Raw genomic sequence first — 110,172 nt, forward strand, 5'->3', positions numbered from 1 at the left:
TGCAGCACCCGGGCGAGTTCCATGCCGTCGAGGCCGGGCATCCGGATGTCGAGGAACGCGGCGTCGATGTCGGCCCCGCGCAGCACCCGCAGCGCCTCGGTGGCGTCCGAGGCCGTGACCACCTCGGAGACCCTGGCGTCGGAGCGCAGCAGGTAGGCCAGCTCGTCGAGGGCCGGCGGCTCGTCGTCCACGGCCAGGATGCGCAGCGTCCTCATGACCGCACCGCCGGGTGGAACTTCGGAATTCTGACCAATATTTTGGTACCGGCCCCGGGGCCCGTCTCCACCACCAGCCCGTACTCCTCCCCGAACACCGAGCGCAGCCGCTCGTCCACGTTCGACAGCCCGACGTGCTGGCCGTCGCCGCTCTCCTCGGCGTCCAGGAGCGCCCTGGGCTCCATCCCCACCCCGTCGTCCTCGACCGTGATGTGGCACTCGGCCCCGGAGTCGATGGCGACGATGCTGATCGTGCCGACGCCGGGCTTGCGGGACAGGCCGTGCCGGACGGCGTTCTCGACGAGCGGCTGCAGGCACAGGAACGGCAGGGACACCGGCAGCACCTCGGGGGCCACCTGCAGTCTGACCTGAAGTCTCTCCCCGAACCGGGCCCGCTCGATGGTCAGATATCTGTCGATGGACCGCAACTCCTCCGCGAGCGTCGTGTACTCGCCGTGCGCCCGCAGGCTGTACCGGGTGAACTCCGCGAACTCCAGGATCAGCTCCCTGGCCCGCTTCGGGTCGGTCCGCACGAACGACGCGATCGCCGACAGCGCGTTGTAGATGAAGTGCGGGCTGATCTGGGCCCGCAGCGCGCGCAACTCGGCCCGGGCCAGCCGGTCCCGCGAGGAGTCCAACTCCGCGAGCGCCAGCTGGGTGGCGGCCCACCGGCCCGTCTCCACGGCCGCCTGCACCAGGCCGGGGGCCGGCGGCTCGTCGGACAGCGCGATCAGGGTGCCGACCCGGCCGGCGTCGGTCTGCAACGGCACGAGCACCGCGCCCCGGATCAGGCAGTCCAGTCGGTCGCAGCTCAGGTCGCCGGCGTCCAGCACCGTCTTGCGGGCCGCGAGGATCTGGTCGCGGTGGTGCTCGCCGGTGCCGTCCCACGCGAGCACCCCGGTGGGCGAGGCCAACGCGAGCCCGCTGGCCCCGATCAGCCGGCGCAGGTGCCGGACCGACTTGGTGGCCGCCGCCTCGGTGAGCCCAGCGCGCAGCGGCTCGGCGGCGAGGCCCGCGGTACGGAGCACCTCGTAGGTGGCGCGTTGCACGCTGGTGGCGATGCCCCGGCGGGCGCGCAGCCGGAGCAGCGCGATCACCCCGGCGGCGAACGCGACCACCGCGGCCGTGACGGCCAGAACTGTGCTCACCTGGCACATAGTGCGCGCTCGGCGGTACCAAATAAAAGGGTTGCGCGCCGGTGTAGCGCGTCTGTAGTTTTTCGACGACGCCTGGAGAGCCCGGGAACGGAAGGGGTGAGACCGATGGACATTGCTGCCGTGCGGTTTGTGCTCACCTGCCAGACCGTTCCCTGCCCCGCCGTCTAGCGCCGATTCCGCGCCGGTGGGGCGACTCCCAAGGAGAACCTCACCATCATGCGCGACGTGTACAGCAGTGGCGGCTTCATCAAGCGTGGCCGTGGCAAGAACCGGTTCGACACCGACGATCTCATGTTCGAGAAGCGGGTGCATACCGAGACTGAATGGGACCTTTCCGATGACTCGGACGGCCTGCCCGAGGGCGACCGCTGGTCCACCTGGGACTCCGCAGCCCCACTGGAGCGCGGGCCGCTGCCACACCCTTCCTGGGTCGTGACCGACTTGGGCGCGGTCGACACCGAGCTGGGCATCCTGAAGACCGGCAAGGAGGGCGACGTCTTCCTGATCCGGCGTTCCGTGCCCGGCACCGAGCGGTCCACCCTGATGGCCGCCAAGCGCTACCGCTCCTCGGAGCACAAGATGTTCCACCGCGACGCCGGGTACACCGAGGGCCGGCAGGTCGCCGAGTCCCGGATGCAGCGCGCGGTGGCCAACAAGTCGGAGTTCGGGCGCAAGGTCATCGCCGGGCAGTGGGCGATGTCGGAGTTCAACGCGTTGAAGACCTGTCACCAGTGGGGGCTTCCCGTGCCCTACCCGGTGCAGATCTCCGACACCGAGATCCTGATGGAGTTCATCGGCGAGCCCGACGGCACTGCGGCCCCCCGGCTCGCCAACGCCCGCCCCGAGGGCGCCGAACTGGTCAGCGTGTGGGAACAGCTCGTCGAGGCCCTCGTGACCCTGGCCCAGCGGGGGTACGCGCACGGCGACCTGTCCCCCTACAACCTGCTCGTGCACCACGGCCGGCTCGTCATCATCGACCTGCCGCAGATCGTGGACGTCGTGGTGAACCCGCAGGGCGCGGAGTTCCTGGCCCGCGACGCCCGCAACGTCGGCACGTGGTTCACGTCCCGGGGCCTGACTGGCGGATCGGTGACACCTGACGACCTGCCAGAGCTGCTGCGGCGGGAGGCCGGGCGTTAGCAGGTAGCATTCGAGCGACGTTAAGGCCAGTGACCTGCATTGATGTGCGGCATTCTGGCAGGGGAGGGGCAAACGTGCGGTTCGAGATCAGCAAGGTGCTGGATGCCATCGAGCGTCGGCTGAGCACCGACCCGGCCCTCGTCGGCGCCCTCGTGGACGTCGGCGAGGTGCTGCGGGCGGTCGACCTCGACGGCGGGCGCCCCACCTACCTCCCCCGGCTCGGCGCCGTCGTGGACGCGCTCGCGGTGAAGCTCGACGACGCCGCCGTGCCGGTGTACGCGATCGCCGACAAGGCCCTGCTGTCGAGCCTGGAGCTGACCTCCAACGAGAAGATGGTGCTCCGCCGCTGGGCCGACGATGGGCAGATCGAGGTGGTCGCCTCCGATCCGGCCCGCCGCCTGGTGGAGCTCGCCGGGATCACGGGCCTGCCCGTGCTCTCCCGGCATCCGCTGCCCGTCGCGATGACCATGGCCCCGGTGCCCGGCCTCGGCGGAGTGGTCCTGATCGACCGGCCGGGCACCGCCGGCCCCGCACAGACCGCCGTGCTGTCCCGGCGGTGGCGCTGCCCGGACGGCGAGCCCGTCGGCATCCCCACCCTGCTCGCCACCGGCCAGCCGACGTGCCCCCGGCACGGCGTCGCGCTCGCCGACGAGGGCCCCCGGCCGGTGTCCCAGGCCGTCACGGTGTGGGTCGGCGGCACGGCACGGACCAGGTTCGCCGTCGACGCGCTCCGCCCGCTGGTCGTCGGCCGGTCCCCGGCGCAGGGCGTCATGCTCGGCCCGTGGCTGGACGACGAGAGCCTGCAGTGGATCAGCCGGGCGCACGTGGAGCTGACCCTGGCCGGGAATCTGCTCACCGTCACCGACAAGAGCACGAACGGGACGGTCGTCGTCCGGGCCAACGGGTCGCGGGTCGAACTCAGCCGGGATCAGAGCGAGCTGGTGGGCGAGGCCGACACCGTCGAGCTGCACCAGGGGGTGGAGCTCACGCACGCCGGTCGGCGGCCCAGTCGGGCGGTGTCGGCGGGCGGCGGGATCATGGCCGAGGCCCCGACCATCGCGCTGCGTCTCCCCATCCGGGAGTAAGGGCCGATCCTCCTCGAGGAGGATGGTCGGCGCGAAACGGCCACTACGCTGATCTTCGTGAGCGAAAACGCCTTTGAGCTGCGTGGTCTGGTCAAGAGGTTCGGGGAGAAGGTCGCCGTCAACGGCGTCGACCTGGCGGTCCCGACGGGGTCCTTCTTCGGCCTGCTCGGTCCCAACGGGGCCGGGAAGACGACGTCGCTGTCCATGGCGGTGGGGCTGCTGCGTCCCGACGCCGGGACGGCGTACGTGCTGGGGCATGACGTCTGGCGGGACCCGGTCGGGGCGAAGCAGCTCCTCGGGGTGCTCCCGGACGCGGTGCGGATGTTCGACCGGCTGACGGGGCTGGAGCTGCTCACGTACACCGGAATGCTTCGTGGCATGCCCGCAGAGCAGATCGCGACCCGGGCCGGCGAGCTGCTGGACGTGCTGGGCCTGGCCGACGCGGGCAGCACCCTGGTCGTCGACTACTCCGCCGGGATGAAGAAGAAGATCGGGCTGGCCTGCGCGTTGCTGCACGGCCCCCGGCTGCTGGTCCTGGACGAGCCGTTCGAGGCCGTCGACCCGGTGTCCGCCGCCACGATCCGCGACATCCTGCACCGCTTCGTCGGCTCCGGCGGCACGGTGATCTTCTCCTCGCACGTCATGGAGGTCGTCGAGCGGCTGTGCAGCCATGTCGCGATCCTCGCCGACGGCGTGATCAAGGTGGTAGGCACGCTGGACGAGGTCCGCGGCGACCGTCCGTTGGAGGAGATCTTCGTGGAGCAGGCCGGTGGCCGGACCTCCCTGGGCGAGGAGTTGGCGTGGCTGAAGTGACCGCCCTAGCCGCGCCCGTCGCCCCGGCCGGCCCGGGGATCGGCGTCTTCGTGCGCCTCAAGCTGCGGATCCTCCGCAACGGCTTCCAGGGCAAGCCGGGCCGGGTCGCCGCCCTGGTCGTCTCGATGGTGTTCGGCACCCTGCTGGCGCTCGGCGGGTTCGCGATGTTCGCCAGCGTCGGCGCGATCCCGAACAACTACGGCTACGGCCTGGTCGCGCTGGCCGGCACGTTCCTGGTGATCGGCTGGATCGTGATGCCGGTCGCGATGTTCGGCGTGGACGAGACCCTCGACCCCGCGCGCTTCGCGCTGCTGCCGATCCCGAAGCGGCGGCTGATGGCGGGTCTGCTGGCATCGGCCTTTCTGGGGGTACCGGCGGCAGCCACCCTCATCGCCACCTCCGGCCTCGTGGTCGCCGGCTTCGCCAAGGGCGGCCCGGTCGGCGGGGTCACCGCCGCGCTGGGCGTCGTCCTCGGCGTCGCCACCTGCGTGGTGGGCAGCCGAGCGGTGACCAGCGGGTTCGCCGCCGCGCTCCGGTCGCGTCGGTCCCGTGACCTGGCCCTGATCGGCGTCACGCTCAGCCTGACGCTGATCGGACCGATGATCTCGCTGAGCACCAACGCGATGGCCCGGGGCGACGCCGAGTCGATCAAGACCGGCGTGAAGATCGTCGGCTTCTCGCCGCTCGCCGCCCCGTTCATCGCGTGGTACGACATCGCCGACGGCGACATCCTGCTCGGCGTCGCCAAGCTGCTCGGCACGGCGGTCGTCCTGGCGCTGCTGGCCCGCTGGTGGTCGAACTCCCTCGAGTCGGCCATGGTCGGCGCGATCAGCGGCGGCGCGCAGGCCCGCAAGGAGACCGGCCTGCCGCTGCGGGTGCTCGGCCGGGCCCCGCAGGGCGTGTTCGGCGCGATCGTGGCCGCCGAGATGCGCGGCTGGTGGCGGGACCCGCGCCGGCGTGCGACCCTGCTGTCCATGCTCGCCGCGAGCCTGGCGATGCCGATCGGGATGAGCGCCGGCAAGACCCCGCTGGCGCTGGGCGTCACCGTGGTCTGGATCGGGGTGTTCCTGGCGCTGGCCGCCGGCAACCAGTTCGGCTTCGGCGGGTCGGCGTACGCGTTCCACCTCATGATCGGGGTGCCCGGCCGGGTGGACCTGCGGGCCAGGGCCACGGCGCTGGCGATGCTCGCCGTGCCGGCCCTGACGGTGGTCGTCCCGGTCCTCGGCATCCTGGTCGGCAAGCCCGGGCAGATCGTCGGGGCGCTGGGCTCGGGGTACGCGGCGTTCGGGGTCGCGATCGGGATCATGTCGGTGCTGTCGGTCCGGGCGCCGTACGCGCTGCCCGAGACGACCAACCCGTTCGCGATGAACAGCGGCGGCGGGTGCATGAAGGCCGTGATCAGCCTCGGGTCGATGTTCGTGACCCTGGTGCTGGCGTCCCCGATGGCGGTCGGCTCGTGGCTGCTCGGCGACTCGCTGTGGAGCGCGGCGCTGCTGCCGGTCGGGGTGGCGTACGGGATCGGCGGGGCGGTGCTCGGAGCCTGGGTCGGCGGGGGCATGTTGCAACGACGTGGCCCGGAAGTCCTTGCGGCGGTCACCCCGGGCCGATAGGTCCGGCCCGTTCCCGGCCGCGCGCGCTGATCGCGGGAGATAATCGGGATCATGAGTGGAATCCACGTCGAGCACCCGTTCGCGACCCCCGAGGGCGAGCGGGGCCCGGTCCGCCGGCTCCGGGGCCGGTTCGGCCAGACGGTCACGCTGTGGACGGCCGGGGTGGGCGCGGGCCGGGCCGGCCTGCCGGTGGCCTCCACGATGGTCGCCGACGGCGAGCCCGGCCGGATCCTGGGCCTGCTCGACCCGGAGTCCGACGTGTACGACGCCCTCACCGCCACCGGCCGGTTCGCAGTGCACGTGCTCGCACCCGGCCAGGAGCGGGTCTCCGACGAGTTCGCCGGGCTGGTGCCGGTGCCGGGCGGGGCGTTCCGCAACCACGGCTGGCAGGAGACCGAGTGGGGCCCGGTGCTCGCCGAGGCCACCACGTGGGCGGGCTGCCGTCTGACCGACACCCGCCCCTGTGGCTACGGCCACCTGGTGGAGGCCACGATCGAGTTCGTGGAGCTGGGGGACTCCGAGCCGCTGGTCTACCACCGCGGCCGGTACACCCGGATCACCTCTTGACGAAGTCCTTCAGATCGTCGGTGACCTTCTTGGCCGCGTCCTTCGCGCCGTCCACGGTCTTCTTGGTGACGAGGTCGGTCACCCACGCCTCGTTGAAGCCGGCGAAGAAGCCGAGCCCGCCCCAGTAGAACCACTGGGCCAATGCGGATTCCGGCACCTTGAACAGCACGAACAGCTCGCCCTTGCCGAGGAACAGGATCGTGGCGGCGAAGAACCAGCCGAGCATGATCCGGATCGAGGCCGCGACGAACCCGGAGGCGTGGTAGTCCTCGATCTCCTGCTTGCGGAGCCGGATCAGCGAGCTGAGGGTCGCCCCGCCGGCCCCGCCGGCCACGGCCACGAGGGCGTGCTCGACCAGGGTCTTCTTGTCGCCGTGCAGCCCGTCGGAGAAGATCTTGAAGCACGTGGCGATCACGAGGTACAGCACGACGAGCAGCACGATGCTCGCGAAGACGCCGATGATCGTGCCTTTGAAGTACTCCCGCGACACCCGGCGCTGGGCCCGGGACTTGATCTCGGCGGCCACCTCGATCGCCCGGCCGGCGAGGAACGTCTCCACCGGGTCGGGCTTGTCGCCGGTCGGCCGGGCGGTCTCCTCGGCGAGCGCGCGGGCGGTCTTGATGCCCTCCTCGATCCGCTCCCGGCAGACCTGCCAGTCGTCGGGCACCAGATACCGCTGCCCTTCCAGGTACTGGTCCTTCATCGCCGCCAGCGGCATCAGCACCCGGGCCTGGAACCGGGGGTCGAACGGACCGAGCACACTGTCCAGTGAGATGACCGGGCGGCCCTCGATGCGCCGGGCGCGCTGGTAGAGCCACTTCTCCCGGATCCGGCGGCGGACCCGGCCGAACCAGTTGGTGGGGGTCTCCTCGAGTGGGGGCACGACTTCCTGATCCGTCATCACGACCTCCGGGGGGTGCGGGGTCCATGTGCGATAGAGCGTGATCAGTATCCGGGAAGGCGCCGCGTTCCGCCAATCCTCCGTGAGGCCCCAATGGACCACTGGGCGCATGGAATGTGCCGTTCGTCGTGCCGGTCGGAGAGGGAACCTGCCTATTCGGCTGGGCGTCCCTAGCGTGTTCCAGGTCACTCCCCCGACCTGAGAAGGCGGTGACAATGTCACCCGACAAGTACGAGACCGTGCAGGCCAGCGAGGAGTTCGCGGGCCTGCGCAAGGCGTTGCGGAACTTCGTGTTCCCGATGACGGTCGCATTCCTGGCCTGGTACGCGCTCTACGTCCTCATGTCCGCGTACGCCCGGGGCTTCATGGCGCACAAGGTGTTCGGCGACGTGAACGTCGCCCTGCTGTTCGGGCTGCTCCAGTTCCTGTCCACGTTCGTGATCGCCTGGGTCTACGCCCGCTACGCCGGCCGCAGGCTCGACCCCGTCGCCGAGAAGATCAAGGCTGAGATGGAGGGCGAGGATGCTCGCGCGTAACCTGACCCTGATCCTGTTCGTCGTGCTCGTGGCGGTGACGCTGGGCATCACGATCTGGGCCAGCCGGCAGAACCGCACCGCCGCGGACTTCTACGACGGAGGCCGGTCGTTCTCCGGGTTCCAGAACGGGATGGCGATCGGCGGCGACTACATGTCAGCCGCCTCCTTCCTGGGCATCGCCGGCATCATCGCGCTCAGCGGCTACGACGGCTTCCTGTACTCGATCGGCTTCCTGGTCGCCTGGCTCGTTGCGTTGCTGCTGGTCGCCGAGTTGATGCGCAACTCCGGCAAGTACACGATGGGCGATGTCCTGTCCTTCCGGATGCGGCAGCGGCCGGTGCGCACGGCAGCCTCGCTGTCCACGCTCGTCGTCTCGGTGTTCTACCTGCTCGCCCAGATGGTCGGGGCCGGCTCGCTCGTCGCGCTGCTGCTCGGCATCAAGGAGGGCGAGACCTTCCTCGGCATGACCCCGGAGAACGCGAAGATCGTCACGATCATCCTGATCGGGGTGCTGATGATCGTGTACGTGGTCATCGGCGGCATGAAGGGCACCACCTACGTCCAGATCGTCAAGGCGTTCATGCTGATGCTGGGCGCGCTGGTCATGACGCTGCTGGTGTTCGCGGCCTTCCGGTTCAACCTGTCCGACCTGCTCGGTTCGGCGGCCACGAAGTCCGGGAAGGGCGACGCGTTCCTGCAGCCGGGGCTGAAGTACGGCAAGGAACTCGCCACCCCGCTGATGACCGCCGTGAGCAAGCTCGACCTGATCTCGCTCGGGCTCGCGCTCGTCCTGGGCACGGCCGGCCTGCCGCACATCCTGATCCGGTTCTACACCGTGCCGAACGCCAAGGCGGCCCGCAAGAGCGTGGTGTGGGCGATCGGCATCATCGGCGTGTTCTACCTGATGACCCTCGCCCTCGGTTTCGGCGCTGCGGCGCTCGTCGGGGCCTCGGAGATCGTCAAGCAGGACCCGAGCGGGAACACGGCCGCGCCGCAGCTGGCCAAGGCGCTGGGGGAGAAGTACCTCGGCGGGGAGGTCGGCGGGGCGCTGATGCTGGCGGTGATCGCAGCGGTGGCGTTCGCGACCATTCTGGCGGTGGTGGCCGGGCTGACCCTGGCTTCGTCGTCCTCGCTGGCCCACGACCTGTACGCGAACGTGTTCCGGCGGGGCCGGACGTCCGCCGCCGAGGCCTCGGCCGTAGCGGCTCCCGGCGGCTCGGCGGCCTCGGGCGGCGACGGCGTGAAGGAGGAGGACGGGGTGAAGCGCGAGGACGCCGGCCGGCCCGACGCCGTGCGCCAGGAGGTCCGGGTCGCCCGGTACTCGGCCTTCGGCATCGGAGCCCTCGCCATCGTCCTCGCGGTGTTCGCCCGGAGCCTGAACGTGGCCTTCCTGGTGGCTCTCGCCTTCGCGATCGCGGCTTCGGCGAACCTGCCGGCGATCCTGTTCTCCCTGTTCTGGAAGCGCTTCAACACCCGGGGCGCGATCTGGGGCATCTACGGCGGCCTGCTGTCCGCCGTACTCCTGGTGTTGCTGAGCCCGATCATGTGGGGCGGGGCGTCCGACACCCAGCCGGCGGCGAAGCTCAACGCCAAGCAGGCCGCGACCTGCGGGGTGCCGGTGACCTCCAAGGCGGTGTCGAATGCGACCGCTTTGATTAGTTGCACGGCTAAGGCACCGGTTCCGCTGTCCAATCCCGGACTGATCTCGATCCCGCTCGGGTTCCTGTTCGCGGCGGTGGGCGCGCTCACGTCCCGGGAGCGGGACACCAAGAAGTACGCCGAGCTGGAGGTTCGCGCCCTGACCGGCGCCGGATCTCACTGAAAGTGACGCGTGGGTCACACCGCCTCGGGGGTGTGACCCGCACGTACGCTTGGGCCATGAATGAGTCCCGACCGACGGGCCGCGCGTCAGTGCCGTCTGGCCGCGCCCGCGTTCCCCAGCCCCAGGAGGACCCCTGGGCTGACGTCGCCCCGGTCCCCGGCCGTGCCCAGGTGCCGCCGCGCGGCCCCTCGGGGTCGGCCAAGGTCCCGAGCGGGCGCGCCCAGGTCAGTCCCGGCGGACCGGGCGGTCCTGGCGGACGTGGGCCTGGCTCCGGTCCGGGCGGACGGGGGCCGGGCGGGCCGCCGAAGGGCGTCGTCCGGTCCGGCAGGCGCCGGCCGCGCTGGGGGCGGATCCTGCTCGTCGTGTCCGGCCTGCTGGTCGTGGTGCTGATCGCCGGCGGCCTGGGCTTCTGGACGTATCTGAAGTCCGTCGGCGACGACGTCAAGCGCACCGACGCGTTCGCCGGGCTGACCGGCGGCCGGCCGGCGAAGACCGTGGACGGCGCGTTCAACATCCTGATGCTGGGCAGCGACTCCCGGGACCCGGAGAACATCGAGGCCGACGCCCGGACCGACACGATCATGCTGCTGCACGTCAACGCGCAGCACGACCAGGCGAACCTGATCTCCCTGCCCCGCGACCTGTGGGTGCACGTGCCGAAGAACCCGAACGGCGAGGGCGGCAACACCAACGCGAAGATCAACGCGGCGTTCGCCTGGGGCGGGGCGCCGCTGATGGTGAAGACCGTCGAGGAGTACACCGGGGTGCTCGTCGACCACGTCGCCATGATCGACTTCGACGGCCTGCGCGCGGTGACCGACGCGCTCGGCGGCGTCGACATGATGGTGGACCAGGACGTGACCTCGATCCACGGCAACCACCGGTTCTGGGCCAAGGGCATGCAGCACTTCAGCGGCGACGCCGCGCTGGACTACATCCGCCAGCGCAAGCAGTTCCCGGACGGGGACTTCGCCCGGATCCGGCACCAGCAGGCCTTCCTCAAAGCGATGATGGACAAGGCTGCTGACAGCGGCACGCTTGCCAACCCGTTCAAGCTCAAGGGGTTCCTCGACTCGCTCACCAAGGTGGTCGTCGTCGACAAGGAGTTCGAGCTGGTGGACCTGGCGATCCAGTTCAGGGGCCTGCGGTCGTCGAATCTCACATTTCTGACCAGTCCGAACGCCGGGCCTGACACGATCGACGGCGAGAGCGTCATCGTTTCGGACAAACAAAAGGCCAGAGCTCTGTACGAAGCGGTCAATAGGGACCAGGTCGCCGACTGGATCAAGGCGAACCCACCCCAAAAGTAAGAACATTGTGAGCTAAGTCCACTTCGTGTGGGTGGCGGGTCGGTCCGGCTTGGAATAAGGTCCGAAGCCGGGCCGACTCCGGTCCGTCACCATGCCCGCCCGAAGCGGCGGCCGACCAAGGAGGCTGTCACGTCCGGCAAGCCAGCCAGGTTCGGCGCGCACCGCGTCCGGCGTAGCCCGCTGTGGGCGAGACTCTGCCTCACGTTCGGCCTCGTGATCGCCGTCGGCTCCGGTGGCACCCTGCTCGCCGGCCAGCTCATCCTGAACCACGTCAGCGACGCGATCGGCTCCGACTCGCTGCTGCCCGCCGGCTCCGGCAACCAGCCGCGCAGCGAGGTCACGGGCCCCCTGAACATCCTGCTCGCAGGCCTGGACTACCGCGCCGGCGACGCGGACAGCGAGACCAACCAGCGCGCCGACTCCGTGATGTGGGTGCACATCCCCCGCGAGCACGACCGGGCGTACATCGTCTCCCTGCCCCGTGACCTCGTCGTGGACATCCCGGCGTTCCCGGCGGCGAAGTTCCAGGGCGAGAAGGGCGGCCGGCTCAACGCGTCGTTCGCCGCCGGCATGCAGAACAAGATGGGCCGGCCCGGCGGCATGCAGCTGCTGACGAAGACCGTCGAGCAGCTGACCGGTGTGAAGTTCGACATGGCCGGCGTCATCGACTGGTACGGGTTCACGGGCATCACCCACGAGCTCGGCGGCGTGACCATGTGCCTGGACAAGGGCTTCAAGTCCACCCAGCCGGGCTTCAAGAACTTCACGTTCGACGCGGGCTGCAACCACTACGACGAGCACAAGGCCCTGGCCCTCGTGCGGCAGCGCTACGACGTCGAGGGCGGCGACTATGGCCGGCAGAAGCTCCAGCAGCAGTTCATCAAGCAGATCCTCAAGCAGGCCACCAGCAAGGACGTGCTGAGCAATCCGCTGAAGCTCAACGCGATCATCAAGTCGGTCGGCGCCTCGCTGAAGATCGACTTCGGGGCGTACGACTTCGCTGACCTGCTCTGGGCGCTCAAGGGCATCACCCCGGACAACCTGCTGACCATGCGGATCCCGAGCAGCACGATCGGCAACGAGAACAACTACGGGGGCGAGGCCCTCAACCCGCAGCTCGGCCCCGAGATGTTCCGGGCGATGGCCGACGAGCGGATCGAGCTGTTCCTCGCGTCGCATCCCGAGCTCGCCTCCAGGCTACCGGCCTGACCCGATGGCGACCGTTGACAAACCCGGCGTGCACAGGCGCCGCAGAAGTCCACTATGGGCCCGGTTGTGTCTGGTCTTCGGGTGCGTTCTCTCGCTCGTCAGCGGGGTCGGGCTGATCGGCGGCCAGGTGCTGCTCAGCAGGTACACCAATTCGATCCCGCAGATCAGCGTGCTCGGCAAGGACCAGCCGCACCGCGACGTCAAGGGCGCGATCAACATCCTGCTCGTCGGGATCGACAAGCGTCGCGACGACGTCCCGGGCAGTCTGGTCCGCGCGGACACCGTGATGTGGGCGCACATCCCCGCCGGCCACGACCGGGCGTACCTGCTGTCGCTGCCGCGGGACCTGGACGTGCCGATCCCGGCGTACAAGCCGACGAAGTACCAGGGGACCACCGGGGACAAGCTGAACGCCGCGTTCGCCTTCGGGGCCGGCGAGAAGCAGGACCTGGCCGGCGGGCTCCAGTTGCTGACCCAGACCGTCCAGGGCTTCACCGGGGTCAAGTTCGACCTGGTGGGCATGATCGACTGGTACGGGTTCACGGGCATCACCCACGAGCTCGGCGGCGTGACCATGTGCCTGGACAAGTCCTTCACGTCCTCGCAGCCCGGCTTCAAGGGCTACTCGTTCGCGGCCGGCTGCAACTTCTACAACGAGCACATGGCCCTAGCCCTGGTCCGGCAGCGCTACGACCTGCCCGGCGGCGACTACGACCGGCAGAAGCTCCAGCAGCAGTTCATCATGCAGATCCTCAAGCAGGCCATGAGCAAGGACGTGCTCACCAACCCGCTCAAGCTGGACAAGATCGTCCGCTCGGTCGGCGCCTCCCTGCAACTCGACCTCGGCGGCTACGACTTCGTCGACCTGGTGTTCGCGTTGCGCAACATCAAGCCGGTCGACGTGATCCCGATGGCGATCCCGCACGCCACCCAGAAGAAGAACGGCGCGGACTACGAGGAGCTGGTCCAGCCGCTCGGCAACGAGCTGTTCCAGGCGTTGATCAAGGATCAGATCGACGAGCTGCTGATCCGGCACACAGAGCTGGCAACAAAGGTCCAAATCTGACATTCTCGCCGTACCCTGGAGGGCATGGGGAGGGCGCGGGGGCCTCGGCTGGGAGCTGGTCGGCGCGCACCCCTGTGGACCCGGCTGTGCATCGGCGTCGGGGCCTTTCTCCTCCTGCTCAGCGGCGGCGCGCTCGCCGGCGGCCGGGTACTCCTCGACCGCTACGAGGGCGCGGTGCGCCGGGCCGACCTGCTCCCGCACGGCACCGCCCGGGACGTCGGCGACTCGGTCCGCGGGCCGATGAACCTGCTCCTGGTCGGCTCCGACCTGCGCCAGGGGCTGGAGAACGAGGTCTGGCGGTCCGACACGATCATGATCGTGCACGTCAACGAGCGCCTGGACCGGGCGTACGTGGTGTCGATCCCCCGTGACCTGCAGGTCAGGATCCCCCGCTGCATCGAGGCACCCGACGGCTGCGTGGACAAGATCAACGCGGCGTTCGCGTTCGGCGGGATCGGTCCCCCGTTCGACCCGGTCCGGGGCTACCAACTGCTCGCCGAGACCGTGCGGGACCTGACCGGGCTGCGGTTCGACGCCGCCGGCATCGTCGACTTCACAGGCTTCACCCGGCTCGTCGGCGCCCTCGGCGGGGTACGCCTGTGCGTGGACGTAGAGACCACCTCGATCCACAGCGGCATGACCTGGGAGCCGGGCTGCCAGGACTTCAACGAGCACGCCGCGCTCGACTACATCCGGCAGCGGCAGTACCCGGACGGGGACGTCACCCGCCAGCGGCACCAGCAGCAGTTCATCAAGGCCGTGCTCCAGCAGGCCCTCGCCCGGGGCGTGCTGGCCGACCCCGGCCGCCTGGACCGGGTGATCCGGGCGGCCGGCCAGTCCCTGACCATCGCCAGCCCGTACCCGACGACGACCCTGTTTCTCGCCCTACGGGGGATCCGTCCCGAGAACATCACACTGCTCCAGCTGCCGGCCACCTCCGACTGGATCGACGGGATCGCCTACGCCGAGCCGGTCGAACGCACCGAGCCGATGTTCGCCGCGCTCCGGGAGGACAGCCTCGACGCGTTCGTGCTCGACAACCCCGACGTCGTGAACCAGTGACCCCCACACGCCGACCCGGCAGGCGCGGGCTGCGATCCGCTGAGGCCGCGCGGGACCGCGCCCCGGGCCGCGCCGCCGGGCCACCGGCCCAGACCGGGTCCGCGCTGAGGACCGTGGGTCGCGAGCCGGTCGCTCGGGGCATCGGAACGGATAGGATCGCGGCATGTTTGGCGAGCCGCTCCCCAGTGTCAGTCCCTCCGACGTCCCCGCCGGTGCGTTCCTCCTCGACGTGCGCGAGGTCGACGAGTGGGAGGCCGGCCACGCGCCGGACGCCGTCCACGTGCCGATGAGCGAGATCCCGGCCCGGATCGCCGAGGTGCCCGAGGAGGGCGACGTCGTCGTCATCTGCCGCGCCGGTGGCCGCTCCGCCCGGGTCGTGGCCTACCTGCAGGGCAACGGTCGGGGGAACGTCTTCAACCTCGACGGCGGGATGCAGGCGTGGGACGCCACCGGGAAGCCGGTCGTGTCGGCGGCCGGCCCCGGAGTCGTGATCTAGACGGGGTGCCGCGCCCCCGGCGACCTCTCCAGGGAAGTGCCGGTGCGCGCCGGGTGCTGGGCGCGGCGTAACCGTCTGGGCGTTTCGCTCTTGATCTGGTCAGCCGCCGAGGGGCAACCGGACCTCGTTCGTCCAGGACCACTTGTGGTCGTCCTTGGTGAGGGCCAGCATCGACGCGTGCGTGATCGTCAGCTCCACGGGCGGGACGCTGAGCGCGGCGAGCCGGTCCTTGAACGGCTGCGCCGGCCCGTCGGCGTTCACGTAGGCGACGCTGACGTGCGGCTCGAACTCGCCGGACTCCTGACCCGGCAGCGCGTACAGCCGGGACTCGTCGATGACGGAGAACACCCCGGCGCGTACGGCGTCGCGGATCGCGGCCAGCGGCTCGACCGGGCCGAGGGGGATGTAGACGGAGTCGGTGGCGAGCACCTCCGGCTCGGTGCGCACGACCGCGGGGGGCACGGCGGCGAGCCGCCCGCGGACGGCCGCAGTGATGTCCGTCATCTCCTCGGGGGTAAGTTCATCGGTGAACGTCACGCCCTGGATGGTCATGTGCCGCCACTGCGGAAGTATCAGGTCCAGGTTCGGGATGTCGCCCAACGAGGTCTGGTAGGCGTCAATGACCTGGTGTAAGCGGGGATCATCGGCGAAGGTGATATAGCACGAGTACAGTGCTCGGCCCGGCGACCAACGGGGCAGCTCGGTCCAATGGTTGACGACAGTCATAGTGCGCAGGCTAGTGGACAGGCGGAAGTGCCGGCAGAACTTCCGTCAGCCGTTGGCCATCAGCCGTATGTACGGGGTATTTTGTCGGAAGGTTGCTAGATAGCACCCAAAAGGATGGGGGACGCGTGAGCGGCTGTCTGGAGGTCTCAGAGCGGGCTTCCTGCGTCGTCGTGCCCCATCATGCGCAGGCCGCAGGCCTCGCCCGGCGCCGGGTCGCCGTCGAGCTGTCGCCCCGGCTGGGCCCGGAGACGCTGGCCGACGTCACCGCGATCGTCTCCGAGCTGGTCGGCAACGCCGTGCTGCACGCCCGCCCGCTGCCCGACGGCGGGGTCCGGGTCGCCTGGCAGGTCGGGCCGCAGTCGATCGAGCTGCGGGTCACCGACGGCGGGGCCGTGGAGCTGCCGCACGTCCGCCGGGTCGGCCCCGAGTCGCTGAACGGGCGGGGGCTGAGCATCGTCGCCGCGCTGTCGGACCGGTGGGGCGTGGTCCGCGACGGGCTCGGGCAGTGCGTGTGGGCCGAGCTGCGCCACGCCGCCTGATCCTGGGTACGGGCGGGTAACCCCAGTTCGACCAGCCCCGTTAGGACAACTCGGGCACCAAGGACTACCCTGCCAGGGTGAGTAAGCGTGCAAAGAAAGCCGGCGAGAAGCGCCCCAAGGTCCGCGACATCTTCGTCCCCCGGCCGTTCGCCGGGTTGCCGAGCGAGGTCGAATGGGTCGCGCTGCGGGAGCTCGTTCCCGCAGCGAGCGCTCCGCTGAAGCTGAAGCCGGAGTTCGCGGTCGAGGGTCGCGACGTCATCCTCGCCACGGTGCTGCCGATGGCCTGGCCGGCGATGACGAAGCCGGACGGCCGGGTGTTCGTGGCGTTGCAGCGGCACGTGCAGTCCGGGGACATCAGCCGGGACATCGCCGTGGCGATCCTGCGCGGTCTGGAGACCGCCCCGGGTCAGCCGGTGGCCGTGCCGGCGCTGCCGGGCGAGGGCCCGCGGTTGCAGGACATCCTGGTCGACGAGCCGCTCGACGTGACGGTGCACGCGGGCTTCGAGTTCTGGCTGGACGACGACGTGAACGACCCGTCGGTCACCGCCGGGGTCGAGCGGGCCAACGAGGCGATCTACCCGACGAAGGCGCTCGCCGCCGCCGAGGGCGCCTACTGGTGCCAGGTCGTCGAGAAGTCGCACGTCCGCTGGGTGCTCGGCGACGACGAGGACCGGGGCCTGGACGCGCTGTCGCGGCTGTCGGCCAGCCAGCAGCTCCTGCTGGGCGAGGGCACGAAGTTCGCCGGCATGTTCCGGGCGCACGGCACCCTGGTGCCGGTGTGGGACGTGCCGTTCGACCCGCCGGCCGACGACTGGGAGCAGCCGCTCGCCGAGTTCGTCAAGCGCTACGCGGAGGCGTACGCGGTCACGGCCGACCTCAGCCCGGCCGAACGGCAGGCGAAGCAGGGCCTCCAGGCGCGTCAGCTGACCCTGAGATAGTTTCCCATTCACTCATGTACCAAACCTCGCATTGTAAGGCTTGGATCACCTAACGTAGTGGAAAGTCTACTGGCGAGGTGTGTGATGAGTGCGATGTCGTTGAACGATGCCTCTAACCTGCCTCCGGCGATGTCCGCCGGGTGGCTGGAGCGCCGCCGTGCCGCGAAGGCGGAACGGTCCGCCAACGGGGCCCGCCAGAAGGTGGTGGACAGGATCACCCGGCTCGGGCCGGACTGGCGTCTGCTGGACGCCCGTTCGTTCGGCCTGCCGGGGAGCCTGGACTTCCTCCTCTTCGGACCGGGCGGGATCTTCACGATCCAGGTCAAGTCCCAGGGGCGTACCCGGGTGCAGCTCGCCGGGGACGTGATCCAGATCGACGGGAAGCGGCCGCCGTACATCCCTTCGGCCCGCCGGGACGCCAAGTTGGCCTCCGGTGCGCTGACCCGGGCGACCGGCCGCACCATCCCGGTGACCCCGGTGATCGTGTTCGTCGGCTCCGGGCAGCTGTCGATGCAGGGCCTGCCGAAGGGCTGCCTCGTCGCGCACAACCGTGAGCTGGAGCGGATCCTGGCCACCCGGGGGTCGTTCCTGTCGGCCCGCAGCGTCGACACGCTGTACGAGGTCGCGGCCCGGCCGTCCACCTGGGTGCCGGTCGAGCAGCAGCGGTCGCGGGCGGCCTGAGGTCCCCGGGCTGTCTGGACCCGCCGCTTTCCGCGGTCTAGAGCAGCCTGAGCAGTTCGTAGAGGGCGTAGAGCGCGAAGACGGCGAACAGTGCCGCGGCGCCGCGTTGGATCCAGCGCAGCGGCACGTACCGGAGCACGGCCCGCCCGAGCAGCACCGCCACGGCGGCGACCGACACGAGCGCCACGAAGGCCCCGACGAACACTGACGCCGGCGCGTCGTAGCGCGCGGCCATCGCCGCCGTCGCCAGCTGTGACGCGTCACCCCACTCGGCGGCGAACAGCACCCCGAAGCTGGTCAGCGCGATCCGCCACCACGGGGCCTCCTCGTGCCGGGCGCTCTGGGCCTCGTCCACGGGCTGCCGGCTCTCCCGGTACAGCAGGTACGCGCCGACGCCGAACAGGACGAACACCGCGCTGAGCACCACCCAGTCGGGCAGCAGGGTCAGCACCGAGCCGGCGGCCACCGCGATCGCGGACTGCACGGCGAAGGCGGCCGACACGCCGGCGAGTACCGGCAGCGGGCGGTAGCGGCTGGCCAGGACGAGGGTCGCCATCAGCGTCTTGTCCGGCAGCTCCACCAGGAAGATCAGCAGCAGGGTGGCGCCGAGCGCGGTGAACTCCACGTCCTGAGACTAGGGGTGCGACCTGGGTCACCTGGGACGCCTCACCACTGTGTGACTCCGAACCCGTACGCTTCGTTGCGTGTTGGATCTGGACCTCTTCCCCGGCGAGTACGCCATCTGCCGTCTTCCGGCCGGTTCCACCGTGCCCCCGGCACTGGTGGAGGCCGCCGCGTCCGCGAAACCGGGCCAGGCGGTGTCCGTGACGTGGACGCCGTTCGAAACCAGCGTGATGTGCCCGGCGGAGTTCGCGCCGGCCGAGGCGACGGTCGAGCCGGGCTGGCGCTGCTTCCGGGTGAACGGCCCGGTGAACCTGGCGCTGACCGGGATCGTCGCGGCCTTCTCCGTGCCGTTGGCCGCCGCGCGGGTCAACATCTTCTGCTTCTCGACGTACGACACCGACTACCTTCTGGTGAACTCGGTGCGGCTCAGCGAGGCGATCGCCGCGCTCACCGAGGCCGGTCACCGGCTGACGGGTGACCTTCCGCAAGAATGACCTGGTGAAGTACGCGTATCTCGGCCCGGCCGGCACGTTCACCGAAGCAGCCCTGCGCACGTTCGCCGGGCCCGAAGACGAGCTGGTGGCGTGCCGGAGTGTCCCGGAGGCGCTGGACGCCGCCCGGGACGGCCAGGTCGACGCCGCGCTGGTCCCGCTGGAGAACTCCGTCGGCGGCGGGGTCGACATCACCCTGGACGAGCTGCTCGCCGGCCACCTGGTGATCACCCGCGAGGTGCTGCTGCCGGTCGAGTTCGTCCTGGTAGGCACGCCGGACCCCGACCGGGTCGGCGCGCACCCGCAGGCCTCCGCGCAGTGCCGGGGCTGGCTGCGTGACCACCTGCCCGACGCGACGGTGGTGGACATGCTGTCCAACGCCGCGGCGGCGATCGCCGTCCGGGCCGGCGAACTGCCGGCGGCGGTCACCTCGCCGCTGGCCGCCGAGCAGAACGGCCTGACCCCGCTCGCCGAGAACATCGGCGACCACCCGGCGACCACCCGGTTCGTGCTCGTCTCCCCGCCCGGGACCACGGGCGCCCCGACCGGGCACGACCTGACGACGCTGGTCGTCCACATCGCACACGACCAGGTGGGCGCGCTGCTGCGGGTACTCACCGAGCTGGCCATCCGGGGCGTGAACCTGACCAGGATCGAGTCGCGCCCCACGGGCGAGGCCCTGGGTCGGTACGCGTTCTTCCTCGACTGCCAGGGGCACATCGCCGACAAGCCGCTCACCGAGACGATGCGGGCCCTGGAGATGTTCTGCGCCAAGGTGACGTTCCTCGGGAGCTACCCGAGTGGGGGACGATAGGGGCATGCCTGTCGAGATGAGCCGTGCCCGCTTCGAGGAACTGGTCGCCGACGCCCTCGACGAGGTCCCGGAGGAGCTGATGTCGTTGCTGGACAACGTGGTGGTGCTCGTCGAGGACAAGGCGCCGGCGAACGACCCGAACCTCCTCGGCCTGTACGAGGGCTACGCGCTCACCGAACGCGGCTGGGACTACTCCGGGGCGCTGCCGGACCGGATCACGATCTACCGGCTGCCGACGCTCGCCATCTGCGACACGGAGGAGGACGTCGTCGAGGAGGTGTCGGTGACCGTGGTGCACGAGATCGCGCATCATTTCGGCATCGACGACGATCGGTTGCATGAACTCGGGTGGGATTAACGGGCCGTTCGGCCGTTGTCATCGAGCCATCGCTCAGCGTCAATTGACGTATGTGGCGGACGGGGCTCCTGTGCATCGCTGTCGGCGTCGGCGCCGAGGTGATCGGCCTCGCGCTGCCCTGGAACGAGGGCATGTCCCTGGCGACCGTGCTGACCTGGCCGACCGTGGAGGCGTACCGGCTGCCGCTGGGGCTGGGCGGGGCGGTGGCCACGTTCGGGATCGCGCTCTGGGTGCTGGCCGGGCGCGGGGGCCTCGGGCGGCGGCGGACCCTGCTCGCAGCGATGGGAATAGTCCAGTTCTGTGGGCTTTTCTCGCTTTTGAACGTGAGTAACGCAGCCGGGGTCTGGGCCTTCGCCGCCGGGGCGGCCGGGGTGCTCCTCGGCGGGTTGATCGCATACCGCACGAACCCGAGTGCGGAGGAATTGGGCGGCCGGTAGCCTTGGTCACCATGATTGACCTGCGCCTGCTGCGCGAGAACCCGGAGACCGTCCGAGCGAGCCAAAGAGCACGTGGCGAGTCGGAATCGGCCGTTGACGCCCTGCTCACCGCCGACGAGTCCCGCCGGCACGCCGTGGCCCACTTCGAGGGGCTGCGCGCCGAGCAGAAGGTGCTCGGCAAGCAGGTCGCGACGGCCAAGGGCGAGGAGAAGACGGCCCTGTTGGCCCGGACCAAGGAGTTGTCGGCGGAGGTCAAGGCCGCCGACGCCGCGGTCACCGAGGCCGAGGTGGCCCTGCGCGCCGCCCAGTTCGCCGTCCCGAACATCGTCGAGGGCGCCCCGCCCGGCGGCGAGGACGACTACATCGTGCTCCGCGAGGTCGGCGAGAAGCAGCCGCTCGGGCTCGACCACCTGGAGCTCGGCGAGAAGCTCGGCGCGATCGACATGGAGCGCGGCGCGAAGGTCTCGGGCTCGCGGTTCTACTTCCTCACCGGGCCCGGCGCGCTGCTCCAGCTCGCGCTGCTCCAGCTGGGCATGAACCAGGCCGTCGAGTACGGCTTCACGGCCATGATCACGCCTTCGCTGGTCAAGCCGGAGTCGATGGAGGGCACCGGGTTCCTCGGCGCGCACGCCAGCGAGATCTACCACCTGCCGGCCGACGACCTGTATCTGGTCGGGACGAGCGAGGTGGCCCTCGCCGGGTACCACCGGGACGAGATCCTCGACGTGACGACGCCGAAGCGGTACGCCGGCTGGTCGTCGTGCTACCGCCGCGAGGCCGGCAGCTACGGCAAGGACACCCGGGGCATCATCCGGGTGCACCAGTTCGACAAGGTCGAGATGTTCTCCTACGTGGCCCTGGAGCAGGCCGCCGAGGAGCACCTGCGGCTGCTCGCCTGGGAGGAGGAGCTGCTCGGCAAGCTGGAGCTGTCCTACCGGGTGATCGACGTGGCGGCCGGTGACCTCGGGTCGAGCGCGGTGCGCAAGTTCGACTGCGAGGCGTGGGTGCCGTCGCAGCAGCAGTACCGCGAGGTGACCAGCACGTCGAACTGCACGACGTTCCAGGCCCGCCGGCTCAACATCCGGCACCGCGACGAGGAGGGCAAGACCCAGCCGGTCGCCACCCTCAACGGCACCCTGGCCACCACCAGGATGCTCGTGCCCCTGCTCGAACAGCACCAGCAGCCCGACGGCACGGTCCGGGTCCCCAAGGCGCTGCAGCCGTTCCTGGGCGGTCGGGAAACACTGTGAGCACGCCAGGGCACGACGACCGGAGGCCGGGGGCGCCGAGGATCGGAGTGCCCCGGGCTGCCGAGGACGACGACCGGAGGCCGGGCGCCGCGCCCCGGCTGGTCGTGCTCGACCTGGACGGCACCGTCGTGCCGTACTCGGGGAAGTTCCTCGAGCCCAGTCCCCGGGTCCGCAAGGCGATCGCCCGCGCGATCGAGGCCGGCGCGACGGTGACCGTCGCGACCGGCCGGGCGGTGTGGACCACGCTGCCCACGGTCCGGATGCTCGGCCTGTCAGGGATCGAGCTGGTCTGCTCCGACGGGGCGGTCGGCTACGACCTCGACACCGACCAGGTGATCTTCCGGGTGCTCATCGACGCGAAGCCGGCGGTCGACGCGCTGGCGGCGATCGCGCCGGACGCCGGGTTCGCCGTCGAACACGAGACGGACGGGTACCTGTACACGGCGGAGTTCCCGTTGGAGCACTCCATCGGCTACCTGCGCGAGGTGTCCCGCGACGAGCTGGTCGCGCAGCCGACGGCTCGGCTGATCTGCCGGGTCGCCGGTGACCTGCACACCGAGAACACCACGCTGGAGGACCTGCGGGCCCGCCGGCGCGAGGCGGAGGTGCTGCTCGACCGTGCCGGACTGTCGTCCGCCGAGTACCACGTCGAGCTCGGCTACTCCGGCTGGATGGACATCACCCGGGCCGGCGTGAACAAGGGCAGCGGCGTGGCCCGGCTCGCCGCCAACCTCGGCATCACGGCCGAGGAGACCCTGGTGATCGGGGACGCCGGCAACGACCTGGCGATGTTCGCCTGGGCCGGGCACTCGGTCGCGATGGGCCAGGCCGCCGACCCGATCAAGGCCGCAGCCGACGAGGTCACCGCCACGGTCGAGGAGGACGGCGTCGCGCTGATCCTAGAGAAGCTTTTCTAGGTACGCGGCCACGCCGTCCTCGTCATTGCTCAGCGTCACCTCGTCCGCGAGCGCGAGCACCTCGCGGTGCGCGTTGGCCACCGCGACCCGCCGGCCGGCCCAGCCCAGCATGGGCACGTCGTTCGGCGCGTCCCCGAAGACCAGCACGTCCGCCGGGTCGATGCCGAGCGTGCTGGTGATCACGGCGAGCCCGGTGGCCTTCGTGACGCCGGGCGGGGTCAGCTCCAGGTAGCCGGTGCCGGCCTCGGTCACCTCGCACAGCGACGGCGGCACCACGGACCGGGCCACGGCCAGCAACTCGTCGGGCGAAAGCGCCGGGGCCCGGACGAACACCTTCAACACCGGCCCGGACAGCGCCTCGGCCCGGGGCATCGGCCGCCACGAGGTGTCGGTGAACGGCCAGCTCGGCCCCGGGTCCCCCCACAGCGGACCCTCCGGGGAGATGTCGGCCTCCACAGTGACGTGCACCGGGCCGACCTCGGTCTCGATCAGGTCGACGGCCTTGGCGAAGACCGTCCCGTCGAGGGAGGTCTCCCGCAGCCAGCGGTCGGTGGCGTTGTCCAGCACGTACCCGCCCTGGGCCAGGGCGAGGTAGCTGGCGGCCGGGATGTCCTGCCGGCACAGCTCGATGAGTCGCGGGCCCCGTCCGGTGACCCCGACGAGGGGGATGCCGGCGGCTCGCACCCGGTCGAGAACCCTGCGGGTGCGCAGGCTGACCGTGCCATCGGTCCGAACGAGGGTCCCGTCGAGGTCCGTTGCGATGAGCAGTGGCGTCATTTTCCGACGTTAGCTCAATCCGTCACCGTACGTAGTGACCTGTCCTGGTGAATTTTGGCGGTCGGGTCGGTGGTCCCCGGTGGTCCGGACGCTGAGGCAGGATAGGTACATGACAGAGCAGCCGCGTGAGCAGCAGATCATCCTTGTCGGGAGCGATGACGACAACGACCCGTCGCGTCTGGTCGAGCAGCCGGCCAAGGTCATGCGGATCGGCAGCATGATCAAACAGCTTCTCGAAGAGGTCCGGGTCGCCCCCCTGGACGAGGCGGGACGCCGTCGCCTGAAGGAGATCCACCACCGTTCCATCCTCGAGCTCGAGGACGGGCTGGCCCCGGAGTTGCGCGACGAGCTGGAGCGGCTGACCCTGCCGTTCACCGACGACGACGTGCCGTCGGAGGCGGAGCTGCGCATCGCCCAGGCCCAGCTCGTGGGGTGGCTGGAGGGGTTGTTCCACGGGATCCAGGCGGCGTTGATGGCGCAGCAGATGGCGGCGCGGATGCAGCTGGAGCAGATCCGGCGGGGGCCGGCCGCGTTGCCGGCAGGGCCGGGTGGGGCCGGGCCGCAGGACGGGCCGGGGCAGAGCCGCACGGGACAGTATCTGTAGGGCCGTGGGGTCGGGTGCCGTCGCCGGCTGAGCTGGCCGCGGCACCCGGCGGACAGGCGCCAGCGCCTGGCGCCGGACCGCAGCGCACCCGCACCCGGCAGGCCGGCCCGGGCGGCCGCTGGAACCGGGAGCGGGTGTCGCCGTAATCAAAAAATGATCTTGGGTTTCAGCGGTAGGGGTCGAAGTCCGGCAGGCGCTTCTCCGCGAACGCCGCCGCGCCCTCGGCGGCCTCGTCCGTGTGGCTGAACAACTCCAGGCCGTCGAAGGCCAGGTGGGACAGGCCGGCCAGGTGGTCGGAGTCGGCGTTGAAGGAGTGCTTGAGGAACCGCAGCGCGGTGGGCGAGTAGCTGGCGATCTGGCGGCCCCAGGCCATCGCGGCATCGGCCAGCTCGTCGCCCGGCACGATCTTGTTGACGAGTCCCCAGCTCAGGGCCGTGTCCGCGTCGATGAGTTCCAGGAGGAACCACAGCTGCCGGGCGCGCTTCTCGCCGACGACCCGGGCGAGGTACGCCGACCCGAAGCCCGCGTCGAACGACCCCACCCGGGGCCCGGACTGGCCGAACCTGGCGTGGTTCGCCGCGATGGTCAGGTCGCACAGCACGTGCAGGACGTGCCCGCCGCCGACCGCGACCCCGTTCACGGCGGCGATCACCGGCTTGGGGATGTCGCGGATCATCCGGTGCAGCCGCTCGATCTCGAACGTGCCCCACTCGGTCGGCCCGTAGCTGCCCGTCTCGGCGCGTTCCTTGACGTCGCCGCCCGCGCAGAAGGCCCGCTCGCCCGCGCCGGTCAGGATCACGACGGCCACGTCCCGGGCGGCCCACGCCGTCTTGAACGCGTGGATCAGCTCGTCGACGGTCCGGCCCCGGAACGAGTTCATCCGGTCCGGCCGGTCGATCGTGATGGTCGCGACCCGGTCGGCGACCGCGTAGCGGATATCGGTGTACTCAACGGTCGTCACGCGGACACGATAACCTCTGCCCGTGGATCCTCGAGAGGTGTTGACCCGCCCCGCGCCGGCCCCCGACTTCACCGAGCCGTACGGCGACCACCCTGACCAGGTGTTCGACGTCCGGGGCACGGGCCCGTTGGTCGTGTTCGTGCACGGCGGCTTCTGGCGCGCGGAGTACGACCGCGCGCATGTCGGCCCGCTGTCCTGTGGCCTGGCGGCCGAGGGGTACCGGGTGGCGACGATCGAGTTCCGCCGCACCGGTCAGCCCGGCGGCGGCTGGCCCGGCACGTTCGACGACGTCACGCTCGCCCTCGCCGAGGTGCCCCGGATCCTCGGCCAGGAGATCGCCCTGGTCTCCGGGCACTCGGCCGGTGGCCATCTGGCGCTGTGGGCCGCCGCGGACGGCCCGGTGCTGGCTCTCGCGCCGGTGACCGGCCTGGCCGGTGCGCACGAGCTGGACGACCGGGCGGCGCATCTGCTGCTGGGTGGGGGGCCCGGGGAGGTGCCCGAGCGGTATGTCGCGGCCGAGCCGAGCCGGGTGGGGACGCTGATCCACGGCACCGAGGACGCGCAGGTGCCGGTGGAGTTGTCCCGGGCGTACGCGGCCCGGACCGGGTCGCGCCTGGTCGAGCTTCCCGGCATCGAACACTTCGGCCTGATCGACCCGCTGTCGGCGGCCTGGCCGACGGTGCTCGCGGAGGCCCGCGCGGCGATCGGGTCCTGACCGGCGCCCTGGCCAGGGGTGAACAGATCAACTTCACGAACGTCATCTGACTACGCCGCGTCTCCGCCTCGGCGACGTCGGCACCGCTGCGAGGAACTCCCCGAAGCCCCGGATATGTTGGGTTCTTGACGGCCGCAACGAAAGCGTGACACGCTTCGGGCGTGGCTGGACTGTCGATGTTGTGGTCGGCGCGCTCCATCGCGGTCGTCGGGGCCTCGGGCCGCGCCGGTTCGCTGGGGCGGCTCCCGGTGGAGTACCTCCTAAGATACGGATATTCCGGTCAGATTCTGCCGATCAACCCGACGGCAACAGAGATCTGCGGCCTCCGCGCCTACCCGAGCCTCGCCGCCGCCGGACCCGTGGACCTCGCCCTGATCATGGTCGGGGCGGACAAGGCCGTCGCGGCTGTCGCGGAGTGCGCGGCGCACGGCGTGCCCGTCGCTATCCTCGGCGCGTCCGGGTTCGCCGAGGCTGGCGCGCCGGAGTTGCAGGAGCAGCTGCTGGCGGCGCGGGGCGGCACTCGGATCCTCGGCCCGAACTGCATCGGCGCCGCGACCCTCGCCACCGGCCTGGTCGCGAGCTTCAGCCCCTGGTTCGCCGGAGCCGCGACCACCCTGCGGGCCGACACCAACCCGCTCGCCGGGTCTGAGGTCGTGCCAGGTCGGGCCATCGTGCAGGGGCGGCACACCAACATCCGGAGCCGGACCGCAGTCGCCCTCGTCAGCCAGAGCGGCGCGCTCGGTTTCGGTGCCGCGAGCCTCGCCGTCGACAGGGGTCTTCCCCTCGGCTGGGTCGTCACGACAGGCAACGAGGCCGACGTCACCGCTCTGGAAGTCCTCACGGAGCTCGCGGCCGAGCCCGACTGTGTCGGCCTGCTCGGCTATGTCGAGTCTCTCCGCGACGGTTCGGCGCTGCGTCGGCTCGCGTCCAGGGGGAAGCCGGTGGCACTTCTGGTCGCGGGCCGTTCCGCCGCCGGCCGTCGGGCGGCCGCCTCGCACACCGGGGCGCTGGCCGGAGACGACAGGGTGGTGGACGCGGCGCTCCGGCAGCTCGGGATCACCCGGGTGGCCGATCTGGATGACCTGCTGGACGCGGGCGAGGCGTTCGCGGCTTCAGCGCGTCGGACGAGGTCGCGCCCACGTTCCGGCAGGTCCCGGGTCGCCGACTACGCGGAGCCGCGCTCTGCCGGAGTCGTCGACACCGAGGAGCCTCCCCGGGTCGGGCCGGTCCGGGTGGCTGTCGTGACCACGTCGGGTGGGTCCGGGATTCTCGCGGCCGATGCCGTGGAGGCCGCCGGGCTCGTGCTCGCCGAGCTCGCCGGGGACACCCGGGAGGCGCTGGCGGAGATCGTGCCGGTGTTCGGGAGTACCGAGAATCCGATCGACGTGACCGCGAGCGTGATGCGGGACCGGACCCTGGTGGAGCGGTGCCTGAGCGCTGTGGACCGCGATCCGGGCGTGGACGCGGTCGTGCTGTGTTTCTGCGTCCTGACCGGCGACGACGTCACCGGGATCGTGGACGCGCTCCGTCAGGTCACGAAGCCGGTGGTCGTGGCCCGGACGGGGGCCGAGCATCTGGCTCCGGCGGCGACGGCGATGCTGCGGGCGCTCGGCGTGGCGTCGTTCCCGACCCCGGCGCGCGCGGTTCGGGCCCTGGCCGCGACCCTGCGGCAAGCCGCGTCCACGACCATCGACGCCGACACCGCCCCCGAAGCCGACGGCGGCACCGAGCCGATCACCGACGAATGGCGGCTCAAGGAGGCGTTGCGCGCCGCGGGCGTCCCCGTCCCGCGTGGCCGGTTCCTCGACAGCCCCGCCGACTTCGACTTCGAGCGCGCCGTCCTCAAGGCCGTCGCCCCCGGCCTGGTGCACAAGACCGAGGCGGGCGGCGTGATCCTGAACGTCACGAAGGAGAACGTGGCCGAGGCGTTCCGGAAGATCGCGACGATCGGTCGGGTGTGGGCCGAGGAGCAGGTCGGCGGAGGGGTGGAGGTCCTGGTCGGGATCTCGCCGAGCCCGCTCGGCCGGGTGCTGACGATCGGGGCCGGCGGCACGCTCGCCGAGCTGCTCGACGACGTGGCGATCCGCCTGCTGCCGGCCGATCCGGCGACCATGCTGGAAGAGCTGAAGATCGCAAGACTGCTCGACGGGTACCGGGGGAAGCCGGCCCTGGACACCTCGGCGCTGCTCGACGTCGTGGCCGGGCTCGTGGCGCTCACCGCGCGCTGGCCGGCCGACATCGCGGTGGAGCTCAATCCGGTACTCGTCAGGGAGCGCGGTGCCGTCGTCCTCGACGCCGCGGCCGTCAGGGAGGTCTGAAGTGGACGTTGGCACTCTGGTGACCAGGGCGGCCCGGCGGTACGCCGACCGGATCGCGCTGGACGGCCCCCAGGGCACGAGTACGTTCGCGGAGCTGGGGGACCGGGTCCAGCGGCTCGCGCGCGGGCTGCTGGAGCTGGGCCTGAAGCCGGGTGACCGGGTGCTGGACCTGCAGCCGAACCAGAACACGTACGTGGAGACGGATCTGGCGTTGGCCACGGCCGGCCTGGTCCGGGTGGCGCTGAACTACCGGCTGCACGCCGACGACTGGGCGCGGATCGCCGAGGACTCCGGGGCGGTGGGCATCATCCGCGACCCGAGGTACGACCCGGGCCTCGACCTGCCCCACCAGGTGGTGATCGGCGAGAACTACGAGCGGATCATGGCTGCGGGCTCCGTCGACGCGCACCACGAGCTGGTCAGCCTGAACTACACGTCCGGGACGACGGGCCGGCCGAAGGGCGTCCGGCGCACGCACCGCAACCGGTACGCGAGCCTGATGAACATGACCTACGACGTGCTCGGCGGTCCGCCCGGCCCCGACGACGTGTACCTGCACGCCGGGCCGATCACGCACACGTCCGGGCTGTTCCTGCTGCCGTTCCTCGCGGCGGGCGCGACCCAGGTGATCCTGCCGCAGTTCGACGCGGCCTCGGTGGTGGACGCGGTGCGCACCAAGGGGGTCACGCACACGGCACTCGTGCCGACGATGGTGGCCCGGCTGCTGGCGACCGGCGAGTCCCTGCCCGAGCTGCGGATGCTCGCCTACGCCGGGGCCCCGATGGCCCCGGAGCAGATCCGCCAGGCGATGGCCCAGCTGACCCCGAACCTGGTGCAGTACTACGGCCTGGTCGAGGCCATCCCGCCCGTGACGATCCTGGACGCCGCCGACCACGCGCGCGACGACCTGCTGGCCAGCGCCGGCCGGCCGGGGATCGGGGTGGACCTGCGGATCGTCGACGAGGAGGGCCGCCCGGTGGCCGACGGCGTGATCGGCGAGGTGGTGACCCGCGGCGAGCACGTGATGGGCGGGTACTGGGGCGTGGCCGGCGACACGCACCGCGTCGTGCGGGACGGCTGGCTGCACACCGGCGACCTGGGCCGGCTGGAGAACGACCGGCTGTGGCTCGTGGACCGCAAGGGCGACATGATCATCACGGGTGGGTACAACGTGTACCCGAGTGAGGTCGAGGCCGTGATCGCCGAGGTGCCCGGCGTACGGGAGGTGGCGGTCATCGGGGTGGCCGATCCGGACTGGGGGCAGCGGATCGTGGCCCTCTACACCGGAACCGCCACGCCGGAGGAGGTCGACAAGCACTGCCGGAACCGGCTGGCGAGCTTCAAGAAGCCCAAGGAGATCCACGCCCGGGCGGACTTCCCGCTGAACTCCACCGGCAAGATCGCGAAGAACGTGCTGCGAGCGGAATATGTCTGAGCAGCCGGGCGAGTTTCCCTACACCCGGGGGATCAGCGACACCGCGAAGCCCTGGATCATGGGCCAGTACGCCGGATTCGGCTCGCCGGCCCAGTCCAACGCCCGGTTCCGCACCCTGCTCGACCAGGGCGTCACCGGCTTCTCCGTCGCGCTGGACCTGCCCACCCAGCTCGGTCTCGACTCCGACGACCCCAGGGCGCTCGGCGAGGTCGGCCGGGTCGGGGTCGCCATCGACTCGCTCGCCGACATCGAGATCCTGATGGCCGGCATCCCCCTGGAGAAGATCAGCCAGGTCCGCACGACCGCGAACTCCATCGGGTACCTGTGGACGGCGCTGTTCACGGCGTTGGCGGAGAAGCGCGGCGTACACCCGAATGATTTCGGGTTGTTCATCCAGAACGACGTGTTGAAGGAGTTCGTGGCCAGGGGGACACAGATCTTCCCGCCCGCGCCGTCGCTGCGGCTGGCCGTGGACACCATCGAGCACTGCGTGCGGCACACCCCGCGCTGGGTGCCCCTGGCCATGTCCGGCTACCACATCCGCGAGGCCGGCTCCAACGCCGCGCAGGAGATCGGGTACACCTTCGCCAACGCCATCGCCTACCTGGACGAGTGCGTGCGCCGGGGACTGTCGGTCGACGCGGTGGCCCCGACGTTGTTCACGTTCCTGTCGGTGAACATGGACGTGCTCGGCGAGATCGCGAAGCTGCGCGCCGCCCGCCGGGTGTGGGCGCGGTTGGTGCGGTCCCGCTACGGGACCCAGGACCCCCGCAGCGAACAACTGCGGATCTTCGCGTTCACGGCCGGCAGCTCGCTCACCGCCCAGCAGCCGTTGAACAACGTGGTCCGGGCGACCGCCGAGACGATCGCCGCCGCCCTCGGGGGCATCCAGACCATGCACGTCTCCGCGTACGACGAGGCGCTCGGCGTGCCCACCGAGGCCGCGGCGACCCTCGCGCTGCGTACCCAGCAGATCGTGGCCTTCGAGACCGGGCTCAACGGGGTGGTCGACCCGCTCGGCGGCGCGCCGTACGTGGAGGCCCTCACCGACGCCGTCGAGCGCGACATCCTCGACGTGATGGACGCCGTGGACCGCAGGGGCGGCGCGCTCGCGTGCATCGAGTCCGGGTACCTGGTCAGCGAGCTGTCCGACGCGGCGTACCAGCACGCCCAGGAGATCGAGTCCGGGGCGCGCACCGTCGTCGGGGTCAACGTCTACCAGGAGCCCAAGGGCCCGCTCGACGTGTTCGCCGTCGACCCGGAGATGGAGGCCGCACAGGTGGCTGCGGTGCGGGCCGTGCGGGCGTCGCGGGGGTCCGTGGCCGGCGTGCTCGGCGATGTCACGGACGCGGCGCTGGCCGGGGAGAACATCGTGCCGGCCTGTGTGGCGGCCGTCCGGGCGTACGCGACCATCGGGGAGGTCGTGGCGCGGCTGCGGGACGTGCACGGGGCGTGGCAGCCCACGGGGATGTTCTAGACCGCAGGCCGGCCCCTGGGCTGGCGCCGGGTTGGGCCGGGCTGGCTCGGCCCGGGGTCAGACCCGGGCCACCACGAACACCGACTGGCCGAACGGCGCCCAGACCCGGTCCACGAGCCGGGCCACCGGGACCACCGCCGTGTCGTACAGCCGCAGGCCCAGCCCGTTGCGCGGGATCATCCGCAGCGCCTTCGCGCTCACGTACCAGGTCAGCAGGCCGATCGGGTTCACGTACCTGGCCATCTCGACGGTCAGCCCCGCCGCCTCGAACGCCGCGACGGCCGACTTCCGGGTGTACCTGCGCTGGTGTCCGATCGCGTGGTCGAACCGGCTCATCGCGGACGGGAACGCCGGCACCACCGCGACCACGGTCCCGCCGGGCCGCACGAAACCGCGCATCGACCGCAGCGCGCCCACGTCGTCGGCGATGTGCTCCAGCACGTTGAGGGACACCACAGAGGTGTACCGCGGCACCGGATCCGGCTCGCTGGGCAGCCCGAGCTGGCGGACGCTGATCGTCGGGTGCTCGTGGTAGCGGGCCTTGAGCTGGGCGAACCTGTCCGGTTCCGCCTCGCTGGCCGTCATCGCCGACAGGTGCGGGATCCACTCCTCCGCGTAGTCGCCGAGCCCGCTGCCGATCTCCAACGGGTGCTCGCCGAGGTGTGGCAGGGTGAGTTCTGCCAACCAACGCCGATATTTGCGGGCATCGCCCAGATCCTCCAGTACTGATGTCTGGAGTCCGGAGTCGCCGGCAATGATGGTCACCGTAGGAAATCTGGTCCCTCCACCGGCCCATGTCAAGGAGACTCGTGGGTTACTCACAGTCCGGGGGCAGTTCATCACACCTCACCGGTGGCAGTAGTCTGTCCATGTCCTGTCACCGATTCGCCCGGAGCTCTCTGTGAAGCTCTCGATCCTCATGCCGGTCTACAACGAGGAAGTCCGCGTTGCCGACGCCGTCAAGCAGGCGCTCAACGTCAACTACCCGTGCGAGATCGAGCTGGTCATCGTTGATGACGGGAGCAAGGACCGCACCGTCGAGATCCTGGCGGAGGTCGACGACCCCCGGGTGAAGGTGTTCAAGCACCAGCGCAACCAGGGCAAGGGCGCGGCGATCCTGACCGCGGTGCACAGCGCCTCCGGTGACTACATGGTGATCCTGGACGCCGACCTGGAGTACGACCCGAACGACATCCCCCGGCTCCTCCAGCCGGTGCTCGACGGACACGGCGAGGTCGTCTACGGCAACCGCAGCTTCGGCGGCCACAGCTCCTACTCGTTCTGGTACGTGATGGGCAACAAGGGCGTCACCCTCGCGGCGAACGTGCTGTTCAACTCGTACATCGGCGACCTGGAGACCTGCTACAAGCTGATGCCGGTCGCGCTGTACAAGTCGCTGAACGTCAAGTCCCGCGGCTTCGGCATGGAGGCCGAGGTCACCGGCAAACTGCTCCGCCGGGGCGTGCGGCCCTTCGAGGTGCCGATCTCCTACCGGGCCCGGTCCCGCGAGGAGGGCAAGAAGATCACGTGGAAGGACGGCGTCGAGGCGCTCTGGATCCTGACCCGTGAGCGGGCCCGCCGGAAGCCCCGCAAGTAAAGATCAGGTCACGTGCTCAACCGGCAACCCGGTCGAACGCGTCATTCTGGGTAGACGCATCCCCACCCGACCGGGTGCGTCCGGAGGTCTACCCATGAAGAGCGCCGCAACCCTCGGCCTCGCACTGGTACTGACTCTTGCGGGCTGCGCGGTCACGGACGAGCGCGGACCGGCGACCGCCGCGCCCACGGCCCGACCCACGGCGGTCTCCCCGATCCCGGCCCTGTCGTCGCCGCGCGGGGCGGAGGCCACCCCCGGCTGCGGCGGCTGGCCGTGCGAGTGGGCGGCGCGCTTCCAGCAGGCCACCGCGCGGATCGCGGCCAGTCCCGGCCAGCTCGGCCTCGTGCTCCGCGACCGGGTGACCGGCGCGACCTGGCAGGCGGGGGCCGCCGACCAGACCAGCTGGACCGGGTCGACGATCAAACTCGCGATGGCCGTGTACGTGCTGGAGCAGTCCCGGGCCGGCGCGGTCACCCTCGGCCCCGGCGACCGCGAGGACATCGCCGACATGCTCTCGGTGTCCGACGACGAGGCGGCCGACCGGATCTGGGCCGGCTTCGGCGAGCAGGGCATGCTGCCGGTCTTCCAGGGCCGCTACGGCATGTCCGGCCTCGCGATGGAGGGCGAGAACGACGACTGGGGCGCGCTGGTCTGCCGGCCCGACGACCTGGCGAACCTGATGGCGTACGTGCTGGGCTCCCTGAACTCCGAGGACCGGGCGTACGTGGTCGGGGCGATGCGGCACGTGGCGGAGATCCAGCACTGGGGGGTGTGGTCCGTCGGGCCGGCCCTGGAGCCCGGGGTGAAGAACGGCTGGCTGGAGGACTCCTACGACGACGAGAGCCACTGGGACACCAGCACCGTCGGGTTCGTGGGCGCCGGTCAGCGATACATCCTGGCGATCATGTACCAGATGCCGACCGGGGAGGACTCCCTCGAGCGCGGGGTGCGGACGCTCAGTGATCTCGCGGCGGCGCTGTTCGGCCAGGCCACGCCAGCGCCCGCAGTGGTCCGACCGAGCTGAGGGCCCGTCTGCGGTCGGGCCCGTCCGCTCCGGCTCAGTCGCCGAGGAAGCCGGTGATCGACGCGCGCAGGCCCGCCGGGTCCAGGCCGTGCAGCCGGTCGTGGTCGGCCGGGGTGCCGTACACCCGGAGTTCCTCGCGGCCCACCCCGAGCGACAGCAGCCGGCGCGGCCGGTCGTTGAGCGCGTCGTAGACCAGGTGCGCGGACGTGCCGGCCAGGTACGGCTCCACGACCACCAGCTCCGGAGTGGTGACCAGGGCCCGCAGGCCGGCGACGTCCAACGGCCGGGGCGTCGCCGTGTAGGCCACGGTCACGTCCAGCCCCTCCGTCGCGGCGAGAACGTTGTCCAGGGCCGGACCGACCGCGAGGACGAGCGGGCCATCGTCGCCTCTGACCTTGTGCAGCTCCGGCGCGTGCGCCTCCCGGTTCGTCCGGGTCGACAGCCGGATGTAGACCTGCTCGTCACCCGCGACGGCGGACCGCAGCAGGCCGTCGACCTCGTCCCCGTGGCCCGGCACGTGCACCCGCCAGCCGGGCATCGTGTCCAGCAGGGCGACGTCCCTGGGCGACATGTGGGTGTAGCCGCCCTCCGTCCAGTCGTACGACGCGCCGACGCTCACCAGGACCCCCGTGACGCCCTGGTGACCGAAGTCGAGCTTGACCTGCTCGAAGGCCCGCTCCACGAGGAACGGCGCGTAGGTGTGCACGATCGGCCGCAGCCCGGCCAGGGCCAGCCCTCCGGCCACCCCGACCATCAGCTGCTCGCGGATGCCCACGTTGACGAGTCTTTCGCTGCGCACGTCGTCGAAGGCGGCCGAGGAGATGTCGGCGAGCACCACGGCCACCCGGGGGTCCTCGTCGAGGAGGGCCGTGGTGGTCTCGATGAAGGAGTTACGCATTCTTGGGCTCCACGAGTGCGACGACCACGTGCGGCCGGCCGGGAAGGAGGGTGGTGAGCGCGGTTTCGAGGGCGTCGTGGTCGCGGCCGTCGACGGTGGCGGTGGACCAGCCGTTCACGGCGAACCGGGACGCGATGCCGCCGGGCCAGCCGTGGCTCGCCGAGGAGTTGTCGACGACCACGGCGACGAGGTTGTCGAGGCCGGTGGCCCCGGCGTACGCGATTGCCTCGTGGTTGGAGCCCTCGTCCAGTTCGGCGTCACCGAGGAGGACGTAGACCCTGGGGGTGGTCAGGCCCTGCAGGCGCAGGCCCAGCGCGGTACCCGTCGCCAGGGGGAGGCCGTGGCCCAGCGACCCGGCGGACATCTCCACGCCCGGGACCAGTATCCGGTCCGGGTGGTGGCCCAGCGGGCTGGTCACCATGGCCGCGTCGTCCAGCCACTCGGCGGGGAAGAAGCCCTTGTCGGCGAGTACCGCGTAGAACAGCGCCGGCCCGTGCCCCTTGGACAGGAAGAACCGGTCGCGGTCGTCAGCGTCGGGCTTGGCCGGGTCGATCCGCAGCACCCGGTCGTAGAGCGTCCACAGCACGTCCATCGTGGACGTGGCGCTCGGCAGGTGCTTGTCGTCCCCGGTGAATCTCTGCCGCAGGGCGAGGAGTTGTTCCATGCCGCTAGACTGCAAGTTCAAGTTGACTTGAGCTCAAGGGGCCTGTGACGGTGGACACTCTCACGATCGGCGATCTCGCGCACCGCAGCGGCGTGGCACCGTCAGCGCTCCGGTTCTACGAGGACAAGGGCCTGATCCACTCGACGAGGACCAGCGGCAACCAGCGGCGGTACGGGCGAGCGGAACTCCGCCGGGTCTCCTTCATCCGGATCGCCCAACAGGTCGGGCTGTCCCTCGACGAGATCGCGGCGGCGCTGGCCTCGCTGCCGGAGAACCGGACGCCGACCAAGGCCGACTGGGAGCGGTTGTCGCGGAAGTGGCAGACCCGGCTGGACGAGCAGATCGCGCTCATCCAGCGGCTGCGCGACCGGCTGGACGGATGCATCGGGTGCGGGTGCCTGTCGTTGCGGAAGTGCGCGCTGTCCAACCCGGGCGACGAGTACGCGACCCAGGGGCCCGGGCCGCGTTTCCTCGTCAAGTAGTTCGTCAGAGGGTGAGCAGCACCTTGCCGACGTGCGCGTTGGCCTCGACCACCCGGTGCGCCTCGGCGGCCTCCGTCAGCGGCAGCCGCCGGTCGATCACCGGCAGCACCTTCCCCGCCTCGACCAACGGCCAGACCTGCTCGCGGACCTCCGCGATGATCTCGCGCTTGTTCTCGACCGGCCGGGCCCGCAGCGTCGTGGCGGCGATCCACGCGCGCTTGGCCATCAACCGGCGCAGGTCGAACTCGGCCTTCACCCCGCCCTGGGTGCCGATCATCGTCAGCCGCCCGCCCGGGGCCAGCGCCTCGATGTTGCGCTCCAGGTACGACGCGCCCATGATGTCCAGGATCACGTCCGCGCTGACCAGGTCCTCGAACTCCTCCGACCGGTAGTCGATCGTCAGGTCCGCGCCCAGCGCCCGCAGCGCGTCGTGCTTGGCCGCGCTCGCCGTCGCCGCCACCTTCGCTCCCCACGCCTTGGCCAACTGGATCGCGAACGTGCCGATCCCGCTGGCCCCGCCGTGCACCAGGAACTGCTCCCCGGCCTTCAACCCGGCCAGCGCGAAGACGTTCGACCAGACCGTGGCGGCCACTTCCGGCAGGGCTGCGGCGTCGGCCAGTTCGACATTTCCGGGTACCGGGAGCAGCAGGCCGGCGTCGGCGACCACCTTCTCGGCGTACCCGCCGCCGGGCAGCAACGCGCACACCTCGTCGCCCACGTGCCAGCCGGTCACGCCGGCCCCCAGCCCGATGATCCGCCCCGAGCACTCCAGCCCCGGCCACGCCGGCGACCCGGGCGGGGCCGGGTACTTCCCCTGGCGTTGGAGCAGGTCCGCGCGGTTGACGGCGGTGGCGGCCACCTCGATCAGGACCTCGCCGGGGCCGGGGACGGGGTCGTCGACCTCTGCCCAGGTGAGGACGTCGGGGTCGCCGAAGGTGGGGAGTGTCATCGCGTACATGCCCTGAACCTAGCGCGCCGGCTCACCACGCACGCGCCGACGGCCGGAGGAGAGGGCCATCCCTCCCCCGGCCAGGTGCCCACCGCGTCGATGGGCAGGAAGAGATCACCGGCGAGCTGGTCACGGTCGCTCTCACCGGGGCGATCGAATCTGGCAGACTATGCGTCGGGAACGGGCAGTCCGCGGACGCGTCCGGACCCGCTGCGGGACAGTCGCGGGACACGCCTCAGCCAGAGGCGGCGTGTTCGGGGTGTTCATGCAGGTCAGGAGGGCTCGCCTAGTGGCCGATGGCGCTGGTCTTGAAAACCGGTAAGGGAAACCTTCGTGGGTTCGAATCCCACGCCCTCCGCTGTGACATACGTCTGGACACGCAGATGGCCGGCCCAGAACTCGGGCCGGCTGGGCGTTGAACCCGAGCTGGGGTCAGACGGTGGCTCTGAGTAGGTCGCCCACCCGGACCTGCTCGGTCAGCAACCGCCGGAAGCCGTCCGGCACGGCCTTCGCGTAGGCGCGGCAGAGCCGCCGCCCCGCCGGATAGTTGAAGCTGTAGGTCCGCGACGTCGGATCTGTCACGAAGCGGATCACCCGCCCGGCGTCCTCCGGGTTCAGCATCTCCCAGCGTTGCAGGTACGCCGACACCTCCGCCGCGCCAGCTTCGTGCTCGTGCAGCATCAGGGCAGCGTTGACGCTGGCCCACCTACATGATTCGACGGCCTCATCCAGGGTGAGCGAGTGGGCGAGATCGAGATCCACGCCCGAGTCACGCACAATGCCGGCGAGTGCCGCGCCGGCCTCGCCCCGGAGAAGCTGCTCCGGAGCGATCTCCCCGATGCCCTCGGCGATCAGCGACTGCGGGGTGGGTGCCAGCACGATGGTTTCCTCCAACCTCCCCTGGCCACGCACCAGCAGGTTCTCCTTGGCGGCGCGCTCGGCCTGATGGCCGGGGTAGGTCTCGTGCAACACGAGATGCAACAGCTGATACCCCGTCATCGGCCGGTCGACGTTGATCTCGACCCGGCCGCGCAGGTCGCCGAGATAGGTGTTGTACCCGTTCCAGGGCACCTCCCGCACGAACTCCAGGTCGACGCCCTCCCCGGGCGGTAGCTCGATGAGCTGGCCGGTCCACCTACGGGCCTCCGCGATGACCGTGGCCACCGTGCTCTCGACCCGGTCGGCCGGTACCAACATCGACCTGCGCCACTCTTCCAGGCGCTCGGCCAGCGGTCCTGTCCCGGGCAGCAGCGCGTCCAGGCGCTCGTGCGCCTCGGTGAAGACCGATTCGTCTGTCCAGGACGGCCGCACCCCGTAGTACCCGTGCACCTCGTCGGCGTAGGAGCGTGACTCGCCCGCCAGCATCCCGGCGCAGGTGCGCAGGCCGGCTACCTGGTCCCGAAGCCAGCTGTCCGGCAGCTCGGTGAGCAGCGCCTCCGCCTCGTCGACGAGTGCCCGGGCTCCGGGCAGGTCCCCAGCAGCGACTTCGGCCGCGAGTTCCGGTGGCCCGGCGTAGGAGTCGACGGTTCCCTCCACACGCCGGTCAAGCCGGAGCCCCAGCCGGACGTAGCGCTCCACAATGGAATCGGTCATCTGGCGAGACTACGGCCGGCGCCATGGTCCTGTCCGACCCGAAGAGCGGGCATGTCCTCAGTGCGCGGCCTGATCCGGCAGGCAGCAGGAGGAGCAGGTCTTCAGGCACTGGACGGTGAACGCCAGGCAGCACGTGCGGCGCTGGACCCGCAGGTCGCCATCAGGTTGGCGTTCGACATCCACCAGGTCGGAAACCTGCAGGGTGTCCAGCAGTCGGCGGGCGGTGGCCAGCGCGTCCCAGGGCAGGGTGGGCGCGGCCTGGGCGACGGCGTGCGCGACACCGGAGGCCAGCGAGCCCCAGAGCGTGCGTCGGCCGACCCTGGCGTGGTAGCGCAGCTGGGTGAGCAGGGGCGCGAGGTGCTGGTCGACGAGGGTGGTCCGGAAGAGCTGGAGCAGCGCCTCCTCGTCGGGGACCACCCGGACACCGCGAAGGCCTGCGGCCGGGTCGTTGGGCAGCACGGCGACGGCGAGGCGGCGCATGCCCACGGTGACGAAGGGCTTGTCCGGCGACATCCGGATCAGCACGTTGCCGGCGTGCAGCAGCGGGACCCGGCGCACCGCGGCGTAGCCGAGCACGGCCGGCAGGGTGAGCCAGTAGGTGTAGGCCTTCCAGGCCAGCGCGCCGGCGGCGTGCGGGGCCGCGTCCCAGGACTCGCGGGGGCCGGCGAGCAGCTGGGTCACCGCGGTGCCGTCGGTGAAGCAGGTGGCTGGGGACCAGCCGGTCGGGTCGTCCACGACCAGGGAGTCGGCGACGCCGAGCCGGCCGTCGCGCGCGGCGCGGACCGCCGCGAGGGTGGCAAGGATCGGCTGGACCGGCGACGGGAGCGCCAGGGACGTGGTCATGCGACCACAGAACGTGATGATCTGGTACCGGGCCGGAGCGCTCCAGCGGGTGCGACTCGGCGCATGCCCACGAACTGACCTCCGGCTCGACACTTTAGGGTCGCCTAACCTTAGCCGCTCTGCACGGCGATCTGCCAGTATCGACTGTCACTCGGAGTGTTTATCAGGGCCTTCGGCGTGTTGTCCGGAAAAAGATGGAATTTTACTAGATCATGTCGCTATGCGTATTGGGCTTATCGGCACCGGACGGGTCGGGGCGACTCTCGCCGGACACCTGGTCGGCGTCGGCCACCAGGTGATCCTCGCCAACTCCCGCGGACCGCAGTCGCTGGCGAGCTGGTTGCGGGTGCTCGGCCCACTGACGTCCGCGGACACCGTGAACGGCGCAGCGCACACCGCGGAGCTGGTCATCCTCGCCGCCCCGTGGCGCGAGCGGTCCGCGCTGCCCAGCCCGACGGCGGTCACCGGCAAGGTCGTGGTCGACGTGATGAACGCCGAGCCAGAGGACGACCTCGGCGGCCGGACGTCGAGCGCCTGGACCGCCGAGCGGCTGCCGGGCGCACGGGTCGTGAAGGCCTTCAACGCCCTGTACTGGGAACACCTCCGCGACCAGGCCGGGCGCCCCGACCGGCGGATGATCCCGCTGTGCGGGGACGACGCCGAGGCCAAGGAGACCGTGGCCGCGATCGTCGTGCAGCTCGGCTTCGCGCCGGTCGACACGGGCGACCTGCTGACCGGCTCGCAGCTGCAGGAGCCCGGCGGGGCGTTCTTCCAGCGCGACCTGACCGAGTCCGCCGCCCGGTCGGTACTGCTGCCCGCCGCCTGAGCGCCGCCCGCACCCAACCTCACGGGTGAGTACAGCTAGTCCACGTCGCCGAAGCTGTCGTACCTGACCCGGAACGAGGGGACGTTCAGGTCGGCGATGCCGCGCAGGGTCGCCTTCACCATCGAGGGCGAGCCGGACACGAAGAAGTCGTGCTCCTGCCACGGGCCGTACCGGGCCATCACCTCGAACGCCGTGCCCTGTTCCCCGTCGTAGCCCGGGTCGTCGCTGACGGCCGGCACGACGGACAGCCACGGGTACCGGGCGGCCAGCCGTTGCAGCGCGCCGAGGTCGTAGAGGTCGTCGCGGGTGCGTACCCCGAAGAAGAGGTGCACCCAGCGGGTCCGGTTGTAGGTCGCCAGCTCCTCGACGAGCGCCCGCAACGGGGCCAGCCCGGTGCCGCCGGCGACGCAGACCACGTCCCTGGTCGAGGTCCGGTCGAGGCTCATCGTGCCCATCGGCGCGCCGATCCGCAGCATGTCGCCGGCCCGCAGCTTCCAGACGAGCGCGCTGGACACCCAGCCGGCGCCGACCGCCCGGACGTGGAACTCCAGCAGGCCGTCGTCGCGGGGCGCGTTGGCGATGGAGAACATCCGCCACAGCCGGGGCTGGTGCCGGCACTCGACGCTGACGTACTGCCCGGCCCGGTACCTCAGCGGTCGCAGCGGTCGCACCGTGAGGACGGCGATGTCGGAAGACCGACGCTCGTGGCTGACCACCTCGGCGTGCCAGTACGGCGGATTGTCCCGGTCGGCCTCGGCCCCGGCGACCATGATCGAGGAGATCGCGGTGTACGCGTCGCGCCACGCCTGCTCGTGCTCCGGGGCCCACTGGTCGCCGCAGTACTCCCGGAGCGCCTCGATCAGGCACCGCCCGACGACCTCGTACTGCTCCGGCAGCACGTGGAACTTGCGGTGGTCCCTACCCAGCGCTCCGAGATACTCGGCGAAAGCGTCCGGATCGTCCACGCTTTGTACGGCGTGCACGATCGCACCGAGTAACCGACTTCGTTGCACGTTCATCGTCACCGGAAAAAGATCTCTAAGCCGTGGTTCGGCCAGAAACATGCGTGCGTAGAAGTTACTGGCGAGCACGTCCGGTTGTTCTACAAAGGACCAGCTCTCCTTGAGTAACACCGACAATGTACTCACCTAAGGGAGCATCACACCGTCACCTGTCTATATGTCGCACAGGGAGTGCGACGCGAACTTGTCCATTGCGGGGATTGCCTCGACCCCCGGGCGCTGCAATAGAGTCGCGTCGACATGTGTCGTATTCGATCGACAGGTGGTTCCGCAGTGCGTGCGTACCGCAGAAAAATCTTGATTTCCCTCACGCTCGGAGCCACCGCCGTGGCTCTGACCTCGATCCCGTCGATGTCCGAGGCCGCGGCCCAGGGCCCGACGGGTACCTATATCGTCCAGCTCGTCGGCGAGCCGGTCGCGGCGGCCAAGCCCGACGGCGACACCCGGCTGGACAGCCACAGCGCGGCAGCCAAGCAGCGCAGCGGCCTGCTCGCCCAGAACCGGACCCAGGTGCTCAAGTCGGTGCCCGGGGTGAAGAAGCTGTACGACTACCAGTACACCTTCAACGGTTTCGCGGCCCGGATGACCCCCGAGCAGGCGGCCAAGATGGCCGGCACCCCCGGCGTCTCCGCCGTCATCAAGGACGAGGCCCGCACGCTCGACACCGTCTCCACCCCGAGGTTCCTCGGGCTGGACGGCGCGACCGGCGCGTGGAACAAGCAGTTCGGCGACGTCAGCCACGCCGGTGAGGGCGTCATCGTCGGCGTCGTCGACAGCGGCATCCGCACCGACAGCCCGAGCTTCGCCGCCCTCCCGGAGCCCCGCCCGGACCAGGCGATCATCGACAGCAAGTGGCACGGCACCTGCGACCCGACCATCACCTGCAACAACAAGGTGATCGGCGCGCACTGGTACCTGTCGGGCTTCGCCGTTCCCGAGGAGCACCGCTCCCCGCTGGACTTCGACGGCCACGGCTCGCACACCGCCAGCACCGCCGCCGGCAACAACAACGTGACCGCCGTGGTCAACGGCGTGCCCGTCGGCCAGATCTCCGGCATGGCCCCGGCCGCTCGCGTCGCGGCCTACAAGGTCTGCTGGGAGGTCGGGGGCGGCAACGCCAGCTGCTCGACCGCAGACTCGGTCGCGGCCATCGACCAGGCGACCGCCGACGGCGTCGACGTGATCAACTTCTCGATCAGCGGTTCGCTGACCACCAACGTCGACCCGGTCGCCATCGCGTTCTACAACGCGGCCAAGGCCGGCGTGTTCGTCTCCGCGTCCGCCGGCAACTCCGGCGACCAGGGCGCGAGCTCCAACGCGCACAACGCGCCGTGGATCACCACGGTCGCCGCGAGCACCCACGACCGGCTCTGGTCGGCCAAGGCCACCCTGGGCAACGGCGTCACCTACACCGGCGTCGGCCTCGGCCCGGTCGTGCCGTCGGCCCCGTTGATCGCCTCGGCCGCCGCGGCCAAGGCCGGCGCGGACGCCAACCAGGCCCGGCTGTGCTTCACCGGTACCCTCGACCCGGCCAAGGCCGCGGGCAAGATCGTCGTGTGTGACCGGGGCACCAACGGTCGGACCGACAAGAGCGCCGAGGTCAAGGCAGCCGGCGGTGTCGGCATGCTCCTGCTGAACGTCACCCCGAACTCGCTGAACGCCGACTTCCACTTCGTGCCGACCGTGCACCTGGACAACGTGTCCGGCGCGGCCGTGCGGGCCTACCTGGCCGGCACCGCCTCTCCGACCGCCGCGTTCGCCGCCGGTACCCCGGTGGCCGGTCGCGCACCGGAGATGGCGGCGTTCTCCTCCAAGGGACCGGGCCGGATCTCCAACGGTGACCTGCTCAAGCCCGACCTCACCGCCCCCGGTGTCGACGTGCTCGCCGCGGTCTCCCCGGACAGCAGCAACGGCAACGGGTTCGGCACGCTGTCCGGCACGTCCATGTCCAGCCCGCACGTGGCCGGCCTGGGCGCGCTGCTCAAGAGCAAGCACCAGGACTGGGGCCCGATGGCCATCAAGTCCGCCCTGATGACCACCGCCGGCCAGGTCGACAACACCGGCGCGCCGATCCAGCGGGACGGCGCCAACGCCAACCCGTTCGACTTCGGCGCCGGGCACGTCAAGCCGGCCAACGCGTTCGACCCGGGCCTGGTGTACGAGTCGACCTACAACGACTGGGACCGCTTCGTCTGCGCCACCGAGGACGCCCTCAAGGTGAACTGCGACGACGTGCCCAAGCGTGACGCCAGCAACCTGAACTACCCGACGATCGCGATCGGCGACCTGCCCGGGGTGCAGACCGTCACCCGGCGGGTCACCAACGTGACCGACACCAACGCGATCTACCACCTCGACGTCGAGGCCCCGCCCGGCTTCACCGTGGAGGTCACCCCGACCAAGCTGGTCGTCCCGGCGCACAGCCACGACGACTACAAGGTCAAGTTCACCCGGACGACCGCCCCGTTCAACGAGTTCCAGTTCGGCTCGCTGACCTGGCACGACAAGCCCGGCCACAAGGTCCGCAGCGCCATCGCCCTGCGGGCGACCCCGGTCAGCGTGGCCAAGGAGATCGTGGGCACCTCGACCTCCGGCAGCCGTGACCTGGGCGTGGACACCGCGTTCGCCGGTACCGTCACCGCCTCCGTCAACGGTCTGGCCGCCGCGAACACGACCCCGCTGCTGCTGAAGAACCCGACCAGCGGGTCCTTCGACACGGCGAACCCGATGACCAGCGACCACACCGGCAAGGTCGTCGTGACCGTGCCCGCCGGCGCTGACCTGCTGAAGTTCGCGACGTTCGCCGGCGAGTACCCGGACGGCACCGACGTGGACCTGTTCGCCTACCTGCAGACCCCGGGCGGCCTCGTCCAGGTCGGCAACAGCGGCGGGCCGGACGCCTCGGAGTCGATCTCGCTGACGGCCCCGGCCGCCGGCACGTACGAGATCTACGTCGACCTGTTCAGCCTCGGGATGGGCCACTCCGACGTGACCATCAACGGGTACGACTGGGTCCTGTCCGGCAGCGCCGGCAATGCCTCGGTCACCCCGTCGAGCCAGCGTTCCCGGGTCGGTGGCTTCGTCACCTTCACCCTGAACTGGGCTGGCCTGGAGGCCGGCAAGCACTACCTGGGCTTCGTGACCTACGGCGACGGCACCAAGGCCGTCGGCGGCACGACGGTGCGGGTCGACCCGTAACGGATACCGACACAGCGACGGCCCCCGGTTACCCGGGGGCCGTTCGTCGTTCAGCGGACCACGAAAACCCCGGGGTCGGCGCTGAGGCCGGGCACGTTCAGTTCGGTGACCTGGCCCGTGGCCGGCTGGAGCCGGCAGACGGCGTGATCCTGCCCGCCGATCAGGCTGTCCTCGGTCTCCCAACCGAAGTTGTAGAAGGTCGATCCGAACGCCACGACGGAAGGCTTCGGAGCGGTGAACAGGGCGTCGAGGTCGACCACCGTCAGGTGCGCCGGGCCGAAGTGCGGCTCGTTGATGTCGAGGGCGAGGCGGCGACCGGACGGGGAGAGGCTGCCGGCGTAGCCGTAGCTGTCCAGGTCGCAGGACTTGCGGGTGATCCGGAGGCCGGGTGCCGGCTCCAGCTCCGCGATGCACTGCTTGCCGTCGGAGTTCAGGGTGACGCCCACCAGCATGCCGGTGTCCGGGCGTCGGCCGAAGATCCGTACCACGTGGGAGTTGTCCTTCGCGGTGGACACGTAGTCGCCGTCGCCGGGGACCCAGATGTCGTGCTCGTCGTCCCTGCCCCGGTTGAACGCGCCACTGAGCAGCACGACCTTTCCCGTGTACAGCACCGGCCCGGTTTCCGGATTCGCCGGCGCGGCGGTGGACCGCTCGGTGACCAGCACCCCGGACGGGGTGACCGTGCCGACGGCCATCATGGTGTCGTTGCGCCACGCGATGGAGCGGCTGTTCGGGGCGACGGCCACCTGCCGCACCCCGGCCGACAGCGCGATGGGCTTCTGGCCGAGCTGGAGCAGGACCAGGTTCCACCGGTCGTCGATGGCCAGCCAGCCGTCGCCGAACCGGACCACCGTCGTGGCGGGCCGGTCGTAGACGTCGACCTCCTTCCGCTCGGCGGCCCGCCAGATCCGGACGGTGTCCAGGGCCGACCGCACCACGATGTCCACGAGCGGCGGCGCGTCCGCGGCGAGCGTGGGAGTGGGCGCGGCGGTGGGCGTCGTCGCGGGCGGAAGGGGCAGGCTCGAGGACTCCCTGGGCCCGCCGAACGCGGCAGCGGTGCCCACCACCAGCACGAAAGCGGCCAGCACGCCACTGACCAGCCGACGGCGGCGGATGGTCCGCGCGGACCGGATCGCCCGCTCGGCCCGGTCGTGGACCGCGGGCAGCTCGGCGACCTGGCGACCCAGGCTGCGGCGGAGGTCCTCTTCGAATGTGCTCATCGCGCGGTCACCCCTTCCAGAGTGCGGTCGCCGAGCCGGCCGCGCAGGGTGCCCAGCGCGCGGGAGGTCTGGCTCTTCACGGTCCCGACGCTCACTCCGAGGAGCCGGGCGGTCTCCGCTTCGGTCTGGTCCTCGTAGTACCGCAGCACGAGAACCGCGCGCTGCCGGGTCGGCAGCAGCCGGACCTGCCGCCAGAGCGCGTCGCGGGCCACCAGGTCGTCGGACTCGTCCGGCCCGGCGACCTCCGGCAGAACGTCGGCGGGCCGTTCCCCCAGCCACCGCCGCCGCCACCAACTCGTCGCCGTGTTGACCAGGACCTTCCGGACGTACGGCTCCACGGCGTCGATCTCCCCGAGCCGCCGCCACGCGAGATACGTCTTGGTCAGCGACGTCTGGAGCAGGTCCTCAGCCCGGTGCCAGTCGCCGACCAGGAGATACGCCGTCCGCAGCAGCGCCGGCGAGCGGGCGGCCACGAAGTCGCGGAAATCCTGTTCGTTCATGAAGGCCTCTCTGTGGTGTCCACGGACGAGACGCTCTGGGCCGGCCGGATGGTTGGCATACTTCCCGGGTGGAGACGACGACGAATGCGCGCACCGGGATCCGTACCGAGATCGCCCTGGTCCTCGGGGTGTCCCTCGGAGCCTCGGCCGTCTACTCCGCGGTGAGCCTGCTGGCCAAACTGACCGCCGGCAAGCCACTGGCCGACCAGCACGCGACCCTGAACGCCTCCCAGGCCCCGGGCCGGCCGTGGCTCGACCTTACCTACCAGCTGCTCGGAATCGCCTTCGCCGTCCTCCCGGCCCTGTTCGCCGTGCACCTGCTCCGCCGGGACGACCCGCAAGCACTGCGCGTCGAACGCCGACCACTCTTCGACACGCTCACCGGCGCGGGCCTCGCGGCACTGATCGGCATCCCCGGCCTGGTCCTGTACGTCGGAGCCCGGGCCCTGGGCCTCAACGCGAGCGTCATCCCCGCCGCCCTGCCCGACATGTGGTGGACCGTGCCGGTACTCATCCTCGCCGCCGTGCAGAACGCGATCCTGGAGGAGGTGGTCGTCGTCGGCTACCTGCTGACCAGACTGCGGCAGCTGCACGTCCGGCTGCCCGTCGCGCTGGCCGCGAGCGCGCTCCTGCGCGGTTCGTACCACCTGTACCAAGGATTCGGCGCCTTCGTCGGCAACGCGATCATGGGCCTGGTGTTCGGCCTGGTCTTCACGCGGACCCGCCGGGTGTGGCCGTTGATCATCGCGCACTCGGTGCTGGACATCGTCGCGTTCGTGGGGTGGACGCTCGGCGGAAACAAACTCCTCTCCTAGGGGTACCCGCCAGTTCTGTCTGATTCTTTCCAGTTTCCCAATTTGCGTGAAGATTGTTGTACTTCATGAAGGGTGCTCGGGTGCCCTTCATCACCCATCCGGCGTGGCCGCCCCGGATGAGTGGCGGGGTGTCGTCGACCACAGCCCGGCCCCCCGGTCCGGTTGTCGGCGCCCCGGGTGGTCGGGTCCGCCCAGGGTTGGGCGGGCCCGACCAGCTCGCTCGGTCTCTCTGCCGCACGTCCTCGCTTGGCTGGGCCTCCTGGCTTGGCTGGGTCTGACCGGCTGGCTCTGACCTGGTCTGACGCGGGGTGATCGGGCTGGCCCTGCGGGTCCGGTCCGGTCTCGGTGGTGTGGCGGGTGGGCGGGTTGGAGCTGTGGCCGGGTGCCACTTTGCGCCACCTGAGCCGGACCCTGTATCCTCAACCGGCGGCTCGGTGTACCGAATCGTTTGGGAGGCTTCGCCTAGTCCGGTCTATGGCGCCGCACTGCTAATGCGGTTTGGGCTTAACGCCCATCCGGGGTTCAAATCCCCGAGCCTCCGCCCAAGTTTGGGTTACACATCCCGGTGTGTAGACTGAACGAGGTTTGCGCCCGTAGCTCAATGGATAGAGCATCTGACTACGGATCAGAAGGTTAGGGGTTCGAGTCCCTTCGGGCGCACATAGTTTGACCTGGGCTCCTTCCTCCGTTCGGAGGACGGGGCCTGGTTCATTTTCTGGACCGGATGACACCGCCGAGGCAGCCCGATTTACCTGCTTTTCCTCCCTGTTCCCGGGCAGGACCGCAACATCCGAGCAACAACGGAGCAACGCGGAGCCGGGAAGAAGCTGTTGAGAGGCACCTCGCGCAGGTGGGGTTTCAAAGCAAATATCCAACGACGGTACGTCGGAGGTCGTGGAAATCTTGCTGACCGCTGGCATCGGTCCGTGCCAGCCGCAGCTTGTGGCGTCCGGGTAGCCTCGGGCGAATGTCAGCTGTCCGAGGAGCCGAGCCGGCCGACGGGTCCAGCACCGGCGTGGCGGTCCAGTGCGGTTCGGGAAGCGTGGCAGCCGCGGACGGTGGCGGTCGGCGGTCCAGGGCCCGCCGTGGCTTGTTCGCCGACGAGAGCCGTGTATTGGTGGCCGAGTGGGCCGTTGACCTCAATGGGCCGATCCCCACAGCCCTGACAGCAGGGTCGGGTCTGCGGGTCTGGTGGCGGTGCGGGCAGTGCGGCCACACTTGGCAGGCGGTGGTCGGGGTCCGGGTGCGCACCGGTACCGGCTGCCCGGCGTGTGCCCCGGCGCGTGGGCTGGCTACCCGACAGGCCGGGCGGACCTTGGCGATGGTGCGCCCTGATCTGGTCGCCGAGTGGGACCACGAACGCAACGACATCGCCGCGCAGGCCGTAACCGCCGGATCCGGGCGCGTCGTGTGGTGGCGGTGCTCCCGGTGCGGATGGCAGTGGCAGGCCCAGATCGCTACTCGGGTCCGTGTCCCCGAAGGCACCGGCTGCCCGTCCTGCGCCGGCCGCTACTGCCAGCCTTTGTCCGAGTCACACCCGCACTTGGCAGCTCAATGGGACCGTGCACGCAACCCGGTCGGCCCGGGTGAGGTCACAGCCGGATCCGTGCGGGTCGTGGCGTGGCGGTGCGCTCGCGGACACCACTGGACGGCGACGATCGCCTCCCGGGCCTCCGGAGCCGGAGGGTGCTTGCACTGCCCGCGCACGCCCACCCCGCCGTTGTCGATGTCCCACCCTTGGCTGGCCACTGCATGGGACACCGAGAGCAGCGGCCCCTTGCGCGATGTCGTCACCTCCGGCACTGCGGCCGTCGTCGGTTGGCGCTGCGAGCAGGGGCACCGCTGGACCGCCGCCATCAAAGCCCGGGCAGCCGGCGCCCACCCGTGCCCCCGATGCCCGGCCACCAACAAGCGCCAGCCCGGCACCCCATCGGCGGCCAAGCTTGACCCGGATCAGGTCCGCGCCATCCGCGCCGATCCGCGGCCTACCCGCGAGATCGCGCACACCCACCAGGTCACCACCAGCACGATCACCCGCATCAAATCCGGTCGGTCCTGGCCGAACCTCACCTGACGCAGCTCGACCCACCCTGACTACCCTCAGCCGAAGAGCAGGTGGGAGGAATTTGGTAGGCGCTCGGAGTGGTACGGGCTCGTAGGATGGGCCGTATGTCCTCCTATCGCGACTTCCGGCCGACCTTGCGATTCCAGGCCATGCTGGCGCTGTCCCCTGATGGACAACAGGTCGCCTATGCCGACGACGCAGCGGGTCAGTTCAATCTGACGGTCCAGCCCGTTGCCGGCGGTTCCTCGCGCCGGATCACTGGATTCCAGGATCACACTGTGCGACGGGCCTCGTGGCATCCCGACGGGATGTCCCTGGTGTTCGAAGCCGACCACAAGGGTGACGACCTGACCCAGCTGTACCTGGTCGCTCCGGGGGACGAAGAGCCGCAGGCCATCACCGAGACTGTCGGGGCCCAGTTCAAGTTGCCGACGGGTCGGGCGTTCTCCCCGGATGGTCAGTTCATCGCATATGAGGGCAACGATCGTGATCCGGCGGATCAGGACATCATCGTCCGGACGGTCAAGACCGGTGAGGTGCGTCGGATCTACACGGACGGCGGCCGGATGAGCCTCGGCGGTTGGTCGCCGGACGGGTCGGAGTTGAGCTTCAGTCTGGGTACCGGCGGATATGACCACGTGCTCCATGTGGTTTCCGTTGAGGACGGCGCGGTGCGGCGGCTTTCCCCGCCCGAGAACGCGTCTGTTTATCTCGGCCCATGGCTGCCAGATGGATCCGGCATCGTGGTGCGCACGGATGCCGGGCGGGAATTCAAGGGCCTCGCGGTGATCAACGCCGCCGACGGCCACTTGACCTGGCTCGACACCCCGGACTGGGATGTCGAGTCGGTCACGTTGTCCGCGAACGGCCGGGTGCTGGTATGGATGGTCAACGTCGACGGCGCCACCGAACTGCACGCCCGGGACCTGACCACCGGCGACGATCTGCCGGTGCCCGCACTGCCCCTGGGGCAGGCCGACGAGCTGGCTGTCTCGGCAGACGGCAGCTTCGCCGTCATGCGCATGTCCACGCCCGCCCGCCCCTGGAACATCGCAGTGGTCGACCTCGCCACCGGGGCCGTCCGGTGGCTGACGGACTCCCGGCCAGAGGCGGCGGATTCCACCTCCTTCGTCGAGCCGACCCTGGTGCACTACGAGACCTTCGACGGTCGCACCATCCCGGCCTACCTCTACCGTCCGACGGACAAGGTCGCGCCGATCGGGGTGCTGCTATCCGTGCACGGCGGCCCGACATACCAGGAGAGGCCCGTCTACATGTACGACGGGTTCTACCAGTACCTGGCCAGCCAGGGCATCGCCGTGCTCGCTCCCAACGCGCGCGGCTCCACGGGATACGGCAAGCCCTACCAGAAGCTCGTCTACCGAGACTGGGGCGGAGACGATCTCAAAGACTTCGCCCACGCCGCCCGCTACCTACAGGCGCAAGACTGGGCCGACCCCGCCAAGATCGGACTGTTCGGGGCCTCCTACGGCGGATTCGTCGTGCTGTCCTGCCTGGCCAGGCTGCCCGAGATCGACTGGGCCGCCGGAGTGAGCATGTTCGGTCCGAGCAACCTCGTCACCCTCGCCGAGGCGACCCCGAAGGCGTTCCGCTCCCTGGTCGCCGAGGTGATCGGTGACCCGGACACCGAAGCCGACCGGATGCTCGCCCAGTCACCGATCACCTACGCCGACCAGATCCGCAGCCCACTGTTCGTCTGGCAGGGCGCCAGGGACACCCGCGTGCCGCAGGGCGAGAGCGACCAGCTGGTCGACCGACTACGGGCCCGTGGGGTGGAAGTCCGCTACGACGTGTACCCGGACGAGGGCCACGGTCTGACGAAGACGGAGAACCAGATCCAGGCCCGGTCGGACGTCGCCGAGTTCCTCATCGCCCATCTGAGGAACTAGCCAGCAGGTTCTCGAGTGAGCTTCTGATGAAGCCTTCGAGAATCGTCGGCCGGGGCTGGGCCACTAGGTCGAGCGCCCGCAGCAGGGTCACCTTCGCCCGGTCGGGGTGGCCCTGCTGCTGAAGGCACAGACCCATCCCGCGAAGACACTGTGCCTCCCCTGCCAGGTCACCGAGGATCCGGCTGGTGTCGAGGGCGCGCTGGAATCCAGACTCGGCATCATCGAATCGCCGCTGCTCCATTCTCAGCATGCTCAGCCAGAACAGAGCCTGCCCATTGCGGAGTCGCTGTCGCCGCGGAAGCGATCGAGCATGGCGACGAGGGAGCTGACTGTCGCCTGTCCGTGCGGATCATCGATCCGGTCGAACAGCCGTGAGGACTCATCAAGGTACTCGTCCGCGCGGACGTGTTCGTTGCGGCTGCCCCACAGCAGCCCCAGCCGGTACAGGATCGCGGCCTGGCCGCGCTCGTCGGCCGCCTGCTGGGTCACCTCCAGCGCCAGGTCGAGCACGTCCTGCCACTCGTCGAAGAAACGGAGCCGTTCGTACATCGCCGAGGAGGAGCGATGAGCGCAGCTCGCCGACAAGCTCGACCGGCACGGTGGGGACGAGGGTGTACCGGTGCTGTGTGTCGTCGCCGAACTCCTCGGTGAGTTCAACGCGACCATCAATCCCGGCCAGGTGGACTCCGACGGATGGGCCGGCTGGCCGCGCGCATCCACAACCGGCTCGCGATCAAAGCGGCCTGGTGAATACGTGTAGGTACGTTTGGATGTCCACTCGGGAGCAGGACCCGGAATCGCAGCTTGACGCCAGACGACGGCTTCGCCCGGTCCATCAGTATGCGGCGATGTCGACGAAGCGGCACAGGTGCAGCTGCGCGGCCACCGTGATTGTGTCCCGAGGGCCGTTTCTGTGCTTTACCACCAGCAGGTCGGCTTCGCCGACCCGAGGCGTCTCGACGTCGTGCAGCTCCTCGCGATGCAACACGATCACAACGTCCGCGGACTCGAACACGACCGGGTCGACATTGGCGACTCCAGGGGCAGTGCCGGGTGCCGGCAACGAGTCCAGAGGGCCGACGACGACAACCGGGCAGTTCAAACGTCGAGCCAACGCTCTTAGGTCGGCCAATGCCCTGCGGGATTCGTCACGCTGTGGGGGCAGGAGGGTATCGACCACGACCAGGCGGAGGGGCAACTCCGCATGTATGGCGAGGGCCTGGTCGCACATCTCCTCGACCGTCATTAGCGCCGCGTCATCAATCATCAAGGGTGCCTCTGTTACCTCGCCCATCCGCCGGGCGAGCTTCGTCCAATCGTCGTCGGACAGCTGCCCGGAACGGATTACATGTAGTGGCACTCGGGCCTCAGCGGACAGGATGCGGTATGTCGCGTCGACTTTGGTCAGATTCGCCGTGTACAAGATGCACGGCATGCCGTGACGGATAGCCACGGTCCGCAGCAGGTCCATCGCCAGGGTCAGTTTGCCGACCGTGGGCTCGCCCGTGATCGCGGTGATCGTCCCGGGTTGCAGTCCGCTCAACAACCGGTCCAAATCGACGAAGCCCGTCGGCACCACGACAGGGGTCTCGCCCATCGACTCGATGGTGTCGAGGACGAGCTGAAACGTGTCGCTCAGCAGCAGGCCCGAGGTTATCCCGCCGTGGTTGTGCTCGGTGGGTTCCTCGTGGGGCCGCCCCGCCAGCTTCCCCAAATCACCGACACTTCGTGTCTCGCTGCTCTGGGCTAGACGCTCGGCCTGGATCGCAGCCTTCCACAGCCGGCGGAACTCGTCCTCATTGCCGCCGAGAGCGTCCACGACGAGTTCCAACAGGCCCCAGCCCGGCACTTTCGGCCCACGGAAGATCGAGTAGACCGTGGAGAAGGCGACGATGCCGTCCGTCAGCTTGGCGATCCGTCGGGTGCTGGGCTCGCCAGCGTCTAGGTGGAGCTCGTGCAGTCGGTCGAACAACTCTGTGACCGGGCCAGGCGGGGTGTCGCTTCGCTTCAGGGGAGGCATGTCGCCTTCCGTCTCGTTGGTGTTCTGTTTCGTACAGCGGTGTTCCTCCATTGAACAGTATGGGTGTTCAACCGTTCATCCGTCGCTCCGACGGGGGATCGTCGAGATATCGGCTCGAATCCTCGGTAGGGAGACTGAAAGTGAAGGCACGAACGGCATGGTTGCTGCACGTGACCCAGGGCTCTGCGCTGCTGGCGGGACTAGTGACAGTCGCAGCCTGGGTGAAGGACGTCCAGGCGCTGGAACTGGTAAAACTGGGAGGCGCGACGTTCGCCGGTGCCGTGCTACTCGGAATTTGCATGGTGCAATTCGCCACCGGCCCGGAGAAGCGGTAGGGCAGGGGTTTCGTCTGAACCAACGAGTACGGCCCGCCCCAGTGCCGCAGGTCACCGGGTAGTGCTGAATGCCGTCGGGCATACGGACACCATTCCCGTCCAGGTCGGTCGAACTCGGGGCCCCAATCCAAGAATCCACGGCCCCTCTCACTGCGGCTTGCGCGCGGCACGCCACGCAGTCCCGGGTCCGGCAGGCCGCGGCTGGCCCGCCGACAGCCCGATCTGCCCGTGGCTAAGTCGCTCTCAGCAGATTGTCTTGGTGTGCCACCCCGTCGAGCCAGATCGTAGGAGGCGAACAAGCCGAGGGAACAGGAGCGCGGACATGGACACCACCGCCACGTTGGATGACGACCTCAGTAAGAGACTGCTGCACGAACGGATCATCGTGCTCGGGTCCGATGTCGAGGACCAGATCGCCAACCGGATCTGCGCGCAGCTTCTGGCCCTGTCCGCCGAGGACCCGCGCCGTGACGTCGCGCTGTACCTGAACTCGCGAGGCGGATCGGTGCTCGCGGGGCTGGCCGTCTACGACATGATGCAGCTCATCCCCAACGATGTGATCACCGTGGCGATGGGGCTGGCCGGGAGTATGGCGCAGTTCCTGTTGTGCGCCGGGACGCCGGGCAAGCGGTTTGCGCTGCCCAACGCGCAGATCCTCATGCACCAGGGGTCGGCTGGGCTGGGCGGCACCGCTGCCGACGTGGAGATCTACGCCAGCCAGCTGGAACGGATCAGCACCGTGATGAGCACGTTGACCGCCGGGCACACCGGGCAGCCGGTCGCGACGATCGTGCAGGACGGGCTGCGGGATCGCTGGTTCAGTGCGCAGGAGGCGCTCGACTACGGGATGGTCGACCACCTCGTCGAGCACATCGACGACATCCGCCCTGGCGTGGTCAAGCACCGGATGGGGGCGTAGGGCGATGGGCCAGTACACGATTCCCACCGTGATCGAGCGGACCTCGCGCGGCGAGCGTGCCTTCGACATCTACTCCCGGCTGCTGTCGGAGCGGATCATCTTCCTCGGCACGGAGATCACCGATGACGTCGCCAACGTGATCATCGCGCAGCTGCTGCACCTGCAGTCCGAGAGCGCCGACACGGAGATCGCGTTCTACATCAACTCGCGGGGTGGCTCCTACAGCGCGCTGACCGCGATCTACGACACGATGCAGTACGTCCGGCCGGACGTCGCCACCTTGTGCGTCGGGCAGGCGTCCTCGGCGGCGGCCGTGTTGCTGGCGGCGGGGACGCCCGGAAAGCGGACGGTGCTCAGGCACGCCAAGGTGGTGCTGCACCAGCCTTCCACGGAGGAGGGTTCGTTCGACGTCGCCCAGGGGACACTGCCAGACCTGGCGATCCGGGCGCGCGAGGTGTCGCGGGTGAGGGCCGAGATGGATGACATTCTCAGCCGGCATACCGGTCATCCGGTGCAGAAGATCCACCACGACATCGATCGGCACAAGACGTTCAGCGCCGACGAGGCGGTCGAGTACGGCTTGGCCGATGAGGTCATCACGACCGTGAAGGCATTCCCGAGGGGCTAGGCGGCCAGGGCATAGGCGTCGCCGGCCCGTCGGACCGGCGACGTCGCCACCTCGAAATGCCCTGCGGTCATCCGGCGGATCGGAGCTGGCGTGGCAACGACGCTCTCCGCCGAGATCTGGAAGGCGATGGCGACGAGCAGGTCCGACAACTCGATGCCGAGCGCGGCGCACAGTGCGGCGAGCACCTCGGAGGAGGCCTCCTTCAGGCCACGCTCCAGTTCAGACAAATAGGGCATGGAGACCCGCGCTCGCAATGCGACATCGGCCAGTGTGCGCCCTTGTTCGAGGCGCATGCGGCGCAGCGTGTCGCCCAGCGCCGAGCGCAGCAGCACCCGACGTGGAGTCGCCTGGGCGCGGGCTCGGTCCGCCGGATTCAGCATGAGTCCTTTATAGCCAGGCGGGCCACGCCCCGACAGCCGAGTTCGCTACGGGCAGAGAAGCCCGCCCGACCGCGTCGCACTTCACCTGCCGAACTCAGATCGCGGGTGAGCTGTTCAGTAGTCGATTCTGATGGCGGCCACCACGTTCCTGCCGTTGCTGACGATGGCACCGCCCGCGATCGTGGACGTCGGATGGGTCAGGGCGGCCTTGTGCGGTGGACTGTTGAACCACATGGCGATCAGCTGGTCGACGGTCATGTTCGGGCCGCCCATGGCCAGTACCTCATATCCGCAGTGTGTCATCTTTCCCGCGGCCAGGGACTTTCGCGCGCAGTCCTCGCCCAGCGCGGACAGGTTCGCGTTGTAGGCCACCGGCTTGAGTCTCATGGCCTGGCGTTTCACGTTCAGGGCCGTGACCAGTTCGGAGCGGCCCCGGACGGTGACACCCGACTGGTCGCGCGCCGGCTGCGGCGGGGCTGAGGTGCGTGGGGGCTGGGCCGCCGGGCGGGGGGACTGCTGCGCGGCCGATGGCGACGCGCTCGGAGTGGGTGACGGCGTCGGGGTGGGGGATTCGATTGCCGGGCTTGAGGGGGTGGGCTGGGCGACGGGGGCGGATCGGGGAGACCCGCATCCGGCCACCGCCGCCGCGAGGGCCAGACACACGGTGGCCGCGCGCAGGAACTGTGCGGATGCGGGAAAGGAAGGGAGTCTCAAGGGATTCTCCGAGCGAGAGAACGGGCTGCCGGCGACCGCGTCGACCCGGGCGGATCGATCAGCGGTCACCGTACGGCCGCGCCGTGTCGCGAAGGCCCGAACTTCAGGCAAAGTTAAGGTCGCGCCGGAGCTGCGGGGTGAGCCTGCGGCACGCGGGGACTGGGAAACGTCAGCGCTTGCGTCGCCCCGGGCTCTGGCCGCGACGGACACCCGATCGCCGGGCCGGTTCGCCGGCCGGGGGCGGCGGCTGGGTCCGGCCCCGGGTGCTGTTCGCGGTCCGGCCGCGGACGATGCCGATCATCTCCTCGATCAGATCGTTCTGCTCGTCGCGCCGCCAGACGAGCGCGACGGACGACTGTGGGGCGTCGGTGACCACCCGGTAGGTGACGTCGCGGCGGTTGTGCAGCCGGGCGAGGGACTGCGGAACGAGGAGGACGCCGACGGTCGCGGCCACGAGCTCGACGGCGTCGACGGTGGTGGCGGGGCGGGGGGCCGTCAGCGTGGCGGTCGGCGGGCCGGTCCAGGGGAGCACGTCGTCCAACGGCTGCGACAGCTTCAGGTCGACGAGATCGGCGAGGGTGACCTCGTCGGACGCGGCGAGCGGGTGGTCGCGGGGGACCACGACGACGGTCGCCTCGGTGTACAGCGGAATGGCGTGGAACATGTCCGGATCCACCGGAAGCCGGACCAGGCCGGCGTCCGCCTCCCCCGAAAGGAGGGCCCCGAGCTGGGCGTGCTCGGCGGGCATGATCCGCAGCGCCACCTCCGGCCGCCGCTCGGACCACACGCGGCTCCACTTGTCCACGGTGACGCCGGGGACGATCAGTAGCCGGAATGTCGGCGGGCGGCGATCCTCGGCGGCGGGCATGCTGGTCAGGGTACTGGGGGATCCGCCCGCCCGGACGCCGGCCCGCTAACCTGACCTGGTGAGCAAGCCTAAGAAGTCCCAGATGATGAAGCCCTCGACAGCGGCGCTGAAGCTCGAGGTATACCTGCCGGCCACGCCTCCGGAGTTCCAGGAGGGCATGGTGTCCCGGGAGGAGTTCGACGACCTCCAGCACAACCCGCCGCCGTGGCTGGCCGACCTGCGCAAGAACGGCCCGCACCCGCGGCACGTCGTCGCCGCCCGGCTGCGGGTGTCCAACAGCGGGCTGGCGCGCGCGGGCATCACGGAACCGCTCACGACCGCGGAGATCGCCGACCTCATCGCCGACCCGCCGGAGTGGCTCGTCCGCGAGCGCGAGACGTACGCCGAGGTGCTGCGGGAGCAGCGGATCCAGCGGGAAAAAGAGTAGTGGTTCGTCCCGGCCTGGGAAGGTAGCCCCGGGCCGGGTGTCGTGAATTCGCCGCGCCGTCCAGCCCGGTGGTATGGCGGTGACGAGTTCGTCGTGGTGCTTCCCGGGCCCGTCGACTATCCGCGATCCGGATCCGGCCCGGTGGTGCCGCCCGGGGCCGACGGGGCCCTGGTGTGCAGGACCTCGCGGGCCTGCTCCGCGGCGCGGGCGATGCTCTCGCCGATGAAGTCGACGAAGCGGGCGATGCTCTCCAGTCGGGCGGCGGCCGGGGTGCCGGGGCCGAGGACGCTGACGCCCTTGCGTGCGGTCTCGGCGAGCAGGGCGCTGGACCGGGCGCTGGCGATCGTCGACTGGTACCAGACGTCGTCGTCGACGACGTAGCGCTCGCGGCGGCGTTCGTCGCGTTCCCGGCGGATGAGGCCCTGGCTTTCGAGGAACGTGATCGCCTTGGAGACCGACGCCGGGCTGATCTGGAGGCGCCCGGCGAGTTCCGCCGCGGTGAGGCTGCCGACGTCTGTGGTGTAGAGGCAGGTCAGCACCCTGGACATCATCTTGGGCAGGCCCTGCTGCATGAGCAGGGTGGTGAACGTCTCCTCGTACTCGGCCACGGCCTCGGCGTCGCGGCCGTGGGCCTGCACCGCCGATCGTGGCCCCTGGGGCGGGGCCTGCCTGCGCCGGTGGGTGCGGCGTTCGGTGGCGCGATGGGCCAGGTCGGCGCGGTAGGTGGTGGGGCCGCCGTTGCGCATGACCTCGCGCGTGACCGTCGAGGTCGGACGGTCGAGCCGTCGGGCGATCTCCGCGTAGGCGAGGCCGTCGGCGAGCCCCAGCGCGATCTGCTGGCGTTCCGGCTGGGTGAGTCTGCCTCCCGGCATCGCGGTCTCCTTCGGGGTCCCTGAGGCCCCCAGCATAGCGTTCACTTCTGATTCAATGCAACGAACGAGGGCACTGTCGTTGCATTGAATTCACAGCCACTGCAACGATTTCATCCTGGTGACCTGCATAAATGACTTCTAGATGCAACGAGAGACTTGAAGGATCCGCAAAGGAAACGTAGCGTTTCCGTTGTTCGAAACAACGAGTCACAGGAGAGCACGATGCAGAAGTTCGACACCATCGCCCCGATCGCCGCCATCCTCGACATCCCGGCCGGGCGCGTGCGGTTCATCGCCGCCGACCGGTCCGACAGCACCGTCGAGGTACTGCCCGCCGACGCCTCCAAGAAGCGCGACGTGAAGCTGGCCGAGCAGATCAAGGTCGCGTACGCCGACGGCGTCCTGCGGATCGAGGCCCCGGCGGCGACGAGCCAGCTCCTCGGCCCCACCGGATCCGTGGAGGTGACGGTCCAGCTGCCCTCCGGCTCCCGGGTCGAGGCGAAGGCGCCGGCCGCCGAGTTCCGGGCCGTCGGACGGCTCGGCGACGTCACCATCGAGGGCGCGTACGGCCCGATCAAGATCGACGAGGCGGCCAGCGCCCGGATCACCACCGCTGCCGGCGACGTCACGATTGGCAGGCTGGGCGGGCCGGCGGAGATCAGTACCCAGAAGGGGGACATCCGGGTCGCGGAGGCCGTGCGCGGCACTGTCGTCCTGCGCACGGAGGCCGGCGACGTGTCGATCGACGCGGCCCCCGGAGTCTCGGCCGCGATGAACGCCGGCACCTCCCACGGCCGCATCCACCACGCGCTCAGCAACACCGAGGGCGCCGCGGCCCAGCTCGACATCCACGCGACCACGGGCTACGGCGACATCACCGGCCGCAGCCTCTGAGGCACGACCTGTTCGTGGAGGCCCACGACGGCGCGGACAACCCCGGGGCCCGGGGCCGGCGGACGTCGACGCCCGGATCAAGCCCCGGGCGTCGACGGAAGGGCCGGTCAGGAGGCCGAAGCCTGCTCCTGCTGGTTGGCGTTGTTGGTCGCCTTTGTCGCGGCGTCACGCAGTGCGGTCGCCACTGTGTGCAGCTGGGTACGGTGCGTGCCCTGCCACTCGCTGCGGAACCCCTCCGCGTCGTGACCCACCCACTGCACGTGCTCCAACTGGGTGCTGAGCGCGTTGGAGATCGTCTCGATCTCGTCGGCCTTGCTGTTCAGCTGGGTCGCGAGACTGCGAACCGCCGAAACGTCCATTCCGATGAAGCTTGTCATGATCTTCCCTCTTTCGATCCTCAGTGGAAACAACGTATCCCCGGCCACCCGCAGGCGGAATGGGGACGACTCCCCGCCGGACTCAGCCCTCCCCCACGAGGCCGACCTGTACGACAGCTGTCCGCCCACCCGATACGAACAGCGCCCGCCCGGGCGGGAAGTCCGCCCTGCTGAGCCGGGGAGGGAACGTGGTGCGGAACACGGCGCCGTCCGTGCTGTCAGGAGCGAGGGCGAGCCCTGTCCGGCTGAGCTTGACCTGCGCGATCAGCCCCACCGACCCGGACGACAGCGTGGTCGTCTCGCCCTCGGCCACCACCAGGTGTTCCTCGGCCAGGCACGCCTTGACCAGGTCGGTGAGTGCGAGGTCCGCCGGGGTGTTCACGAACTCGGAGATGTTCTCCACGAACACCGCCGCCGGCTGGCCGGGATCCAACAGCGGGAGTTTCTGGGCGAGGTCCTTCGCCAGATCTCCGGCCTCCGCGACCCCGAAGGCCGTACCGGTCCACAGGTCCAGCCGGGCGAGGGCGGAGCGCCGGCTGCCGAAGTAGTACAGGCTGGTGCGCGGGTTCCAGCGGCGCAGCGAGACCGCCATGGCCCGGAGCGCGGACGTCCGACCCGATCCGGGCGGCCCCGCCACCAGGAAACCGCCCCGCGGCACGAACGTGTGCGGGGAGAGGGTCGTCGCGGCCAACCCGATCGTGGGTCGACCGGCGATCGCCTCCGGCAGACTCGCGAGCGGCACCCGGTCCGGGAGACGCTCGATGGCTGGCGCGACCGGCACCCCGGCCCGGATCATCGATGTGGCGAACCGGCGCACGTTTGCCGCCTGGGAGCCCACGTCCGCAGCCTTGCCGAGAATCGCCACCTGGATCTCGGAGCCGCCGAGCAACCCTCTGCCGGGCGGCGACGTCGGTCCGAGCACGTCGGCCGGCACCCCCATCATCGAGTACTCGTTGGGGTCGACCATTCGTAGCACCACCCGGGTCTGCATCGCCGACGCCAGCGCTGACGGCACCGAGGCCGGCCGGTCGGCGGTGAGCAGCACGTGCACCCCCACCGGCCTGCCGTCGCTGGCGATCGCGCAGAACGCGTCGAACCAGCGGCTCCGTTCCCCCACCTCGTACGCCTGGCGGAACGCGGCCACCCCGTCCAGCATCACCAGGATCCGGGGCTCCTCCCCCGCACCGGGGATGCCGGGCACGCGCCGGTAGTCGGTGACGGTGCCGACATCGGCCGCCGCGTACCGGGCGGCCCGGTCCGCCACCAGGTCGCCCAGCCAGGACAGCAGCCGCACGACCCGCTCGTGGTCCGTTCCGGAGATGACGCTGCCCACATGCGGCAGGTCCTCCAGCATGGCCAGCCCTCGGGCGCCGAAGTCGAGCCCGTACACGTGACACGGGCCGCCGCGTACCGTGAAGCCCGCGGCGATCGCCAGGGTGCGCAGCAGGGTGCTCTTGCCGGAACCGCCGGTGCCGTACACCGCCAAGTTGCCGTCGGTGTCGGGCCGGAACGCGACCGTGGGTTGCGCCTGCTCCTCCGGGACGTCCTGGATGCCGAACACGAGCTCGTCGTCGCGGCGGAGGTAGGGAAGCTCGGCCAGGTCGTACACCGGTTGGAGGTCCGGCAGCCACGGCCGGCGCGGGCGGTGGATCTCGGCCTGCAGCCGGGCGGCGGCGATCGCGGCGACCAGCCGCTGGATGTCGGTCGGCCCGGGATCGGCCGGCACCTCCTCCGTGGCCGGCGGCTCCCACACCGGACCGCCCCCGAACCGCAACTCCTCGACCTGGATCCTGGGCGGGGCCGGTTCGTCGGTGGTCCAGCCGCCCGCGTACCCGGCCTGGAACGGCACCAGGCGCCCCGGGCCGGTCTTCGACACCGCCCGACCGGGCAGCTCCGGGTCGAAGAACGCCGCCTGGGTCGAGCCGAGCACGTCGGCGCTGTCGGCCTCGTCGGCCGTCCGCAGCGCGAGGCGCAGATTCGTGTTGGCCCGCAGGTTGTCCTTGATCACGCCGGCGGGGCGCTGGGTGGCCAGGATCAGGTGCACTCCGAGCGACCGGCCGCGCTGCGCCACGTTGATCACGCCGTCCACGAACTCCGGCAGCTCGGTGACCAGCGCGGCGAACTCGTCCACGACGATCACGAGACTCGGCGGGGCGTCGGTGCTGCCCTGCTTCTCCAGTTCGACTAGGTCCTTCACCCGGTGCTTGGCGAACAACCGCTCGCGGCTGCGCAGCTCGGCGGACAGCGACGTCAGCGCGCGACGCACGAGGTGCGGGCTGAGGTCGTCCACCAGGCCGACGGTGTGCGGGAGATCCTCCAGTTCGCGGAAGGCCGAGCCGCCCTTGTAGTCGACCAGCAGGAACGTCAGCCTCTGCGGACTGTGCGCGGCGGCCATCGCGAGGATCCAGGACTGCAGCAACTCGCTCTTCCCCGAGCCCGTGGTGCCGCCGACCAGCGCATGCGGCCCGTCCGTCCGCAGGTCCAGGACGTGCGCCCCGGCGGCGGACCGGCCGATGACCGCGCGCAGCGTCCCGGCCTGCTTCGCCGGACGGGCTGGAGCGTATCGGCCGGTGAGGATGGACCGGTTCTCCGACCAGCGCTCGATCACCGCCTCGGGGGACACGGTCAGCGGTCGTTCCGACACGGCCAGCAGGGCGACGCTTCTGGGCAGGTCGCTGTTGTCGTCGACCAGGGCCCCGGTGTCCACCAGGGGGGAGAGCCGGCGGGCCAGGTCCAGGGCCGTACCGGCGTCGAGCAGGTCGACGGTGAGCGGTTCGACGCGCTCGCCGTCGTGCGCGAACCCGGCGGCGCCGGTCGCCGACTCCGGCTCGAGCGCCACGAACATCCGGCACGCGGCCGGAAGCAGGGCGGTGTCCGCGGCCAGCCACAGCACGTGGACGCCATGTGCCCAACCGCGTTCGGCCAGGTCCACCAGGCGGCTGCGTTCGACCGGCGCGTCGTCCTCGACCAGGACAAGTAGTGCTGGCCCGCCCTGATCGGCACCGGAGGCGCGCCGGGTGAGCAGGTCCTCCAGCTCGGAGATGAGCGTGAGCGCCGTACCGGTCGCGCCGGCGAGGTGGCCGGTGGCGAGGGGACTGTGGGGGGATGTGGTGTGCGGCAGCCACTTCAGCCAGTCCCAGTCGCGCGCCGAGCCGGTGGCCGCGAACCCCGCTAGCACCAGTTCCGCTGGGGAGTGCAGGGCGACCGCCTGGATGACCAGGGCCCGGGCGGACGCCAGCATCGTCGACCGGGGGCCAGCGAGTCCGATCGACCCGTGCTCGGCCGGGCGGGCCACAACGGGCACCCCCTCGACCTTTCTGTATCCCTCGACCAGCGAGGCGAGCTCGGTCACCAGGTCTCGGGGCAGGCCCCGGCCGGTCGGAAGCTCGATCGCGTTGCGGGCCGGTTGCCGTCCGGTACCGAGTCGTAGCTCGCAGAATCCGGGGTCCGCCGGCCGGCGGGTCCACAGCAGCGGGGTGCCCCGCCGCACCGCGTCCACACACGCCGCGAGCCCCGGATGTTCGGCGTCGCGGGCCGCCACTTCCTGGGCTGCGGCGGCTCGGGCCTCTGTCTCCAGGGCCGCGACGTCCGCCCGGTACTGCTTCAGGGCCCTCTTGAACGCCGACCTGCCGGCGAGGGTGGCTTCCACGGCGTACCCGATGATCATCATGGGGCTCAGTGCGATGAACACCAGGGACGTGACCGACCGGGTCATCGCGTAGAGCGCGCCGCCCATGAGCAGCGGCGTCACGAGCGCGACGATGGGGAACCGCTGGATCTGCGGCCTGGCCGGCGGTTCGGGCGCGGAGAGTTCCACGCCCTCGTAGCGCCGGTCCAGTCGGGGGGAGCGCACGAAGCCCTCGACCGCGCCCTCGGCCCGGGTGCCCGCGGTGGGGATGACCCGAACCGACAGTTCCGTGTCGCCGAGCCGGACCGTGTCGCCGGGGCCCAACGGGGACCGGGCCACGAACGACTCGCCCATCTGGACGCCGTTGGCGGAACCCAGGTCGATGATGTCGGCGATGTCGGTGATATTGAGCCGGGCATGCTGCCGGGACACCAACAGATCGGTCAGTGCAACCTCGCATCCCCGGTCCCTGCCGATGACGTTCGAACCCCGTGACAGGGGGTACTCCCGGCCGACGTCCGGTCCGGCGGTGACGGTGACCACGGCAGCGGTGGCAGGTCGGGCCTCCGCGTAGGCCGCGCCCCGTCGGGTGACCGCGATCGTCATCCCGGACCGCAGCCCGCTGTCGCCGACCGCGAGTCTCGGATCGACGGCCGTGTCGGTCTCCCCGACGACGCACAAGGTGGCCCGGTCGCCGCCAGGGGCGCCGGACGCGCCGGGGTCGGCGGCGGCCAGGTACTCGGCCAGGTCGCCCACCTTGGCGCCCACATCGACGGTGGCCAGCAGGTCGGCGGGCGCGAGTCCGTACCGCCGCACGGTGAATTTGATCTTCATTTGGCGCCCCCTCCGAGGCGAAGCGAGCGGATGTTCACCGAGGCCAGTGCCCGACGCCAGTGCCGGACCCCTGCTCCGAGGGCGAGGCGTGCGGCGTCGATCCGGTGCCAGTAACCGGTCACGTCGGCCTCGGTCGGGTCACCCGGGCCGTACACCGTCCGATCCGCAGCCGCCGCGAGCTCGACGAGGCCGAGGGCCACGGCCTGTTCGTGTCGGGTCCGGCCGGTGATCGGGCCGAGGCCCAGGTCATGGGCATGGTCGAGCAGTTCGTGCCAGGCCGCCGCGTACCGGTTGGCCGCAGAACCCAGATGCCGTCGCCGTCGTCTGCGCCGGGCCTTGAGTCCGACGATCGAACCGCACACCAGCGCCACGGTGAGGACCGGCGGGCCCGTCCAGACCCCGATCCCGAACAGGAATCCGAGCACACTCAGCCACAGCGGGTCGGATGTCGTCCTGGGCCGGGCGTTGGTGTTCGTCTGGTCCAGTTCGGACAGTGAACTCGGCAGCCGGACCATGTTGGGCGGCGGCACGACGGCCGCGTCGGCGTCGTCCACCGGCTGGGGCGGCTGCCGGTCGGGCTTCTTCGACGGATCGGGCATGAACTCGGTGTTCGGCACAGCGGCCCACGACCCGTCGGACAGGTGGACCTCCACCCAGGCGTGCACGTCCGAGCCCCGGACCACGCCGGTCGGTCCGGGGTGCGCGCCGAGAACGACCCTGGCCGGCATGCCCAGGCTGTTGACGATCAGTGCGAACGCCGCCGCGTATTGTTCGTCGTCGCCCACCGGCCGGGGCAGGTTCATGAACGTGGTCAGCCGGCCGGCGCCGTGCCCCGGCAGGTACTCGGCCTCGCCCTTCCCGCCGTCGCTGTACGCGCCGTGGTCGCGGAGGTGAGCGGCCACCGCGCGGACCTGTGGGCCGATTCCGGTGACGTCGCCCGCCCACTTCGTCGCGTGGGTGCCGATGATCGACTGCGCGTACTCCGACACCAGCGGCCGGCCGAACGGCTGGGCGTCGTCGGGCACCACCGGAGCGACGAGCACCGTCCGCGCCGTGTACGTGTCGCCCTCCCGCAGCCGGCCGGTCACGATCGCCGAGGACGTGGCCACGTTGTACCGGAAGCCCTCGGCCAGCGCGGGGCCGCGCCGCCCGCCGAAGGTGACCCCGGTGAGTCGCCCGGCGGAAGGCAACCAGGCGTTCACGTCGCTCGCCGAGGCGTATCCGGCCCCGATCGTGATCCGCAGCGTCGCCTCCTGGCCGGGGCCGGCTCCGGAGATCCGCGCGCCGACCCGCTGGAAGTTGTTGCCCGCGTCGCCGTTCGTGGCGCCCCACACGGCGCCGTTGTAGTCGTCGAGGGTGGCGATCCGCACCGCAGCACCGGTTGGCAGGCCGGACACCGTGAACAGTTCCTGGTCCCAGAGCAGGTTCGCGTCCTTCGTGTACTTGCGGAAGCCGACCAGCGGGCTCGGGTACGCGCCCAGGTCGAACGGTGGTGTCACGTGTTCCCTGACCACTTCCCGACTGCCGCCGGCGCCGGGGAGCGCCGGCCCGAGCAGCGCCGCGCCCACGGCCGAGACCGCGAGGACAGCCCCGGACGTGAGCAGCCTCGTCCGCCGCCCGGTGCCGGACCGCGCCGGCGGGCGCAGCCGGTGACCGCGCAACGCGGCCCAGCCGAGCGCGCCGAGGGCGAACACCACCCCGTCGAGGAGCCGTGCGCCCGGTTCCGTCGTACCGAGCAGGATCACCGCACCGAGGACGGCCACCGGCACCGGAACCGGGGCGGCACTGCGGTCCACCCGCCGGGCCAGCAGGAACCCGGCGAAGCCACAAAGCAGTCCCAGGAGAAGCGGCACGGTCAGCAGCGGACCGTCCGCCACCGGAGGCAGGGTCGTCAGCAGTTGCTTCCAGCCGGACACGGTCGCCGGTACGAGCGCCACGCCGACGAGGGGCACGCCGACCGCGAGGTAGGCGGCGACGGCGGCGAGGGCGGCGAGGGCCACCGACAGCCGGGTGCACAGCCAAGCCACCAGGATGCCGGCCACCAGGGCCACCAGCCCGACGAGGAGGAACCGCCAGCCCTCGAACGTGTTCGCGAATCCGACCAGCGCCAGCCCGCCGAGCACCGTGAGAAAGGCCGCGTCGACGAGGTCCGGCCTCGTTACCCTCACAGCTCAGCCCTCCGCCCGAGCAGCGGACGCAGGTCGGCCAGCTCGCGCATGGTGAGCACCGAGAGGCTCGTGCCGACCGTGATCCCGGCCGGAGCGGCGGGGTCCACCCGAAGAGCGAGAGTGCGCAGTTCCGGCGGGACCTGGGCGCACGCCCGGCGCACGTCGGCGAACGCCGGCGCCGCGCCGGTCACCACCAGGGCTGTGGTGGTCTCCGGGGCGATCCGCAGCCCGCGCGCCACCAGCTCTGCGAGCCGGGTGCTGCCGAGTTCGGCCCGGGCGCAGGTGTCGAGCACCCGGTGCTCGGTCGCCTCGTGGGCGACGTGCCCGGCGATGAGCACCGTCGTGTCCAGTTCGTCCTGCAGCGCCCGGACCGCGATGGACGCGCCGGCGGAGATCGCGATCTCGAAGTGCTCCGGATCCGGGTACGCCGTCGCGTCGCCGTCCACGATCACCAGCAGATGGGTGCGCCTGGTGTCCAGGAACTGGCGGACGAGGAACCTGCCCCCCGGGACGGCCGACCCGACCTTCGCGGAGGACCGCCAGTGGATGTAGCGCCGGTCGTCCCCGGGCACGTACTCGCGCAGGGTGTGAAACGCCAGGTCGCTCATCGAGATGTCGTTGCTGCTGCGGCCCTCCAGGTCCCTGAGCAGGCCCGATCCGAGCGGGGGAAGGGCGATGGTCGTGGGGTGCACGAACAGCTCCTGGACTCCGGGCCACGCGACGATCCGGCGCAGCAGGCCCAGCGGGTCGCCCCGGACAGTGGTGGCCGGCCCGATCGGAATCACCCCCCGGCGGGCGGCGACCACCGTGAACCGTTCGGTCCGTTCGGCGCCCCCGGCGAGACCCGGCACGTCGAACCGCTCGATGGCTGGGCCGACGGGCACCTCCAGCGCCATCGGCAACAGCCGCTGCCGGGCGGTGTTGGCGATCTGAACCGTCGCGGAGGTCCGACCGCCGGCGACCAGTCGGCGGCTCGCCACGTCGACGGACACCCGCAGTGACGTCCTGCCGACGGCGAACAGGCAGCACAGGGCGAAGGCGAGCAGGCCGAGCGCCGCGGCGTAGTGCAGTTCGATCCAGCCCAGTGCCGCGCCCGACGCCCAGCCGGCCAGTGAGCCGACGCAGACCAACCAGCCGAGCGGGGTGACGACGGAGAGGACCCTGTGGATGGTCATCACGCGGCGCGCAGGTCCGGCGCGGCGACGTCCTGGAAGATCTCGCCGATCACCTGGTCCACCGTGACTCCGTCGAACTGGGCCTCCGAGCCCACGAGGATGCGGTGCCCCAACACCGGTAGCGCCAGGCAGAGGATGTCGTCGACGGTGACGAACGACCGGCCGTGCGCCACGGCCCACGTCTTGGCGCACCGGACGAGGGCGAGACAACCGCGGGGGGACACCCCGAGCCGGACCTTCGGGTGCCGGCGGGACGCGTCGGCGATCCGGCTCACGTAGCCCAGCACCTCCGGCCGGACCAGGACGTGGTCGGCCAACGCGCTCAACTGGGACACGGCGGTGTCGAGGATCACCGGATCCACCCAGGCGGACCGGTCGCGCACCGCCGATCCCTCCAGCAGTGCGACGGTGGCGTCGTGGTCCGGGTACCCGATGCTCGTCTTCATCAGGAACCGGTCGAGCTGCGCCTCGGGCAGCCGGTATGTGCCGGCCTGCTCGATCGGGTTCTGGGTGGCGATCACCATGAACGGCTTGCCCACCGGGTGCGCCACACCGTCCACGGTCACCTGGCCCTCCTCCATCACCTCCAGCAGCGCGGACTGTGTCTTCGGCGAGGCACGGTTGATCTCGTCGGCCAGCACGATCGAGTGGAAGATCGGGCCGGGCACGAACTCGAACTGCTGCTGGCGCTGGTCGTAGATCTGCACGCCGGTCACGTCCGACGGCAGCAGGTCCGGGGTGAACTGGATCCGGGCGTTGGTGCCTTTCACGGTGTTGGCCAGAGCCTTGGCGAGCGAGGTCTTGCCGGTGCCGGGATAGTCCTCTAGCAGGAGGTGCCCCTCGGACAGTAGGCACGTCAGGGCGAGACGCACCACGTGGTCCTTGCCCAGGATCGCGGCGTTGATGTTGGCGACCATCCGGTCGAAGGTCTCGGCGAACCGGGCGGCTTGGTCGGGACTGACGGTCATGCGCTGTCCTTTCGGGGGGTTTAATACCAGTTCATGGTGCTGCTGACGCCGCCACAGGTCACGGTGACCCAATGGGTGGGGAAGCCGAACCAGTCCGACGAGTCCCGGCTCTCGTTCGCGCCGTAGGTGTTGGTGACGAAGCCGCCCGACCCGTCCTGGCTGGTGAAGGAGCACGACACGTTTCCGCCGAAGTTCGCGGTCTGCACGTGGATGTAGGCGCACGAGGTCGACAGGCACTGGCCCTTGCCGACGCACGCCGATCCGCCGCCACCGCCGCACGCCCGCCCCTTGGAGATCGCGACCGTCGGCGGAGGCGGCGGGGTGGCCTGGGACGCCGACTGGCTCAACGTGGGCCGGCCGCCGTCGGACACCGTGACGGTGATGGTGTCCGTGGCGCTGTAGCCCATGTTGTCGGTGCTCGACCAACTCCAGCCACCCACCCCGGTCGTGAACGTCTGGTTCTGCCGACTGGTCGACACGTTCACCGTCGCGGGCTTGCCGTTCGGGTCGACGGAGACCGTGAAGTTGACGTCGGTTCCGTTGGCGGACGTGCTGATGGCCAGGTTGCGCATCGGCCCGTACGTGGTCACGCCGACCGCGACCGGGCTGTCGCACGGGTTGCCGGCACCGGTGCCGCCGTGGCTGCCGTTGCAGTTCTGCACGTTCAGCGCCACGTTCTGGCCGTTGGGTAGACCGTTCACCGTGCGGGTGACCCCGGACTGGCCGGCGGGGCTGAACGTCCACGAGCCGCAACTGCCGCCGCTGTAGGTGCAGGTCACCGTCGAGGTGGCGCCGTGGGAGGCCGGCGCGTCGAACCGCAGCGTGGCCTGGCCGTCGGCCCCGGTCGGACTGACCGAGACCCCGGTCATCGGCTCCGGGGTCGCCGTGGCCTCCATCTGGGTGCCCGGACTGGGCGCTGACGTGTGGCCCACGGCGTTGGCCGCGGTCACGGCATAGGTGTAGATGGTGCCGTCGTTGGTCAGCCCGTCGTCCGGGCACGAGGTGGCCGTGACGGCGGCGCACACGGTCTTCGAGCCACCGCCGTTCCTGGTCAGCGTGTACGTCGTCGGGGCCGGCCCGTTCGGGTCGTCCGCCGGCCACGACACGGTCACCGCGCGCTGGGACGAGTTGGCCGAGTCCACGGACGTGAAGGTCGGCGCCTGGGGCTGCGGGGGGACGCCGGCGGACTGGCCGGGTACCGTCGCCGCCGGCCCCGGACCCTGCGAGTTCACGGCGATGACCGTGAACACGTACTGCGAGTCGTTCACCAGCCCGGTCGCCGTAGTGCTCGTGCCCGATACCGTCTGGTGCCCGCCACCGGTCCAGGTCACCTCGTACCGCAGAACCGCGGTGCCGTCGTTGGGCGGGGTGTTCCAGGCCAGGTGCAGGGTTCCGTCCTGCGGGTCGGAGACCGCCAGCGCCGTCACCGCGCCAGGAACGGTGTTCGGCTGGGCCGGCCCCGACGCCGCGCTCGGCCGACCCCAGCCGACCAGGTTCCGGGCCCGGACCGTGAACGTGTACGTCGTCCCGTTCGTCAAGTCCGTGATCAGGCATGGCGAGGCAGGGCACGTCCGCGTCCCGCCGGACCAGCTGACCTCGTAGGCGTCGATCGGCGCGCCGTTGTTGGCCGGAGTCGACCACGACAGCTGCACGGACCTGCTCAGTACCGTGCGGCCGATGTCCGGCGGGCCGGGTGGGTCGGGCACGCCGAGAACGTGCAGGGTGATCTGCCCGGTGACCCGGCGGTCGGCCCGGTTCTGATCGGCGACGTCGGACACGACGACGGTGAAGGACATGGTGCCGTGGCTCTGCGCGCCGGGCGTGATCTTCACCGTGGCCCCGCTGACGACGGCAGTCGCCGGCATGCCACCCGGCACTTCGCTGACCGCCACCGCGACCACGGCGGGATCGCGCAACTGGGACCGGACGTACGGCACCAGGTTCACCGTCGCGGTGTCGCCGGCCTTGACCCCGTCCACCGTGATCGGGGTGACGGACGGCGGGGCCGCCGCGACGACCCGGATGGGCAACCGGGCCGGCACGGTGTCGGCGCCGACGACCCCGATCACCAGTGTCCCGGTGGTGTCCGGCACCGCGGACCCCGCGGCGGTCACGACCAGTGCGTGTTTGCCGGAACCGTCCAGGCTGACGCCCGCAGGCGCGGCGTTCTCCCACGAGGCCGTGTACTTCGTCCCGGTCAGCTTCGCAGGATCGGCCACCCACACGTGACACACCGAAGACACGTCAACGGTGATGGGTTCGCCGCCCTCGATCACGCTGAGCGCGTCCGCGGGGCAGCGCAGGACCGGCGTCTCGGGGCCGACCTGCACCGGGAGGGTCACCACGGCCGTGCGGCCCTGCGGATCGGTCAGCGACGCGCCGTCGGTGACCTGGAACGTGAGCGCCGCCGGGCCGGTGTAGTCGGCGCGGCCCGTCAGTACCAGTTGATGGTCGCCCTGGTTGTTGACGGCCACCCCGAAGGCTGGCGAGGCCCAGATCCGGTCGGTCGTGGTCAGCCGCAGGGGCTTGCTGGCCGGATCGAGCACGTAGTCGGCGATGTCGACGGTGACCGCGCCGTTCTTCGGCACGGTGACCGTCCGTCCGGGTTTGGCGTAGGGGCCGCTGGCCCCGGGCACCGGCACGTGCACCAGGCCCACCGCGGTCGCACCGCCCTGGTCGCGGACCTCGTAGGCGACGGTGCGCGGCTGGTCGGCCACCGGCACGGTCACCTTGCCGCCAGCGATCCTGGCTTGCGGGTCGAACACCCGGGTGACCGTGAGGTCGCGCGGATCCCCGTCGGGGTCCCCGCACTGGTGCAGGACGTCCACGGTCACGGTCGTCGCACCGGTGGCCGGTTCGGCGAAGGTGTCGCGGGTCAGCGGGGGCAGGTCGTAGCCCTTCTGGCTGTGCACGGTCAGGGTGGCCACGGAGGGCTGGCCGATCCCGTCGGTGACGGCGTACACCAGCACCAGCGGCCTGCCGGTCAGGTCCGGCGCGGTCAGCTCGACCACGCCGTCCGGGGCGGTGAGGGAGACGCCGTGTGGCAACTCGGGATTGCGCCTGGCCAGCGGCTCGATGGTCATGGCGTCGTCGGGCGCGCGCAGGTCGTTGGCCAGTACGTCGACCCGCAGGTGCGCTCCGGGTGCTGCCGTCACCACGTCGTCCACGGCCACCGGTGGCTGCGGGGTGCCCGGGGGCACGACGCCCACCCGGATCATGGCGGTGCCGGACTTGCCGTACCGGTCGGTGACCCGGTATCGGAACGTGTCGGTTCCCGAGCTGGTCGGGTACGCCTGGTAGGTCAGCGACGTCGCGTTGCCCGCGAGGATCCGGCCGAGCGCCGGTGCCGAGTCGAGCCCGGTCACGGACACGGAGTCGCCGTCCGGGTCGACCCCGGTGCTGGGCACGGTGAGGATGACCGTCGCCCCGCCCACGGCTCGGGCCTCCACCGGTCGCGGCACGGGGGGCCGGTCGGGATTGGCCGCCGTCGGCGGGGGGACGACCGTCACGTGCGCGTGCCCGACGGCGACGTCACCCGCCGGGTCCTGAGCCACGTAGTCGACGGTCACGGTCAGTGGGGTGGTCACGGTCAGCGGGGCCACGTACCGGACCAGGTTGCCGGTGACGTACGCGGTGCCACCTGCGGGACTGATCGTCAACTGGCCGGGGCCGGGCGCGCCGGCCACGTTGGCGACGAGCGTGATCGGCGATCCCCCGGAGGTGGTGTCGTTGTCCAACACGGGGATGGTCACGGCGTCGCCGGCCCGCACCACGGCGTAGTCGTCCTGCGGTACCGGGGTGTCGGCCGCCGGAGCCGGCAGCTGGGTGACGGTCACCTCACCGGTCACGGGTCCGGTGACCCCGTCGGTCACGGTGTACCGGATCAGCTGCGGGTTGGGGTTCACGACGGGCGCGAGCGCGTTCACCCGCAACCAGCGTCCGCCGATGATGGCCACCTGGACCTGCGCGTCGGCGGCCACCGGCGCGGCGTGCTGCAACACGAGCACTCCGCCCGACGGGTCGAAGTCGTTGGCGAGCACGTCGACGGTGCTGGGCTGTTGGCTGTGCACGACGGCCGAATCGGGCATCGCCACCGGTGGGGCAGGGGTGGCGGGGGCGGCGACGATGTCGACCCGCACGGTGCTCTTCGCGAACGGCGCGTTGCCGTACGCGGCCGTGTAGTCCAGGAAGAACGTCCCCGCCCGCGCCGCGGTCACCGTCACGGTGCCGGAGTGCAGGTCCGTGACCACGACCGCGCCTGCGGGGGTGGGCAGTTCGCCGGCCAGGGCGAGCTTCGTGGTCGGGTCGGTCGGGTCGGAGCCGGGCACGTCGTTGTCGAGCGGCCGGATCGTCACGGGCTGACCGACCTGTCCCCTCGCGACATCCGGCAGGGCCGTGGCGGGCAGCGCCGCCGTGGCGGTACTGCTCTGCACCGTCACCGCCACTGTGCCGTCGACCGGGGTGGCGATCCCGTCGGAGACCTTGTACCCGGGCTTCTGCGGGCCGGCGGCCAGCGGGGCGGTGAAGTCCACCAGGCCGTCGGACGTGGTGGCGACCGCGCCGGCTTTCGTGCTCGCGGAGACGAGGACCACCGGGTCGCCGTCAGGGTCGCGCCAGTCCGGCAGCACGGGCAGGGTCAACCGCCCGGCGGCCGGCACGGTCCAGGTCACCGGCCGGTACCCGGTGCGCAGCTCTGGCGGACGGTTCTCCCCGGGGCCGCGGATCGACACGGTGACCGCGGCGCTGGCGTTGAGATCCCTGCCATCGTCCACCGTGTACTTGAAGTGCACCTCAGTGACCTGCGCCGGTACCGTGATCGCCACGGTCTGCCCGTCCGGGGCGATGGCCAGCCGGGCGGCCGGATTGTCCGGGGCGGTGACGGAGGAGATCGACAGAATGTTGCCGGCCGGGTCGGAGTCGTTGTCCAGCACGTGCAACAGGGTCGTCCTGCCGGGGCGGGCGCCCAGGATGTCGTCCACGGCCTTCGGCGGCTTGTCACGGGCGAGCTGCGTGGTGGGGTTGTCCTTCGTCTTGTCGCTCGGCTTCTCGGCGGGCGGAGGCTTCACCGCGGACCAGTCGTCCACCCGGCGCTGGGTGGACAGGTCCCACACCTCGCCGGTGGCCAGGTCGTTCAGCACGAGGGCGCCCCGGTTCGCCCGGAACTCCGGTCGGGTGAGCACCCGCAGGTCCGTCAGGTTGCCGGGGGAGGCAGGCCGGCCACCGCACGACTTCACGTAGCCGTTGCGGGTACCAGCCCACGCGGCATGCACGCAGTTGTCCAGCAGGGCCGGTTCGGCGGGCACCCCGGCGCCGATGTCGGACAGGGACGTGACCTTGCCGTCGGACAGGTCGACGGCCAGCAGGGACCGCGAGGTGGAGACCATGACGTTGGAGGCGGCGGGACCGGAGGACTGCAGCACCGCCGCGTGGTCGGGGCCGGTGACCGGCACGGTGGGGCCATCGGGCACCACGAGAGTGCCACCTGTCGGGTCCAACACCACAAGACGGGTACCGACGGCCGTCGCCAGCACGGATTGCAGCTTCTGTCCTAGCGCCGAATACGCCGGTTCGACGAACCCTCCGTCCCGCACCCGGATCGTGGCGACCCGGCCGGCCGCCGAAACGGCAAACACCGTGCCGTCCAAGCCCACGGCCAACCCCGCCGAGGCATCGGACCCGCCGTCGCCGACCGTGGCCAACGGAGAACCGGACGGGTCCACGCCGCTGAGGCCCGAGATGCCGCGACCGGGATCCACCCGGCTGGCCCATACCTTGCCCGACTTCGGATCCAACACGGCGAGCGTGCCGCCGGCCAGCCGGACCTGCTGACTTTCACTCACGGGCAGACCTTGATCACCGAGAGTGACTCCTCGGGTCACGTCGACGGGGAACAGCTTGCCCGCCGCCCGGTCCCTGGCCACGACGGCCGACCCGTTCTGGCTGATGTCGAGCTGGTAGTTCAGGCGTGCGCCGCCGGGCGGGTAGAACGCGGCGTCCAACGAGCCCGCTGGCTTGTTCAGCCGGCCGAACAGCCCGTCGCGGTCGCTGGTGACCCAGATGCCGCCGTCGTTCAGTTCGACGTGTCGGACGGGGTAGCCTGTGGCGAACACCGCGTACACGACGAGGACGGCGGCGCAGACCGCCAACGCCACCCCCGACGCGAATCCCACCAGGCGTCGCTTGCCCATCTAGAGCCCCCTACTCGAAGTGGAACCGTCCAACATGGTGAGATCGGCGTGCTCGACCAGCCGGGCGGCCAGCGCGTACTCGACCAGGCGCGCCCGCCGGTTCACCGCCAACCGACCAGGCTCGCCGTGCAGTCCCCGGATGCCGGCGCGGGCCAGCTTCTGGCAGACGTTGTCGAGCTTTCGGTTGAACCTGGTCAGCTGCCAGCCGAGCCGGGCGGCGGCCTGGGCGGAGGTCGGGATGCCGCCCGCACCCCGGGTGCCGCGGCGCAGCATCTGCTCGCACAGGGCGACGATCAGCCGCTTCTGATCGGGGGTGAAGGTCATCCGGCCGATGGTGGTTCTCCCCGCATCGCTGGCGGTCGGTGCGACCGGTACGAACAGCGGGTCATCCAGCACGATTTCGAACTCGTACGTCGTGCCACCGGCCGTGAACCACACGAACGTGCGGTCGAACACCAGCGGCAGCCGGGCGCCGGGTGCCAGCCACGCCTGCAACATGCCCTGCTCGTCGGCGACGGTCGCGGTGAGCCGGCTGCCCAGGTTCGTCAGCCACCACAGGGACGCCTGGTCGCCGACCTGGAGGAAGTGCCGATGCAGGTACGGATTGTCGTCAATGGTCAGCCGGCCCTCCCGACCGATGACCAGCGGTTCGCCGGCCGACACGGGGTGGGACTCGCCGCAGAACTCCACGGTCACCGACGCCGACCTCGCGCTCACCTGGCACATCCCGCGGCGGACCAGTCGGCACTCGCGTGGCTGCCGTCGGCACGGACGACCTTGACCTGCACGCAGAGTTCGGTCCCCGCCGGGTCGTCGAGGTCCAGCACGGCCTTCGGCGCGATCCCGGTCCTGGCCCCGTCCGGGGTGCGCCAGGTGAACGTGTCCGTGGCCTGCGGCGCCGAGTAGGTCCAGCTGAACCGCAGGTGTGCGGGGTCGGACCTTGTCACGGCGACCGTCGGCCGGCCGGGCGGGGTGTCGTCGCCGGCGCTCTGGCCCGTGCTCTCGTCGAGGACCCGGTGCGGGGCCGCGGTATCCGAGCCGTGCAGTACCACGGCCACCACGACGCCGACGGTCGCCAGCACCAGCACGCCGGTACCGGTCAGCCAACGGCCGGGCCAGCGGGCGCGGTCGGTGGCGGGAGCGTCCACGGTCGGCTCCGGCACGGGCTTTCGCTGCGTGTGCCCGACCGGCGGCGGGACCGGTAGCGGCCTCACCGAGTCGGGCCGGTCGACCGTTGTGGGGACACCGGGCTCGACACCGGGCGGCTTCGGCCCCGGTGCGGTCACGACGCGGCGGGTGGTCAGGTCGTGCGCCGGGGTGCGCGGCGTGGTGGGTCCCGGGTCCGGCGTGGCCACCGTCGGAGCCAGGCGGCTCTCGATCCGGGCCAGCTCGGACTCCAGGACCCTCGCCGACGCCGGCCGGGCCGCCGGCGTCCTGGACATGGTCCGGGCGAGCAGGGCCTCCAGCGCCGCGGGTACGTCGGGCCGGCCGGTCGCCGGGGCGGAGCCCGTGTGGATCCGTCGTTCCAGCGCCTTCTGCGAGTTGTCCCCACCGGGGATCTCGAACGGGGACCGGCCGACGAGCAGGTGCCAGAGGGTCGCGCCGAGCGAGTACACGTCTGAGCGGATGCCGCCCCACTCGCCGGCCAGGATCTCGGGTGGCGACCAGGGCACCGAGACCCCGAAGTCCTCGTAGTCCTCGGACTCGGCGACGGGACCGGCGACGCCGAAGTCGGCGAGCAGGATCTTCTTGAACTCGTCGGTGAGCAGGTTCGCTGGCTTGATGTCCCGGTGCACGATGCCCACCTGGTGGGTGGCCTGCACGGCGCCGGAGACCGTGATCCCGATCCGGAGCACCTCGGCCACGGGGATCGGCGGGCCGGACGCCCGCTCAGCCAGGTTCGGACCAGAGCAGAAGGGCATCACGAGGTACGGCTGGCCGTCGGTCGACACCGACTGCTCCAGTACCTGGATGATGTGCGCGTGGTTGCCGAGCCTGGCCATGGTGCGGGCCTCGGCGATGAACTGGGCCCGTGCCGCCGCGTCCGTACCGGCGTCCTTCGGCACCTTGATCGCGACCTCGCGGTTCAGGCTGAGCTGCTCGTAGACGTAGACCGTCGCGTAGCCGCCGCCTCCGAGGTCCCGGTCGTAGCGGTAGCCGGGGATCTGGGGCGGCGACGGCCGGCGGGTCATCCGCTCACCTCGTACCGGAAGGACGTGTCGTCGGTCAGGCTCACGACGGAGCCCGGTTCCAGGGCCTCCGGCCGGTTCGGCGTCAACGCGGTCACGCCCCCACCGGGCGCGGTGACGAGCGTGCCGTTCGTCGAACCGAGGTCCACGACGAGTACCCGCCAGTCCTCCAGTCGGATCTCCACATGGTTGCGGGAGATGTCGTTGTCGGGGCTCGGCAGCCGGACCAGGTGTGGCCCGCCGGGCCCGTCGGCGGCGTCGGGAGCTCGGCCGACGATGACGCCGCGGTCGAGCGGGATGACGTCGTCCTTCGGCAGCCGCAGCACGCCGAGGACCGGTCGGGGCACCCGGGTCGCGGACCGATCGGTGATCGGATCACGGCAGAGCCGGCAGGTCGCGGCGTCCGGAGGGTTGAGGTGGCCGGCGGCGCACCGGATCGCAGACACCGTCGGTCCGCCGTCAGCGGTCGTGGCGGCGCGGCGCGGCTTGTACGTCGTCGCGTAGGCGTCCACCGGAACCGTGGGCAGGGACCCAGTGCGTCGGGTGGCGACCGGTGCCGGTCGCGCGGGGGCGCCCGTCCCGCCGGGCAGCGCCCACGACACGTCCTCGATCAGGCCGGGAACGTGGTCGTACACGTCCGGGGTCAGGGTTTCGGTCGGGAGCTGGGTCGCCTCGGCGCCGGCGGCCCGTACCGGCGGGTCCGCCTCGGGTGGGGGGCCGAACTCCTCCTCCTCGGTGGCCGGGATCCGGGTCTCGCCGAAGAGACCGTCATACGTGCCCTGTTCGGGCTCTGGGGTCGCAGCCAGGCTGATCACCGGTGCCGCCCAGGACTCCGCGATTCCGTGCGGCCGGGGACCCGGGTCGGAGTCGGGCGTCGGTGGCGGCCCGGTCCACGACGCGGGCACGGGATCCGGCCCCGGCCCCGGCACCGGGTCGACCGGCTCGAACTCGAACTCGGGCACGGGGGCCGGCTCTGGTTCCTCCGGCGGACACGACAACGACCCGGCGGACGCCGTGCCCCGCAGTTCCACGACGAGGTCGGAGGCCAGCACGACGCCGCCGGTCACGGGCAGCGGACCGGCGGCCCCCGCACCGGGACCGCGCACCCGGAATCCGGTCAGCGCCTCGTCCACCATGCGGTCGACGAGGTCGGCGATGCCCTCGGTCCGGATCCGGATCTCGCCACCAGCCACGGTCACCAGGTCCACCCACGCCCCGCCGCGCACGATGACGTGCGCGACGCCGTACGCGTGCCGGACCACGGCGAAACTTCCCACGGCGTGGTACCCGTTCCGCAGGCTCTCGTCGAGCACCGCGTAACAGTCGCCCCCAGCTCGGATCAGGTCCCACCACCGACCGACCACGGGGTCGTCGGATTCCACATCTGCCAAGAGCCACAGCTCCGGTCCGGTGACGGCGACCCACGTTCCCGGCGCGTAACGGACATCCGGTCCGCTCACCGGGTCTCCACGGCCTGGGACCTCGGCAGGGTGTCCTCGCTGGCAGTGTCGTCGTCGCAGGCCACATGGTCCACGACCACCACGGTCACGTTGTCCCGGCCACCAGCCTCCACGGCCAGACGGACGAGCGTGCGCGCCGCCCGTTGCGCGACCGGCTCGGCCCAGAGCACCGCCGCGATCTCCGGATCGCCGAGCTCGGTGGACAGCCCGTCCGAACAGATCAGGAACCGTTCGCCGGGCGTGGGCGGGAACATCCACAGGTCGGCGTCCGGCGCCGGGTCCATGCCCAACGCCCGGGTGACGACGTTGCGGCGGGGATGCTCCCGAGCCTCCGCCGCGCTGATCACCCCCGCCGCCACCAGTTCCTCGACCTCGGAGTGGTCGACGGTCATCCGGGACAGGGAGTCCTCGGCGAACCGGTACACGCGGGAGTCGCCGATGTTGAACACCACCCAGTGTTCGGAGCCGGCGAACCTCAACAGGCACAGACCCGCGACGGTGGTACCCATCCCGGCACGCTCCGGATGCGCCGCCGCAGAGGCGAGGATCTCCTCGTTGGCGAGTGCCAGCTCGGCACGCACGTCCGCCGGCTTGAGGCCCGGCCGGTCGCCGAGCCGGCCGAGCCGGGCGACGGCGAGGCGACTGGCCACCTCGCCGGCCGCGTGTCCGCCCATCCCGTCGGCCACGGCGAACATCGTGGCCATCGTCAGGGAGCTGTCCTCGTTGAGCTCACGGACCCGGCCAGCGTCGCTCGCGGTTCCCGAACGCACGGTCACCATTCAGGACACCGGTCCCAGCAACTCGGAGATCCGCGACACCACGGACTCCCGGGTGGTGGGCGTCCCCTGGCCCGGGCTGCCCTCCGAGTCCGCGACGAACCAGGCTCCGGCCTCGTCGACCGCCACCCCCAGGCTGACCGTCCGGCCGTCGCGGGTCGACCGGATCAACACGGCGGACCCGCTGCCGCCGGCCACGCAGGCGTCCACGAACCGGGTCACCGGTGCGAGCAGGGGCTCCGTCGGGTCAAGGAGTTCCATCGCGAACTGTCCGTACGCGCCGGGCGACAGCGCGACCCGGGCGTCGGGGCCGCTGAACAGGTGGGTCAGGGCCACCCGGTCCGCGATCCGTCCGGCGACCTCCGTGTGGATGCGCCAACCGGCCAGGCCGGCCGTGATCGCCACCATCCGTGGAGTGGGCACCGCGTCCGTACCGGTCAGCGTGCACAGCCCCCGTGCGAGCAGCGAGGCGAGCCCCGCCGCGGCCACGGCTTCGGTCTCGGTCGCTCGCGTGAACCGTAGGTGCTCGCGGACCGCCGTCGCCTGGGCGGGCCCGGCCTGGAGCGCGAACTCGATCTCCGCGAAGGTGAGGACGAGGGAGTCGGTCATGTCGACTGCGATCCTTTCTGGGGCAGAGTTAGAAGCCGAGGAAGTGACCAGCGGACTTGAACCCGGACTCCAGCCCGTGGAGCCCCGTCTCGACCGCGCCCACCGCGACATCGCCGATGCTCTTGGCCGTGTCGATGTAGGCGTGGCCCACCGCCTTCGCGATCCCCGGGTGAACCATCTCGGCGATGTCGTAGCCGAAGTGCACAATTCCGATCCCCACCGCCAACGGTGGGAACTCGAGCGTGGCCGCCTCTGCGATGTCGAAGGCGATGTCGGCGCCGGCCTTCCATGTCGCCGCGCTGTCGGGGTCCTTGGCCAGGTTGTATCCGAAATCGAAGCCGTCGATACCCGCGCCGACCACCAGCATCGCCGGGTTCAGCCTCTCGGCTACCCTGGCGGCACCGACGAGTTCGCCGCCCTTCAGCGCGTCACGCAGCAGGGTCCCGTCCCTCAGCGCGCCGGGCAGCTTCCGCAACGTGTCGATGGCGTTGGGAATGAGGGGCGCGAGGTCAATGCCCCGGGCGGCGAGCATCAGGCCCTGGGCGACGCCCAGGATCTTCTCGACCAGGTCCTCTGATTCGCCCTCCGCGTGCTCCTCGTTTCGGCCGGCGGCGTGCCTGCCCTCCGCGGACCCGCCGGAGTCGGCGCTGGCGTCGATCTGCTGGTGGGCGTTGCCGACCAGGACCTTGCCGGCCTCCGCCGTGGCCAGGGCGGCAGTGTGCAGGAGTCCGGACAGCTGATAGGCCCACTGGCCGCGAAACTGGTCGGCGTCGGGGCCGTCCCAGTGCGAGTGCCCGAGCGCCAGCCCGACCTCCGAGCGGATCGAGTCCAGCCGCCCCGCCGATGTCCGCATCTGCTGGCCGAGGTTCTCCAACTGGGTCGGATCAGCTCCGATCATCTCACTCACGACACCTCCACATGGGACTCGCGTGCATCGCCTGAGTCAACCTCCGGAAGAAGACCACGGGGCTACTGGATCAACAATGGGGCGAACTCCCCATCGCAGGAACGGAACGTTCCGGGGCCATTGAGAAAGCGCTTTCCTGTACTGAAGTCAGTAGCGCGAACATATTTTGAAGATCGCTTATCCGCGGGTCGGACACCGCATGGTCGACTGTGGACTGTTCTGCCGTTCTGGCGACCTGGAAGACGTTAGCAGCAGGGCGTTACGGGACGCCATTCGTCCCTTCGGCTCACCCGGGAGGGCGGTGCGGCCATGCGATCCGCCGATCATCCAGCATTTGCCGTGCGCCTTGACGGCAGCCCTGGCGAGAGGTATGGCTCGACGCTATTTCATTGTCAGAGAAAGATAAGAATGCGAATCTCGTTCAGCTCCATTAGTTTGAGCTGAAAATTTCCGTGCAGAAAAATTTGGAAAGGATAGCTGGAAAGGTCGAGGCTCCATGCGCCCCCGAATAATCTGTGCTGGCACTGATCCGCCAACTCGGCCCGTTCCGGATCGCCGTGTGTCGGGTCGGCTGGCGGCGTGACCACGGATCGGTCCGCCGGCTCAGCTCATGTCGCCGATTCGCCCCGGTGATAAGCTTCCGCTCGATCTGAACGCAGGGGGAGCAGTCATGGCCAGCAAGAACGCGCCCGTGTGTCCCCGCAACGGCGGCCACCGGATCCGGCTGCTCGGCCCGATCGAGCGGGTCCGGGGCGCGGAGACCACCTACCGGGTCCGTTACGACTGCCCGGCGTGCAACGTGAAGAACGCGGTGACGGTGGCCGACCCCGACTGGGCGACGAGCGCACCCCGCCCGATCATCGACGCCTGACCGCGAACCCGTCCCCCCGGCCGCGAACCCGCACTGAACGGGACGCGAACCCGTGCCCGCCAGCGGCGGAACCGCCCGGTGGGCATGACAAAGCTCGCGATCAGCGGTGAATCCGCCGGAAGGTCACAGAGACCCGACCCGGGTCGGAACCCGGGCCGGGCGTCAGGTGATGGTCAGAGCCGGGAGAACCGCGGCGACCAGGGGTCGTCGTCCTCGTCGAGGTCGTCGCGTTGCCCCTGTGGCAGCGACCCCCCGCCGGCAAGCTCGCGTTGAAGCTGGTCGAAGTCCGTCGTGGGGGAGGAATACTTCAACTCCCGGGCCACCTTCGCCTGCTTGGCCTTCGCACGGCCGCGCCCCATGGCCGCTCCCCTCGCACACAATCGGGGCGGCCCTCTACAGGCGGGCCCCGAAGACGTCAGGTGTCACTCGTGCGGACCACAGTACAACGCCCCGGCCACGTGCAGAACTCACCCTGCCGGTCAGTTCGTGCGGGTAGACTCCTCCCGCCCGCTGGAACAAAGGACAAAGCATGATCAACGGCGACCTCGCCGGCCTGCTCACCGCAGTGGCCGAGGCGGTCGGGCTCCAGGAGGGCGAGTCCGGGGTCGAACGGGTGCTCCGCGCGATCCGGGAGCTGGAGCCGGCCTCGACGAAGGCCGTGAGCCGGCACGTCGGGCTGCCGCTCCCCGTGATCGCCGCGATCAACAACGAACTGCGCACCCGGGGCGTCGTGACCACCAACCGGCCGAGCCGGCTGACCGACGCCGGCCGCACCCTGCTGGAGAGCCTGCCGATCGACCTGAGCGCCGCGGCGACGTGCCAGTCCTGCGACGGGCACTCGGTGGAGATCCCGGCGGACTTCGACCCGGTGCTCGAGCGGCTGGCCCTGATCATGGAGTCGGCGCCGGGCGTGGACCTCACGCTGGACCAGTCGTTCGCCACGGTCGAGACGAAGGTGCGCCGGGTCCTCCTGCTCATGAGGTACGGGCTGCTGCCGAGCCGCGCCGCCCTGTGCGTCGGCGACGACGACCTGATGGCCGTGGCCATCGCGGCCGTGGGGGCGGCGATCGACCGGCCGCTGGTGCAGCGGTTGGCCGTGGTGGACATCTCGCCGGAGATCCTGGAGTACACCCGGAGCTGTCTGGCCGAGCTGGGCGTGACCGCCGAGCTGGTCGAGCACGACCTGCGCGAGCCGCTGCCCGAACCCCTCCGGAAGGGGTTCGACCTGGCGCTGACAGACCCGCCGTACACGACGGAGGGGGCGGGGTTGTTCCTGTCCCGGGCCGTGGAGGCGCTGGTCCCCGGGCCGGGGCGGTCGGTCGTGTTCTCGTTCGGGCCGAAGGGGCCGGCGAACACGCTCCAGGTCCAGCGGGTGATCACCGAGCTGGGGTTGACGGTGCAGGCGATGCACCGCAACTTCAACGAGTACCTCGGGGCCGGCATCATCGCCGGCGTCAGCCACCTGCAGTACCTGTCGACGACGGCGGAGACTGCTCCACTCGTCGAGGGCGCGCACGCCGGTCCGCTGTACACGGCCGACCAGCGCAGCGCGGCCCGGGAGTACGTCTGCAACGGCTGCGCGACCCGGTACGCGGTGGGCAGGGACGCCGAGTGGCCGACCATCGCCGCGCTCAAGGAGGCCGGCTGCGCGCAGTGCGGCGGCGACAGGTTCCGCCCCCTGCAACTGATTCGGGACAAGTGACTGACATGGCACACACACTCCGCCAGGCCACGGAGGCCGACCTCGACGCGCTGGTCGGCTACGAGATCGTGATCGCGCAGGTCTCCTTCGGCGCGGACGCCGTCGTGGACCCCGAGGTGCACCGGGGCAAGCTGAGCAAGGGGCTGACCAGGGACGCCGAGGGCATGATCGTCGCGGTCGACGAGGACGACGCCGTGGTCGGCTGGATGTGGCTGGCCGTGAACACGAACTTCCTCACCGAGGACCGCTACATCAACTTCCGTTCGCTGGCCGTGGACCCCGGTCCCGACAGCGAGGAGGTCGGCGAGGCGCTGCTGGCGTACGGGCTGGACTTCGCCCGGCGCAAGGAGGCCGGTGAGATCGTCGGCAAGGTGTACATGGGCAACCAGGGCATGCGGGTGCTGTACCGCAAGTTCGACTTCGAGCCGGTACACCTCACGCTCCGCAGGAAGATCGAACTGTGAAGTGTGTGGTCTGGGATCTCGACGGCACGGTGTGGCCGGGGATCGCGATCGAGGGCGCGGAGGGCACGCTGCCGACCCCGTACCCGTGGGCGCTGGAGCTGATGGCGGCCCTGGAGGCCAGGGGCGTCGTGAACAGCGTCGCCAGCCGCACCGACCCGACCCTGGCCGCGGCGCTCGCCGCGCATCCGGACCTGGTCGACCGGTTCGTCGCGCCGCAGCTGGGCTGGGGCGACAAGAGCGTGGCCATCCGTCGGATCGTGGACACGCTGGGCATCGGGGCGGACGCTGTCGCGTTCGTGGACGATAACCCGTTCGAGCGGGCCGAGGTGGCCGCGCTGCTGCCCGAGGTCCTGGTGTTGTCGCCGGAGGAGCTCCGGGGGCGGTTCGACGAGCTGTTCCCGGAGGCGGTGACGGCGGAAGCGAGATCACGACCTGACCGGTACCGCGAGGAGCAGCGCCGGGTCGCCGCCGAACAGGACTTCGCCGGTTCCCGGGAGGAGTTCCTCCGCTCGTGCGGCATGGTGCTCACGGTGAGCCCGGCCGGCCCGGTGGACGTGCCGAGGATCGCCGAGCTGGTCGCGCGCACCCACCGGTTCAACACCACGGGTGAGCAGTGGTCCGCCGACCAGCTCGCCGCGCTGGTCGACGATCCGGACTGGTTCGTGCCCGTGGTCCGCCTGGCCGACCGGTTCGGAGAGTACGGCCAGATCAGCACCGCCCTCGTCCAGCGCGGCGCGTCGTGGCGGATCCGGTTGTTCATGGTGTCCTGCCGGGCGGCCGGCCGGGAGGTGCCGGTGGCGGTCCTCGGCTGGTTGGTCGACCGGGCCCGCGCGGCCGGCGCGCGGGAACTCCTCGTCGAGATCCGCACGGACCTCGCGAACCTCGAACTGCGCCTCCTCCTGCGCCGGGTCGGCTTCACGGCCGTCACCCCGCCTGCTGGAGCCGCCCCGCCGACCGGCACCGCTCCGGCGCGGCCCCACGACGCGGACGAGCCGACCGACGGCGACGGAAACCGGGCCGTGCTGCTCCGCCGGGACCTGACCGAGATGCCGCCCGTCGCGCACCTGACGCTCGAGGAAAAGGGGTGGTCGGCGTGACCGACGACAACCGCGCCGCCGACCTGCCGGACGTCGAGACCGGCATCCGCGCGGCCCTCGCCGAGGTCCTGGACCTGGACCCGGCCCACGTCGCAGACCTACCGGCCGACACCGCCCTGTTCGACGGCGGCCTGGGCCTCGGCTCCCTGAACGGCGTGCGCCTCCTGGAACTGGTCAAGGCCAGATTCGGCGTGGACGTCGCCGCGGACGACTGGGCGCTGGAGTCCCTGCGGTCCATCGGCACGCTGTGCGCCTTCGTCCGGGCTGCTGTCGTATAGCACACGGTGCCCGGTTCAACGGCCTGACCTGCCAGTAGTCGTCTGTACACTGGGCGGAGTCCAGTGAAGGGTTCCCAGATGAGTCAGGCACCGCTGCCGGGTGAAGCCGGCAAGGCGGACGAGATGTGTTCCTACGCCGTGGACGTGTGGCTGGACGACACAGCTCTGCTCACCGACGAGGCCGGGCTGATGGCCCTGATGCGCGACGCGGCGGAGGCCGGGCACGCCCAGGTGCTGGGCGAGTCGGTGCACCGGTTCCCGAACGGGGCGGTCACCGGGGTGCTCGTGCTGTCCCAGTCGCACCTGAGCGTGCACACGTGGCCGGAGTACAACTCGGCGAACTTCGATCTGTTGACCTGCGGCCGGCTCAACGGCGAGCGGATCATCGACCATCTGCGCGCGGCGCTGGACATCAGCCGGATCAACATCACCAGGGTGCTGCGGGACGTGCAGTAGATCGGCGTGTGACCTTTCGGTCCGCCGACGCGTGTTCTGATCATGATGATGACCTACGCCCGGGACGGGACACTGGCCACCAGTTCGATGGAACCGGGGTTCGTCGAGTTCTACGGCGCGAACTTCTCCGACCTCGCGGCCCAGCTCTACGTGTATCTGGGCGACATGGGCGAGGCGCAGGACGTGGTTCAGGAGGCGTTCTGCCGAGCCTGGGTCCGATGGGGACGCGTCAGCCGGTACGAGGAACCCGTCGGCTGGGTACGCCGCGTCGCCTGGAACCTCGCCACCAGCCGGATCCGTCGCCTGATCATCGCCCGCCGCTATGCCCGGCTGGACCGCCCGCGCACCGTCGACGGCCCGGCCCCCGACCGGGTGGCGCTGATGGCAGCCCTGGCCACGCTGCCGGCCAACCAGCGCAGGGCCGTGGTCCTGCACTACCTGGCGGACATGTCCGTCGCCCAGATCGCCGACATGTGCGGGGCCCGCGAAGGCACCGTCAAGACCTGGCTGTACCGCGGCCGGGCAGCGCTCGCGACCCAGCTCCGCGACTCCGAGGAGGCGTCCCCCCATGCCCGATGAGTTCCCAGCCCAGGACGACCTGCTGCTCCGCCGGGCCCTGACCCGGGTGCACGACGCCGCCCGGATGGAACTGTCCCCGCACCGGGTCGGCGCGGTCCGGGCCGCGAGCCGGCGGCGCACGGTCGGCATCGTGGTGGCCGCCGGCGTGGCCCCGCTGGTCCTGGCAGCGACCGCCGCCGCGGCGTTCACGGTCGGCGGCGGCGACACCGCGGTGAGTCCGGCGTCCGGCGGCGGTGCCGGGTGCGTGACCCAGGCGCCGAGCGGCCCACCGACCCCGTGGCCGTCGTCGCCCGGATCGACCCACCCGACCCCGTCGCCCACCGGCAGCACGAAGCCGAGCTCGTCGCCGGTCCCGCCGCAGTCGACCCCAGCCCCGTCGTCCCCGCCGCCCGGCTGGCCGACGCCGTCGCCGCGGAGCCCGGGGGACCGACCGACCCCGAGCCCGGACGGGTGCGACCCGACCGGCACCGCCGAGCCCCAGCCGAGCCCGACCCGGGCGCCGCAGTCCCCGAAGGGCACCCCTCGCCCGACGGGAGCGCCGAACACGGTGGCACCGCCGTCGCCGGGGCCCTGCCCGTGGGCGCACCCGATGTGCGCCACCCCGTCCGCGGTGGCCCCGACGCACTCGGGCTTCCCGGCCACCCCGGCCCCGAACTCGCCGACGCCGTCGGCGACGCGCTGACCGCGTACCCGGAAATGGGTGTCCCTGACCCGCCCGGGTCAGGGACCCTCGGGGGATGCGTCCCGAACCCGGCCAGGTGCTGCACTTCTCCGAGGACCCGACGATCACCCGATTCGTGCCGCACGTGGCACCGACAGCGAAACAGCCCGGCGCCTACGTCTGGGCGGTCGGCTTCGACCGCGCCCCGGACTACTGGTTCCCCCGGCAGTGCCCGCGCGCGATGGCGTGGGTCGGCCCGGACACCACGGAGGCCGACCGGCGCTGGCTCGGGGCCCCGAGGGTGCACGCCGTCGAGTTTGCCTGGCTGGCGAGGATCCAGAGCACGACCCTTTTCGGGTACCGCCTCCCGGCGGCCCCCTTCCGTCCACTTTTCGACCATGCCGTCGTCGCCACCGAACCGGTCGAGCCGTTGGGTCCCGCCGAGCCGGTCGGTGACCTGCTGGCCGCGCACGCCGACGCCGACATCGAGCTGCGTCTCATGACCCACCTCTGGGGATTCTGGGACAGGGTGATCGCCAGCACGCTCGAATTCAGCGGAATCCGCCTGGCTAACGCCTCGCCGCGTCGATAGCCTCGGGGCATGACGCTGCCCGTGATCGTGGCCGAGGGAACCCCCACCGAGATCGGCGTCAGCTACGGCCGCCAGGCCGCCGAGCTGATCGCCGGCAACTTCGCCGACTACCTGGTGAAGTTCCGGGTGTCCGGCGGGCACGACCCGGAGACGGTGACCCGCCTCGGCGAGGAGTTCCGCGCGACGACCCGGCGGTACACGCCGCGGATCGCCGCCATGCTCGACGGCGTCGCGGAGGGCTCGGGCCTGCCGGTCGGCGACATCTACGCCCTCAACGCGCGTACCGAGCTGATGGTCCCGAAGATCACGGAGTGCACCGGGGTCGCCGTCCTCCCGGAGCACACGTCCTCCGGCCACACGCTCCTCGGCCAGAACTGGGACTGGTACCCGTCGCAGAGCCCCTTCACGCTCGTCCTGGCCACCCGTGACGAACGCGGCCACGAGGTGCTGGCCCTCGCGGAGGCCGGCATGCTGGCCAAGGCCGGGCTGAACTCCGCCGGCGTCGGGGTCGGCGTCAACCTGCTGGCCAGCGACCGGGACGGTGGACCCGGCGGCGTGCCGTACCACGTGCTGATCCGTGCAGTGCTCGACGCGCAGGAGGGCATCTCGGTGTCGCTCGGGGTGTGTTCACTGCCCCGCAGCGCCTCGATCAACCTGCTGATCGGGGTGGCCGGCGGCACGGCGGTGGACCTGGAGCTGGCCCCGGGCCTGACCGGCCGGCTGCTCCCGGTCGACGGGCTGCTGACGCACTCGAACCATTTCGTCTCCGGCATCGGGATCCGCGACCGGTTCTACGACCTGGGCGGCGGCTCGTCGCTGTTCCGGGACTTCCGGCTGCGCCAGGTGCTCGGCGCCGCGGCGGCCGAGCGCCGGGTGGCGGAGAAGGACGTGGCGGAGGCGCTGCAGGACCACCTCGGGTATCCGTACGCGATCTGCCGGCACGTCAATCCCGCCGACCCGGAGGAGCTGTGGTCGGTGACCGCGAGTTCCGTGGTGATGGATCTCGACGACCGGCGGATGATGGTCACGAGCGGCGCCCCGTGCGCGAATCCATACCAGACGATCGAGCTGCGCGACGTATTCGACAGTGCTCGTCCGATATCTGGCTTCTAGAACCGAAGTTGTTACCTAACCGTAACTTGTGGGTCCCAGTCGCGGACAGTCACGTGTTCCGGGGTTTTTCCGCAGTGTTTCATCCGGGTTTCGGCGGAATATCCACGCCGTTGACTACCGAGCGCGAAGCCGGCCGGGCATGACGTTACCCGACAGTGTTACTGGCGGGTAGCTCAGGGGTTGTTCTGTGACGAGGATCGCGGCAGCATCACCACCACTGGAGTGGGTGACCCTCATCACCACCACAGGAGACCACACCCCGCGCCCGTCCGTGCCGCCCGCACAGACGGCGGCGCCGCCCGAGGAGGAAATGTGAAGGAAACACTGGTCGGTCGTACCCGTTGGCGTAAGTTCGCCATGGTGATGGTCCCCGCCACCGCCGCCGCAGCGGTCATGGTGATGGGTATGAGCAACGGCGCCATCGCCTCGTCGTTCGCGGTCTCGGGACAGCGGTTCCAGATCTCGGCCGACTCGATGGTCGTCAACGGCTTCGCCCAGTACGGCGACATCAAGAAGGAGAGCAACGGGACCCCGCACCCGGTCGCGGTCGCCGCGGCCAAGACCGCCACGGTGCGCGGCATGTGTCAGTCGGTCGTCACCGACACCCACAGCCCGCTCGGCTTCATCACGATGACGATCCGGGCCGGCAACGGTGCCAACCCGGTCGAGGCGGAGAACCTCTTCCTGGCGATGGACTCGATGGAGGGCGACGCCGTCTTCGAGGGCATCGACATCGGCATCGACGCCGGCACCATGGACAAGGGCGCCGGCCCCGGCGCGCCGGGCATGTTCGGCCAGCAGGCGACCAAGGCCACCCTCCTCGGCGTCAAGCAGCAGGCGTGGGCGACCAACGCCGGCACGTTCAAGCTCACCGGCATGAGCCTCAAGGTCACGCTCGAGAACAAGCCCTGCTTCTAAGTAGCGCGCTGACCGGGGCCCCGGCGAGTACGGCGGCCCCGGTTCTGCGATATCCCCCAACGCGTGATGGAAATGCAGGAGGCGCACGTGTCCACCCTTCCCGGTAGGGCCTGGCAATCGTTCCGCGGCTGGCGGCGCGGCCGTCCGTTCTGGGGCGGCCTGCTGGCGCTGCTCGCCGGGCTCGAGATCATCTCGATCCCGTGGACCCAGATCGGGATCATGATCCACGCCGGCATGGGGGCGCTCGGCGGCATGATCATTGGCGGGGTTCTGATGCTCTGCGGTGTACTGCTCTGGTTCCAGCCCGTGCAGCGCACGTTCTTCAGCATCGTCAGCATCGTCCTGGGCCTCGCGGCCTTCCCGTTCACCAACTTCGGCGGGTTCGTCGTCGGGACCCTGCTGGCGCTGGTCGGTGGCTCGATGGCGTTCGCGTGGACCCCGGTGGCGCCGGTGGCCCCGGCGGGGGCGGAGTCGCCGGACGGCGAGGAGTACCCGACGGCCGTGATCCCGGCGGTCCAGACCGCCGACGACGCGGATCTGCCCGAGGCGGAGTCCGCCGCGGAGCCGGGGCTGGCGGAGCTGGGCCTGGCCGAGCCGGGTCCCTCCGGCCCGCCGGCGACCGAGCAGCACCCCTCCGGGCCGGCATCGGCTTCCTCCGGGCCGATCGCGGGCGCGCCACGCACGTCCGGGCCGGTCGTCGCCGAGTGGGCGCCGTCCGGCTCGCTCGCGTCGGATCAGGCGGCTTCGGCACCGGGCCTGACCGCCCAGGCCGGGGCGATTCCGGTGCAGCCCGGGGTCGTCCAGGCCGGATCAGTCCCGGCCCAGTCCACCTCGGCCCAGAGCCCGGCGGCTTCGGGGCCGGGTGCCGGGGAACCGGACGCCGCACCGGGCGTCCGGCCCCGCCCCACCCGGCACCGCAAGTCATCAACCACCCCCGACGACGACCCGGCCCCGGCGGATGTCCGCTCGGGAGCCAAGGCCCGCCAGGCGATGGGCGTGGCCATCCTCGCCCTGTCGCTCGGGGTCACCGGCGCCATGGCCGGCGGCCTGACCGACCGGGCCGACGCGGCCCCGCCCGGGGCGATCCCGTGCGCGCCGGGCCAGATCCCGCCCGGCCAGACGGCCAAGCCGCAGACCAGCCCCGCCACCCCGACCAAGCCGGGCCAGCCCACGACGCCGGGCCAGCCCACGACGGGCCCGGCACCCACCGCCACCGCGACCAGCCCCACGAAGCCGGCCCCGGGCCCGACCACCGTGGCCCCGGCCCCGGTGTCCAGCCCCACGCCGGACAAGCCGTGGTGGTGGCCGTTCGACCTCAAGTCGGAGCCGGACTCGTCCGCGCCCCGCCGGATCGCCGCGGCCCCGGCCGCCCAGCCCTCGCCGACCGCGAGCCCGCTGTGCCACCGGATGCTCGCCGCGGCCGCCGACCAGGACATGGTCGTCGGCAAGTCCTACATGCGCGCCGCCCGGCAGCAGATGTGGGGCATGCACTACGACGGGGTCGTGGACCTGCCGGTCCGGGGCGGCGGCACCATCCGGGTGCTGAAGTTCTCGATGGACAAGGCCCAGTCGACGCCGTTCGAGATGGACAGCTACGACGGCGCCACGAAGAAGAGCCTGCGCCAGAACTCCACCCAGCTCACGGTCACCGGGCACGTGGAGTTCTACACCAGCAAGTTCTCCGGCTGGCTGTTCGGGCTGATCCCGCTCACCTTCACCCCGGACTCCCCGCCGCCGTTGCAGATCTCCGACCCGTTCTTCACGAGTGCGGAGATCGAGCTGGTCTTCCTGAAGACAGACCGGCTGCAGGCGGACGACCTGCGGTTGAAGTACGTCTGAGCACGAGGAAGGGGCCCCCGGTTTCGGGGGCCCCTTCCGCATGACCAGGAGCTAGATCCGCGCCAACGCCGCCCGCAGCGGATCCAACCCGAGCGCCCCCAGGTCCAACGCCGCCCGGTGGAACTCCTTCAGATCGAACGCCGTGCCCTTGCGCTCCTCGGCGTCGGCCCGGGCCTGCAGCCAGATCCGCTCGCCCACCTTGTACGACGGCGCCTGCCCCGGCCACCCGAGGTACCGGTCCAGCTCGAACCGGAGGAACTCGTCGGCCATCATGCAGTTCGCGCGGAGGAACTCGTACCCGATCTCCGGGTTCCAGGTCTGGCCGGCGTACTGGTCCCAGCCGACCCCGGCCGGGATCTCCAGCTCGAGGTGCATGCCGATGTCCACGACCACCCGGGCGGCCCGGAACAGTTGCGCGTCGAGCATGCCGAGCCGGTCGCCGGCGTCGTCGAGGTAGCCCAGCTCGCCCATGAGGCGCTCGGCGTACAGGGCCCAGCCCTCGCCGTGCCCGGAGCACCAGGAGAGCACCCGCTGCCACCGGTTGAGGACCTCGCTGCGGACGGCCGTCTGCGCGACCTGGAGGTGGTGTCCCGGTACCCCCTCGTGGAAGACGGTGGTGACCTCCCGCCAGGTGGCGAACGACGTGACGCCCGCCGGCACGGCCCACCACATCCGGCCGGGACGGGTGAAGTCCTCGCTGGGGCCGGTGTAGTAGATGCCGCCGTCGCTGGTGGGCGCGATCATGCACTCCATGTGCCGGACCTGCTCCGGGATGTCGAAGTGCGTGCCGTGCAGGTCCGCGATCGACTTGTCCGCGAGGCCCTGCATCCAGTCGCGGAACTCCTCCTTGGAGCCGATCCGGCGGGACGGGTCGGCGTCGAGGGCCGCCGCGGCCTGCTCGACGGTGCCGCCGGGCACGATCAGGTCGGCGGTGAGGAGCATGTCGGCGCGCAGCCGGGCGACCTCCTCGAAGCCCCACGCGTAGGTCTCGTCGAGGTCGACGCGCGCGCCGAGGAAGAAGCGCGAACACAGCTGGTACAGCTCGCGGCCCACGGCCTCGCGCTCGCGGCCCAGCGGGGCCAGCTCCTCGCGGAGGAACCGCGCGAAGTCCGCCGTCGCCGCGGTGGCCGCCGCCGCCCCGGCGTCGAGCCGCTCACGCAGCTCCCCGGTGGCCTCGAGCCGGCCGGCCAGCCCGGGGTAGAAGTTGTCCCCGTCCGGGTCGGTCCAGGCGTCGCACTGCGCGGCGACCTTCTCCATCTGGGCGCGGGCCCCGGCGAAGCCGTCGCGCGCGTCGTGGAGCAGGGTCTCCTGGTAGCCGGCGAGCGCCGCCGGCACCATGGCCATCCGGGTGGCGATGTTGCCGACGGCCTCGGCGGTGTCCGTGGGCATCAGGTCGAACGCGCCGCGCACCTCGTGGAGGGGGCTGGCGATGACGTTGATCATCGACCGGTACCGGATCTCGTCCATCTCCACCGAGAGCCCGAGCCGCTCGACCATGGCCTCCTGGGCCACCCGCTGGTGCTCGTCGTCGGGGGTGGCGGCGAGGAGCGCGGCGAGGGTACGGCGGTTGAGCTCCGTGAGGGCGTCCATGCCCGCCGGGCTCAGGTCCGTCATCTTGTCGTCGTAGCCCGCGATGCCCACGCCGGACGCGCTGAGCGGGTCCAACGGGGCCCACTCGTCGACGTACCGGTTGGCGATGTCATCGATGTTTCCCATGCGCAGAGACCCTACGGCACGTCTCTGACACCTCGTGCCCGGTTTTCAGGTGACCGAGTGCCCCTGCCGTCCGAGTTCGAGCAGTCCCTCGCGGTCGGTGGGGATCTTCCCGGCGGGGGTGGCGCGCAGCGGCCACCGCCGGCGCACCTCGTGCCCCTTGCCGAGCCAGTCGATCAGCCCGCCCCGGTCGTCGAGCGCGGCTCTGGCAGCCCCCAGCGCGGCGATCAGCTCGTCGAGCACGGGCCGGACGGCGGCGGCGTTGCCGGAGCACATGGCCGCCACCAGCGCGGGGGCGGTGGACGCGACCCGGGTGCCGTCCCGGAACGAGCCGGCGGCCAGCGCCAGCACCCCGGGTTCGGCGGCGGACGCGGCGATGGCGGAGGCGACGAGGTGTGGCACGTGACTGATCCTGGCCACGGCGGCGTCGTGTTCGGCGCTGGTGGCGGGGATGATCCGGGCCCGCAGGCCGCCGAGGAGGTCGACCATGGTCCGCCAGTCGGCCAGGTCGGTCTCCGGGTCCAGGCACAGCACCCAGGGCTGGTCGCGGAACAGCAGCGGGTCGGAGGAGCCGAAGCCGGAGTGCTCCTTGCCGGCCATCGGGTGCCCGCCGACGAACCGCCGGCCGGCCATCAGCGCGGCCACCGGCCCCTTCACGGACGTCACGTCGCTGATCAAGCCCCGGTACCCGTCGAGGTCGGGCAGCAGGTCCGGCAGCGCCGGCAGCGGCACGGCGAGGAACACGACGTCGGTGTCCCGCACGGCCTCGCGCACCGAGCCGGCCGCCCCGGCGAGCTGGCGGGTGACCGGGTCGGCGTCGTAGCCGGTGACCTGGTGGCCCGCCGCCGTGAGCGCCCGGAGGAGTGACCCGCCGATGAGGCCGAGCCCGAGTACCGCGATCCGCATCGCCACAGCCTAAACCCCACCCCATTTAACCCATTTTTTGATTACGAGTGGGAAGTCCCCGGCAGCGGCGGTCCCACCACGGCCGTCCCGCCGGTCCTCTTCCGCGCGGGGCCCCGACCGGCCAGGTTCGGCTAGGCTCGATGGCGTGATGCCCTATCCCCGGCCGGGCCGGCCGCACTTCCGGGAGCCGCACCCGGTCCGGCTGCCGGCGCTCGCCGCCGGGGCCGGCGCGGCGGCCGTCTGGTTCCTCCTGTTCGCCTTCGTCTGGGGCGGCGCGGTGGGGTACGCCTGGTTGACCATCCTCGCCGGCGTCGTGGCGGCTCTGGCGGCCGGTCTGCTGGCGCTGCGGGGGGACAGGGGCGTCGCGGTCGGCATCGCGCTGGTCGCCGGGTTCGCGCTCGCCGCCGCCGGCGTGGTGCTCACCACGTATTGGGTGCGTGGCGACTGGCTGCTTTGGTAAGCTCACTCAACGTATTGGAATATGCCCAATTTGCAGGCCGAGCTTGACGGGGCTCCCGTGGGTTCGGCACGGTGGGAACATGTCGATGAGGCTCGAGCGACTTGAACCCGATCGCCGTCGCCGCCGGTTGCAGCTCCTTGCCGAGCTGGCCGACGTGAAGGCGCTGCGGGACAGGATGCAGCCCCGTCGGGTCCGCTCCGAGCGCCTCCGGGAGCTCATTGCACTCCGCCGCCGTTGGGCCACGTAGCCCGAGAGCGCGCGCCGCTTGTTGGCACGACTGCCGGCCAGGTACGCTCCGGCAAGTTGACGACTTGGCCGGGGGGATCGTGTCGCACTTTGCTGTAGCAGTCGTACGGGATGGCTCCGGATGGACCGTCTCGGAGCTTGAGCTGCGTGGGGTCAGGGACGTCGAGGACGCCGGCGACCGGCTCCGTGACGCCGCTGACGGTGAGCTCTCGCTCCTGTTCGTCGAGGCCGAGGACGAGTATCTCGTCGTCGTGCGGATCGACGAGGACAATGACCTGCGCGTCTTCGGCTCCGACGCCGAGTACGCGGAGGAGTCCGCCCTCGGGGCGGCACTCCTGGGCGACCTGGAGCCCGAGCGGCTCCCGGACCTCGACGACGAGGACGACGAGGACGAGGACGAGCGCCCGGCCTCCGACCCGGACAGCAATCCGGTCGGGGACGCCGATCTGCTCGCCGATCTGGGCATCCCCGCGGTGGCGCTGCTCAAGCTGTGCGCCCAGGAGGGCATGCTGCCGTCCGAGGTCACGACGAAGATCTGCGAGACGCTCGGCTGCGCGGATGACGTCGAGGAGCTCCGCTAACGAGGCGTGGGTCCGGCGCGCCCTGGCTGTCGCCGGCACCGCCGATCCGCGCGACGTCCCGGTCGGCGCCGTGGTGTACGACGCCGCCGGCCGCGAAATCGCGTCGGGCACCAACACCCGCGAGGCCACCGGCGACCCGACCGGTCACGCGGAGATCGTCGCCCTGCGCGCGGCGGCCGCGGCCCTCGGCACCTGGCGGCTGGAGGGCTGCACCCTGGTCGTGACGCTGGAGCCGTGCACGATGTGCGCGGGCGCCCTCGTCCTGGCCCGGATCGCCACCGTCGTCTTCGGCGCGTGGGAGCCCAAGACCGGCGCCGTCGGTTCACTGTGGGACGTCGTCCGCGACCAGCGCCTCAACCACCGCCCCGAGGTGTACGGCGGCGTGTGCGAGGAGGAGTGCGCCGCAGCCCTGCGCGACTGGTTCCGCATGAACCACCGCTAGCGCCGTTGTCCGTGGCCGGACAAGATAGACGGGTGACTTCGGCGGCCCGAAAGGGAAACTCGATGGATGTCCGGCGGGTTCGGTTCGGTGAGGCGTTGCGGAGGCTGCGCGAGGAACGGGACCTGACCCTCGAACAGGTCGGTGGCGAGATCGGCTGGTCCTATGTGCGCCTGCACCGCCTGGAGACGGCGGAGACCAGGCCCAGTGTGGACAGGGTCCGCCCCCTCCTCGACCTGTACGGCATCAGGGAACCCGAGTACGGCAACCTCTTAGACCAGGCGCAGGATCTCTCCGTCGAGGGCTGGTGGCGGGAACACCGCGGCTCCAAACCGGGCCAGCGGACGTACGCGGAGCTGGAGAGCGGCGTCACGGCCATCAACGCCTACAGTGGAGCGATCGTGCCGGGCCTGCTCCAGACGGAGGAGTACGCCCGCTACCGGATCCGTTCGGAGCTCGGCGACAGCGACCAGATCGCCACCGACGCCAACCTGGCCGTCCGGATGGGCCGGCAGAAGGTGATCGGCTCGATCGACTTCGAGGTGATCCTCGACGAGGTCGTGCTGCTCCGCCCGTCCTGCCCGCCGGCGGTGATGGCCGAACAGCTGCGCCACCTGGCCTCGGCCCTGCCCCGGGTGACGGTACGGGTCCTGCTGCTCAACCGCGTGATCGACGATTTCCTGTTGCCACAGAACACTTTCGCGCTGTACCGGCTGCCGGGTGGCGACGAGATCGGCCTGATCGACACCATGGCCATCGGGCCGCAGCCAATTGATGCTGACAAGTTGCCCTCTTACCGCCACGCCTATGATCGGCTGCGAGACGCGGCCCTGAATATCGAGGATTCGCGGGAGTTCATTCTTCAGGCGGCGGAAGCGAAGAGATGATGTTCAGCAATTGGCGGAAGAGCCTCCGGAGCGACGGCGGTGCCAACTGCGTAGAGGTGGGAACGGCCCGGGGTGTCGTCGGGGTGCGCGACACGAAGGAGCGGGGGCGGGGGCCCGTGTTGGCGTTCGAGGCCGACGCGTGGGTGTGTTTTCTCGCGGCGGCAAAACGCGGCAACTTCGACCGTTAGTCGGCTTTTGGAGTAACAACCACATATCGAGACACGTAGAGCCGGTACCCAATGGGTACCGGCTCTACATTTCATGGCGGTGGCGAGGGGATTTGAACCCCTGGAGGGCTTGCACCCTCACACGCTTTCGAGGTCTGCCGGTCGCCGTTCACGGATGACCGTGCGCGTTCTGAGCTGCATTGATTCATGATCGCGGACTCAGCTGAATGCCGTTGTACGCCCCTGAATGAGACCGCAAATGAGACCACAGAGCGGCTGGAACACTCCGGTGTTCCAGCCGCTCGTTTTCGCTTTCCGGGTGCTGCTAGGGCAATCCGAGCACGTCTTTCAGTGCCTGGTCTACTGCGGCCATCTCCGGGCCGGTGAGCCATCCCACGCTCTCGCCAAGCCTGCCGGGGTCGACAGCCCGGGTCTGCTCGACGAGCACCCGCGTCGTCTTGCCCCGGACTTCGACCTCCGGGCGGAAGTCGGTCTCACGGCTGCTCGTGCTCGTCGGCGCTACGAGCACGGTCGACAGCGACAACAGGTGGTTGGCTTGCACGATCACGGCGTACCGCGTTCCGTCCTGCTCATGCCCACGCTGATCGCGGGGAGCCTTGATCCGGAATACCTCGCCACGTGAGTAGCCGTAGTCACCAGTCACCCAGGGACTCCATCTCGGCCAGCACTGCGCGAGACTCGGCCCGGTCCGCTTCGTCCGCGGCGACCTGTTCGGCCTGGCGGCGCTGCCGCTCACGTCGGTGCTGTTGCGCTGCGGCCAGCACGGCGGCGCGAACCGCCGCCGTCTGGTTCAGCCCGTCACTCATCAGCTCCGCAAGCGCCTGATCCAACTCGGCGTCACGGCGAATCGAAAAGGTACTCATGACCACAACGGTAGCACTGAATGTGCTACCAAGTGAAGCACAAGTCGAGCTACCTCCGCGATTCGGCTTCCGCGAGCAACGTCACCGCGACGTCCCGCATGGTGGTCACGACAGCCGCAGCCCCTGCGCGACGGAGGTTCGCCACCTTTCGGGGCTTGTTCGCGTATCCGAGCACCGGCACGCCGGCCGAGATGCCCGCCGCGACGTCGGTCACGGTGTCGCCGACGAGAAGGCACGTCGCCGGATTGGCGCGGAGGGCGGCAGAGGCACGGAGCAGCGGCTCCGGGCTCGGCTTCATCCGGTCCGGGTCCGCGTAGGCGCGTCCGACAACCAGGGCGAAGTGCCCGGCGAGTCGGTGTGCCTTCAGGTAGGCCGTGACAGCGGCTTCAGAGTTGTTGCTGACCACCGCAACCGGCCGTCCGGCCTGGCGAGCCGCAACGATGACTTCACGGCCGTACGGCGTCGGCTCTGCTGATCGCGCGGCTACCAGCTCGGCGGCACACAGGGCGTCCTCGACGGCGCGGGTCAACCTTGACTGACCCCGGCGGTCGGTCCACCGCAGCACCTCAAGCGGGTCCGGCTCGTCTTCGATCTCGCCCAGGTCGAGCCGTTCGGAACGCAGCACCTGACGGAGTGCTTCGGCCACCTTGGGTGCAGGGTAGCCGGCGAAGATGCTGCACACCGGTCCGTCGAAGTCGAGTAGCAGGGGACCGTGTCCGGCCAGCAGCGTGGCGAGATCGGGCGCGTCGGTCATGCTTCGTACTCGCGGGTGATCGTGTCCCACACGGAGTCGAACCACTGCGCCGCGCCCTCGACGAACTGTGTGCCGTGAGAGGCACTGTCGTCGCTGACCGTGTAGTGGAACAGCGGGACATCCTTACCCAGGAGGTCATAGATCGCGGTCGGCTCACCCTTGATCGATACGGTGCGCTCGATGACGGGGTAGAACCCGAACCAGGCTTCCTCGCCGTTGAGGATGTACATCTTGAACAGCGGCGCGGCGCTGTGCACCCGGACCTCGCACTGTGCGGAACGAACGAGGCCGAGGTCTGACAGCTCCTGTACCTGGTCGATGATGCTGTCCGCCGCGCGCCGAGTGATGCGGTTGGCGCGCTCGCGGACTGCCGGGTCATCTGACTGCGTCTCGGCACGGGCCGGCAGCGCCATGGGCACGGTCATGTCCGAGATCATGACCCGGATGGTGATCGACTCCGGGGTAAGGTCGCCGGCCCGGACCTTGTCCAGGGCCTCGGTGATCGCGTCCCGCAGCGTCTCGCCGGAGAACCCCGCGAAGTCGATCGCCACGTGCGTGCGTTCGAACGCAGCTTCGATGTGCGGGCGCAGCTCGACCGGGCGTTGAGTCTTGGCGCGGACGTACGCGCCGCTGCCCTGACGGGTGATGACCAGCCGTTCGGCCTTGAGGATGTCGACGGCTCGCCGGGCGGTTTCCCTGGCCACGCCGAAGAAGTCGGACAGTGCGGGCTGCGAGGGGACCTGGGCGCCCGGGGCCAGCTTCTGGGTGAGGATCGCGGCGCGGAGCCGGTTCGCGATGTCGCGCGAACCCAGTTTGGGTGCGGTGGGGTCTACATCCCCGAGGTAGTCAAGGTTCTCAGCCACGAGTACAGACTACAGGTTGCCTAGCCAAGTTGGAAAAATCTCGGCATGTCTCTTGACTTCCCTAGGCAACCCGGCCTACCTTCATCTCAACCGGGTTGCCTAGGGAACCTGGGGGACAGGCTAGGCAAGTGGGGTCCGGCGTTTTTGCTGGTCCTCGCGCCGGTCGGTCGCCGGAGCGATTACGCCACTGCGGGTGGAGTGCGCTCTGAGAACCGTCGCGGCTTGCTCTTTGAGAACTCAACAGGGAAGACATGCAACAGGGGTTGTCACCTCCCTTCGAAGGTGTCCGGGCACGACTGAGGTTCGTGCATCGTTCCTGCTCCCGCCGGTCTGGCGGGGGTGTTGTCAGCCGCTGCGGAGCTTGGCTTCCCGGCGGTGTCTCGCACGTAATCCGGCAGCACGGTCAACCGTGCTGCCGGCCATCGCAAGCGGAGAGAGGTTGCCGTTATGGCTTCGAGCATCGCCGCAGGTCTGCGGCTGACGATCAAGAACAACTCCACCTACCGCCAGTGCGCCGGCTGCAAGCGGCTGACCGCCCTGCCCGGTACCGAGACGCGTTGCACGTCGTGTCGGCCCCCGGCGGCACGGCAGTACTCCCGCGCCGCGTAGCGCGGCCCACAACTTTCCTGGCCCCACAGGTGAGGCCCAGCGGGTGCAACCGCCGGGCCTCGATATGGGCCTAACCACACCCTTTACCGAAGGAGCTAGACCCATGAACAGCATCCCACGCAACGGCCTGCGGGTCGTCAGTGCGGAACCCGCCCCGGCCGACATGGTCGAGGTGTACGTGCTCGACCTCCTGGACGGCCCCACGCTCCAGGAGTTGGACGCGATCGAGGCTGAGTGGCCGCTGATCGCTGCTGACATCGCTGCCCTCGACGACCTGGCCGAGACGCTGCGGGTCACCGACCGGCAGGTCGTTGTCGACCTGGACAGCCGTCGGGCTCGTCGCAACCGCCGGCGCATCATCGCGGCCACTCTGACCAGCTCCACCGCCGTGATCTTCCCGGTTCTGCGGGCGGTGGCGTGATGGTGCTGAACAAGTGGCGGACGTGGACTGACCCGGAGACGTTCACCGTCGGGGTTGCCGAGGGTTGGGCGGATGCGGAGACGGACCCGACGCGCATCGACTGGACGGCCCGGCAGGCAGCCGCAGCTATCCCCTTCGCCGTCATCGACGGCCGTCCGGTGAACCCGGCCGAGCTGACCGAGGTGCGTTACGGGCGCAACGGTTTGGGCCGTTGGGGCGAGAACCTGATGGCCGACGCGCTGGTCACCGCAACCACCAGCGACGGCATCCGGTGGTTGCTGCTGATCGAGCGCGGTGACGGGCACGGCTGGGCTGTGCCCGGCGGGTCCGTCGAGCCGGGCGAGTCCCCGGCCGACGCCTCAGCACGCGAGCTGACCGAGGAGACCGGCCTGGCCGTGCCCGCCGAGCGTTGGCGGGCCGGAACACCGGTGTACGTGCCAGACCCCCGGGCGAGCGCGGAAGCGTGGGCGGTCACCGTCCCCGCGTCTGCGCACCTCGGAACGGTCGCGGACCTGCCCGTCGTGGTCGGGGCCGATGACGCCCGCCGCGCGATGTGGGTCCGCGCCGACTCTTACGCCGGCCTGTGCCGGGAGCTGGCCGCCTGGTTCGGTGGCCGCGTCTTCGCCGCACACGTCGCGATGCTCACCGGGTTCCTGGACGGTGCGGCATGAACGACAAGCCGCTGATGTTCCCCGCCCAGCTGTTCGTGCTGGGTGAGGTGCTGGTACAGCCGCAGGGCGCACAAACGTTCGCCCCCTACCGGCTGGCCTGCACTGACTGTGGGGCGTGGCAGGGCCTCACCCTCACCGTTCGCACCCCCGACGCCGTCGAACTCGACGTGTCCTGCGGGTGCGGGAACGCGTGGCAGACCGGCGAGATCAACCCCGCGCAGATCCTGCACCACCTGCGCACCAACGCCGACCGGCTGCACTGATGGGCACCGCGACCCGCTACCGGGCGGCGTTTAACGACCCCGACGCCGTGCGGCACAGCGTGCCGACGTTCCCGTGGAACTCAGCCCCGGAAGGCCTGGCGACCCGCCGGCAGCTGCGCACCCAGGGGCTGAGGCCCGGTGGGCAGGACATCGCCGGCCAGATCCTGTGGCGCGGTGTCGGCGGAGTACGCGCGGCCTACCTCTACCGCGTGGCTCTGGCGCTGCCGAAGCGCACCGCCACCCCGGCGCAGCTGGACGCGATCGCCAAGGCTCTGCGGGCACGGCGGACCTGTTCGACCTGCCACACGGTGCGCTCCTACTACATCCCTGGCCGGTACGGCGAGTGCCTGACCTGCGCCGGAAAGGAACAGTGACCATGAAAAAGCTTTGGGTCTACCTCGCCGCGGCGTTCGTGGCGTACTTCGTCATCACCAACCCGGCCGGTGCCGCCGACGTGGCCCGCGAGATCGCCTCTGGGCTCGGGCAGTTCGCCGCTGGCGTCGTCGGAGGTGCCAAGTGAGCGCCCCGACGACCACCCGCGCGAGTTCCTACCCGGTGCCGGTCGACGGCCTGCTGTCGAGGGCACTGGACCTGGGGATCGATCTGGGGGAGGTGCCGTCGCGTAACCGGCTCATGGCCGAGCTGCACATCGGACCGGCCAAGGCGAACACCATCCGCCAAACACTGTTGGGCGAGCCGATCGAGTGGGCCCTGGCCAAGGAACTGCTGACCGGCGACGACGCGGCGTTGGTGGAGGCGCGGGCGCACTTCACCGCCGACGCCCTCGCACGGCTCACCCCACTTGCCGACGACCCCGCCGACACCGAACCGGTGCAGATCGAACCGGACGGACGGCACTTGCACGCCGTGCCCGACGTCGACACCGTGCCGCCGTCCCTCGTGCCGGACGTCGACAACCCGCCCGACACGGCCGGGGACACGGTGGCGTACCCGGGTACGAGCCCGGACGTCGAGCCGGCCCCGGTGCCGGTGCATTCCGCGCCGTCTGCGGATGTTGCAGCGTCGTTGGGGCTGGTCACGGGTGCCGCGTACCCGGGTACGAACAACCAGCCCGTCAGCCGGTCCCCGAAGTTGTCGGGGCGGGTGTGGGCGTACATCGGGGCCCTGCTGGGTGGGTCGGTGTCGATCGCGGCGAACGTCGCGCACTCGTTCGTCCAGCCCCGCCCGACCGGTGCCGGACCCGACTGGATCCCGTCCCCGGAATGGGCGCCAGAACCCGGGGCGGTTGTGGGGGCGACGTTTTGGCCGGTCGCGTTGTTCGTCGTGATCGAGATCCTCGCCCGCGTGCCGTGGCCTGAGGGTGCCCGGTGGGTTGTGGCCCGCGTGTGCGGCCTGCTCCCCGTCGCCCTGGTCGCCGCGGTCGTCTCGTACCGGCACCTGTCCGGGCTCCTGGGGCACTACGGCGAAGACCCGCTCACCGTCGTCATCGGCCCGTTCGCCGTCGACGGCCTGATGGTCGTCGCGACCGGCGCGATCATCGCCCTCGGACGCATCAAGAACACCACCACGAAGGAGAACTAGCCCGTGAACACCACCGCTATCACCCAGCTCATCGCCCGCGCGCAGGCCGACCTGTCCGCCGATCGGCACCCCCAGGCCGTCCTCGAGGACGTCCTCGACGCCCTGGCCGAGATCGCCACCACCCCTGACCCCGATGTCCGCACGGTCCGTCAGTCCTTCGGCACCGTCGAGGCCGGATCCATCGTCATCGGCCACATCAGCAGGTAACACCGATCGCCCGGCTGGCAGACACACCCCGTTCGAGTCGGGGGCGGGCACGAACGGCCAAATAGGTGGCCGTCAACGCAAAGGGAGACATCCATGGGCAGCAAGAACGTTGCGCGTACCGGTCACACCGACATCCAGATCGGTCACGTCAGCGGCAAGCAGGCCGACCACAAGACCCCGCCCCCGGCGGACGTGAAGGCCACCAACGTTGTCGAGGGCAACGCCAAGGTCGGCGCACAGCACGACACGATCACCGGCGGCTTGACCTTCCGCTGGTAGCAGGCCCGATGTTGTCCGGGGCACGGCCTTTTGGCCTGGTAACCGATGCCGTGCCCCGGCCACCCCAACATGGAGGTAGCACCATCATGGCAAGCAACAAGGAACCGTTCGACTTCGACCGTCACGCTGAGGAACTCGGCGTCAACGCCGATGTCCTCGACCTCGACGCGGCACGGGCCAACCGCACCCGCCCGACCCCGGATGACGTTTCCGGGACGCACTTCGACGTCGCCCTCGACGACGAGCCCGCGCCGGGCGGCGCGGCGGTGGCGGTGCCGGTCGTGCCGGGTGGCCGCCGTGACGTGATCCCGTCGGCGCTGCGCGGGTGGGCCAATATCCGCTCGACCGTGCGGCACGCCGCCGGTCTGGCCGGTCACATCGCCGCGTTCCATGCGGTGCGCACCCCGTGGTACCTGGCGCAGGCCGGGTTCTGGGCGTCAGTCGGTCTGTTCCGGCTGGCTGGGCGTCAGCTCAAGTGGTGGTGGCTGACCGAACAGCACGACCTGCGCCAAGCCGCGGCCGCGAGCAACGACCCGGACGCGTGGTTGAAGTTGCAGAAGGAAGGCAAACGCACCCGCCTGTGGCGCTTCTGCGTCCTGGCCGCCGAGGCGATGGGCATCGCGATCGGCGGACCCCTGGCATACGCCCTGGCCCCGGGGTGGGCGGTGGCGCTGACGGTGGCCGGCGCGGTCGGCTACCTGGCTCATGTCGGTCGACCGGCGGACCGGCCGATCCTGTCGACGGCTGTGGTGGCGGGCAGGTTCCGGCGGATCAACCCCGACATCGTGCTCCGCGCCTACTACGCCGCCGGCCTGGGGCACCCGGACCGGGCGGGCCAGAAGGTGGACTTCGGTTCGACCATGGCCCGCGACACGTCCGGCACCGGCTCGCAGGTGTCCATCGACCTGCCGTACGGCAAGACGTTCGACGACGCGCTCAAAGCCCGCAGTTCGATCGCCTCGGGGCTGGACGTGTCCATCAACCAGGTGTTCATCACCCGCGACAACACCTCCAACCGGCGACACACCCTGTTCGTCGCCGACCGCGACCCCCTGGCCATCCCGGCCGGCCGCTCGCCCCTGCTGGACTGCAAGCCGCGCGACATCTGGACCCCTGCCCCGTTCGGCCTCGACGAGCGCGGCCGCAAGGTCGACCTGTTCCTGATGTGGATCTCGGTCCTGATCGGGGCGCAGCCTCGCAAGGGCAAGACGTTCGCCGCCCGGCTCCTGGCCCTGTACGCCGCTCTTGACCCGTGGGTGAAGCTCGTCCTGGTCGACGGGAAGAACTCCCCCGACTGGGACAAGTTCCAGCTCGTCGCGCACCGGGCGGTGTTCGGCACCAACCCCAACACCCGCGACAACGACCCGATCACACACCTCCTCGAAGCGTTGCGGGAGGTCAAGAAGCACATCGAGACCGTGAACGAGGTCCTGTCCACGCTGCCTCCGGCCATGTGCCCGGAAGGCAAGCTGACGCGCGAACTCGCACGGGATCCGCGCTATCCGGACCTGCGGGTATGGCTGCTGATCATGGAAGAGTTCCAGGTCTACTACGAGTTGGACGACCAGAACGTCAACAAGGAGATCGCCTCCTTGCTGTCGTTCATCATGGCCGTCGGACCGTCCGCCGGGGTCATCATCCTGTCGTCCTCGCAGAAGCCCTCCGGGGTCGGTGCCGGGGATGTGCAGCGGCTGTTCAACCGCTACCGCGACAACCACGCCGCCCGCTTCGCCCTCAAATGCGGCAACCGCATCGTGTCCGAAGCCATCCTCGGGGGCGACGCCTACGCCGAAGGGTTCGACGCGTCCTCCCTGCCCACGGGCAAGGAATACCTCGGGGTCGGCTACCTCTACGGCCTGACCGACGACACCCCCACGGTGCGGACGTTCCTCGCCGATCACAGCGACGCGGAAAAGATCCTCACCGCCGCCCGCAAGCACCGCGAAGCCGTCGGCACGCTGTCCGGGCACGCCGCCGGAGAGACCGTGGTCCGCGACGTCCGCGACGTGCTGGCCGACACCCGCAGCGTGTTCGCCGCCGGTGAGGCGGGGCTGCACTGGCAGACCATCGCCGCCCGCCTGGCCGAGACCATCCCCGAGCACTACGCCGACACCACCGCCGAATCCATCTCGGCACAGCTGCGGGCGCTTCATGTACAGAGCGTTGACGTCAAGGCCGGCGGGACGGTCCTCAAGGGTGCCCGGTTGGCCGGAATCGTCACCGCGATCGACGCACGCGACGCGGCCTGAAAGGTAGCGGGGCTCCCGCTACCGGTAGCGCCGACGCTACCCCACCCGCTACCCGCCCCACCTGCGAACGTTTCCGCAGGTAGCGGGTAGCGCGGCTGGGGTCCTCATGCCTGAAACCGGCCCTGAGAGGCTTTCCATGCTCACCCACGCCGCTACCGCTACCACCACCAGCCCCGCGACGGGCATCCTCCTCATGATCGCCGCCGCCGTCACACTCTGTTACGCCCTGGCGTGCTGGCTCGCGCCGTTCGGCTACCACCGCCGGTGCCGGGGCACCGGCCGGACCGGGCCGAAGCTCCGGCAGCCGTGCCGCCGCTGCCGGGGCACCGGTCGCCGCCTGCGCATCGGACGGCGCATCGCCAACGGCCTGGCCGACATCCACCGCGACGGCACCCGATGACCCGCAACCGCGCAGGCTGCCCCGACTGGTGCCGGGGACACGGATGCGCACTCGGCGAACACCGCGCCCACCCCGTCCGTCTCCAACTCCCCAACGGGTCCGCCGTCCTCACCCGCGTCGCCGGGCGTGCCACACAGCACGCCGAAGTCCGACTCTCCGTGCGGCTCCCGGCCGACGACACCGCCGCGCAGCACCGACTGCTGGCCCTGCTGTTCCAGCTCCAGACCCTGACCGCCACTCTCCCGGAGGTCTCGTCGTGATCCCTGACCCGCAGGCCGTGGCCGAGCACTCGATGCACGCCATCTTCTCTGACCCGACGACGTTTCACGAGTTCATCGGCTACCTGATCGAGTCCGCCTGGCACAACGGCTACCAACAAGCCCTGCGCCACGTCGCCGCCCGCCACATAGAAATCCACGCCGCCCCGGCCCCACTCGCCCCGACGTGGGAAGAACAGGTCGCCGCCCGTATCGCACGGATGGAGTCCTACGCCGCCGAGCACCCGCACGGTCCCGCGCACGAGGAGACGGCGGAGCAGGTCGCCACCGTTCACCCGATCAAACGAAGGACTGCGGCATGAGCGTCGGCCAACTCATCACCCTCACTCAAGGACGGTGAACCGAATGAACGCAACAGTCCGGTCCCTCCGGCTGGCCGCCGTCGAGGGTGACGGGTGGGAGGTCCCTGTCCCGTTGACTGGCCCGCCGCCGGCCCCGATGTTCCCCCTCGACGTGTTCCCCGGCTGGGTCGCCGACATGGTCGCCGGGGTGGCCCGCTCCACCCAGACTGACCCCGCGATGGCCGGATCCGTCGCACTCGCCGTGCTGTCCGCGTGCGCGGGTGGCCGGCTGAAAGTGCAGGTCAAGTCCGATTGGAAAGAGCCCGTCAACGTCTACGTCGCCGTGATCGCTGACCCCGGGGAGTTGAAGAGCCCGGTGCACGGCGCGATGACCGACCCGCTGAATGAGGCCCAACGCACTCTCGCGGCGCGGGTCGGGCCGTTGGTGGCGGAGAACGCGGCGTTGAAGGAAATCGCCCTGCGCGCCGCCGAGCACGCGAAGACGATCGCGGCGAAGGCCGGCGGGGACCGGCGGGACGAGCTGACCGCCGAAGCGGTGGCCGCCTCTACGCACGCCGACGCGATCGTGGTTCCGGGGCTGCCGAAGTTGTTCGTGGACAACGCCACCCCGGAGAAGCTGTCGAGCCTGATGGCCGCCAACGGCGGACGGATGGCCATCATCTCCGATGAGGGCGGCATCTTCGACACCCTCGGAGGCCAGTACTCCTCGACCCCGAACCTCGACCCGTACCTCAAGGGCCACTCCGGCAGGCCCATGGGCAGCGAACGGGTCACCCGCGAGGGCGAGACCGTCGAGCACCCCGCACTCACGGTGTGCGTGATGGCCCAACCGTCGGTGCTGCGCAAGTTCGGCGGCAACGACGACCTCGACGGGCGCGGCCTACCGGCCCGGTTCCTGTTCGCCCTGCCGACGAGCTTCGTCGGGTACCGCGACATCGACGCGGAATCTGTCGCGGAGGAGGTCGCCACCGCCTACGCCCGGCGGATGCACGACCTGGCCGTCACCCTCGCCGAACGCGACGACACCGCGATCGTTGCCCTCACCCCCGACGCCGCGGCGATCCGCCGGGACGCCGCCCTCATCAACGAGGAACAGCTACGCCCCGGAGGCACCCTCAACGAGCTACGCGGATGGGCGAAGAAGCTGTCGGGCACCACGATGCGCCTGGCCGGACTCCTGCACATCGCCCACCACCCCGCCGACGCCTGGGAACAGCCCATCGACGCCGACGTCATGGCAGCCGCCGTGCGACTCGCCGAGTTCTTCGTCGAGCACTACCGCACCGCCCTGCACACCATCACCGCCGACCCCACCGACGGCACCACCGCCTACGTCCTCGGCGTGCTCATCGACAAGCACATGAACCACTTCACCCGCCGAGAACTCCACCGCCGCGTATCCCGCCAACTCCCCAAGGTCGCCCAGGTCGTCACCACCCTGGACACCCTCACCCAACTCGGCTGGGTCCGCCACGCCGACAACACCTACGAACTCCACCCCCGCGCGGCAGAACTCCGCCAGGCCGTTGACACGTTGACAAACGCCCTCAACAGCAGCATCACCGCAGGTCAGAGCCCGGATTCGACTGTCAACGGGGGCGTTGACACCCCGTTGACAGCGTTGACACCCAATTAGGCCACCACCGCCCCCGGAACTGTCAACGGCGTCAACGCCGTGTCAACGCCCCCGTTGACACCACAAACCAGCCCGCGACCAGCACAAACACGGCCCGCCGCGCCGATTGTCAACGTGTCAACGGACCTGGGGCACCCGGCAGACAGCGAACCAGCCCGGGAACGCCCGGAACGCAACCCTCTCAGATGGCCTGAGAGCGTTCTGCCCTACCTATGACACCAACCCTGCACAGATCTTGCCTCTGCGGCCATCTGAGAGCCCGCTGAAATCGCCTGTGGCTCATACCGCTGCCGACGCTCCCCTGCAGAGCGTCGACAGCGGCGTGAGCCACACCGACGGCCTGAGCGGGCAGGAACACCAACCCAGACACACGGAAGGACATCAGTTGTGAGCACCGACCACCCCATGGCACTGCCCGCACTGCTGCTCACCGTCGAGGAAGCCGCCGGGCTCCTCCGGATCGGCCGAACCAACGTGTACGCCCTGATCAAGACCGGCGAACTCAAGTCCGTCCCCGTCGGCAGGCTCCGCCGCATCCGCCCCGCCGACCTGGAGAACTACGTACGCAACCTCGCCACCGACCTGCCCCCGCTGCACGCCGCCTGACAGGAGATCACCGAATGCCTCGCAAGAAACGACCGGAAGGCACCCGCGCGCCGAACAACGCGGCGAGCATCTATCTCGGCAACGATGGACGTTGGCATGGTCGAGTGACCATGGGCGTGCTCGACGACGGCAAGCCCGACCGCCGCCACGTCAGCGCGAAGACCGAGACCGAGGTCATCACCAAGGTGCGCGACCTGGAAAAGGCTCGCGACGCCGGCAATGTGAAGCGCCCCGGCAAGCCGTGGACGCTCGAGAAGTGGTTGGCGCACTGGCTAGACAACATCGCCGCACCGAACGTCCGTCAGAACACGATCGCCGGCTACCGCGTCGCCGTCCGGGTACACCTCATTCCCGGGCTCGGGAAGCACCGTCTCGACAAGTTGACGGCCGAGCACATCGAGAAGCTGTACCGGAAGATGCAGGACAACGGCAGCGCCCCGGCGACCGCGCACCAGGTACACCGCACGCTGCGGACCGCACTCAATCAGGCAGTCCGACGTGGGTACCTGCCCCGAAATCCGGTGCTGCTGGCCACAGCCCCGCAGCTCGATGACGAAGAGATCGAGCCGTACTCGATCGAGGAGGCTCAGCGGTTGCTCGCGAAGGCCGCAGAGGACCGTAACGGGACCCGGTGGGCGTTCGCGCTGGCGCTCGGGCTGCGGCAGGGTGAGGCGCTGGGGCTCCAGTGGGATGACGTGGACCTGGACAAGGGGGAGATCCGCATCCGCCGGAGCCGGCTCCGGCCGACGTACGGACATGGGTGCGGAGATACCTGCGGGAAGAAAGCCGGCTACTGCCCGCAGCGCCACCAGACGAACGCGGACACTGACAAGACGAAGTCACGGGCAGGTCGCCGGAGGGTCGGACTACCGGCCGAACTGGTCCGACTGTTGCGGGAGCACAAGACGACACAGGACGAGGAACGCCGGACAGCCTGCCAACTCTGGGAAGAGGGCGGGTGGGTGTTCGCCACTCCCACGGGTCGCCCGATCAACCCCCGGTACGACTACGACGAGTGGAAACGGCTCCTCGTGGCCGCGGAGCTGCGGGACGGCCGGCTGCACGACGCCCGACACACCGCCGCGACCGTGCTCCTCCTACTCAACGTCCAACAGCGCGTCGTGCTGGACACGATGGGCTGGTCCACCGATCAGACCGGGCGCTATCAGCACGTCACCGACCCTCTGCGGAAGATCACGGCCCAGCGGATCGGGAACGCGATGTGGAAGCCGAAGAAGAAGGACAAGAAGGAGAGGAAGACCGACTCTGAGGGTGGGTCTGACGGGGCCCAGAACGCTGCATAAAAGTACTACTGAGACCAGAAATGAGACCAGAGACGCCGAAGCCGGTACCCACTGGGTACCGGCTTCGGCGTTTTTGCTGCTAGCTGGCGGTGGCGAGGGGATTTGAACCCCTGGAGGGCTTGCACCCTCACACGCTTTCGAGGCGTGCTCCTTAGGCCACTCGGACACGCCACCGCCAGCAAGGCTACAGGATGCCCCGGGCCGTTGTCGTGCTGGGTTCCGTGCCCGCTCTGACCAGCGCGGGAAGCCGTTCGGGGCCTGACGCGGTCGGGTCGGGCGGGGTGACCGGGATCGCCGGATCCGGCGAGCGGCCCGCCCCGGGGTCGGGTGGCCTGGCAGGATCATGGGCATGAGTACGCACATCGGAGCGAAGCCGGGCGAGATCGCCGAACGGGTCCTGATGCCAGGGGACCCGCTGCGCGCGAAATGGATCGCTGAGACCTACCTCGAGGACGCCAAGTGCTACTCGACGGTGCGCAACATGTTTGGATTCACCGGAAAGTACAAGGGAATCGATGTTTCCGTCCAGGGTTCCGGGATGGGCATGCCCTCGTGCTCGATCTACGTGCACGAACTGCTCGCCGAGTACGGCGTGAAGACGATCATGCGGGTGGGTAGCGCCGGCTCGATCCAGGAGGATCTTGGCCTGCGGGACGTGGTCGCGGCCATCGGGGCCACCACGGACTCGGCGATGAACCGACAGCGGTTCGACAACTTCGTCGACTACGCGCCGGTCGCCGATTTCGGCCTGCTGCGCACCGCCGTGGACAAGGCCGCCGAGCGTGGGCTGGCCCTGCGGGTCGGACCGGTCATGGCCGCCGACGCCTTCTACGGCGACCAGCCCGACCTGTACGGCAAGCTCGCCAACTACGGCGTGCTGTGCGTGGAGATGGAGACGGCGGCGCTGTACACGATCGCCGCGAGGTTCAAGGCCAAGGCGCT

The 110,172-nt window shown here is 70.4% G+C and carries 115 protein-coding genes, 4 tRNA genes and 1 pseudogene (2 of these 120 running past the window's edge); 77 read left to right on the forward strand and 43 right to left on the reverse strand.

The features are described 5' to 3' along the window. On the reverse strand, positions 1–215 hold the 5' end (the start) of the coding sequence (locus tag IW245_RS29310; RefSeq protein WP_197006367.1) for a LytR/AlgR family response regulator transcription factor. 520 nt of this gene lie to the left of the window's left edge; only the first 215 of its 735 coding nucleotides appear in the window; the start codon lies at positions 213–215; its stop codon lies beyond the left edge, outside the window. Then, positions 212–1,372, reverse strand: a complete 1,161-nt coding sequence (locus IW245_RS29315; RefSeq protein WP_197006368.1) for a sensor histidine kinase — start codon at positions 1,370–1,372, stop codon at positions 212–214. The genes IW245_RS29310 and IW245_RS29315 overlap by 4 nt, the downstream gene beginning before the upstream one ends. Before the next feature lie 216 nt (positions 1,373–1,588). Between IW245_RS29315 and IW245_RS29320 the strand changes: the two genes are divergently transcribed. The 5 genes from IW245_RS29320 (at position 1,589) to IW245_RS29340 (ending at position 6,587) form a co-directional block, all read left to right on the forward strand. Further along, on the forward strand, positions 1,589–2,512 hold the full coding sequence (locus IW245_RS29320; protein ID WP_197006369.1) for a serine protein kinase RIO: 924 nt from the start codon (positions 1,589–1,591) through the stop codon (positions 2,510–2,512). Between the two features lie 74 nt (positions 2,513–2,586). Next, positions 2,587–3,597, forward strand: a complete 1,011-nt coding sequence (locus tag IW245_RS29325) for an FHA domain-containing protein (RefSeq protein WP_197006370.1) — start codon at positions 2,587–2,589, stop codon at positions 3,595–3,597. 57 nt (positions 3,598–3,654) lie between these two features. Next, the gene (locus IW245_RS29330; protein WP_197006371.1) at positions 3,655–4,410 is read left to right on the forward strand and encodes an ABC transporter ATP-binding protein; all 756 of its coding nucleotides are present in this window, start codon (positions 3,655–3,657) and stop codon (positions 4,408–4,410) included. Continuing rightward, a complete protein-coding gene (locus IW245_RS29335) occupies positions 4,398–6,020 on the forward strand; it encodes an ABC transporter permease (RefSeq protein ID WP_197006372.1) in 1,623 nt (540 codons plus the stop codon). The genes IW245_RS29330 and IW245_RS29335 overlap by 13 nt, the downstream gene beginning before the upstream one ends. Before the next feature lie 51 nt (positions 6,021–6,071). Beyond that, positions 6,072–6,587 carry a flavin reductase family protein gene (locus IW245_RS29340; protein ID WP_197006373.1) on the forward strand — a complete coding sequence of 172 codons (516 nt, stop codon included), beginning with the start codon at positions 6,072–6,074 and terminating at the stop codon, positions 6,585–6,587. On the opposite strand, the gene IW245_RS29345 is transcribed toward IW245_RS29340, so the two are convergent. Continuing rightward, positions 6,577–7,488: a hypothetical protein gene (locus IW245_RS29345; RefSeq protein ID WP_197006374.1), complete on the reverse strand. Its 912-nt coding sequence runs from the start codon at positions 7,486–7,488 to the stop codon at positions 6,577–6,579. The genes IW245_RS29340 and IW245_RS29345 overlap by 11 nt on opposite strands. 215 nt (positions 7,489–7,703) lie before the next feature. Between IW245_RS29345 and IW245_RS29350 the strand changes: the two genes are divergently transcribed. The 7 genes from IW245_RS29350 (at position 7,704) to IW245_RS29380 (ending at position 14,989) form a co-directional block, all read left to right on the forward strand. Then, complete coding sequence (locus IW245_RS29350) at positions 7,704–8,024, forward strand: DUF485 domain-containing protein (protein ID WP_197006375.1); 321 nt, start codon at positions 7,704–7,706, stop codon at positions 8,022–8,024. A 130-nt stretch (positions 8,025–8,154) separates the two neighbouring features. Then, on the forward strand, positions 8,155–9,846 hold the full coding sequence (locus IW245_RS29355) for a solute symporter family protein (protein WP_504739617.1): 1,692 nt from the start codon (positions 8,155–8,157) through the stop codon (positions 9,844–9,846). 56 nt (positions 9,847–9,902) lie between these two features. Continuing rightward, positions 9,903–11,156, forward strand: a complete 1,254-nt coding sequence (locus IW245_RS29360) for an LCP family protein (protein ID WP_197006377.1) — start codon at positions 9,903–9,905, stop codon at positions 11,154–11,156. A gap of 213 nt (positions 11,157–11,369) precedes the next feature. Next, positions 11,370–12,365, forward strand: a complete 996-nt coding sequence (locus IW245_RS29365) for an LCP family protein (protein WP_197006378.1) — start codon at positions 11,370–11,372, stop codon at positions 12,363–12,365. A gap of 4 nt (positions 12,366–12,369) precedes the next feature. After that, the gene (locus IW245_RS29370) at positions 12,370–13,431 is read left to right on the forward strand and encodes an LCP family protein (protein WP_197006379.1); all 1,062 of its coding nucleotides are present in this window, start codon (positions 12,370–12,372) and stop codon (positions 13,429–13,431) included. 24 nt (positions 13,432–13,455) lie between these two features. Continuing rightward, positions 13,456–14,493 carry an LCP family protein gene (locus IW245_RS29375; protein WP_197006380.1) on the forward strand — a complete coding sequence of 346 codons (1,038 nt, stop codon included), beginning with the start codon at positions 13,456–13,458 and terminating at the stop codon, positions 14,491–14,493. A 163-nt stretch (positions 14,494–14,656) separates the two neighbouring features. Further along, positions 14,657–14,989: a rhodanese-like domain-containing protein gene (locus tag IW245_RS29380; protein WP_197006381.1), complete on the forward strand. Its 333-nt coding sequence runs from the start codon at positions 14,657–14,659 to the stop codon at positions 14,987–14,989. A gap of 99 nt (positions 14,990–15,088) precedes the next feature. Here IW245_RS29380 and IW245_RS29385 read toward each other — a convergent pair whose 3' ends face one another. After that, positions 15,089–15,715, reverse strand: coding sequence for a 2'-5' RNA ligase family protein (locus IW245_RS29385; RefSeq protein ID WP_197006382.1), 627 nt, complete (start codon positions 15,713–15,715; stop codon positions 15,089–15,091). Between the two features lie 125 nt (positions 15,716–15,840). On the opposite strand from IW245_RS29385, the gene IW245_RS29390 reads away from it, so the two are divergent. The 3 genes from IW245_RS29390 (at position 15,841) to IW245_RS29400 (ending at position 17,873) form a co-directional block, all read left to right on the forward strand. Further along, positions 15,841–16,254 carry an ATP-binding protein gene (locus IW245_RS29390; protein WP_197006383.1) on the forward strand — a complete coding sequence of 138 codons (414 nt, stop codon included), beginning with the start codon at positions 15,841–15,843 and terminating at the stop codon, positions 16,252–16,254. Between the two features lie 77 nt (positions 16,255–16,331). Further along, positions 16,332–17,192, forward strand: a complete 861-nt coding sequence (locus IW245_RS29395) for a DUF5926 family protein (protein WP_197006384.1) — start codon at positions 16,332–16,334, stop codon at positions 17,190–17,192. A 129-nt stretch (positions 17,193–17,321) separates the two neighbouring features. Further along, positions 17,322–17,873 carry a nuclease-related domain-containing protein gene (locus IW245_RS29400; RefSeq protein WP_231398977.1) on the forward strand — a complete coding sequence of 184 codons (552 nt, stop codon included), beginning with the start codon at positions 17,322–17,324 and terminating at the stop codon, positions 17,871–17,873. A 37-nt stretch (positions 17,874–17,910) separates the two neighbouring features. Here IW245_RS29400 and IW245_RS29405 read toward each other — a convergent pair whose 3' ends face one another. After that, on the reverse strand, positions 17,911–18,498 hold the full coding sequence (locus tag IW245_RS29405) for a TMEM165/GDT1 family protein (protein WP_197006385.1): 588 nt from the start codon (positions 18,496–18,498) through the stop codon (positions 17,911–17,913). Positions 18,499–18,577: 79 nt separating this feature from the next. On the opposite strand from IW245_RS29405, the gene IW245_RS29410 reads away from it, so the two are divergent. Genes IW245_RS29410 through IW245_RS29435 form a run of 6 tightly spaced genes read left to right on the forward strand, consistent with a single transcriptional unit; the run spans position 18,578 to position 22,764 of the window. After that, entirely contained in the window at positions 18,578–18,991 is a 414-nt protein-coding gene (locus IW245_RS29410) for an ACT domain-containing protein (protein ID WP_197006386.1), read from the forward strand. Between the two features lies 1 nt (position 18,992). Further along, entirely contained in the window at positions 18,993–19,802 is an 810-nt protein-coding gene (gene pheA / locus IW245_RS29415) for a prephenate dehydratase (RefSeq protein ID WP_231400399.1), read from the forward strand. Positions 19,803–19,806: 4 nt separating this feature from the next. Next, entirely contained in the window at positions 19,807–20,160 is a 354-nt protein-coding gene (locus IW245_RS29420) for a metallopeptidase family protein (RefSeq protein ID WP_197006388.1), read from the forward strand. 50 nt (positions 20,161–20,210) lie between these two features. Next, on the forward strand, positions 20,211–20,597 hold the full coding sequence (locus tag IW245_RS29425) for a hypothetical protein (RefSeq protein WP_197006389.1): 387 nt from the start codon (positions 20,211–20,213) through the stop codon (positions 20,595–20,597). A gap of 11 nt (positions 20,598–20,608) precedes the next feature. Next, a complete protein-coding gene (gene serS, locus IW245_RS29430; protein WP_197006390.1) occupies positions 20,609–21,847 on the forward strand; it encodes a serine--tRNA ligase in 1,239 nt (412 codons plus the stop codon). Continuing rightward, a complete protein-coding gene (locus tag IW245_RS29435) occupies positions 21,844–22,764 on the forward strand; it encodes an HAD-IIB family hydrolase (RefSeq protein WP_197006391.1) in 921 nt (306 codons plus the stop codon). Before serS ends, IW245_RS29435 begins: the two co-directional genes overlap by 4 nt. Here IW245_RS29435 and IW245_RS29440 read toward each other — a convergent pair. Then, positions 22,747–23,541, reverse strand: a complete 795-nt coding sequence (locus IW245_RS29440; protein WP_197006392.1) for an HAD family hydrolase — start codon at positions 23,539–23,541, stop codon at positions 22,747–22,749. The two genes, IW245_RS29435 and IW245_RS29440, sit on opposite strands and share 18 nt — an antisense overlap. Before the next feature lie 109 nt (positions 23,542–23,650). Between IW245_RS29440 and IW245_RS29445 the strand changes: the two genes are divergently transcribed. Continuing rightward, positions 23,651–24,145, forward strand: a complete 495-nt coding sequence (locus IW245_RS29445) for a bacterial proteasome activator family protein (protein WP_197006393.1) — start codon at positions 23,651–23,653, stop codon at positions 24,143–24,145. Between the two features lie 166 nt (positions 24,146–24,311). On the opposite strand, the gene IW245_RS29450 is transcribed toward IW245_RS29445, so the two are convergent. Continuing rightward, positions 24,312–25,106 (reverse strand): enoyl-CoA hydratase-related protein, encoded by a 795-nt coding sequence (locus IW245_RS29450; RefSeq protein WP_197006394.1) that lies wholly within the window; start codon positions 25,104–25,106, stop codon positions 24,312–24,314. Between the two features lie 16 nt (positions 25,107–25,122). On the opposite strand from IW245_RS29450, the gene IW245_RS29455 reads away from it, so the two are divergent. From IW245_RS29455 to IW245_RS29470, 4 genes are all read left to right on the forward strand, one after another. After that, on the forward strand, positions 25,123–25,821 hold the full coding sequence (locus tag IW245_RS29455; protein ID WP_197008744.1) for an alpha/beta hydrolase family protein: 699 nt from the start codon (positions 25,123–25,125) through the stop codon (positions 25,819–25,821). A 161-nt stretch (positions 25,822–25,982) separates the two neighbouring features. After that, on the forward strand, positions 25,983–28,139 hold the full coding sequence (locus IW245_RS29460; RefSeq protein ID WP_197006395.1) for an acetate--CoA ligase family protein: 2,157 nt from the start codon (positions 25,983–25,985) through the stop codon (positions 28,137–28,139). 1 nt (position 28,140) lies between these two features. Beyond that, on the forward strand, positions 28,141–29,574 hold the full coding sequence (locus IW245_RS29465; protein ID WP_197006396.1) for a class I adenylate-forming enzyme family protein: 1,434 nt from the start codon (positions 28,141–28,143) through the stop codon (positions 29,572–29,574). After that, the gene (locus IW245_RS29470; RefSeq protein WP_197006397.1) at positions 29,567–31,051 is read left to right on the forward strand and encodes an acyl-CoA mutase large subunit family protein; all 1,485 of its coding nucleotides are present in this window, start codon (positions 29,567–29,569) and stop codon (positions 31,049–31,051) included. Before IW245_RS29465 ends, IW245_RS29470 begins: the two co-directional genes overlap by 8 nt. Positions 31,052–31,108: 57 nt before the next feature. On the opposite strand, the gene IW245_RS29475 is transcribed toward IW245_RS29470, so the two are convergent. Then, complete coding sequence (locus IW245_RS29475) at positions 31,109–31,816, reverse strand: class I SAM-dependent methyltransferase (RefSeq protein WP_197006398.1); 708 nt, start codon at positions 31,814–31,816, stop codon at positions 31,109–31,111. 136 nt (positions 31,817–31,952) lie between these two features. On the opposite strand from IW245_RS29475, the gene IW245_RS29480 reads away from it, so the two are divergent. Together IW245_RS29480 and IW245_RS29485 are read left to right on the forward strand one after the other, a co-directional pair. Beyond that, complete coding sequence (locus IW245_RS29480) at positions 31,953–32,648, forward strand: glycosyltransferase family 2 protein (protein WP_197006399.1); 696 nt, start codon at positions 31,953–31,955, stop codon at positions 32,646–32,648. A 94-nt stretch (positions 32,649–32,742) separates the two neighbouring features. After that, on the forward strand, positions 32,743–33,672 hold the full coding sequence (locus tag IW245_RS29485) for a serine hydrolase (RefSeq protein ID WP_197006400.1): 930 nt from the start codon (positions 32,743–32,745) through the stop codon (positions 33,670–33,672). Between the two features lie 34 nt (positions 33,673–33,706). Here IW245_RS29485 and IW245_RS29490 read toward each other — a convergent pair whose 3' ends face one another. Then, positions 33,707–34,570 (reverse strand): transketolase family protein, encoded by an 864-nt coding sequence (locus IW245_RS29490; RefSeq protein ID WP_197006401.1) that lies wholly within the window; start codon positions 34,568–34,570, stop codon positions 33,707–33,709. Then, positions 34,563–35,234 carry a thiamine pyrophosphate-binding protein gene (locus IW245_RS29495; protein ID WP_197006402.1) on the reverse strand — a complete coding sequence of 224 codons (672 nt, stop codon included), beginning with the start codon at positions 35,232–35,234 and terminating at the stop codon, positions 34,563–34,565. The genes IW245_RS29490 and IW245_RS29495 overlap by 8 nt, the downstream gene beginning before the upstream one ends. Positions 35,235–35,284: 50 nt before the next feature. Here IW245_RS29495 and soxR point away from each other — a divergent pair, with 50 nt between their 5' ends. Beyond that, on the forward strand, positions 35,285–35,716 hold the full coding sequence (gene soxR, locus IW245_RS29500; RefSeq protein WP_372445262.1) for a redox-sensitive transcriptional activator SoxR: 432 nt from the start codon (positions 35,285–35,287) through the stop codon (positions 35,714–35,716). A gap of 4 nt (positions 35,717–35,720) precedes the next feature. Here soxR and IW245_RS29505 read toward each other — a convergent pair whose 3' ends face one another. After that, positions 35,721–36,674 (reverse strand): NAD(P)H-quinone oxidoreductase, encoded by a 954-nt coding sequence (locus IW245_RS29505; protein ID WP_197006404.1) that lies wholly within the window; start codon positions 36,672–36,674, stop codon positions 35,721–35,723. A 266-nt stretch (positions 36,675–36,940) separates the two neighbouring features. Between IW245_RS29505 and IW245_RS29510 the strand changes: the two genes are divergently transcribed. Continuing rightward, positions 36,941–37,023 (forward strand) — tRNA-Ser (locus tag IW245_RS29510). A 74-nt stretch (positions 37,024–37,097) separates the two neighbouring features. On the opposite strand, the gene IW245_RS29515 is transcribed toward IW245_RS29510, so the two are convergent. Together IW245_RS29515 and IW245_RS29520 are read right to left on the reverse strand one after the other, a co-directional pair. Further along, positions 37,098–38,258 carry a hypothetical protein gene (locus tag IW245_RS29515; RefSeq protein WP_197006405.1) on the reverse strand — a complete coding sequence of 387 codons (1,161 nt, stop codon included), beginning with the start codon at positions 38,256–38,258 and terminating at the stop codon, positions 37,098–37,100. 57 nt (positions 38,259–38,315) lie between these two features. Next, entirely contained in the window at positions 38,316–39,101 is a 786-nt protein-coding gene (locus IW245_RS29520) for a ferric iron reductase (RefSeq protein WP_197006406.1), read from the reverse strand. A 220-nt stretch (positions 39,102–39,321) separates the two neighbouring features. Between IW245_RS29520 and IW245_RS29525 the strand changes: the two genes are divergently transcribed. Then, the gene (locus IW245_RS29525; RefSeq protein WP_197006407.1) at positions 39,322–39,927 is read left to right on the forward strand and encodes an NADPH-dependent F420 reductase; all 606 of its coding nucleotides are present in this window, start codon (positions 39,322–39,324) and stop codon (positions 39,925–39,927) included. Positions 39,928–39,962: 35 nt separating this feature from the next. Here the strand turns inward: IW245_RS29525 and IW245_RS29530 are convergent, their stop codons facing one another. Then, entirely contained in the window at positions 39,963–41,075 is a 1,113-nt protein-coding gene (locus tag IW245_RS29530) for a globin domain-containing protein (protein WP_197006408.1), read from the reverse strand. Positions 41,076–41,246: 171 nt separating this feature from the next. On the opposite strand from IW245_RS29530, the gene IW245_RS29535 reads away from it, so the two are divergent. Continuing rightward, a complete protein-coding gene (locus IW245_RS29535) occupies positions 41,247–44,147 on the forward strand; it encodes a S8 family serine peptidase (protein WP_231398979.1) in 2,901 nt (966 codons plus the stop codon). Between the two features lie 50 nt (positions 44,148–44,197). Here IW245_RS29535 and IW245_RS29540 read toward each other — a convergent pair whose 3' ends face one another. Beyond that, positions 44,198–45,367 (reverse strand): hypothetical protein, encoded by a 1,170-nt coding sequence (locus IW245_RS29540; protein WP_197006409.1) that lies wholly within the window; start codon positions 45,365–45,367, stop codon positions 44,198–44,200. Then, complete coding sequence (locus IW245_RS29545) at positions 45,364–45,867, reverse strand: SigE family RNA polymerase sigma factor (protein ID WP_197006410.1); 504 nt, start codon at positions 45,865–45,867, stop codon at positions 45,364–45,366. Before IW245_RS29545 ends, IW245_RS29540 begins: the two co-directional genes overlap by 4 nt. 68 nt (positions 45,868–45,935) lie before the next feature. Here IW245_RS29545 and IW245_RS29550 point away from each other — a divergent pair, with 68 nt between their 5' ends. The 5 genes from IW245_RS29550 (at position 45,936) to IW245_RS42420 (ending at position 50,657) form a co-directional block, all read left to right on the forward strand. After that, on the forward strand, positions 45,936–46,682 hold the full coding sequence (locus tag IW245_RS29550) for a CPBP family intramembrane glutamic endopeptidase (RefSeq protein ID WP_197006411.1): 747 nt from the start codon (positions 45,936–45,938) through the stop codon (positions 46,680–46,682). A 451-nt stretch (positions 46,683–47,133) separates the two neighbouring features. Further along, positions 47,134–47,223 (forward strand) — tRNA-Ser (locus tag IW245_RS29555). A 46-nt stretch (positions 47,224–47,269) separates the two neighbouring features. Then, positions 47,270–47,342, forward strand: a tRNA-Arg gene (locus tag IW245_RS29560). A gap of 307 nt (positions 47,343–47,649) precedes the next feature. Beyond that, the gene (locus IW245_RS42735; protein WP_308442135.1) at positions 47,650–48,756 is read left to right on the forward strand and encodes a zinc-ribbon domain-containing protein; all 1,107 of its coding nucleotides are present in this window, start codon (positions 47,650–47,652) and stop codon (positions 48,754–48,756) included. 269 nt (positions 48,757–49,025) lie between these two features. Next, complete coding sequence (locus tag IW245_RS42420) at positions 49,026–50,657, forward strand: S9 family peptidase (protein WP_197006413.1); 1,632 nt, start codon at positions 49,026–49,028, stop codon at positions 50,655–50,657. Here IW245_RS42420 and IW245_RS29575 read toward each other — a convergent pair. The 3 genes from IW245_RS29575 to IW245_RS29585 form a co-directional block, all read right to left on the reverse strand. Then, a complete protein-coding gene (locus tag IW245_RS29575) occupies positions 50,635–50,898 on the reverse strand; it encodes a tetratricopeptide repeat protein (protein WP_197006414.1) in 264 nt (87 codons plus the stop codon). The genes IW245_RS42420 and IW245_RS29575 overlap by 23 nt on opposite strands. 11 nt (positions 50,899–50,909) lie before the next feature. Next, complete coding sequence (locus IW245_RS29580; RefSeq protein WP_197006415.1) at positions 50,910–51,206, reverse strand: hypothetical protein; 297 nt, start codon at positions 51,204–51,206, stop codon at positions 50,910–50,912. Positions 51,207–51,492: 286 nt separating this feature from the next. Further along, complete coding sequence (locus IW245_RS29585) at positions 51,493–52,728, reverse strand: DnaB-like helicase C-terminal domain-containing protein (RefSeq protein ID WP_197006416.1); 1,236 nt, start codon at positions 52,726–52,728, stop codon at positions 51,493–51,495. A gap of 89 nt (positions 52,729–52,817) precedes the next feature. Between IW245_RS29585 and IW245_RS29590 the strand changes: the two genes are divergently transcribed. The 3 genes from IW245_RS29590 to IW245_RS29600 all read left to right on the forward strand — a co-directional run bounded on the left by IW245_RS29590 (position 52,818) and on the right by IW245_RS29600 (position 54,559). Then, positions 52,818–53,012: a hypothetical protein gene (locus tag IW245_RS29590; protein ID WP_197006417.1), complete on the forward strand. Its 195-nt coding sequence runs from the start codon at positions 52,818–52,820 to the stop codon at positions 53,010–53,012. 322 nt (positions 53,013–53,334) lie between these two features. Beyond that, on the forward strand, positions 53,335–53,931 hold the full coding sequence (locus IW245_RS29595; RefSeq protein WP_197006418.1) for a ClpP family protease: 597 nt from the start codon (positions 53,335–53,337) through the stop codon (positions 53,929–53,931). A 4-nt stretch (positions 53,932–53,935) separates the two neighbouring features. Then, positions 53,936–54,559, forward strand: coding sequence for an ATP-dependent Clp protease proteolytic subunit (locus tag IW245_RS29600; protein ID WP_197006419.1), 624 nt, complete (start codon positions 53,936–53,938; stop codon positions 54,557–54,559). A 134-nt stretch (positions 54,560–54,693) separates the two neighbouring features. Here the strand turns inward: IW245_RS29600 and IW245_RS41060 are convergent. From IW245_RS41060 to IW245_RS29615, 3 genes and pseudogenes are all read right to left on the reverse strand, one after another. Then, positions 54,694–54,939, reverse strand: a pseudogene (locus IW245_RS41060) (helix-turn-helix domain-containing protein); the annotation flags it as partial. A gap of 114 nt (positions 54,940–55,053) precedes the next feature. After that, positions 55,054–55,863 (reverse strand): CAP domain-containing protein, encoded by an 810-nt coding sequence (locus IW245_RS42740; protein ID WP_372445264.1) that lies wholly within the window; start codon positions 55,861–55,863, stop codon positions 55,054–55,056. After that, entirely contained in the window at positions 55,823–56,521 is a 699-nt protein-coding gene (locus IW245_RS29615; RefSeq protein WP_197006422.1) for a LysR family substrate-binding domain-containing protein, read from the reverse strand. Before IW245_RS29615 ends, IW245_RS42740 begins: the two co-directional genes overlap by 41 nt. 58 nt (positions 56,522–56,579) lie before the next feature. On the opposite strand from IW245_RS29615, the gene IW245_RS29620 reads away from it, so the two are divergent. Next, positions 56,580–56,948 carry a DUF5997 family protein gene (locus IW245_RS29620; RefSeq protein ID WP_233472823.1) on the forward strand — a complete coding sequence of 123 codons (369 nt, stop codon included), beginning with the start codon at positions 56,580–56,582 and terminating at the stop codon, positions 56,946–56,948. 116 nt (positions 56,949–57,064) lie between these two features. Here IW245_RS29620 and IW245_RS29625 read toward each other — a convergent pair whose 3' ends face one another. After that, on the reverse strand, positions 57,065–57,820 hold the full coding sequence (locus tag IW245_RS29625; protein ID WP_197006423.1) for a GbsR/MarR family transcriptional regulator: 756 nt from the start codon (positions 57,818–57,820) through the stop codon (positions 57,065–57,067). Between the two features lie 156 nt (positions 57,821–57,976). On the opposite strand from IW245_RS29625, the gene IW245_RS29630 reads away from it, so the two are divergent. Next, on the forward strand, positions 57,977–58,714 hold the full coding sequence (locus IW245_RS29630; RefSeq protein ID WP_497940260.1) for a DUF4097 family beta strand repeat-containing protein: 738 nt from the start codon (positions 57,977–57,979) through the stop codon (positions 58,712–58,714). Positions 58,715–58,821: 107 nt separating this feature from the next. On the opposite strand, the gene IW245_RS29635 is transcribed toward IW245_RS29630, so the two are convergent. The 12 genes from IW245_RS29635 to IW245_RS29690 form a co-directional block, all read right to left on the reverse strand. Then, entirely contained in the window at positions 58,822–59,091 is a 270-nt protein-coding gene (locus tag IW245_RS29635) for a WXG100 family type VII secretion target (RefSeq protein ID WP_197006425.1), read from the reverse strand. Between the two features lie 82 nt (positions 59,092–59,173). Beyond that, positions 59,174–63,553, reverse strand: a complete 4,380-nt coding sequence (locus IW245_RS29640; protein ID WP_197006426.1) for a type VII secretion EssC family protein — start codon at positions 63,551–63,553, stop codon at positions 59,174–59,176. After that, on the reverse strand, positions 63,550–65,721 hold the full coding sequence (locus IW245_RS42425; RefSeq protein ID WP_197006427.1) for a transglutaminase TgpA family protein: 2,172 nt from the start codon (positions 65,719–65,721) through the stop codon (positions 63,550–63,552). Before IW245_RS42425 ends, IW245_RS29640 begins: the two co-directional genes overlap by 4 nt. Further along, complete coding sequence (locus IW245_RS29650) at positions 65,718–66,896, reverse strand: DUF58 domain-containing protein (protein WP_197006428.1); 1,179 nt, start codon at positions 66,894–66,896, stop codon at positions 65,718–65,720. The genes IW245_RS42425 and IW245_RS29650 overlap by 4 nt, the downstream gene beginning before the upstream one ends. Further along, the gene (locus IW245_RS29655; RefSeq protein WP_197006429.1) at positions 66,896–67,864 is read right to left on the reverse strand and encodes an AAA family ATPase; all 969 of its coding nucleotides are present in this window, start codon (positions 67,862–67,864) and stop codon (positions 66,896–66,898) included. Before IW245_RS29655 ends, IW245_RS29650 begins: the two co-directional genes overlap by 1 nt. A 20-nt stretch (positions 67,865–67,884) precedes the next feature. Then, a complete protein-coding gene (locus IW245_RS29660; RefSeq protein WP_197006430.1) occupies positions 67,885–74,052 on the reverse strand; it encodes an Ig-like domain-containing protein in 6,168 nt (2,055 codons plus the stop codon). After that, entirely contained in the window at positions 74,053–74,769 is a 717-nt protein-coding gene (locus tag IW245_RS29665; protein WP_197006431.1) for a hypothetical protein, read from the reverse strand. Continuing rightward, positions 74,766–76,244, reverse strand: coding sequence for a serine/threonine-protein kinase (locus tag IW245_RS29670; protein ID WP_197006432.1), 1,479 nt, complete (start codon positions 76,242–76,244; stop codon positions 74,766–74,768). Before IW245_RS29670 ends, IW245_RS29665 begins: the two co-directional genes overlap by 4 nt. Further along, the gene (locus tag IW245_RS29675) at positions 76,241–77,701 is read right to left on the reverse strand and encodes an FHA domain-containing protein (protein WP_197006433.1); all 1,461 of its coding nucleotides are present in this window, start codon (positions 77,699–77,701) and stop codon (positions 76,241–76,243) included. The genes IW245_RS29670 and IW245_RS29675 overlap by 4 nt, the downstream gene beginning before the upstream one ends. Further along, positions 77,698–78,471, reverse strand: coding sequence for a PP2C family protein-serine/threonine phosphatase (locus tag IW245_RS29680; protein ID WP_197006434.1), 774 nt, complete (start codon positions 78,469–78,471; stop codon positions 77,698–77,700). The genes IW245_RS29675 and IW245_RS29680 overlap by 4 nt, the downstream gene beginning before the upstream one ends. Before the next feature lie 9 nt (positions 78,472–78,480). After that, on the reverse strand, positions 78,481–79,086 hold the full coding sequence (locus IW245_RS29685; protein ID WP_197006435.1) for a hypothetical protein: 606 nt from the start codon (positions 79,084–79,086) through the stop codon (positions 78,481–78,483). Between the two features lie 28 nt (positions 79,087–79,114). After that, entirely contained in the window at positions 79,115–79,993 is an 879-nt protein-coding gene (locus IW245_RS29690) for a hypothetical protein (RefSeq protein WP_197006436.1), read from the reverse strand. A gap of 670 nt (positions 79,994–80,663) precedes the next feature. On the opposite strand from IW245_RS29690, the gene IW245_RS29695 reads away from it, so the two are divergent. Further along, positions 80,664–80,864, forward strand: a complete 201-nt coding sequence (locus tag IW245_RS29695; protein WP_197006437.1) for a hypothetical protein — start codon at positions 80,664–80,666, stop codon at positions 80,862–80,864. Positions 80,865–81,037: 173 nt separating this feature from the next. On the opposite strand, the gene IW245_RS41830 is transcribed toward IW245_RS29695, so the two are convergent. Further along, a complete protein-coding gene (locus tag IW245_RS41830) occupies positions 81,038–81,223 on the reverse strand; it encodes a DUF3073 domain-containing protein (protein ID WP_197006438.1) in 186 nt (61 codons plus the stop codon). Positions 81,224–81,393: 170 nt separating this feature from the next. On the opposite strand from IW245_RS41830, the gene IW245_RS29705 reads away from it, so the two are divergent. From IW245_RS29705 to IW245_RS29755, 11 genes are all read left to right on the forward strand, one after another. Then, the gene (locus IW245_RS29705; RefSeq protein ID WP_197006439.1) at positions 81,394–82,566 is read left to right on the forward strand and encodes a bis-aminopropyl spermidine synthase family protein; all 1,173 of its coding nucleotides are present in this window, start codon (positions 81,394–81,396) and stop codon (positions 82,564–82,566) included. Positions 82,567–82,571: 5 nt separating this feature from the next. Beyond that, entirely contained in the window at positions 82,572–83,030 is a 459-nt protein-coding gene (locus IW245_RS29710; RefSeq protein WP_197006440.1) for a GNAT family N-acetyltransferase, read from the forward strand. After that, positions 83,027–84,127, forward strand: coding sequence for a hypothetical protein (locus IW245_RS29715; RefSeq protein WP_197006441.1), 1,101 nt, complete (start codon positions 83,027–83,029; stop codon positions 84,125–84,127). The genes IW245_RS29710 and IW245_RS29715 overlap by 4 nt, the downstream gene beginning before the upstream one ends. After that, positions 84,124–84,405: a phosphopantetheine-binding protein gene (locus tag IW245_RS29720; protein ID WP_197006442.1), complete on the forward strand. Its 282-nt coding sequence runs from the start codon at positions 84,124–84,126 to the stop codon at positions 84,403–84,405. The genes IW245_RS29715 and IW245_RS29720 overlap by 4 nt, the downstream gene beginning before the upstream one ends. Before the next feature lie 78 nt (positions 84,406–84,483). After that, on the forward strand, positions 84,484–84,861 hold the full coding sequence (gene speD, locus IW245_RS29725) for an adenosylmethionine decarboxylase (protein WP_197006443.1): 378 nt from the start codon (positions 84,484–84,486) through the stop codon (positions 84,859–84,861). Positions 84,862–84,903: 42 nt separating this feature from the next. Continuing rightward, positions 84,904–85,440 (forward strand): SigE family RNA polymerase sigma factor, encoded by a 537-nt coding sequence (locus tag IW245_RS29730; protein WP_231398981.1) that lies wholly within the window; start codon positions 84,904–84,906, stop codon positions 85,438–85,440. Beyond that, a complete protein-coding gene (locus IW245_RS29735; protein WP_197006444.1) occupies positions 85,430–86,122 on the forward strand; it encodes a hypothetical protein in 693 nt (230 codons plus the stop codon). Before IW245_RS29730 ends, IW245_RS29735 begins: the two co-directional genes overlap by 11 nt. Before the next feature lie 55 nt (positions 86,123–86,177). Then, positions 86,178–86,693: a DUF6886 family protein gene (locus IW245_RS29740; protein WP_197006445.1), complete on the forward strand. Its 516-nt coding sequence runs from the start codon at positions 86,178–86,180 to the stop codon at positions 86,691–86,693. A gap of 9 nt (positions 86,694–86,702) precedes the next feature. Further along, entirely contained in the window at positions 86,703–87,806 is a 1,104-nt protein-coding gene (locus tag IW245_RS29745; RefSeq protein WP_197006446.1) for a C45 family autoproteolytic acyltransferase/hydrolase, read from the forward strand. Between the two features lie 312 nt (positions 87,807–88,118). After that, positions 88,119–88,724, forward strand: a complete 606-nt coding sequence (locus IW245_RS29750; RefSeq protein WP_197006447.1) for a DUF6230 family protein — start codon at positions 88,119–88,121, stop codon at positions 88,722–88,724. 66 nt (positions 88,725–88,790) lie between these two features. Then, a complete protein-coding gene (locus tag IW245_RS29755) occupies positions 88,791–90,563 on the forward strand; it encodes a DUF6114 domain-containing protein (RefSeq protein WP_231400415.1) in 1,773 nt (590 codons plus the stop codon). A gap of 51 nt (positions 90,564–90,614) precedes the next feature. Here IW245_RS29755 and IW245_RS29760 read toward each other — a convergent pair whose 3' ends face one another. Next, on the reverse strand, positions 90,615–92,279 hold the full coding sequence (locus IW245_RS29760) for a DUF885 domain-containing protein (protein ID WP_197006449.1): 1,665 nt from the start codon (positions 92,277–92,279) through the stop codon (positions 90,615–90,617). Between the two features lie 45 nt (positions 92,280–92,324). Further along, entirely contained in the window at positions 92,325–93,182 is an 858-nt protein-coding gene (locus IW245_RS29765) for a prephenate dehydrogenase (RefSeq protein WP_197006450.1), read from the reverse strand. Between the two features lie 145 nt (positions 93,183–93,327). Between IW245_RS29765 and IW245_RS29770 the strand changes: the two genes are divergently transcribed. From IW245_RS29770 to IW245_RS29795, 6 genes are all read left to right on the forward strand, one after another. Then, the gene (locus IW245_RS29770) at positions 93,328–93,642 is read left to right on the forward strand and encodes a hypothetical protein (protein WP_197006451.1); all 315 of its coding nucleotides are present in this window, start codon (positions 93,328–93,330) and stop codon (positions 93,640–93,642) included. Between the two features lie 79 nt (positions 93,643–93,721). Then, entirely contained in the window at positions 93,722–93,889 is a 168-nt protein-coding gene (locus tag IW245_RS29775; protein WP_197006452.1) for a hypothetical protein, read from the forward strand. A 79-nt stretch (positions 93,890–93,968) separates the two neighbouring features. Then, a complete protein-coding gene (locus IW245_RS29780; protein WP_197006453.1) occupies positions 93,969–94,469 on the forward strand; it encodes a tRNA adenosine deaminase-associated protein in 501 nt (166 codons plus the stop codon). Next, positions 94,447–94,911 carry a nucleoside deaminase gene (locus IW245_RS29785; RefSeq protein WP_197006454.1) on the forward strand — a complete coding sequence of 155 codons (465 nt, stop codon included), beginning with the start codon at positions 94,447–94,449 and terminating at the stop codon, positions 94,909–94,911. Before IW245_RS29780 ends, IW245_RS29785 begins: the two co-directional genes overlap by 23 nt. A gap of 62 nt (positions 94,912–94,973) precedes the next feature. Then, on the forward strand, positions 94,974–95,795 hold the full coding sequence (locus IW245_RS29790; protein WP_197006455.1) for a helix-turn-helix domain-containing protein: 822 nt from the start codon (positions 94,974–94,976) through the stop codon (positions 95,793–95,795). After that, on the forward strand, positions 95,795–95,983 hold the full coding sequence (locus IW245_RS29795; RefSeq protein ID WP_372445315.1) for a DUF397 domain-containing protein: 189 nt from the start codon (positions 95,795–95,797) through the stop codon (positions 95,981–95,983). The genes IW245_RS29790 and IW245_RS29795 overlap by 1 nt, the downstream gene beginning before the upstream one ends. Before the next feature lie 304 nt (positions 95,984–96,287). Here the strand turns inward: IW245_RS29795 and IW245_RS29800 are convergent, their stop codons facing one another. From IW245_RS29800 to IW245_RS29815, 4 genes are read right to left on the reverse strand one after another with little or no spacing between them, the layout of a single operon-like run. Next, positions 96,288–96,626 (reverse strand): type II toxin-antitoxin system PemK/MazF family toxin, encoded by a 339-nt coding sequence (locus IW245_RS29800; RefSeq protein ID WP_197006457.1) that lies wholly within the window; start codon positions 96,624–96,626, stop codon positions 96,288–96,290. Continuing rightward, the gene (locus tag IW245_RS29805; RefSeq protein ID WP_197006458.1) at positions 96,616–96,846 is read right to left on the reverse strand and encodes a hypothetical protein; all 231 of its coding nucleotides are present in this window, start codon (positions 96,844–96,846) and stop codon (positions 96,616–96,618) included. Before IW245_RS29805 ends, IW245_RS29800 begins: the two co-directional genes overlap by 11 nt. Before the next feature lie 49 nt (positions 96,847–96,895). Further along, entirely contained in the window at positions 96,896–97,600 is a 705-nt protein-coding gene (locus IW245_RS29810; RefSeq protein WP_197006459.1) for an HAD family hydrolase, read from the reverse strand. Next, positions 97,597–98,463 (reverse strand): winged helix-turn-helix domain-containing protein, encoded by an 867-nt coding sequence (locus tag IW245_RS29815; RefSeq protein ID WP_197006460.1) that lies wholly within the window; start codon positions 98,461–98,463, stop codon positions 97,597–97,599. The genes IW245_RS29810 and IW245_RS29815 overlap by 4 nt, the downstream gene beginning before the upstream one ends. Positions 98,464–98,910: 447 nt before the next feature. On the opposite strand from IW245_RS29815, the gene IW245_RS29820 reads away from it, so the two are divergent. The 16 genes from IW245_RS29820 (at position 98,911) to IW245_RS29895 (ending at position 109,230) form a co-directional block, all read left to right on the forward strand. After that, positions 98,911–99,072 carry a hypothetical protein gene (locus IW245_RS29820; RefSeq protein ID WP_197006461.1) on the forward strand — a complete coding sequence of 54 codons (162 nt, stop codon included), beginning with the start codon at positions 98,911–98,913 and terminating at the stop codon, positions 99,070–99,072. Between the two features lie 103 nt (positions 99,073–99,175). Then, positions 99,176–99,493, forward strand: a complete 318-nt coding sequence (locus IW245_RS29825; RefSeq protein ID WP_231398983.1) for a DUF6284 family protein — start codon at positions 99,176–99,178, stop codon at positions 99,491–99,493. Further along, the gene (locus IW245_RS29830) at positions 99,493–100,164 is read left to right on the forward strand and encodes an NUDIX domain-containing protein (protein WP_197006462.1); all 672 of its coding nucleotides are present in this window, start codon (positions 99,493–99,495) and stop codon (positions 100,162–100,164) included. Before IW245_RS29825 ends, IW245_RS29830 begins: the two co-directional genes overlap by 1 nt. After that, positions 100,161–100,427, forward strand: a complete 267-nt coding sequence (locus tag IW245_RS29835) for a hypothetical protein (protein WP_197006463.1) — start codon at positions 100,161–100,163, stop codon at positions 100,425–100,427. Before IW245_RS29830 ends, IW245_RS29835 begins: the two co-directional genes overlap by 4 nt. Continuing rightward, positions 100,427–100,801, forward strand: a complete 375-nt coding sequence (locus IW245_RS29840) for an RRQRL motif-containing zinc-binding protein (RefSeq protein WP_197006464.1) — start codon at positions 100,427–100,429, stop codon at positions 100,799–100,801. Before IW245_RS29835 ends, IW245_RS29840 begins: the two co-directional genes overlap by 1 nt. A 2-nt stretch (positions 100,802–100,803) precedes the next feature. Next, a complete protein-coding gene (locus tag IW245_RS29845; RefSeq protein ID WP_197006465.1) occupies positions 100,804–100,947 on the forward strand; it encodes a hypothetical protein in 144 nt (47 codons plus the stop codon). After that, positions 100,944–101,969, forward strand: a complete 1,026-nt coding sequence (locus IW245_RS29850) for a hypothetical protein (RefSeq protein WP_197006466.1) — start codon at positions 100,944–100,946, stop codon at positions 101,967–101,969. The genes IW245_RS29845 and IW245_RS29850 overlap by 4 nt, the downstream gene beginning before the upstream one ends. A 3-nt stretch (positions 101,970–101,972) precedes the next feature. Continuing rightward, on the forward strand, positions 101,973–102,176 hold the full coding sequence (locus tag IW245_RS29855; RefSeq protein WP_197006467.1) for a hypothetical protein: 204 nt from the start codon (positions 101,973–101,975) through the stop codon (positions 102,174–102,176). 93 nt (positions 102,177–102,269) lie between these two features. Then, positions 102,270–102,455, forward strand: a complete 186-nt coding sequence (locus tag IW245_RS29860) for a hypothetical protein (RefSeq protein ID WP_197006468.1) — start codon at positions 102,270–102,272, stop codon at positions 102,453–102,455. A gap of 86 nt (positions 102,456–102,541) precedes the next feature. Then, complete coding sequence (locus IW245_RS29865; RefSeq protein WP_197006469.1) at positions 102,542–104,704, forward strand: cell division protein FtsK; 2,163 nt, start codon at positions 102,542–102,544, stop codon at positions 104,702–104,704. Between the two features lie 136 nt (positions 104,705–104,840). After that, entirely contained in the window at positions 104,841–105,104 is a 264-nt protein-coding gene (locus tag IW245_RS29870) for a hypothetical protein (protein WP_231398984.1), read from the forward strand. Next, positions 105,101–105,364 carry a hypothetical protein gene (locus tag IW245_RS29875; protein ID WP_197006470.1) on the forward strand — a complete coding sequence of 88 codons (264 nt, stop codon included), beginning with the start codon at positions 105,101–105,103 and terminating at the stop codon, positions 105,362–105,364. Before IW245_RS29870 ends, IW245_RS29875 begins: the two co-directional genes overlap by 4 nt. Continuing rightward, positions 105,361–105,684 carry a hypothetical protein gene (locus IW245_RS29880; RefSeq protein WP_197006471.1) on the forward strand — a complete coding sequence of 108 codons (324 nt, stop codon included), beginning with the start codon at positions 105,361–105,363 and terminating at the stop codon, positions 105,682–105,684. The genes IW245_RS29875 and IW245_RS29880 overlap by 4 nt, the downstream gene beginning before the upstream one ends. A gap of 43 nt (positions 105,685–105,727) precedes the next feature. Then, positions 105,728–107,320 (forward strand): YfjI family protein, encoded by a 1,593-nt coding sequence (locus IW245_RS29885; RefSeq protein WP_197006472.1) that lies wholly within the window; start codon positions 105,728–105,730, stop codon positions 107,318–107,320. Between the two features lie 387 nt (positions 107,321–107,707). Continuing rightward, a complete protein-coding gene (locus IW245_RS29890) occupies positions 107,708–107,926 on the forward strand; it encodes a helix-turn-helix domain-containing protein (RefSeq protein ID WP_233472820.1) in 219 nt (72 codons plus the stop codon). A gap of 14 nt (positions 107,927–107,940) precedes the next feature. Continuing rightward, complete coding sequence (locus tag IW245_RS29895; protein WP_197006473.1) at positions 107,941–109,230, forward strand: tyrosine-type recombinase/integrase; 1,290 nt, start codon at positions 107,941–107,943, stop codon at positions 109,228–109,230. 84 nt (positions 109,231–109,314) lie between these two features. On the opposite strand, the gene IW245_RS29900 is transcribed toward IW245_RS29895, so the two are convergent. Beyond that, positions 109,315–109,404: transfer RNA gene (locus tag IW245_RS29900), tRNA-Ser, on the reverse strand. A gap of 175 nt (positions 109,405–109,579) precedes the next feature. Between IW245_RS29900 and deoD the strand changes: the two genes are divergently transcribed. Beyond that, on the forward strand, positions 109,580–110,172 hold the 5' portion of the coding sequence (gene deoD, locus IW245_RS29905; RefSeq protein WP_197006474.1) for a purine-nucleoside phosphorylase. Its footprint extends 115 nt past the window's final position; the window shows 593 of its 708 coding nt (coding positions 1–593); its start codon is at positions 109,580–109,582; its stop codon lies off the right edge, out of view.

Source organism: Longispora fulva, from assembly GCF_015751905.1.
In the GTDB taxonomy this organism is placed as follows: domain Bacteria; phylum Actinomycetota; class Actinomycetes; order Mycobacteriales; family Micromonosporaceae; genus Longispora; species Longispora fulva.

What these genes read in the sequence shown, in the direction of transcription:
- IW245_RS29315 (WP_197006368.1), bottom strand. Translation starts at nt 1,372, where the DNA reads ATGTGCCAGGTGAGCACAGTTCTGGCCGTCACGGCCGCGGTGGTCGCG.
- IW245_RS29320 (WP_197006369.1), top strand. Translation starts at nt 1,589, where the DNA reads ATGCGCGACGTGTACAGCAGTGGCGGCTTCATCAAGCGTGGCCGTGGC.
- IW245_RS29340 (WP_197006373.1), top strand. Translation starts at nt 6,072, where the DNA reads ATGAGTGGAATCCACGTCGAGCACCCGTTCGCGACCCCCGAGGGCGAG.
- IW245_RS29345 (WP_197006374.1), bottom strand. Translation starts at nt 7,488, where the DNA reads ATGACGGATCAGGAAGTCGTGCCCCCACTCGAGGAGACCCCCACCAAC.
- IW245_RS29350 (WP_197006375.1), top strand. Translation starts at nt 7,704, where the DNA reads ATGTCACCCGACAAGTACGAGACCGTGCAGGCCAGCGAGGAGTTCGCG.
- IW245_RS29355 (WP_504739617.1), top strand. Translation starts at nt 8,155, where the DNA reads ATGGCGATCGGCGGCGACTACATGTCAGCCGCCTCCTTCCTGGGCATC.
- IW245_RS29360 (WP_197006377.1), top strand. Translation starts at nt 9,903, where the DNA reads ATGAATGAGTCCCGACCGACGGGCCGCGCGTCAGTGCCGTCTGGCCGC.
- IW245_RS29370 (WP_197006379.1), top strand. Translation starts at nt 12,370, where the DNA reads ATGGCGACCGTTGACAAACCCGGCGTGCACAGGCGCCGCAGAAGTCCA.
- IW245_RS29375 (WP_197006380.1), top strand. Translation starts at nt 13,456, where the DNA reads ATGGGGAGGGCGCGGGGGCCTCGGCTGGGAGCTGGTCGGCGCGCACCC.
- IW245_RS29380 (WP_197006381.1), top strand. Translation starts at nt 14,657, where the DNA reads ATGTTTGGCGAGCCGCTCCCCAGTGTCAGTCCCTCCGACGTCCCCGCC.
- IW245_RS29385 (WP_197006382.1), bottom strand. Translation starts at nt 15,715, where the DNA reads ATGACTGTCGTCAACCATTGGACCGAGCTGCCCCGTTGGTCGCCGGGC.
- IW245_RS29400 (WP_231398977.1), top strand. Translation starts at nt 17,322, where the DNA reads ATGTCCGCCGGGTGGCTGGAGCGCCGCCGTGCCGCGAAGGCGGAACGG.
- IW245_RS29420 (WP_197006388.1), top strand. Translation starts at nt 19,807, where the DNA reads ATGCCTGTCGAGATGAGCCGTGCCCGCTTCGAGGAACTGGTCGCCGAC.
- IW245_RS29425 (WP_197006389.1), top strand. Translation starts at nt 20,211, where the DNA reads ATGTGGCGGACGGGGCTCCTGTGCATCGCTGTCGGCGTCGGCGCCGAG.
- serS (WP_197006390.1), top strand. Translation starts at nt 20,609, where the DNA reads ATGATTGACCTGCGCCTGCTGCGCGAGAACCCGGAGACCGTCCGAGCG.
- IW245_RS29440 (WP_197006392.1), bottom strand. Translation starts at nt 23,541, where the DNA reads ATGACGCCACTGCTCATCGCAACGGACCTCGACGGGACCCTCGTTCGG.
- IW245_RS29445 (WP_197006393.1), top strand. Translation starts at nt 23,651, where the DNA reads ATGACAGAGCAGCCGCGTGAGCAGCAGATCATCCTTGTCGGGAGCGAT.
- IW245_RS29470 (WP_197006397.1), top strand. Translation starts at nt 29,567, where the DNA reads ATGTCTGAGCAGCCGGGCGAGTTTCCCTACACCCGGGGGATCAGCGAC.
- IW245_RS29485 (WP_197006400.1), top strand. Translation starts at nt 32,743, where the DNA reads ATGAAGAGCGCCGCAACCCTCGGCCTCGCACTGGTACTGACTCTTGCG.
- IW245_RS29490 (WP_197006401.1), bottom strand. Translation starts at nt 34,570, where the DNA reads ATGCGTAACTCCTTCATCGAGACCACCACGGCCCTCCTCGACGAGGAC.
- IW245_RS29495 (WP_197006402.1), bottom strand. Translation starts at nt 35,234, where the DNA reads ATGGAACAACTCCTCGCCCTGCGGCAGAGATTCACCGGGGACGACAAG.
- IW245_RS29505 (WP_197006404.1), bottom strand. Translation starts at nt 36,674, where the DNA reads ATGTACGCGATGACACTCCCCACCTTCGGCGACCCCGACGTCCTCACC.
- IW245_RS29515 (WP_197006405.1), bottom strand. Translation starts at nt 38,258, where the DNA reads ATGACCGATTCCATTGTGGAGCGCTACGTCCGGCTGGGGCTCCGGCTT.
- IW245_RS29520 (WP_197006406.1), bottom strand. Translation starts at nt 39,101, where the DNA reads ATGACCACGTCCCTGGCGCTCCCGTCGCCGGTCCAGCCGATCCTTGCC.
- IW245_RS29525 (WP_197006407.1), top strand. Translation starts at nt 39,322, where the DNA reads ATGCGTATTGGGCTTATCGGCACCGGACGGGTCGGGGCGACTCTCGCC.
- IW245_RS29540 (WP_197006409.1), bottom strand. Translation starts at nt 45,367, where the DNA reads ATGAGCACATTCGAAGAGGACCTCCGCCGCAGCCTGGGTCGCCAGGTC.
- IW245_RS29545 (WP_197006410.1), bottom strand. Translation starts at nt 45,867, where the DNA reads ATGAACGAACAGGATTTCCGCGACTTCGTGGCCGCCCGCTCGCCGGCG.
- IW245_RS42735 (WP_308442135.1), top strand. Translation starts at nt 47,650, where the DNA reads ATGTCAGCTGTCCGAGGAGCCGAGCCGGCCGACGGGTCCAGCACCGGC.
- IW245_RS29575 (WP_197006414.1), bottom strand. Translation starts at nt 50,898, where the DNA reads ATGGAGCAGCGGCGATTCGATGATGCCGAGTCTGGATTCCAGCGCGCC.
- IW245_RS29580 (WP_197006415.1), bottom strand. Translation starts at nt 51,206, where the DNA reads ATGTACGAACGGCTCCGTTTCTTCGACGAGTGGCAGGACGTGCTCGAC.
- IW245_RS29585 (WP_197006416.1), bottom strand. Translation starts at nt 52,728, where the DNA reads ATGGAGGAACACCGCTGTACGAAACAGAACACCAACGAGACGGAAGGC.
- IW245_RS29595 (WP_197006418.1), top strand. Translation starts at nt 53,335, where the DNA reads ATGGACACCACCGCCACGTTGGATGACGACCTCAGTAAGAGACTGCTG.
- IW245_RS29600 (WP_197006419.1), top strand. Translation starts at nt 53,936, where the DNA reads ATGGGCCAGTACACGATTCCCACCGTGATCGAGCGGACCTCGCGCGGC.
- IW245_RS29615 (WP_197006422.1), bottom strand. Translation starts at nt 56,521, where the DNA reads ATGCCCGCCGCCGAGGATCGCCGCCCGCCGACATTCCGGCTACTGATC.
- IW245_RS29625 (WP_197006423.1), bottom strand. Translation starts at nt 57,820, where the DNA reads ATGCCGGGAGGCAGACTCACCCAGCCGGAACGCCAGCAGATCGCGCTG.
- IW245_RS29635 (WP_197006425.1), bottom strand. Translation starts at nt 59,091, where the DNA reads ATGACAAGCTTCATCGGAATGGACGTTTCGGCGGTTCGCAGTCTCGCG.
- IW245_RS29640 (WP_197006426.1), bottom strand. Translation starts at nt 63,553, where the DNA reads ATGAAGATCAAATTCACCGTGCGGCGGTACGGACTCGCGCCCGCCGAC.
- IW245_RS29650 (WP_197006428.1), bottom strand. Translation starts at nt 66,896, where the DNA reads ATGACCATCCACAGGGTCCTCTCCGTCGTCACCCCGCTCGGCTGGTTG.
- IW245_RS29655 (WP_197006429.1), bottom strand. Translation starts at nt 67,864, where the DNA reads ATGACCGTCAGTCCCGACCAAGCCGCCCGGTTCGCCGAGACCTTCGAC.
- IW245_RS29660 (WP_197006430.1), bottom strand. Translation starts at nt 74,052, where the DNA reads ATGGGCAAGCGACGCCTGGTGGGATTCGCGTCGGGGGTGGCGTTGGCG.
- IW245_RS29670 (WP_197006432.1), bottom strand. Translation starts at nt 76,244, where the DNA reads ATGACCCGCCGGCCGTCGCCGCCCCAGATCCCCGGCTACCGCTACGAC.
- IW245_RS29685 (WP_197006435.1), bottom strand. Translation starts at nt 79,086, where the DNA reads ATGACCGACTCCCTCGTCCTCACCTTCGCGGAGATCGAGTTCGCGCTC.
- IW245_RS29695 (WP_197006437.1), top strand. Translation starts at nt 80,664, where the DNA reads ATGGCCAGCAAGAACGCGCCCGTGTGTCCCCGCAACGGCGGCCACCGG.
- IW245_RS41830 (WP_197006438.1), bottom strand. Translation starts at nt 81,223, where the DNA reads ATGGGGCGCGGCCGTGCGAAGGCCAAGCAGGCGAAGGTGGCCCGGGAG.
- IW245_RS29705 (WP_197006439.1), top strand. Translation starts at nt 81,394, where the DNA reads ATGATCAACGGCGACCTCGCCGGCCTGCTCACCGCAGTGGCCGAGGCG.
- IW245_RS29710 (WP_197006440.1), top strand. Translation starts at nt 82,572, where the DNA reads ATGGCACACACACTCCGCCAGGCCACGGAGGCCGACCTCGACGCGCTG.
- speD (WP_197006443.1), top strand. Translation starts at nt 84,484, where the DNA reads ATGAGTCAGGCACCGCTGCCGGGTGAAGCCGGCAAGGCGGACGAGATG.
- IW245_RS29730 (WP_231398981.1), top strand. Translation starts at nt 84,904, where the DNA reads ATGATGATGACCTACGCCCGGGACGGGACACTGGCCACCAGTTCGATG.
- IW245_RS29735 (WP_197006444.1), top strand. Translation starts at nt 85,430, where the DNA reads ATGCCCGATGAGTTCCCAGCCCAGGACGACCTGCTGCTCCGCCGGGCC.
- IW245_RS29740 (WP_197006445.1), top strand. Translation starts at nt 86,178, where the DNA reads ATGCGTCCCGAACCCGGCCAGGTGCTGCACTTCTCCGAGGACCCGACG.
- IW245_RS29745 (WP_197006446.1), top strand. Translation starts at nt 86,703, where the DNA reads ATGACGCTGCCCGTGATCGTGGCCGAGGGAACCCCCACCGAGATCGGC.
- IW245_RS29755 (WP_231400415.1), top strand. Translation starts at nt 88,791, where the DNA reads ATGGAAATGCAGGAGGCGCACGTGTCCACCCTTCCCGGTAGGGCCTGG.
- IW245_RS29760 (WP_197006449.1), bottom strand. Translation starts at nt 92,279, where the DNA reads ATGGGAAACATCGATGACATCGCCAACCGGTACGTCGACGAGTGGGCC.
- IW245_RS29765 (WP_197006450.1), bottom strand. Translation starts at nt 93,182, where the DNA reads ATGCGGATCGCGGTACTCGGGCTCGGCCTCATCGGCGGGTCACTCCTC.
- IW245_RS29775 (WP_197006452.1), top strand. Translation starts at nt 93,722, where the DNA reads ATGTCGATGAGGCTCGAGCGACTTGAACCCGATCGCCGTCGCCGCCGG.
- IW245_RS29785 (WP_197006454.1), top strand. Translation starts at nt 94,447, where the DNA reads ATGACGTCGAGGAGCTCCGCTAACGAGGCGTGGGTCCGGCGCGCCCTG.
- IW245_RS29790 (WP_197006455.1), top strand. Translation starts at nt 94,974, where the DNA reads ATGGATGTCCGGCGGGTTCGGTTCGGTGAGGCGTTGCGGAGGCTGCGC.
- IW245_RS29795 (WP_372445315.1), top strand. Translation starts at nt 95,795, where the DNA reads ATGTTCAGCAATTGGCGGAAGAGCCTCCGGAGCGACGGCGGTGCCAAC.
- IW245_RS29805 (WP_197006458.1), bottom strand. Translation starts at nt 96,846, where the DNA reads ATGAGTACCTTTTCGATTCGCCGTGACGCCGAGTTGGATCAGGCGCTT.
- IW245_RS29810 (WP_197006459.1), bottom strand. Translation starts at nt 97,600, where the DNA reads ATGACCGACGCGCCCGATCTCGCCACGCTGCTGGCCGGACACGGTCCC.
- IW245_RS29820 (WP_197006461.1), top strand. Translation starts at nt 98,911, where the DNA reads ATGGCTTCGAGCATCGCCGCAGGTCTGCGGCTGACGATCAAGAACAAC.
- IW245_RS29825 (WP_231398983.1), top strand. Translation starts at nt 99,176, where the DNA reads ATGAACAGCATCCCACGCAACGGCCTGCGGGTCGTCAGTGCGGAACCC.
- IW245_RS29830 (WP_197006462.1), top strand. Translation starts at nt 99,493, where the DNA reads ATGGTGCTGAACAAGTGGCGGACGTGGACTGACCCGGAGACGTTCACC.
- IW245_RS29835 (WP_197006463.1), top strand. Translation starts at nt 100,161, where the DNA reads ATGAACGACAAGCCGCTGATGTTCCCCGCCCAGCTGTTCGTGCTGGGT.
- IW245_RS29840 (WP_197006464.1), top strand. Translation starts at nt 100,427, where the DNA reads ATGGGCACCGCGACCCGCTACCGGGCGGCGTTTAACGACCCCGACGCC.
- IW245_RS29845 (WP_197006465.1), top strand. Translation starts at nt 100,804, where the DNA reads ATGAAAAAGCTTTGGGTCTACCTCGCCGCGGCGTTCGTGGCGTACTTC.
- IW245_RS29860 (WP_197006468.1), top strand. Translation starts at nt 102,270, where the DNA reads ATGGGCAGCAAGAACGTTGCGCGTACCGGTCACACCGACATCCAGATC.
- IW245_RS29865 (WP_197006469.1), top strand. Translation starts at nt 102,542, where the DNA reads ATGGCAAGCAACAAGGAACCGTTCGACTTCGACCGTCACGCTGAGGAA.
- IW245_RS29870 (WP_231398984.1), top strand. Translation starts at nt 104,841, where the DNA reads ATGCTCACCCACGCCGCTACCGCTACCACCACCAGCCCCGCGACGGGC.
- IW245_RS29875 (WP_197006470.1), top strand. Translation starts at nt 105,101, where the DNA reads ATGACCCGCAACCGCGCAGGCTGCCCCGACTGGTGCCGGGGACACGGA.
- IW245_RS29885 (WP_197006472.1), top strand. Translation starts at nt 105,728, where the DNA reads ATGAACGCAACAGTCCGGTCCCTCCGGCTGGCCGCCGTCGAGGGTGAC.
- IW245_RS29895 (WP_197006473.1), top strand. Translation starts at nt 107,941, where the DNA reads ATGCCTCGCAAGAAACGACCGGAAGGCACCCGCGCGCCGAACAACGCG.